We start from the raw sequence: 113,077 nt of genomic DNA, 5'->3' as shown, positions 1-113,077 counted from the left end.
TCATCGCCTGCGACACCCCGGCCGGCCTGAAGGAACAGGTCGCCGGGGAGGTGCGGGTGGAGCTGGTGTGGCGGGAGAGCGCTCCGCTGGACGTGCCCGAGGTCGCCGTGCTGCGGGAACGCGCGGTGGAGTCCGGGCGGCGCTGGACGCTCCGGCTCGCGCCCGAGGAGGCCCGCGCCGCCGTCGCCACCGTGACCGGCGGGGCCGCCTTCGCCGCGCTCGACGACTTCACGCTCGCCACACCCAGCCTGGAGGACGTCTACCTGGCGCTGGGCGGGGCGGCACGACAGGGGCTGGTGAAGGCGTGAGCGCGGTGGTCGCGCCATGCGTATGGGTCTGTACGGCGGTCCGCGCGGCCGCCGTAGGGAAGAGGAGCAGCTCGACGTGAGTGTCGTACCCGCGGAGGTTCTGCCGGGCAGTGCCGCGGCCGTGCCGGAGACGGTACGGGGCGCGGCCGAACTCGGGCCGCCCGCGCGCCTGTGGCCGTCGCTGGTGGCCGTCTACCGGGCGCAGCTGTCCCGGGCCCGGGTGGCGCGGATCCCGCTGCTGTTCGTGGCCACCTTCCAGTCCGTCGGCATCACCGTGATGATGCGCGGTGTCGTCGACAGCGGCGGTGAGGCCCAGTCGGTGGTGGCGGGGTCGTCGGTGCTGGTCGTCGCCTATGTGGCGCTGAACCTGCTGTCGCAGTACTTCGGGCAGTTGCGGGCGAGCGGCGGGCTCGACCACTACGCCACGCTGCCCGTGCCGCCGGCCGCGGTGGTGCTGGGCGCGGCGGCGGCGTACGCCTCCTTCACCGTGCCGGGGACGCTGGTGACGGCCGTCTTCGGGTGTGTGCTGTTCGGGCTGCCGCTGTCCAACCTGTGGATCCTGCTGGCCGTGATCCCGCTGGCCGGGGCCGCGCTGTCCGGGCTCGGCGCCGCCTGCGGGCTGCTCGCGCCGCGGCCCGAGCTGGCCACGCTGGTCGGGCAGCTGGGCATGTCGGCGGCGCTGCTGCTGGGGGTGCTGCCGGCCGACCGGATGCCGGAGATCATCCGGCTGGCGCGGGATCTGCTGCCGTCGACGTACGGCGTGGAGGCGTACGCCCGGACCTTCGGGGCCCACCCGGACTGGGCCGTCGTCCTCGTCGACCTGGGGGTGTGCGCGGGCGTCGGAGTCGTCTCGCTGGCCATCGCGACCCGGGCGTATCGCAGAGCCGCCGTCCGGTGACGCGGCGCTCGGCGCCGCCTGGCACGATGGCAGGGTGACCGCACCGTTGACTCCGCCACCGCACGACGACTCGCCGCACGATGTCCGGCAGGCACCGCCGCCTGCCGGGGCGCCGGGCGAGGGAAGGTACGAACAGGACGACCCCGGGATGAAGACCGAAGTGCGGGATGCCGCCGTGATCACGGTGGCCGTGGCTCTGGGCGGGGTGCTGCTGGGGCTGCTGTGGTGGTGGCTGGCACCGCATGTGCCGTTGGTCGGCGACCGGGCCGGCGGCGGCTGGGTGGTCTATCTCAAGGACAGCGAGGGCGAGCAGGCGGTCGGGGTGGACGGCACGTTCACCCTGCTGGGGCTGGGCTTCGGGGTCGTCAGCGCGGTGGCCGTCTTTCTGCTGCGCCGGCGTGGGGGTGTGCCGATAGCGGTGGCCCTGGGCGTGGGCGCGCTGCTGGGGTCACTGCTGGCGTGGCGGCTCGGGGCGTGGCTGGGCCCCGAGTCGGACGTGCTCGCGCATGCGAAGGCGGTGGGCAAGGGGGTCACCTTCTCGGCGCCGCTGAAGCTGGGGGCGAAGGGAGCGCTGCTGGCGTGGCCGTTGGGCGCGCTGTTGGTGCACCTCGGGCTCACGGCGCTGTTCGGACCCCGGGATCCCGAGGAGACGTATCCGCAGGCGCCGTAGCCAGGGGGCCGCGGTCCCTGGGCCCCGTTTCCCGCCCGGCTGAGAGCACACCGGCCCGGCGGGCCCCGGGCTGACCCGTTCCTCGCTGCCCGTCGGGCCCACCGTCCCGGTCGGCCGCAGCGCCCACCGGGCCCGCTAGCCCCTGCCGATGGGCGCCAGCACCGCGCTCGTCAGTTTCGCCAAGTCCTCCGGTGCCAGCTCCACCTCCAGGCCCCGGCGGCCCGCCGACACGCAGATCGTCTCGTGGGCCTTCGCCGAGTCGTCCAGGACCGTCGGGAGTTTCCTGCGCTGGCCGAGCGGTGAGATGCCGCCCCGTACGTACCCTGTGGTCCGCTCCGCCAGTGTCGGGTCGGCCATGGTCGCCCGCTTGCCGCCGACCGCCGCCGCCAGGGCCTTGAGGTCGAGGGAGCCGGACACCGGGACCACCGCCACCGTCAGGGCGCCGTCGACGTCCGCCACCAGGGTCTTGAAGACGCGGTCGGGGGAGATGCCCGTGGCCTCGGCCGCCTCCTCGCCGTAGGAGGGGTGGGAGGGGTCGTGGTCGTAGGCGTGGACCGTGAAGTCCACGCCGGCCGACGCCAGGGCGACCGTTGCGGGGGTGCCCCCGGACTGCTGGTGTTTCCTCGGCTTCTTCGCCATGGGTGCGTGCGGTCCCTCAGTTCAGACTGGTCGGCGTCCGCGTCAGCTCGAACGCGGGCAGTGACGGCAGGCTACGGATGATGGCCGTCTCCGCGCGAAGGAGTTTCAGCTCGTCCCGCAGCCGGGACGCGGTGTCGGGGGCCTGCAGCAGCCGCTGTTTCGTCGGCGTGTCGTGCACCATCGCCGCCGCCACCAGGTAGGAGACCACGGAAGGGTCGTCCGGGAGGTCCGCGCCCGTCGACAGCGAGCGTTCGCGGGCGCCGGCCAGCCGCTTCTGGTACTGGCGGAAGGAGCGCAGCACCCCCTCGGCCAGCGCGCCCGCCTCGTCCCCCGGCTCCTCCGGCAGCTCTTCCAGTTCCGCGGTCAGGAACGGCCCCGACGCGTCGACCGAGAGCAGCCGTACCCGGGTCGTACCCGTCGCCAGCACCTCGAACGTGCCGTCGGCCCGCTCCCGGATGGTCGCCGCGTCCGCCACACAGCCAACCCCCTGGAAGGCCTTGAGCGGGTCGGGGCCGAAGCCCGCGGCCGGCCCGCGTTCGGGCTGTGCCGTGGGATCCGGCATGCCGGGGGCGCTCGGCGCCACCTCGTGGCCGTCGCGGATGGCCACGACGGCGAACCGGCGCGGCTCGTCCTCCGGGGTCTTGAGCAGCTCGCGCATCATGGCGCGATAGCGCTCCTCGAAGACGTTGAGCGGCAGCACGAGCCCCGGGAACAGCACCGTGTTCAGCGGGAAGAGCGGGAGACGGACGGTGGTCACGGCGCCCCAGCCTAGTGGTCACCGGCGCGGTCGTGTCCGCCGAGCCCACCGAGCGGGACCGGCGGCCAGGTCACCGGCCCCGTGGGGACGGGCCGGGAACCCGGTGTCAGCAGGTGCTCGCGCAGCCGCAGGAAGTGGCCGAGCGGGTCGTCGGAGAAGCGCTCCCAGGGGAAGGACGTGGCGTACGGGCCGATCAGGCCCAGCTGGGCGCGGGCGTCCTCCCAGCGCTCCAGGCGCATCAGCACGTACAGGAGCTTGTTGCGGATCTCCGCGGGCCACGGGTCGGCCGCCGGGAAGCGGGCGGACAGCGCCAGCGCCCGGTCGGCCGCCGCGTCCAGCCGGGGACGCGGGACCTCGGGGCCGCAGCCGTCGGTCAGGTAGCCGAAGGCGGCCCGGGCCGGCAGGGCCTGGACGAGCGAGTCGGCCGGGGCGTCCTGGGCGGCCTGTTCGGCGAAGTCGAAGCACTCGCGGTGCGAGGCACGGGGGGTGTGCGGGGTGTCCCCCCGCAGGACGCAGCAGGAGGCAGCCAGGTAGCGCAGGGCGGCCACATGGCAGCCGTAGTGGTGCGGGGCGCGCCGGACGGCCGCCTCCCACAGTTCCTCGAAGTACCGGTGGCCGGCCCGCGTGCCGCGCGCGTGGTCCAGCGCGATCCGCCAGGGCACCGGGTCGCGGTCGTCGGCGCGCGCGGCGGCGGTGATCAGCGGGCTCACCTCGCGCAGCAGCTCGGCGCGGGCCGGTGAGGGCCAGGCGCGGTCCACCGCCAGCTGCGCCTGGACCACCAGGAGGCCGGGGTCGTGCGGGGCGGCGGCGCGCCAGGACTCGAACCACTCGGAGCGCGAGCCGGCGAAGGCGGCCAGGCGCCGTACGTACCGGTCGTGGTTCTCCCAGGCGGCTGTGGCGCGGGTGGCGGCCAGCAGGCCGGCCGCGGCGCCGTACTCGCCCCGGCCGGCCGCGACCAGCGCGGGCGAGAGCCGGTCGTCGGGCGCGTCGAGCACGGCCTCGTCCCCGGACGGCGGACGGGCGGCCGGGCGTGCGGAGCGTTTGGTCATCCGGGTGGGGCGGATGAACGAGGGCAGCAGAGCCATGGTGCCGACCATTGAAAGACCGCAGGTCGGCAGCGCGCCAGAGGCTTCGGTCAAGTCATGGAAAGTTGTATGGCCGACGGTCAAGGACCGGTAAAGGTGATAGGTCGAGTTTTGTAGCGACTGGGCACACCTGTCCCTGATGTCCCCTCAGCCCCGTCTCAGCAGCCGGGTGGCCCCCGCCGCCACCGTCGTCGCCAGTATCCAGCCGAGCAGGATCATCACCGCCGCCAGCCACTGCCAGGCGCCGCGCAGCTGCCACTGGCCGACCTGGCCGAGGTCGATCACCGGCAGCAGCAGGTCCAGCGTGAACAGGGCCGGGTTCCAGTCCGGGTGGCCGTCGTGGTTGATCGGCGGATGGTCCGCGTGGGCGAACGCCAGTGTGCCCGCCGCCCACAGCACCGCCATCCACACCGCGGCCCGGCCCGGCCGATAGCCGTAGGCGACCGTCCAGTCCTGGACGTACCCCCAGATCTTGCCGGCCGGTGGCAGCGTCTCGCGGCGCCGGCGCTGCTTGGCGAGCAGCACCTCCCGGGCGTCCTCGTCCTCCCCGGCCTCCCGCAGGACGGTGGCCAGCCGCTCGTACGGCTCCGGGTTGTACTCGGCGGTGGCCGCCGCCACCCAGTCCAGGCGCCGGGTCAGCGGGAACGGGCCCCGCGGGACCAGGTTCTCGTAGGTGAAGCCGCCCATGTGCAGACTGCCCGGGCCCGGCCAGCTGGCCGCGCGGTCCACCAGGTTGACGATCCGCGCACCGGACAGCAGGACCTGGCCGCTCTGCGGGGCGTCGCCGAGGAAGCGCAGCTCCGGCGTCTGCACCCGGCGCATCGACAGCGCCTGGTCGTCGGTGAGGACGAACCGCGCCCGCTCCAGGTCGACGGCGTCCCCGAACCGTCCGTCGTCCAGCCGCAGCCCGCCCCGGCACTCGAACGGCTGGATCCGTGTCCCGCGCGCGGGTGTCGTGCCGCTCAGCAGCGGGCTGCCCACGCCGGCCGGGGTCAGGTACAGGGTGCGCTCGACGGTCAGCTGGGGGGCGTTCAGGGCGTAGCGGGAGTACGGGTTGTCGAGCGTCGCGCCGCGCAGGCTGAGCGAGACGCCGACCTGCGCGGCGCGCAGGCTCAGCTCGCCGTGCGACTCCAGCAGCTCCGCCTGCAGGTCCTGGCCGACCGTCAGGCCGTCCGCCGCGATCGACCGCCCGCTGCGGTCGCGGTGCACGACCGCCTGGTTGAGCAGCAGATCGGTGCCGATGTGCGCGTCCGTCAGCCGCACGCCGTGCCGGAAGCGGCAGCGCGGCAGATGCAGATCGCCCTCGGTGTGCACCCGGGCGGCCTCCAGGCGCGGCACCGCGCACTCCACCAGGCGCAGGGTCGTGAAGCGGGCCTCCGGCAGCCGGACCTCCTCGTCGAAGCGGCAGCCGCGCAACTCGACGTACGGCTGTACCGTGCCGCCCGAGAGGTCCAGCGTGTCCGTGATCCGCACGCCGGTCAGCTTCAGCGAGGACACCCGGCCCGCGAGCGCCGGCGGACCGTCCAGCAGCAGCCAGGCGACGATCCGCGCCCGCACCGAGCGCTCCGGACCCCACGGGTGCCCGCCGTGCGGGTCGTCCACGACCGCGTCCCCGCTGCTCAGGTCGTAGACAGTCCCGTTGCGGAAGGCCTGCCACATGCCCGCCTCGGCCGCGGTCAGCTCGTCCGGCAGGTCTCCGGCGACGAAGCCGGCCCCCTCGGTCACCTTTGTCCTCTCCTGGTCTCGTACTTTCGTACAGCCGTTCATGCCCGCTGTGTGATGCCCGGAACACTAAAGGTGAGGGTGATCTTCCGAGTTCGGCCACGTTCTGTATCAGCCATTGATACGCGCCACCGGCCCGCGACACCGGTCTGAGAGAATTGGGACTGTGATTTCCCGAATCGATCTGCGAGGCGACGCCCTTCCCGAGGGCCCCGCCCTGCGCGACCTGCTGCCCCGAGCCGACTTCGACGTTCAGGCCGCCCTGGAGAAGGTGCGTCCGATCTGCGAGGCCGTGCATCATCGTGGCGACGCGGCGCTGATCGACTTCGCCGAGAAGTTCGACGGAGTACGGCTGGAATCCGTCCGTGTCCCGGCCCGGGCGCTCACCGACGCGCTGGCGGCCCTCGACCCGGCCGTGCGCGCGGCCCTGGAGGAGTCCATCCGCCGCGCCCGCCTGGTCCACCGTGCGCAGCGCCGCGCCACACACACCACCCAGGTCGTGCCCGGCGGCTCCGTCACCGAGAAGTGGGTGCCGGTCGAGCGCGTCGGCCTGTACGCGCCGGGCGGCCGTTCCGTCTACCCCTCGTCCGTGATCATGAACGCCGTGCCGGCGCAGGAGGCCGGGGTCGAGTCGATCGCGCTCGCCTCCCCGCCGCAGGCCGAGTTCGACGGGCTGCCGCACCCCACGATCCTCGCCGCGTGCGCCCTGCTCGGCGTGGACGAGGTCTACGCGGCGGGCGGCGCCACCGCCGTCGCGATGTTCGCCCACGGCACCGAGTCCTGCCCGCCGGCCAACATGGTCACCGGCCCCGGCAACATCTGGGTCGCCGCCGCCAAGCGCTTCTTCACCGGAAAGATCGGTATCGACGCGGAGGCCGGCCCGACCGAGATCGCCATCCTCGCGGACGACACCGCCGACCCGGTGCACGTGGCCTCGGACCTGATCAGCCAGGCCGAACACGACCCGCTCGCGGCGGCCGTGCTGGTCACCGACTCCGTCGAACTGGCGGAGGCGGTGGAGAAGGAGCTCCAGCCGCAGGTCGCGGCCACCAAGCACGTCGAGGACCGGATCGTGCCCGCCCTCCAGGGCAGGCAGTCCGCGATCGTGCTGGTCGACGGCGTCGAGGAGGGCCTGAGGGTCGTCGACGCGTACGGCGCCGAGCACCTGGAGATCCAGACCGCCGACGCCGCCGCGGTGGCCGACCGGGTGAAGAACGCGGGCGCGATCTTCATCGGCCCCTGGGCCCCGGTCTCGCTCGGCGACTACGCGGCCGGGTCCAACCACGTCCTGCCCACCGGTGGCTGCGCCTGCCACTCCTCGGGCCTGTCCGTGCAGTCCTTCCTGCGCGGTATCCACATCGTCGACTACACGAAGGACGCGCTGGCCGAGGTCGCGCACCACGTGGTGACGCTGGCGGAGGCGGAGGACCTGCCGGCGCACGGCGCGGCGGTCAAGGCCCGGTTCGGCTGGAAGGTACCCGAGAGCAAGTGAGCGACGTGAGGATCGACGATCTTCCCGTACGGGACGAGCTGCGCGGCAAGTCCCCTTACGGCGCGCCCCAGTTGGACGTCCCCGTACGGCTGAACACCAACGAGAACCCCTACCCGCTGCCCGAGCCGCTGGTCGAGCGGATCGCGGAGCGGGTGCGGGAGGCCGCCCGCAACCTGAACCGCTACCCCGACCGGGACGCGGTCCAGCTGCGCACCGAGCTGGCCAAGTACCTGACGAGGACGGGCAAGTACCCGCTCGGCATCGAGAACGTGTGGGCCGCCAACGGCTCCAACGAGGTCATCCAGCAGCTGCTGCAGACCTTCGGCGGACCGGGCCGTACGGCCATCGGCTTCGAGCCGTCGTACTCGATGCACGCCCTCATCGCGCGCGGCACGGGCACGGGCTGGATCTCGGGGCCCCGCAACGAGGACTTCACGATCGACCTCGCCGCCGCCGAGCGGGCGATCGCCGAGCACAAGCCGGACGTCGTCTTCATCACCACCCCCAACAACCCCACGGGCAACGCGGTCCCGCCTCAGACGGTCCTCGCGCTGTACGACGCGGCACAGGCGGCCAGGCCGTCCATGGTGATCGTGGACGAGGCCTACATCGAGTTCAGCCACGGCGACTCGCTGCTGCCGCTGCTGGCGGGCCGCCCGCACCTGGTCGTCTCCCGGACCATGTCGAAGGCGTTCGGCGCGGCGGGCCTCCGCCTCGGCTACCTGGCCGCCGACCCGGCGGTGGTGGACGCCGTCCAGCTCGTCCGGCTGCCGTACCACCTGTCGGCGATCACCCAGGCGACCGCGCTGGCCGCGCTGGAGCACACCGACACGCTGCTGGGGTACGTCGAGCAGCTGAAGGCCGAGCGGGACCGGCTGGTCGCCGAGCTGCGCGCGATCGGTTACCAGGTCGTCGAGTCCGACGCGAACTTCGTGCAGTTCGGCCGGTTCGCGAGCGCCCACGAGGCCTGGCAGAAGATCCTCGACCGGGGCGTCCTGGTCCGGGACAACGGCGTACCGGGGTGGCTGCGGGTCTCCGCCGGTACCCCGGAGGAGAACGACGCGTTCCTCGACGCGGTACGGGAATTGAAGAAGGAGCTGTAAGGCATGAGCCGCGTTGGACGCATAGAGCGCACCACCAAGGAGACCTCCGTCCTGGTCGAGATCGACCTCGACGGCACCGGCCGCACCGACATCGCCACCGGCGTCGGCTTCTACGACCACATGCTCGACCAGCTCGGCCGGCACGGTCTGTTCGACCTCACCGTGAAGACCGACGGCGACCTGCACATCGACTCCCACCACACCATCGAGGACACCGCCCTCGCGCTCGGCGCCGCCTTCAAGCAGGCGCTCGGCGACAAGGTGGGCATCTACCGCTTCGGCAACTGCACGGTCCCCCTGGACGAGTCGCTGGCCCAGGTGACGGTCGACCTGAGCGGCCGGCCCTACCTCGTGCACACCGAGCCCGAGAACATGGCGCCGATGATCGGCGAGTACGACACCACGATGACCCGGCACATCCTGGAGTCCTTCGTGGCCCAGGCGCAGATCGCGCTGCACGTGCACGTGCCCTACGGGCGCAATGCGCACCACATCGTGGAGTGCCAGTTCAAGGCCCTGGCCCGGGCGCTGCGTTACGCCTCCGAGCGCGACCCGCGCGCGGCCGGCATCCTCCCCTCCACGAAGGGCGCGCTGTAAACCCATGAACGGTCTTTCGACCCTGCTGATCGTCGTCGGCCTGTTCCTGGTCGGCGGCATCATCTCCTTCGTCAAGCAGAAGATGCCCACGAGCCTCGTCGTGCTGCTCTCCATCGGCGCGGGCCTGTGCCTCGTCGCGGGCGTCATGAGGCTGGAGGTGTGGAATTGAGTGCCGCTGCGAAGAAGGTCGTCGTCTTCGACTACGGCTTCGGCAACGTCCGCTCCGCCGAGCGTGCCCTCGCGCGCGTGGGCGCCGAGGTCGAGATCACGCGCGACTTCGACAAGGCCATGAACGCCGACGGACTGCTCGTGCCGGGCGTCGGCGCCTTCGCCGCCTGCATGCGGGGTCTGCGCGCCGCCCGCGGTGACTGGGTGATCGACCGGCGGCTGTCCGGCGGGCGGCCCGTGATGGGCATCTGCGTCGGCATGCAGATCCTGTTCGCGCGCGGCATCGAGCACGGCGTGGAGGCCGAGGGCCTGGACGAGTGGCCCGGCACGGTCGAGCCGCTCCAGGCCGACGTCGTCCCCCACATGGGCTGGAACACCGTGGACGCGCCCGCCGGCTCGGAGCTGTTCGCCGGCCTGGACGCCGACGCCCGCTTCTACTTCGTGCACTCCTACGCCGTCCACGAATGGGCGCTGGAGTCCCACAACCCGGTGATCGAGGCGCCCAAGGTCACCTGGTCGACGCACGGCAAGCCCTTCGTGGCCGCCGTGGAGAACGGCGCCCTGTGGGCCACCCAGTTCCACCCCGAGAAGTCCGGCGACGCCGGTGCCCAGCTCCTCACCAACTGGATCGGAACCCTGTAGACCATGGCCAAGCTCGAACTCCTCCCCGCCGTCGACGTCCGCGACGGCCAGGCCGTACGCCTCGTGCACGGCGAGTCCGGGACCGAGACCTCCTACGGCTCCCCGCTGGAGGCCGCCCTCGCCTGGCAGCGGTCCGGCGCCGAGTGGCTGCACCTGGTGGACCTGGACGCCGCGTTCGGCACGGGCGACAACCGTGAGCTGATCGCCGAGGTCGCCAGGGCGATGGACATCAAGGTGGAGCTGTCCGGCGGCATCCGCGACGACGCCTCCCTGGCCGCCGCACTGGCCACCGGCTGCACCCGCGTGAACCTCGGCACGGCCGCCCTGGAGACCCCCGAGTGGGTCGCCAAGGTCATCGCCGAGCACGGCGACAGGATCGCGGTGGGCCTGGACGTGCGCGGCACCACGCTGCGCGGCCGCGGCTGGACCCGCGACGGCGGCGACCTCTACGAGACGCTGGAGCGCCTCGACAAGGAGGGCTGCGCACGGTACGTGGTGACGGACATCGCCAAGGACGGCACGCTGCAGGGCCCGAACCTGGAGCTGCTGAAGAACGTGTGCGCGCGGACCGACCGCCCGGTGGTGGCCTCGGGCGGCGTGTCGTCCCTGGACGACCTGCGGGCCATCGCCGAGCTGGTACCCCTCGGTGTCGAGGGCTCCATCGTCGGGAAGGCGCTGTACGCGAAGGCGTTCACCCTGGAAGAGGCCTTGGAGGCTGTGTCGTCATGAGCGAAGCCGTACGGCGGGTGCAGAGCGGAAGTCCCTGGGAGGAGAGTTTCGGTTTCGCACGTGCCGTGGCGGCGGGCGACCGGGTGCTGGTGGCGGGCACGACGTCCTTCCGGGGCGATGTGCTGTACGGCGAGGGCGACCCGTACGAACAGGCCAAGGTGGCCTTCACCAGCGCCATCGAGGCGATCGGCGAGCTCGGACTCGGCATCGACTCGGTCATCCGTACGAGGATGTACCTGACCCATGTGCGGGACGTGGACGCCGTCGGCCGGGCGCACAAGGAGATCTTCGACTCCGTACGCCCGGTCTCGACCCTGCTGGTCGTCGAGGGCTTCGTCGATCCCCGCATCCTGGTCGAAGTGGAACTCGAAGCATTCAGAGGAGCCTGATCAGTCATGACCCTGGCGGTCCGAGTCATCCCCTGCCTGGACGTGGACAACGGCCGGGTCGTCAAGGGCGTCAACTTCCAGAACCTGCGCGACGCGGGCGACCCCGTCGAGATGGCCAAGGTGTACGACGCCGAGGGCGCCGACGAGCTGACGTTCCTGGACATCACCGCGTCCTCGGGCAACCGGGAGACGACCTACGACGTGGTGCGCCGCACCGCCGAGCAGGTGTTCATCCCGCTGACGGTCGGCGGCGGTGTCCGCACGGCCGAGGACGTGGACAAGCTGCTGCGGGCGGGCGCCGACAAGGTGGGCGTGAACACCGCCGCGATCGCCCGCCCCGAGCTGATCCGCGAGATCGCCGAACGCTTCGGCCGTCAGGTGCTGGTGCTGTCGGTCGACGCCCGCCGCACCGAGTCGGGCTCCTTCGAGGTCACGACCCACGGCGGCCGGCGCGGCACCGGCATCGACGCCGTCGAGTGGGCGCACCGGGCGGCCGAGCTGGGCGCGGGCGAGATCCTGCTGAACTCGATGGACGCGGATGGCACCAAGGACGGCTACGACCTGGAGATGATCGCGGCCGTCCGCAAGCACGTGACCGTCCCGGTGATCGCGTCCGGCGGCGCCGGCGCACTGGCCCACTTCCCGCCGGCCATCCAGGCCGGCGCGGACGCGGTACTGGCCGCGTCGGTCTTCCACTTCGGCGACCTGAGGATCGGCGACGTGAAGCAGACGCTCCGGGAGGCCGGACACCCGGTGCGGTGACGCTGCGCCGGCGTTCGGCAGCGAGATACGAAAGAGAAGTTGCGCAAAATCTGTTGTGCAACTTCTCTTTCGTATCTATGGTCGGGGCATGTCCCATGAGGAGGAGCGCCGCATCACGGACGTGGGCACCCTGAAGGCGCTCGCGCACCCCCTGCGCTTGAAGCTCTATCGGCTGCTGTTCATCGCCGAGGCGGCCACCGCCTCGCAGCTCGCGGAGCAGGTCGACGAGGCCGTCTCCCTGGTCAGCTACCACCTGCGCAAGCTCGCCGAGCACGGTCTCGTGGAGGAGGCGGAGCCGCGCAGCGCGGATGCGCGGGAGCGGTGGTGGCAGCCGTCCTCCCCAGGGGTCTCCATTCGCGACCAGGACTTCCAGGACGCGCCCGAAAAGGTGGCCGCCCACCTGGCGGCCTCCCGCATGTTCCTGGAACAGCGCGCCGAGATGTACCGGAGGTACCTGGACGAGCGCGCCCACTGGGGCGCGGAGTGGAACGGCGCAGCCCACGACTCCGAGTCGCTGCTGAGACTGACGGCCGAGGAACTGGCCGGGCTGAAGACGGACCTGCACGACCTGCTCAAGCGCTACGACGAGCAGGGGCGCGCCCGAGAGGCCGCCGGTGACACCCGGGGGCGCGAGCACGTCGCGCTGCACGTGTACGGCTTCCCGTTCCGCGTCTGAGAGGACCCTCCTCCCGTGACCGCCGCGACCGCGCCGCAGGCCCACCGCGACCCCAACGTCCGCCGCTGGCTCGCTGCCTACACCTCCTCGATGCTGGGCGACAACGTCTACTACCTCGCCCTGTCCTGGGCCGCCGTGCGGGCCGGGACACCGGCGCAGGCCGGGCTGGTGATGTCGGCCAGCGCGCTGCCCAGGGCCGTGCTGATGCTGGGCGGGGGAGTCGTCGCCGACCGGTTCGGGCCGCGCCGGGTGGTCATCGGCAGCGACGCCGTACGCTGCGCCGCCGTCCTGGCCGTGGCCGCCCTGCTGTCCCTCACCCGCCCCGGCCTGTGGCCGCTCGCCCTGCTGGCGCTGGTCTTCGGCACCGTCGACGCCGTCTTCATGCCCGCCGTCGACGCCGTCTTCATGCCCGCCGTCGGCGCCCTTCCGGCGCGCCTCACCGCGCAGGACCAGCTCGCCCGGGTCCAGGGCATGCGCGGCCTGGCCATCCGCTTCTCCAACGTCGTCGGCGCACCGCTCGGCGGCCTCGGCGTGGCCCTCGGCGGCGCGGCCGCGGCCTTCGCGCTCGCCGGCCTGCTCATCGCCGTCTCCGTACCGCTGCTGCTCTCCGTACGGATACGGGACCTGCCGAAGCACCGGACGCCCGGGCCCGCGGGGCAGCCGCCCGCCCTCGCCCGGGCCGCCCTCGCCCCGGCCGGCGGCGGACGTGCCGCCCGGGGCGATGCGCCCGAGGCGTCGGTGTCTGAGGCATCCGGAGCCGCGTGGGGCGAGGTGTCAGACGCGTCGGAGGCTGCCGTGGGTGACGTACCCGAGGCGCCCGGGGCCGGCCGGGACGTCACCGACCGCGCGGCGGGCACGGTCTGGGGTGACCTCCGGGACGGCCTGCGCCACATCCGGCGCCACCGCGTCCTCGCCCCGCTGATGCTGGTCATCGCCCTCGGCGACCTGGGCTTCGTCGGCCCGCTGAACGTCGGCCTGACCCTGCTCGCCGACCATCGCGGCTGGGGCGCCTCCGGCATGGGCTGGGTGCTGGCCGGATTCGGGACCGGCGCGGGAGCCGCCTCGCTGCTGCTGACGGTCCGCGGACGGCTGCCGCGCGCGGGACTGGTCACCGGGTGCGCGTGTGCCGCGGGGTCCGTGGCCGTCGGCGCCCTCGCCTTCGTACCGACTCTCGCCGCGGCCGTCGGTACGGCCCTGCTCGTCGGCCTGCTCACCGGGCTCAGCGGCGCCCTGTGCGGGGCCCTGCTGCAGACGCAGTCCGACCCCGCCCGCCTGGGCCGCGTCACCGCCGCCTCCAGCCTGATCAGCCTGGGCCTCACCCCGCTGAGCATGCCCGTCGCGGCCGCCGCGATCGGCGCCTGGGGGCTCGGGCCGGTCTACGCGGTCAGCGCCGCCGTCTGCGGCCTCGGCGGGCTCGTCGCCCTCGTCGTACCGGCCCTGCGCCGCGCGGAACTCCCCGGCTGACCGCCGTTCACCCCTTCGGCCGAACCGGCTTCGGCTGCCCGGCCGCCGTGGTCAGAGGCCCAGCTGCCTGGACTCGTGCAGCTTGGCGATGGCGTCCGCCTCGCCGTCCACCTGCACCTTCGCCGCGTCCTGCCGGCCGAACGCGAACATCAGCAGCTCCGACGGCTCTCCCGTCACCGTCACCACCGGCGCACCCCGGTGCGCCACCGCCGTCTGCCCGTCCGGGCGGCGCAGCACCAGCCCCGTCGGCACCCCCCGGGCCACCAGCCGCGCCGTGCGCTCCAGCCGGGACCACAGGGCGTCCTGGAACACCGGGTCCAGCTCCCGCGGGCTCCAGTCCGGCTGGGCACGGCGGACGTCCTCGGTGTGGACGTAGAACTCGACGATGTTGGCCGCCTCGTCGACCTGCTTGAGCTGGAACGGCGAGAAGCGCGGCGGGCCGGTACGGATCAGCTGGATCAGCTCCTCGTACGGCTTCGCGGTGTACTCGGCCATCACCTTCTCCAGGCGCGGCGCGAGCTGCTTGATCAGCGTGCCCCCGGCCGCGTCCGGGCGGCGCTCGCGCACGATCACATGGGCGGCCAGATCCCGGGTGCGCCAGCCCTCGCAGAGGGTCTCGGCGTCCGGACCGACGGTTTCCAAGAGGTCGGCGAGCAGGAGCCGTTCACGCTTGGCAAAGGTCGACATGCAGTCAGCCTACGACTCCGTGGAAGGTCCGCCCAATGGACAGAGCCGGTCACTGTCGGTGCCGCGCGGCACAATGGCACCCATGACCAGTACGACCGGGACTCCCCGGCCCAGCAGCCTCACCCCGGAGATCGCCGCCCGCCTCAAGCGCAGCGCGGACGGTCTCCTGCCCGCCATCGCCCAGCAGTACGACACCGGCGAGGTGCTCATGCTCGGCTGGATGGACGACGAGGCGCTGCACCGCACACTGACCACCGGCCGCTGTACCTACTGGTCCCGCAGCCGCCAGGAGTACTGGGTCAAGGGCGACACCTCGGGCCACGTCCAGTGGGTGAAGTCGGTCGCGCTGGACTGCGACGCCGACACCGTGCTGGTCAAGGTGGACCAGCTGGGCGCGGCCTGCCACACCGGCGCGCGCACCTGCTTCGACGAGGACGTGCTCCTCAAGGACGCCGACCGGGACGCCGGTTCCGCCGCCGCTCCTGCCTCCGATCAGTAGGGTCAGCCGCCATGGACCTTGAGACCTTCCGCAAGCTCGCCACCGACCGGCGCGTCATCCCGGTCACGCGCAAGCTCCTCGCCGACGGCGACACCCCGGTCGCGCTCTACCGCAAGCTCGCCGCGGAGCGCCCCGGCACCTTCCTGCTGGAGTCCGCGGAGAACGGCCGCTCCTGGTCCCGCTACTCCTTCGTGGGAGTCCGCAGCGCCGCCACGCTGACCGCGCGCGACGGACAGGCGCACTGGCTCGGTGCCCCGCCCGTCGGCGTCCCCGTCGGGGGTGACCCGCTGGCCGCCCTGCGGGCGACGATCCAGGCCCTGCACACCCCGCACCAGGAGGGCCTGCCGCCCTTCACCGGCGGCATGGTCGGCTACCTGGGCTACGACATCGTCCGCCGCCTGGAGAAGATCGGCCCCGGCGAGCGCGACGACCTGCGCCTGCCCGAACTGACCATGCTCCTGACCAGCGACCTCGCCGTCATGGACCACTGGGAGGGCTCGGTCCTGCTGATCGCCAACGCGATCAACCACAACGACCTCGACACCGGTGTGGACGAGGCCTACGCCGACGCCGTGGCCCGCCTCGACGCGATGGAGGCCGACCTCACGCGTGCGGTCGCCCAGCCCCCGGCCGTCCTGCCGCCCTCCGAGCTGCCCGAGTACACCGCGCTGTGGGGCGGCCCGGACTTCCAGGTGGCCGTCGAGGACATCAAGGAGCGCATCCGCGCGGGCGAGGCCTTCCAGGTCGTGCCCTCGCAGCGCTTCGAGACCCGGTGCACGGCGAGCGCCCTGGACGTCTACCGCGTCCTGCGGGCCACGAACCCCTCGCCGTACATGTACCTGTTCCGCTTCGACGGGTTCGACGTCGTCGGCTCGTCCCCCGAGGCCCTGGTGAAGGTCGAGGACGGGCGGGCGATGGTCCACCCCATCGCCGGTACCCGGCCCCGCGGGGCCACCCCGCAGCAGGACCAGGCCCTCGCCGAGGAGCTGCTCGCCGACCCCAAGGAGCGGGCCGAGCACCTGATGCTGGTGGACCTGGGCCGCAACGACCTGGGACGGGTCTGCGAGCCCGGCTCGGTCGAGGTGGTCGACTTCATGTCCATCGAGCGCTACTCGCACGTGATGCACATCGTCTCCACGGTCACCGGCCGGGTCGCCGAGGGCCGTACGGCCTTCGACGTGCTCACCGCCTGCTTCCCGGCGGGCACCCTCTCCGGCGCCCCCAAGCCCCGCGCGATGCAGATCATCGACGAACTGGAACCGTCCCGGCGCGGTCTGTACGGCGGCTGTGTCGGCTATCTGGACTTCGCCGGCGACTCCGACACCGCGATCGCCATCCGTACCGCCCTGCTGCGGGACGGCACGGCGTACGTGCAGGCCGGAGCCGGCGTCGTCGCCGACTCCGACCCGGTCGCGGAGGACCAGGAGTGCCGCAACAAGGCGGCGGCGGTCCTCCGCGCGGTGCACACGGCCAACCGGCTCAGCTCATAGGGGAGTTCAGCCGGTGAACGCGGCGGTGCCGTTCGGGACGCCGAGCCCGGACGGGCCGTCGTACCCGGCGGTGCCGCCGCACAGGTAGGACCCGCCGCAGCTGCCGTTGGAGCCGCTGGTCACGTCGTACAGCGCCGAGGTGTGCGCGTACGGGAAGGACGCCGGGTACGAACCGGCGGACGGGGCGCCGCCCAGCGCGTAGGTCGCCGCGATCAGCGGGGAGGAGGCGCTGGTGCCGCCGAAGACCATCCAGCCGCTGCCCTGGCCGTAGGTGTCGTACACCGCGACACCGGTGTTGGGGTCGGCGACCGCCGAGACGTCCGCGACGGTGCGCTTCGCACAGCCGGAGTCCTTCTGCCAGCCGGGCTTGGCGTCGTACGCGGAGCAGCCGGAGCCGGCCCCGCTCCACACCGTGTCGGTCCAGCCGCGCGTGGTGGAGGCCGTCTTCAGGGACGTGCCGCCCACCGCCGTCACGTACGGGGAGGCCGCCGGGTACTCGACGCCGTAGCCGTTGTCACCGGAGGAGACGGTGATGGCGACGCCCGGGTGGTTGAAGTAGGTGGAGTCGTACGTCGCGTCACTGGAGGACTCGGAGCCGCCGTAGCTGTTGGAGACGAACTTCGCGCCCAGTTTCACGGCGGTGTTCACGCCCGTGCCCAGGTTGGTCATGCTCGCCGAACTGGCCTCCACCAGCAGGATCTTGCAGTTCGGGCAGGCCGCGCTGACCATGTCGAGGTCGAGTGAGATCTCCTCGGCCCAGCCGGAGTTGCCGCGCGGGTACTTGGTGCCGCCGTTCTGGTCCACCTTCTTGAAGCAGCCGTTGGCGGTGGTGCAGGCGGACAGGCCGTACTGGGAGCGGTAGACGGCGAGGTCGGACTCGGCGTTCGGGTCGTCGTAGGCGTCGACGATCGCCACCGTCTGGCCCGAACCGCCGGTCGCGGAGGGCAGGTTGTACGCCGCCTGGAGCGAGGCGGGGCCGTAGCCGGAGGGAGCGGCGGCGGCCGTCAGGGCGCTCTCGGCGTGCGCCGAGGCCGGGGTGCCGGCGGTGACCTGCAGGGCGTTGCAGGCCATCTGGTCCTTCTTCGTCGGGGCGGCGCAGGCGTGGGCGACGCTGACGCCGTGGGACGAGGAGGCGGCGGCCTGGCCGACCGGGGCGGCCAGGGCGAGGGCGGCCGTGGCGAGCGTGGCCACGGCGGTGAGGGAAACGGTTCTGCGCAACGTACGTCCTCCACGAGGTGGGTGAACCGGGAAGGGCTGTGGGGGGTGCGCGGTGCCACCACGGCGCGGGGTGGCGCGCCGTGGTCGCGCAGAACGTACGGATGGCGGGGCCACGTCAACAAGGTGGAAGTTGAACTGGGAACGTTCCTTTGCCGTTCCTGAGACGTCCATGTGCCGTTCCTGAGCGGATCATGGCCGAAACTCGACCTTCTCATGGCTTGACGGACCCGGGTGTCGGTTCGCTCCGGGTTCAGGCGATAGTGGTACGCGTGACTGCTGTACCTCACCCCCGTACCGAAGCCGCCGCGTCCGTCCGGTCCGGCCGGCGGAGCCTCGCCGTGGCCCTGCTGTGCGGAGCGCTCGGCGCGGCCGTGGCGCTGCTCGCGACCCGGCAGCGCTGGGCGGAGGGCACCGCGACGGTGGCCGGCGGCGCGTTCCCGCTGACCGCCAAGGGCAGCGACGTCACGGGCGTACCCGCGGCCCTCGCCATAGTGGGCCTCGCCGCGCTCGTCGCCGTCTTCGCCGTCCGCAGGGCCGGCCGGCTCGTCGTCGCCGGGCTGCTCGCGCTGTCCGGCGCCGGCATCACCGCCGCCGCCCTCGCCGCCGCCTCCGACAGCTCCGCGCTGGACGAGAAGGCCGCCCGGGCGAGCGGCGACACCTCCGCCACCGTCGCCGCGCTCAGCCACACCGGCTGGCCGTACGTCGCGGCCGCCGGCGGTGTGCTGATCCTGCTCGCCGGCCTGCTCGCGCTGCGCTACGGCAGCCGGTGGCCCGCCATGTCCGGCCGCTACGAGCGCGGCACCGACCGCCCGCGCCGCACGGCACGGCCGGCCGACCCGGAACGGCCCGAGGAGATCTGGAAGGCCCTGGACCGGGGCGAGGACCCGACGGGAGCCTGACCCCACCGCGGGTGTGGCGAAACAGACGCCACCCCCGCGTCCGGCACGCGCGCCCGTACGGGACAATGGACGACGAGCGTCCGGCTCGGACAGTGACGGGCGGGCTCGGAGCGGTACGACCCGTACGACGCTCCCCTGGGACACGTACACAGCAACGAGGAGCACAGACATGGCGGGCAGCAGCCACGGCCACGGTCACACCCCGGCCGCCTGGACCGGTGTCATCATTTCCTTCATCGGTTTCTGCGTCGCGGGCGCCTTCATGGTGATGGCCAACACCGTCGGCTTCTGGGCCGGCATGGTGCTCATCCTCGGCGGCGCGGTGGTCGGCGGCATCATGAAGGCCATGGGCCTCGGTGCGGACCCCAAGCCCCTCAAGATGGCCGAGGGCCCCGTCGCGACCCGTGAGCCGGCCGGCGCCGAGAGCTGAGCGCGCCCACAGCTTCCCGTGAGGGGCGGTCCGCATCCGGAGAGGGCGCGGGCCGCCCCTCGCGGTGTGCGGACCGCGCGCACGGGGCCGGTGCGCAGGAGACAATGGCCGCGTGAACGCCGAGAGTCCCCCGGTCCCGCAGGCCGTTCCCCGTGCCGCCGTCGCGGACCCGCTGTGGCGGCGCCTCGCCCTCCCGGCCGGGCTCCTCACCGCCGTCGCCGGAGCCTTCGCCTACGTCGGCGCCGTCGACCCGAACGAACCCGGTCACTACCCCGTCTGCCCGCTGTACCGGATCACCGGCCTGTACTGCCCCGGCTGCGGCGGCCTGCGCAGCGCGCACGCCTTCGTCCACGGCGACCTCCTCACCGCCCTGCGCGACAACGCGCTGGGCGTCGCCGCCTACCTGGGCTTCGCCGTGCTGTGGACCGTGTGGGTGATCCGCGCGGCACGTGGCCGGCCGGTGCGCGTGGACCCGGGGCCGGTGCACCTGTGGGCCGCCGGCGCGGTGCTGCTGGTGTTCACGGTCGTCCGGAACCTGCCGTCGGGCGGCTGGCTGCATCCCTGAGCGAACGGCGGGCGTCCAGGGAGTGGGACCGGCGTCCACCGGATGCGAGGGCTCCGCGCCGCTGCGGATACCATCGCAGTGACCACAGGTTTTCCCAGCCTGAAGGAACCACCGTCTGAAAGGGGGCCGCTCGCGTGAGTGTGCTCGACGAGATCATCGACGGAGTCCGTGCCGACCTCGCGGAGCGGCAGGCACGCGTCAGCCTCGACGAGCTCAAGGAGCGCGCGGCCAAGGCTCGCGCCGCCAAGGACGGGGTGGCCGCGCTCAAGGGCGACGGCGTGAAGGTGATCTGCGAGGTCAAGCGCTCCAGCCCCTCCAAGGGCGCGCTGGCCGCGATCGCCGACCCGGCCGGGCTGGCCGCGGACTACGAGGCGGGCGGCGCGGCCGTCATCTCCGTCCTCACCGAACAGCGCCGCTTCGGCGGCTCGCTGGCCGACCTGGAGGCCGTCCGCGCGCGCGTGGACATCCCGGTGCTCCGCAAGGACTTCATCGTCACCTCGTACCAGCTGTGGGAGGCCCGGGCGTACGGCGCCGACCTCGCGCTGCTGATCGTGGCCGCCCTGGACCAGCCGGCCCTGGAGTCGCTGATCGAGCGCGCGGTCTCCATCGGCCTCACCCCGCTCGTGGAGGTCCACGACGAGGACGAGGTCGAGCGGGCCGTGGACGCGGGCGCCAGGATCATCGGCGTCAACGCGCGCAACCTGAAGACGCTGGAGGTCGACCGCGGCACGTTCGAGCGGGTCGCACCGGAGATCCCGGGCCACATCGTCAAGGTCGCCGAGTCCGGTGTCCGAGGCCCGCACGACCTGATCGCCTACGCCAACGCCGGCGCCGACGCGGTCCTGGTCGGCGAGTCCCTGGTCACCGGCCGGGATCCGAAGACCGCCGTATCCGACCTGGTCGCCGCGGGCGAACACCCCGCTCTGCGGCACGGGCGGGGCTGACCGCCGGTAGGCTGGTGCCGATGACTCCCATCGTGACGACCATGGACCGGCACGCCCGCCTGGCGCGCGGCTGCCGCCCGAGGGGCTGCCGAGCCCCGGCAAGGCGTGTCCACGGCCGTCGCGTGCGTTACGTCATCGGTGACGAGCCCGGGCAAGTGAACGGCATGCGATGGCAGCGCCCCGTCAGGGGCGCGGGGAACTGCGCGACAAGCCACTGACGGCCCGCAGTCAACGGACGAATCCCCGCCCCCACGGCGAATAGTGTCATTTCACGCACTCACCGTGAGGTTTCGGCATGCCCAGCAACTTCTTCCACCCCGACCCGGAGGGTCAAGTCCCCAGCGCCGATGGCTACTTCGGCGCGTTCGGCGGCAAGTTCATCCCGGAGGCCCTCGTCGCCGCCGTCGACGAGGTCGCCGTCGAGTACGACAAGGCCAAGCACGACCCCGAGTTCGCCCGGGAACTCGACGACCTGCTGGTCAACTACACGGGCCGTCCCTCGGCTCTGACCGAGGTACCCCGTTTCGCCGCGGAGGCGGGTGGCGCCCGCGTGTTCCTCAAGCGCGAGGACCTCAACCACACCGGCTCCCACAAGATCAACAACGTGCTCGGCCAGGCCCTGCTTACCAGGCGCATGGGCAAGACCCGGGTCATCGCGGAGACCGGCGCCGGCCAGCACGGCGTCGCCACGGCCACCGCCTGCGCCCTCTTCGGCCTCGACTGCACCATCTACATGGGCGAGATCGACACCCAGCGCCAGGCCCTGAACGTGGCCCGCATGCGCATGCTCGGCGCCGAGGTCGTCGCGGTGAAGTCCGGCAGCCGCACCCTGAAGGACGCCATCAACGAGGCGTTCCGCGACTGGGTCGCCAACGTCGACCACACCCACTACCTGTTCGGGACGGTCGCCGGACCGCACCCCTTCCCGGCCATGGTCCGCGACTTCCACCGGGTCATCGGCGTCGAGGCACGCCGCCAGCTGCTGGAACGCGCCGGGCGCCTCCCCGACGCCGCGATCGCCTGCGTCGGCGGCGGCTCCAACGCCATCGGCCTCTTCCACGCCTTCATCCCCGACGAGGGCGTCCGCCTCATCGGCTGCGAGCCGGCCGGACACGGCATCGGGACCGGGGAGCACGCGGCCACCCTGACCGCGGGCGAGCCCGGCATCCTGCACGGCTCCCGCTCCTACGTCCTGCAGGACGACGAGGGCCAGATCACCGAGCCGTACTCGATCTCGGCGGGCCTGGACTACCCGGGCATCGGACCGGAGCACTCCTACCTGAAGGACTCCGGCCGCGGCGAGTACCGCGCGATCACCGACGACGCGGCCATGCAGGCCCTGCGCCTGCTGTCCCGTACCGAGGGGATCATCCCGGCCATCGAGAGCGCCCACGCCCTGGCCGGCGCCCTGGAGGTCGGCAGGGAGCTGGGCAGGGACGGCCTGATCGTCGTCAACCTCTCCGGCCGCGGTGACAAGGACATGGACACCGCCGCCCGCTACTTCGGCCTGTACGACACCGACGCCGAGGTGGCCGCCGACCACGCCGACACCGCCGAGATCGAGGGGGACGCCAAGTGACCGGGAACATCGAGCTGTTGGCCGGCACCCTCGCCGCCGCGAAGGCCGAGGGCCGGTCCGCGCTCATCGCCTACCTCCCGGCCGGGTTCCCGACCGTGGACGGCGGCATCGAGGCGATCAAGGCCGTTTTCGAAGGCGGGGCGGATGTCGTGGAGGTGGGTCTGCCGCACAGCGACCCCGTCCTCGACGGCCCGGTCATCCAGACCGCCGACGACATCGCCCTGCGGGGCGGCGTCCGGATCGCCGACGTGATGCGGACGGTCCGCGAGGCGCACGCGGCGACCGGCAAGCCCGTGCTCGTCATGACGTACTGGAACCCCATCGACCGGTACGGCGTCGAGCGGTTCACCGCCGAGCTGGCCGAGGCGGGCGGCGCGGGCTGCATCCTGCCCGACCTGCCGGTGCAGGAGTCGGCCCTGTGGCGGGAGCACGCCGAGAAGCACGGCCTCGCGACGGTCTTCGTCGTGGCGCCGAGCAGCAAGGACGGGCGGCTCGCCGAGATCACCGCGGCGGGCAGCGGCTTCGTCTACGCGGCCTCGCTGATGGGAGTCACCGGCACCCGGGAATCCGTCGGCGCGCAGGCCCAGAACCTGGTCGAGCGCACCCGCGCCACCGGCACCGGGCTGCCCGTCTGCGTCGGACTCGGGGTCTCCGACAGCGCCCAGGCCGCCGAGGTCGCGGGCTTCGCCGACGGTGTGATCGTCGGCTCGGCGTTCGTCAAGCGGATGCTGGACGCCCCCGACCACGCGTCGGGTCTCGCGGCGGTCCGCGAGCTGGCCGGAGAGCTGGCGAAGGGCGTGCGCGGACAGGCGTGACGCCGGTCGCTCCGCACGTCAGCCGATCGTTTTCCCTATCAGAACATTCGGTCACCCGAACGAGTGGACCTGGGACCGGGGAGGCGCGCAGCGCCTCCCCGGTTCGTTCTGGGGGTGTGAGTGAGAAGAACCGTGACGGAAAGCGCACCGCCCGGGAGCGGCTGGCGGTCGAGCGCGAGAAGCAGAAGGCCGCGGACAAGCGGCGGCGCACGCTCATCGTGGGCGCGAGCATCGTCTGCGTCCTGGGCCTCGCGGCGGTGGTCGGCGTGCTCGCCGCGAACGCCGGCAAGGAAAAGGGCGAGAAGGCGGGCCCGGTCGTGGCTCCCTCGGGCGCGCAGGGCAAGGACAGCCTGGCGATCCCGGTCGGCAAGGACGGCGCCAAGTCCACGCTCACCGTCTGGGAGGACCTGCGCTGCCCGGCCTGCCAGGCCTTCGAGATCGCCTACCGCCCGACGCTCCACCAACTGGTCGACTCCGGCAAGCTCAGAATCGAGTACCACCTGGTCCGGCTGATCGACGGCAACCTCGGCGGCACCGGCTCCCTGCGCGCGGCCAACGCCGCGGCCTGTGCTCAGGACACCGGAAAGTTCCGCGACTACCACGACGTGCTGTACGCGAACCAGCCCAAGGAGACCGTCGACGCTTTCGCCGACAACACCAAGCTGATCGGGCTGGCCGGAAAGGTCGGCGGGCTGAACACCCCCGCCTTCCAGAAGTGCGTCAGGAACGGCACCCACGACAGCTGGGTGAACAAGTCCCAGAACGCGTTCAAGAACGGCGGCTTCACCGGCACGCCCACGGTCCTGCTGGGCGGGAAGAACATCTACCAGGACCAGACCATGACCCCGGCCAAGCTCAAGCAGATGGTGGAGGCGGCCGACCGCGGGTAAGGATCTCCCCCTGATCCCGTCCGTTTTTCTCACCCCCCGTTATGGACCCGTAGCCGGGCTGCTTGCGGTCCCCACGGCCCGGCACGGTAGCGTCGGACCTGCCATGGAACTTTCCTACATTCCCAGCCCGTCGCGCGGGGTGCTGTACCTCGGCCCCATCCCGCTGCGCGGCTACGCCTTCTGCATCATCATCGGCGTCTTCGTGGCCGTCTGGCTCGGCAACAAACGCTGGATCGCCCGCGGCGGGCGGGCCGGCACCGTCGCCGACATCGCGGTCTGGGCCGTGCCGTTCGGCCTGGTCGGCGGCCGGCTGTACCACGTGATCACGGACTACGAGCTGTACTTCAGCGACGGCCGTGACTGGGTGGACGCCTTCAAGGTGTGGCAGGGCGGTCTGGGCATCTGGGGCGCGATCGCGCTCGGCGCGCTCGGCGCGTGGATCGGCGCACGGCGCCGGGGCATCCCGATGCCGGCGTACGCCGACGCCGTCGCGCCCGGCATCGCCTTCGCGCAGGCCATCGGCCGCTGGGGCAACTGGTTCAACCAGGAGCTCTACGGCCATGAGACCCACGTTCCATGGGCCCTGCACATCACCTCCTCCGAGGGCGGCCGGGTGCCGGGCTACTACCACCCGACGTTCCTCTACGAGTCCCTGTGGTGCATCGGCGTGGGCCTGCTGGTCATCTGGGCCGACCGCCGCTTCACGCTGGGCCACGGCCGCGCGTTCGCCCTGTACGTCGCCGCGTACTGCGCGGGCCGCGGCTGGATCGAGTACATGCGCGTCGACGACGCCCACCACATCCTGGGCGTTCGCCTCAACGTCTGGACCGCGCTGATCGTGTTCCTGCTCGCGGTGACGTACTTCGTCGTGTCGGCGAAGAAGCGGCCGGGCAGGGAGGCCGTGGTGGAGCCCGAGGCCGTTTCCGAGGCGGCCGGTGACGAGCCGGATGCCGCCGCCGAAGCCGCCGAAGCCGCCGAAGCGGACGACGAGGGCGGGCCTTCCGACGCGGAGGCGGAGGACGACGCCGAGTCGGCGACGAAGAAGAGCTGACCGCAGGTCGTACGACGCCGAGGGCGCCCGGAGTTCTCCCGGGCGCCCTCGGCGTGTGCGGACGGGGTCAGCCCCGGTGGGCCAGGGACAGGGTGCGCCGGGCCATGGCCACCACCGCCGCGTCGATGAAGCGGCCGTCGGGCAGGGCCTGGGCGCCCTCCTGCGCGGCCGCTGCCTTGAGGATCGTCTCCGCGTGCTCCGTCTCCGCCGGTGTGGGCAGGTAGGCCCGCTCGATCACCGGCAGCTGCCGGGGGTGGATCGCGGCGCGGCCCAGGAAGCCGAGGGCGCGGCCGTGGGCGCAGGACGCGGCGAGGCCGTCCAGGTCGCGGATGTCGGGGTGGACCGACTGGGGCGGTGGGGCGAGACCGGCGGCACGGGCGGCGACGACCACCCGGGAGCACGGCCAGTCGAGGCCCGCGTCGGCCCTCACACCCAGGTCGGCCCGTAGGTCCGCCTCGCCGAGGGCGATGCCCCGCAGGGCGGGGTGCGCGGTGGCGATGGCGTAGGCGTGCTCGATGCCGAGCGCCGACTCCAGCAGGGCGTACAGGGGTACGGGAGTGGCCGCGGCGGCCTGCCTGATCTGGGCCGGGGCGGTCACCTTCGGGAGCCGCAGACCCGACAGGCCGGGGAGCGCGGCCAGGGCGCCCAGGTCGGCGGTGGCCCAGGAGCTGTCCAGGGCGTTGACGCGGACGTGCACCGGGACCGGCTGGGGCTCGGTGAGCAGCTCGGCCGTGGCCGCCCGGGCGTACTCCTTGCGGTCCTGGGCGACCGCGTCCTCCAGGTCGATCACCACCACGTCGGCGCCTGCGGCCAGTGCCTTGGTCACCACGGCCGGGCGGTCACCGGGGACGTAGAGCCAGGTGAGCGGGGCCCGGGTCACAGGGCTCCCTCCGCGCGCAGGCCGGCGATCTCGGCGGGGCTGAGGCCCAGCTCGGTGAGCACGGCCTCGGTGTCGGCGCCGTGCGGGCGGCCGGCCCAGCGGATCGCGCCGGGGGTCGCGGAGAGCCGGAAGAGCACGTTCTGCATGCGCAGCGGGCCCAGCTCGGGGTCGAGGACCGTGGTGATCGTGTCCAGGGCCCGGTACTGGGGGTCGGCCAGGACGTCCCGTACGTCATGGACCGGGGCCGCCGCGGCCTCGGCCTCCTCGAAGGCGCGGAGGACCTCGGTGCGGGTGCGGGCGGCGATCCAGGAGCCGACCGCCTCGTCCAGGACGTCGGCGTGCGCGGCGCGGTCCGCGCCGGTGGCGAACCACGGTTCCTCGATCAGCTCCGGACGGCCCACCAGGCGCATCACCCGCTCCGCGACCGACTGCGCGGAGGTGGAGACGGCGACCCAGAGACCGTCGGCGGTGCGGTAGGTGTTGCGCGGGGCGTTGTTCGCGGAGCGGTTGCCGGTGCGTTCCTGCACATGACCGAGCTGGTCGTACCAGGTGGGGTGCGGGCCGAGGACCGACAGCATCGGCTCGATGATCGCCATGTCGACGACCTGCCCGGCGCCGGTGCGCTCCCGCGCGGCCAGCGCGGTGAGCACGGCGTAGGCGGTGGCCAGGGCCGCGATCGAGTCCGCGAGCCCGAACGGCGGGAGCGTCGGCGGCGCCTCCGGCTCGCCGGTGAGCGCGGCGAAGCCGCTCATCGCCTCGGCCAGCGTGCCGAAGCCGGGGCGGTGCGCGTACGGGCCGTACTGGCCGAAGGCCGTCACCCGGGCGAGGACCAGCCGGGGGCCGGCGGCCGACAGCTCCTCCCAGCCCAGCCCCCACTTCTCCAGGGTCCCCGGGCGGAAGTTCTCGATCACCACGTCGGCGGTGGCGGCGAGCCGGAGCAGGACGGCACGCCCGCCGGGCGTGGACAGGTCCAGGGTGATGGTCCGCTTGTTGCGGCCGAGCACCTTCCACCACAGCCCGATGCCGTCCTTGGCCGGGCCGTGCCCGCGGGAGGGGTCCGGCCGCTCCGGATGCTCGACCTTGATCACCTCGGCGCCGAAGTCACCGAGCAGCGTGGCGGCCAGCGGGCCCGCGAACAGCGTCGCCAGGTCCAGCACCCGCAGACCGGTCAGCGGCGGTGCCGCCGTATACGTGTGTGCCGTACTCATGCGGTGCACTGGGCGTCGATCTCCGGGCGGTACGGCATCGACGCCGACGCCCCGGCACGCTGGACGGAGATCGCCGCGGCGGCCGCCGCCCAGGACAGGGCCTCCCGCACCGGCTTCTCCTCGGCGAGGGCCACCGCGAGCGTGCCGACGAAGGTGTCGCCGGCGCCCGTGGAGTCGACGGCGGTCACCCGCGGCGCCGGGATCACCAGCGGCTCGGTGCCCCGGGCCAGGTAGAGGCTGCCGGTCGCGCCGAGGGTGACGACGACCTCCGGCACCAGGTCCAGCAGGGCGGCGGCGGCATCGCGCGGGTCGGTGCGGCCGGTGAGCGTGACCGCCTCGAACTCGTTGGGCACCAACAGGTCGATGGTGGCGAGGAGTTCCGGCGGCAGCGGCTGGGCGGGCGACGGGGTGAGCACCGTACGCACCCCGTGCCGGCGCGCCGCCTGGGCGCCCGCGACGACCGCGGCCAGCGGGATCTCCAGCTGCAGCAGCAGGGCGTCGGCGGAGGCGATCACGCCCTCGTCGCCGGGGGAGAGGTGGTCGACGGTGCCGTTCGCGCCGGGGATGACGACGATGGAGTTGCCGCCCTCGTCGTCCACCACGATGTGCGCGGTGCCGGACGGGCCCTCGACCGTGCGCAGGAAGTCGGTGTCCACGCCGGAGTGTTCCAGGGTGTCGCGCAGCCGCAGGCCGAAGGCGTCGTTGCCGACCGCGCCGATCATCGAGACGGTGGCGCCGGCGCGGGCGGCGGCGATCGCCTGGTTGGATCCCTTGCCGCCGGGGATGGTGTGGAACTCGCGCCCCGTCACGGTCTCGCCGCGCTGCGGTGCCTTCGTGACATAGGTGACGAGGTCCATGTTGGTGCTGCCGAGGACGACGATGTGGGTCATGAGCGGGTCGCCTCCAGATGGGTGAGGTGGGCGAGGGTGTCGAAGCCGGTGCCGTCGAAGTCGCCGACGGTGGTGGCGAGCCGGTTCTTCAGCGGGGCCCGCCAGCGGTCGGGGAGGGCGTCGGGCGCGCCCGCGAGCAGTCCGGCGATGCTGCCGGCCGTGGCGCCGTTGGAGTCGGTGTCCAGGCCGCCGGACACCGCACGGCAGATGGAGCCGGTGAAGTCACCGTCCGCGTGCGTGAGGGCGGCGGTGAGCAGGGCGGTGTTGGGGACGGCGTGCACCCAGTGGTGGGCGGGGGAGTAGCGGGCGTGGAGTTCGTCCACGATGTCGTCGAAGTCCTCGTGGGCCCCGGCCAGTTCGACGGCGTGGTCGATCGCCCGCGCGAGCCGGGAGCGGGGCGGGATCACCCGCCGGCCGGTGCGCAGACAGGTGTGCACGTCCTGGGTGCCGGTCGCGGCGGCGGCGATGACGGCGGCCGTGAACATCGCCGCGTAGACGCCGTTGGCGGTGTGGGTGAGGACCGCGTCGCGGTGCGCCTGTTCGGCGGCGGCGGCCGGGTCGCCGGGGTTGGTCCAGCCGTGCACGTCGGCGCGGATCAGGGCGCCGATCCACTCCCGGTAGGGGTTGCGGTGACGGGCGGTGTGCGGGGGTTCGATGCCGGAGAGGAGGTTGCGGCAGGCGATGCGTTCGGCGGTGAAGGTGCGGCCGGGCGGGAGCTCGTCCAGCCAGAGCCGGGCCACGTCGCCGGTGCGGAAGCTCTTTCCGTGGCGCTGGAGGAGCAGCAGGTTGAGGAGGGGGTAGTTGAGGTCGTCGTCCTCGGGCATGCCGTCGATGTTCTCGGCGAGGGAGGTTCCGGCCGAGCGGCGGTTCCAGGGGTATGCGGCGAGGAGGGCTTCCGGGACGCCGACGGCGGTGAAGTAGGTGCTGAGCGGCCAGTTGCCGGCCGCGCGGGCGAGGGCGCGGATGCCGTCGAGGGGGAGCTTCTCGACGGGTTTGCCCAGGAGACAGCCGACGGCCCGGCCGAGCCAGGCGGCCTCCAGCGAGGCCGGGGCGGGGACGGGGCCGCTTGCCTCGGACGACGGCCAGTCCGTGCACAGGGACTTGATGCGTTGCAGGTCTGTCGGCTCGTCCTCGGACAGGCGACTGGGCAGGTCGGCCAGTTCGTCCAGCAAGTCCTCCGCCAGGAGGCGCAGATAACGGGACGCGCGAGGGGCGGACGCTCCCGCGCGCGGCGGCGCGTCCGGGCCGCCCGCCGCCCGCCAGCGCGCCTCGATCGCCGACGGTTCCCGCCCGTCCAGGCGGGCCTGGCTCAGTTCGTGGCCCAGCAGGTCCTCCGGCTGGACCCAGGTCAGTCGGAGCATGCGGTTCCTCCGAGGGCCGTGAACGCCCGCTCATGGGCGCGGCGCCGCCGTACGTCACGGGCGAAGACCTCCCGCGCGACCTCGGTGAGCGTCCGGGCCGGCGCCCACAGGTCCAGGCGGCTGGCCTCGGCGACCGCCTTCGCCCAGTCCTCCGGGACGGGTGAGCCGAGGGCGCCCGCGAGGGCACCGGCCATCGTGGCGATCGAGTCGCAGTCGCGCCCGTAGTTGACCGCGCCGAGGACCGCGTGCCGGTAGTCGCCGCCGGACACCAGCACCATGCCCAGCGCGACGGGCAGTTCCTCGATCGTGTGCAACCGGGAGGGGCGGCGGGCGGCGAGGGAGGGGGCGCGGTAGTCCGGGCCGACGGTGTCGTACGGGGCGACAGCCGCGCGCAGGGGCCGTAGCGCCGACTCGAAGTCGGTGTACCCACGGGCCACTTCGCAGACCGTCTCGATCGCCTCGCGGGTGCCGTCCTTCGCCAGGGACAGACAGGCGGTGACGACCGAGTCCGGGGTCGCGCCCGGAGTCGCGGCGGCGGCGACGGCCGCGGCGAGGACGCCGGCCGCCTCACGTCCGTACGACGACTGGTGCGCGCCGGCGATGTCGAGCGCCTCGGCGTAGGCGGCGGCCGGGTTGGCCGCGTTCACCAGGCCGACGGGGGCCATGTACATCGCCGCGCCGCAGTTGACGATGTTGCCGACGCCCGCCTCGCGGGGGTCGGCGTGGCCGTGGGCGAGCCGGGTCACGAGCCACTTCTCGGCGAGGAAGAGGCGGTGCAGGGGCAGGGTCTCCGTCTCCAGTTCCGGGATCCAGCGCGGGTTCGTCATCAGGTCCGGGACCAGGTGGTCGGCGATCGCATAGGCGTCGAGGTGGTCGCGGACGCGGGCGTACACCCGGATCAGCGCGTGGGTCATCAGGGTGTCGTCGGTGACGTGGCCGTCGCCCTTGTGGTACGGGGCGATGGGGCGGGCGGTGCGCCAGGCGTCGCCGTGCCAGGGGCCGACGATGCCGTGGACGCGGCCGCCGTGGCGCTCGGCGATCTGCTCCGGGGAGTAGCCCTCGACCGGGCCGCCGAGGGCGTCGCCGACGGCGGCTCCGACGAGGGCGCCGGTGATCCGTTCGTCGAGGCCGTGCACGGACGGGTCCGCAGGTGCCCGGCCGCTTTCTTCTTCTTCGAGTTCTTCGGGTTCTTCGAGTCCTTTGGACTCTTTGGGCGTCATGCCCCGAATCATCCCTCCGGGCGGGCCGGTTGCGCGGCTTCCAGGAGTCCGGCGAGTTCCACCAGGTCGGTGCCGGCGAGGCGGGGCAGCGCGCAGCCGGACAGGGTGCGGCAGGCGTCCCGCCAGGTCTCCGGGATGGCCGCGCCGCCGCCGAGGGCTCCGGTGAGGGCGCCGGCGAGGGCGGGGGCGGAGTCGGCGACCCGGGACAGGCAGGCGGCGGCGGGTACGGCGTCGGCGATACGGCCGCCTGCGGCGGTGGCCAGGGCGAGGGCCACCGGGACGGTCTCGGCGGCGGCGATGCCGTAGCTGTAGACGTGGTCGACGATCTGGTGCTCCAGGAGCGGGACGAGGGCGAAGGCGGACTCGCTGTCCCCGGCGAGGGCGAGCGCGTGGCGGGCGTTGCGGCCGATCTCCGTGTCGGCGGGGAGTTCGGCGAGCGCGGCGGTCACGCAGGTGTCCGTCGTGGCGTCGGCGAGGGCGAGTGCGAGTGCGGCGGCCATGGCGCGGGCGCCGTGCACGCCGTCGCCGTCCTGGGTGTAGCGGGCGTCGAACTCGGCGAGGGCGGCGGCGCGTTCGGGGTCGCCGGGGTGGGCGACGGCGAGGACGCAGGCACGCACGCAGGCGGCGTCGTCGAAGTAGTGCGGGTTGTCGTGGCCGGTGGCGGGCGGGCGCAGCCCGGTGGCGAGGTTGCCGAGGCCGGCCCGGACCGAGATGCGGGCGCGCAGGGGCAGTACGGCGGACTCGACCTCGGGGGCGCGGTCCGCCGCCGCGGCGACCTCGGCGGCCACGGCGGTCCAGGTCAGGTCGATGGCGGCACGGGTACGGCGCTCCCGGCTGAGGTCGCCGAGGACGTCGTCGTCGCCGGCCCGCAGCACCGCCTCGGCGGCGAAGGCCGCCCACTCGGCGTCGTCGGAGGGGCCGAGGCGGAGGGGCTCGGGGGGCTGGTTCAGGGCGATCGGTACGGGGAGGGTGGTGGTGGCGTTCTGCTCGGCGAAGGTGTCCAGTTCGCGGGTGAGCCGCCGGGTCCACTCGGGCATACGGGCGGCCCGGTGCCGGGCCGCCGGCCAGCCCGCGGCGTCGCCTGCGGCCAGGCCGAGCAGGAGGCCCTCGACACGGCGCGCTCTCATGACCGGCCCTCGCTGTCCTGCGTGCCGGAGTTTCCCGCCCCGACCAGGGGGCGCCGCTCATCCCTCCGGCCACCCGACCCGGCGGGCTGAGGGGTGGGCGCGCCCGTCCCGGGTGAGCCGCCCGGCTCGGCTGCGGACGGGAGGGAGGCGGGGAGCGGGCCCAGCGGGGCAGCCCCCGTCTCCTGCGCAGGCGGGCCTGCGGGGGCGCCGCCCGCACTCTCCGTGGGGGAGCCCCGCAGGGCCGCTGCTGCCCTTTCCCGGAGCGCCCCCGGGGGTGCGGTTCCCGTTCCTTCTGGAAGTGCCGCCGGGGGAGCGGCTCTCGTTCCTTCCGGGAGCGCGCTCGGGAGAACTGTCCCCGCTCCTTGGGGCAGTACCTCCGAGTGAGCAGCCCTCGCCCCCTCCCGATGCGCCCCCGAATGAGCACCCCCCGCCCCCTCCCGCAGCGACCCCGGAAGCGTCGCCCTCGGCCCCCACTTGCCGCCCTCCACCGGTACCAGCAGCTCTGCCACGTCCAGGATGTGGTGGCCGGTCATGGAGGGGAGGCAGTGGCCGCGGGCCGGGCCGATGGGGGTGGCCCAGTGGGGTGGGATCGCCGTGATGCCGTGGGTCGCGCCGGACAGGGCGCCGGCCACCGCCGCCGTCGTGTCCGCGTCCCGGCCCATGTTGACGGCGGTCAGAACGGCCTGCACGAAGTCGCCGTCGGCCGCCGCGTACGCGCCGAAGGCGAGGGCGACCGCCTCGGGGGCCAGGTCGGTCCAGGGGTAGCCGCCGATGACGACCGCGCAGCGGACCGCGCGTTCGCCGCGGTGGGACACGGCCACCGCGCGGCGCAGGGAGCGCGCCGTCCAGGAGTCCTCGGGGATCACCGCCAGGGCCGAGGCGATCACCACCGGAACCGGCGCGCCGGTCATCGCCGCCGCCACCCCGGCCGCCACCGCCTGGCCGCCGTAGATGCCCTCGCCCTCATGGCTGACCGAACCGTCGATCGCCACCAGGCGGGCCGCTTCGGCGGGCCGGCCGGCCGCGAAGACCCCGAAGGGTGCCGCACGCATCGCCAGCCCGTCGCTCCAGGCATGCCGGTGCTGGGCCGAGATCGGGGCCGCGAGGCCGCGGCGCAGGTTCTCCAGGGTGCCGCGCTCGCTGAAGCCCGCGCCCCGGAAGGGGCCCTCGGCCCGGTCGGCGATCCACTCGTGCCAGGCCGCCTCCACATGGGCCGGAGTCAGCGCCGAGCCGTGCCGGGCGAGCAGCAGCCCGGAGAAGATCGCGTACTCCGTGTCGTCCGTGCCGCACGGCTGCTCCGCCACATACCCGGTGATACGGCCCCAGCGGGCGCGGATCTCGGACGGCTTGAGGTTCTCCGCGGGTGCGCCCAGCGCGTCTCCGACGGCCAGGCCGAGCAGCGCGCCGCGGGCCCGCTCACGCAGTCCGGCGGCGCCGTCGGGCGCCGGGAGCGGGGGAGTGCAGGCGATCGACGCCATGGGCGGCCTCCTTCAGCGGGACCACGAAGATCCTCTGCGGATGTGTCCCACGGCGCGCGCCCGCGCGAGCCTCCGCACGACCGGAGTCACCCGCTCGGCATGTGAGCACCCTCATGCACTGATGAGCGAAATCGCCGCGCCGCAGGTAAAGGTGCTGGTTAGCCCAGCCTTTCCTTGCTGGCGGGAGTGAGGAATTCGGCGTAGGTTCAGCGTTGTCGAAAAGTAGAACTCGTCCAAAGTTAGCTTTGGCTAAGCTATCCGGGGGTCCCCATGGCCGTCATCGAAACGCAGGCCGCGCTGCACGAGGCGCACCGCGACAACCACACGCATCGCGACGTCAACGGCGGCTGGCTGCGCCCCGCGGTCTTCGGTGCGATGGACGGCCTCGTCTCCAACCTCGCCCTGATGACGGGCGTCGCCGGCGGGTCCGTGAGTCATCAGACCATAGTCATCACCGGCCTCGCCGGGCTCGCCGCCGGCGCCTTCTCCATGGCGGCCGGCGAGTACACCTCGGTCGCCTCGCAGCGGGAGCTGGTCGAGGCCGAGCTGGATGTCGAGCGCCGTGAGCTGCGCAAGCACCCGCAGGACGAGCAGGACGAGCTCGCCGCGCTGTACGTCGCCCGGGGTGTGGAGCCCGACCTGGCCCGGGAGGTCGCGCGCCAGCTGTCCGAGGATCCCGAGCAGGCCCTGGAGATCCACGCCCGGGAAGAGCTGGGCATCGACCCCGGTGACCTGCCCTCGCCGCTGGTCGCCGCCGTCTCTTCGTTCGGATCCTTCGCCCTGGGCGCACTGCTGCCCGTGTTGCCGTTCCTGCTCGGCGCGACCGCGCTGTGGCCCGCCGTGCTGCTCGCCCTCGCCGGTCTCTTCGGCTGCGGCGCCGTGGTGGCCAAGGTGACCGCGCGCTCCTGGTGGTACAGCGGCCTCCGGCAGCTCGCGCTGGGCGGTGCCGCGGCCGGTGTGACGTACGCCCTGGGCAGCCTGTTCGGTACGGCCGTAGGATAGCGGCGCCGGTACTTATACGTTGGGCCGTATAAATAGCCGTTACTCGCTGGTTTCAGATGCGTGACCACCGGGCATGAGCCGTAAGCGCTGCAGGCAATGACGCCTGCCGCACCCCTGTGGGGAGAGCGAAGAAGCCGCTCCCCCCGCCTCCTCGGGCCGTCGGACGCCGATCCGACCGATCTTGTCGCGACGGTCTCCCTGTATGCCTGCCGCCGCCCTGCGCGGCACCCGCCGCGGACCGTGCGGCACCGTTGCCACGGACCCTGTGGCGTCCGCATGTTGGAACGGAGTATCCGCTTCCCGGGTACCACCCCATCATGTAACCTGCACGAAATTTTGCACTCCACGCAGAGGGCCAACGTCGTCCCTCGGCACTTGCCACATGCCTCATGACGACGACGGGAGAGCCGATGCGTACGCCGCGCCAGCCGTCCCAGCACTCCGCGAATGGCCAGAACTGGTCGTTCATGGATGCTCGCCCTGCTGCGCAGGGTATGTACGACCCCCGCAACGAACACGACGCCTGTGGCGTCGGTTTCGTCGCCACCCTCACCGGCGAGGCCTCCCACACGCTGGTCGAGCAGGCGCTCACCGTGCTGCGCAACCTGGAGCACCGCGGTGCCACCGGCTCCGAGCCCGACTCGGGCGACGGCGCGGGCATCCTCTCCCAGGTGCCTGACGCCTTCTTCCGCGAGGTGGCCGGATTCAGCCTTCCCGCGGCGGGCTCCTATGCCGTAGGCACCGCCTTCCTGCCGGAGGACGGGACCGCTGACGCCGTCTCGCAGATCGAGACGATCGCGGGCGAGGAGGGCCTCACCGTCCTCGGCTGGCGTGCGGTCCCGGTCGCCCCGGAGCTGCTGGGCGCCACCGCCCGCTCCACCATGCCGGTCTTCCGGCAGATCTTCGTCGCCGACGGCGCCAGCGAGGGCATCGCGCTGGACCGCAAGGCGTTCGTGCTGCGCAAGCGCGCCGAGCGCGAGGCCGGTGTCTACTTCCCGTCCCTCTCGGCACGCACGATCGTGTACAAGGGCATGCTGACCACCGGCCAGCTGGAGCCCTTCTTCCCGGACCTGTCCGACCGCCGGTTCGCGTCGGCCATCGCACTGGTGCACTCGCGGTTCTCCACGAACACCTTCCCGTCCTGGCCGCTCGCGCACCCGTACCGCTTCGTCGCGCACAACGGTGAGATCAACACCGTCAAGGGCAACCGCAACTGGATGCGCGCCCGCGAGTCGCAGCTGGTCTCCGACCTGTTCGGCCCCCAGGAGAAGCTGGACCGGATCTTCCCGGTCTGTACGCCGGACGCCTCCGACTCCGCCTCCTTCGACGAGGTCCTGGAGCTGCTGCACCTCGGCGGCCGTTCGCTGCCGCACTCCGTGCTGATGATGATCCCGGAGGCGTGGGAGAACCACGACTCCATGGACCCGGCCCGGCGCGCCTTCTACCAGTTCCACTCCACGATGATGGAGCCCTGGGACGGCCCCGCCTGCGTCACCTTCACCGACGGCACCCAGGTCGGCGCCGTGCTCGACCGCAACGGCCTGCGCCCCGGCCGCTACTGGGTCACCGACGACGGCCTCGTCGTCCTCGGCTCCGAGGTCGGCGTCCTCGACATCGACCCGGCCAAGGTCGTCCGCAAGGGCCGGCTGCAGCCCGGCAGGATGTTCCTCGTCGACACCGCCGAGCACCGCATCATCGAGGACGACGAGATCAAGGCGTCCCTCGCCACCGAGAAGCCGTACGCCGAGTGGCTGGAGGCCGGTGAGATCGAGCTGGGCGACCTGCCCGAGCGCGAGCACATCGTCCACACCCACGCCTCGGTCACCCGCCGCCAGCAGACCTTCGGCTACACCGAGGAGGAGCTGCGCGTCATCCTGGCCCCGATGGCCCGCACCGGCGCCGAGCCGATCGGTTCCATGGGTACGGACTCGCCGATCGCGGCCCTGTCCGCGCGCCCCCGGCTGCTCTTCGACTACTTCACCCAGCTGTTCGCGCAGGTCACCAACCCGCCGCTGGACGCGATCCGCGAGGAACTGGTCACCTCCCTGCGCTCCTCGCTGGGCCCGGAGGGCAACCTGCTGGACCCGACGGCCGCCTCCTGCCGCTCGGTCACCCTGCCCTTCCCGGTGATCGACAACGACGAGCTGGCCAAGCTCATCCACATCAACGCCGACGGCGACATGCCCGGCTTCAAGGCCGCGACCCTGTCCGGCCTGTACCGGGTGAGCGGTGGCGGTGACGCGCTCGCCGCGCGGATCGAGGAGATCTGCGCCGAGGCCGACGCCGCCATCGAGAACGGCGCCCGCCTGATCGTCCTGTCCGACCGGCACTCGGACGCCGAGCACGCGCCGATCCCGTCGCTGCTGCTCACCGCGGCCGTCCACCACCACCTCATCCGCACCAAGCAGCGCACCCACGTCGGCCTGCTGGTCGAGGCCGGTGACGTCCGCGAGGTCCACCACATCGCCCTGCTGATCGGCTACGGCGCCGCCGCCGTCAACCCGTACCTGGCGATGGAGTCGGTCGAGGACCTGCTGCGCGCCGGCACCTTCCTGAGCGGCCTGGAGCCGGAGAAGGCCATCAAGAACCTGATCTACGCCCTCGGCAAGGGCGTCCTGAAGGTCATGTCGAAGATGGGCATCTCCACCGTCGCCTCCTACCGCGGCGCCCAGGTCTTCGAGGCCGTCGGCCTGGACGAGGCCTTCGTCGAGAAGTACTTCAACGGCACCGCCACCAAGATCGGCGGCGTCGGCATCGACGTCATCGCCGAGGAGGTCGCCGCCCGCCACGCCAAGGCCTACCCGGCCTCCGGTATCGCTCCCGCGCACCGCGCGCTGGAGATCGGCGGCGAGTACCAGTGGCGCCGCGAGGGCGAGCCGCACCTGTTCGACCCGGACACGGTCTTCCGCCTCCAGCACTCCACGCGCACCGGCCGCTACGACATCTTCAAGAAGTACACGTCCCGCGTGAACGAGCAGTCCGAGCGCCTGATGACGCTGCGCGGCCTGTTCGGCTTCAAGTCGGACCGCCGGCCGATCCCGGTCGACGAGGTCGAGCCGGTCAGCGAGATCGTCAAGCGGTTCTCGACGGGCGCGATGTCGTACGGCTCCATCTCCAAGGAGGCGCACGAGACCCTCGCCATCGCCATGAACCAGCTGGGCGGCAAGTCCAACACCGGTGAGGGCGGCGAGGACCCGGAGCGCCTGTACGACCCGGCCCGCCGGTCCGCCATCAAGCAGGTCGCCTCCGGCCGCTTCGGCGTGACCTCCGAGTACCTGGTCAACGCGGACGACATCCAGATCAAGATGGCCCAGGGCGCCAAGCCCGGCGAGGGCGGCCAGCTGCCCGGCCACAAGGTCTACCCGTGGGTCGCGAAGACGCGTCACTCGACGCCGGGTGTCGGCCTGATCTCGCCGCCGCCGCACCACGACATCTACTCCATCGAGGACCTGGCCCAGCTGATCCACGACCTGAAGAACGCGAACCCGCAGGCGCGGATTCACGTCAAGCTGGTCTCGGAGGTCGGTGTCGGCACGGTCGCCGCGGGTGTCTCCAAGGCGCACGCGGACGTGGTGCTCATCTCCGGCCACGACGGCGGTACGGGTGCCTCTCCGCTGACCTCCCTGAAGCACGCCGGTGGACCCTGGGAGCTCGGCCTCGCCGAGACCCAGCAGACGCTGCTGCTCAACGGCCTGCGCGACCGCATCGTCGTCCAGACCGACGGTCAGCTGAAGACCGGCCGTGACGTCGTCATCGCCGCGCTGCTCGGCGCCGAGGAGTTCGGTTTCGCGACCGCTCCGCTCGTCGTCTCCGGCTGCGTGATGATGCGTGTCTGCCACCTGGACACCTGCCCGGTCGGCATCGCCACCCAGAACCCGACCCTGCGCGACCGCTTCGCCGGCAAGGCCGAGTACGTGGTGAACTTCTTCCGGTTCATCGCCGAGGAGGTCCGCGAGCTGCTGGCCGAGCTGGGCTTCCGCTCCATCGAGGAGGCCGTCGGCCACGCCGAGGTGCTGGACGTCGAGCGCGCGGTGGACCACTGGAAGGCGCAGGGCCTGGACCTGAAGCCGCTGTTCCACGTGCCGGACCTGCCCGAGGGCGCCGTCCGCCACCAGCTGATCGCCCAGGACCACGGCCTGGAGAAGGCCCTGGACAACGAGCTGATCAAGCTGGCCGCCGACGCCCTGGCCGCTTCGGACGCCACCGAGGCGCAGCCGGTACGCGCCCAGGTCGCCATCCGCAACATCAACCGCACGGTCGGCACCATGCTCGGCCACGAGGTGACGAAGAAGTTCGGCGGTGCGGGCCTGCCCGACGACACCATCGACATCACCTTCACCGGTTCGGCCGGCCAGTCCTTCGGCGCGTTCCTGCCGCGCGGTGTCACGCTGCGCCTGGAGGGCGACGCCAACGACTACGTCGGCAAGGGCCTCTCCGGGGGCCGCGTCATCGTCCGCCCGGACCGGGCCGCCGACCACCTCGCCGAGTACTCGGTCATCGCGGGCAACACCATCGGCTACGGCGCCACCGGCGGCGAGCTGTTCCTGCGCGGCCGTACCGGTGAGCGGTTCTGCGTCCGCAACTCCGGCGCGCTGGTCGTCTCCGAGGGCGTGGGCGACCACGGCTGCGAGTACATGACCGGCGGTCGCGCGGTCGTCCTCGGCCCGACCGGCCGCAACTTCGCGGCGGGCATGTCCGGCGGTATCGCCTACGTCATCGACCTCGACCGCGACAACGTCAACGCCGGCAACGCCGACTCGGTCGAGGCGCTGGACGAGGCGGACAAGCAGTGGCTGCACGACGTGGTGCGCCGCCACGCCGAGGAGACCGGCTCGACGGTCGCCGAGAAGCTGCTCGCCGACTGGGACGCGGCCGTGGAGCGGTTCAGCAAGATCATCCCCAGCACGTACAAGGCAGTGCTCGCCGCCAAGGACGCCGCCGAGCGAGCCGGTCTGACCGAGACCGAGATCACCGAGAAGATGATGGAGGCGGCGATCAATGGCTGACCCGAAGGGCTTCCTGAACCACGGCCGCGAGGTCGCCAAGACCCGTCCCGTCGGTGAGCGCGTCAAGGACTGGAACGAGGTCTACGTCCCCGGCTCCCTGCTGCCGATCATCAGCAAGCAGGCCAGCCGGTGCATGGACTGCGGCATCCCGTTCTGCCACAACGGCTGTCCGCTGGGGAACCTGATCCCCGAGTGGAACGACTACGCCTACCGCGAGGACTGGGCCGCCGCCCAGGAGCGGCTGCACGCGACCAACAACTTCCCGGAGTTCACCGGCCGCCTGTGCCCGGCCCCGTGCGAGTCGGCGTGCGTGCTCGGCATCAACCAGCTGCCGGTCACCATCAAGAACGTCGAGGTCTCGATCATCGACAAGGCGTGGGAGACCGGGGACGTCGCCCCGCGGATCCCGGAGCGCCTGTCCGGCAAGACGGTCGCGGTCATCGGCTCGGGCCCGGCGGGTCTCGCCGCCGCCCAGCAGCTGACCCGGGCCGGTCACACGGTCGCCGTCTACGAGCGCGCGGACCGCGTCGGAGGCCTCCTCCGGTACGGCATCCCCGAGTTCAAGATGGAGAAGCGGCACATCAACCGCCGTATCGAGCAGATGCGCGCGGAGGGCACCCGCTTCCGGACAGGGGTGGAGATCGGCCGCGACATCAACGCGCGCGACCTGAAGAAGCGGTACGACGCGATCGTCATCGCCGCCGGCGCGACCACCGCCCGTGACCTGCCCGTCCCCGGCCGCGAGCTCAAGGGCATCTACCAGGCGATGGAGTACCTGCCGCTGGCCAACAAGGTCCAGGAGGGCGACTACGTCAGCTCGCCGATCTCGGCCGAGGGCAAGCACGTCGTCGTCATCGGCGGCGGTGACACCGGCGCGGACTGCGTGGGTACCGCCCACCGCCAGGGCGCGGCCTCCGTCACCCAGCTGGAGATCATGCCCCGCCCGAACGACGAGCGGCACCCGACCAACCAGCCCTGGCCGACCTTCCCGGTCCTCTACAAGGTCACCTCGGCCCACGAGGAGGGCGGCGAGCGGATCTACTCCGCCTCCACCACCCACTTCGAGGGCGACGAGGACGGCAACGTGCAGTGGCTGCACCTCGCCGAAGTGGAGTTCGTGGACGGCAAGCTGACCTCCAAGCCGGGCACCGAGCGCAAGATCCCGGCCCAGCTGGTGACGCTGGCGATGGGCTTCACGGGCACCGACCGCGAGAACGGCCTGGTGGAGCAGTTTGGTCTGGACCTCGACGAACGCGGTAACATCGCCCGCGACGCCGACTTCCAGACCAACGTGCCGGGTGTGTTCGTCGCCGGTGACGCCGGCCGCGGACAGTCCCTCATCGTGTGGGCGATCGCGGAGGGCCGCTCGGCCGCCCGCGGTGTCGACCGGTTCCTGACCGGTGCCAGCGACCTGCCGGCCCCGATCCGCCCGACGGACCGCGCCCTGGCGGTCTGACGCGCACACAACGGACCCCGGGTCCCTCCTAGACGTCCCGTACAAAGGCGTACGGAACATGAACGGCGCCTGCCCGCCTGTCCCCGACCGGACGACTGGGCAGGCGTCGTCGCTTCCTGGGCGTGCGGGTACGCTCGGGCCTCTGACAGCCGAGGGGGAGACCGTGGCCGCGCTCAGTCTGCGCAAAGTGGAGGAGACCGCGCCCGCGCTGGTCGGCGCCTACCGGTCGGCGGGGGTGTCCCTGCGCAAGCACGGCCTGGACGGGCTGCGGGCGGCCGTCTACCTCGTGGTCGACTACTCGGGCTCGATGAGGCCGTACTACCAGGACGGCAGTGTGCAGGCGCTCGCCGACCGGGTGCTGGCACTGTCCGCGCACCTGGACGACGACGGCCGGGTGCCCGTCGTGTTCTTCTCCACGGACGTCGACGCGGTCACCGACATCGCCCTCGCCGGACACCAGGGCCGCATCGAGCGGATCGTGGCCGGGCTCGGCCACATGGGCAAGACCAGCTACCACCTGGCGATGGACGCCGTCATCGACCACTACCTGGACAGCGGCGCGACCGCGCCCGCCCTGGTCGTCTTCCAGACCGACGGCGGTCCGGTCAACAAGCTCGCCGCCGAGCGCTACCTGTGCAAGGCGGCGAAGCTCCCGCTGTTCTGGCAGTTCGTCGGCTTCGGCGACCCGGGCAGCCGGCAGTTCGAGTTCCTGCGGAAGCTGGACGAACTGGCGGTGCCCGGCAAGCGGATCGTGGACAACGCCGGCTTCTTCCACGCGGGCGCGGACCCACGGCGGCTCTCCGACGCCGAGCTGTACGACCGGCTCGCCGGCGAGTTCCCGAGGTGGCTGTCGGCGGCACGCGCGGCGGGCGTCGTAGCGCCGGACCGAGTCATGCCCCGGCGTCGATCCGCCTGCTGACCGCCCACTAGAGCCCCTCCGTCAGCACCAGGTCCCGGCACTCATGAGGCGTCCCCCACGCCGAGCGCAGTGCCCGCGCCTTGGTCAGCCACAGGGACAGGTCGTACTCCGCCGTGTACCCGATCGCGCCGTGCAGCTGCAGTGCCGCTCGGGCCGTTCGGTACGCCGCCTCGCACGCCGTCAGCTTGGCCGCGGCCACCTCCGCCGGACGCAGGGACGCCGCCGCGCCGAAGAGCAGGGGACGGGCGAACTCCAGGGCGGTCTTCGCGTCGGCCAGGCGGTGCTTGACTGCCTGGAAGGAGCCGACGGACACCCCGAACTGGGTACGCTGCCGCACGTACGCGACGGTCCGGTCGAGCAGGGCGAGGCCGACGCCGAGGGCCTGGGCGGCGGTGGCCAGCCGGATCCAGGTGAGCGCCCGGTCGTACGGCGCGGCCCGGGTGAGGAGTTCACCGCCGGGGGCGAGCGGGGTCAGCCTGCGGGCGGGGTCCAGAGAACGGCGCACCTGACCGGGGGCCGGCGTGCACAAGTACAGGCCGTTCGGGGCCGGGGACAGACACAGCGCGGCCGCGTCGCCGTCGACGGCGTATCCGCCGGGCGCCGCCACCGTCGCCGGCTCCGTGCCGTCCGCGAGCGCGGGCAGGAAGCGCTTCGCCAGCGGGGGCTCCCCGAGGAGGACGGCAGCCCCGACCGTCTCCGCGAGCGGGCCGGGCACCGCATGCCGGCCCAACTCCACGAAAGCAACCGCCAATTCCACCGGACGCGGCCCCAGCCCGCCGTACTCCTCCGGCACCGCGAGGCCGAACACGCCCGCCCCGGCGATCCGCGACCACAGTGCGAGCCCGCTCGCATGGTCGCCGCGGCTCCACTCCCGGATCACCGCCGGGGTGTCCGCGGCCGACAGCATCGCGCGCAGGGAGCCGGCGAAGGCACGCTGCTCGGCGTCGAGGAGGAAGCGCATCAGCGGCGTCCCTTCGGCATGCCGAGCAGTCGCTCGGCGATGATGTCGCGCTGGATCTCGTTGGTGCCCGCGTAGAGCGGACCGGCGAGCGAGAAGACGTACCCCTCGGACCAGTCCGTGTCCGCCGGCTCGCCTTCCGGGCCCAGCAGATCGAGGGCCGTCTCGTGCAGCGCGAGGTCCAGTTCGGACCAGAAGACCTTGTTCATGCTGGACTCGGGGCCGAGTTCCGCGCCCTCCAGGAAGCGGGAGGCGGCGGCGTAGGTGAACAGCTGGTAGGCGCGGGCGCCGATCAGGGCGTCGGCCACCCCGGCGCGGGCGTGCTCCGGGCAGCCGCGCGCCCGCCACAGCTCGGTCAGCCGGTGCGCCGAGGCGAGGAAGCGGCCCGGTGAGCGCAGCGTCAGCCCGCGTTCGTTGCCCGCCGTGGACATGGCGATCCGCCAGCCCTGGCCGGGCTTCCCGATGACGTCCTCGTCCGGCACGAACACCTCGTCCAGGAACAGCTCGGCGAAGGCCGGCCTGCCGTCCAGGCGGCCGATCGGGCGGACCGTGACACCCGGTGCGCGCAGGTCGAACATCAGGTACGTGAGCCCCTGATGGGGTTTCGGGGTGTCCGGGTCGCTGCGGAACAGGCCGAAGGCCCGGTCGGCGAAGGCCGCCCGCGAGGACCAGGTCTTCTGCCCGCTGAGCAGCCAGCCGCCGTCCGTCCGCAGCGCCCTGGAGGTCAGCGAGGCCAGGTCGGAACCCGCCTCCGGCTCGGACCAGGCCTGCGCCCAGACCACCTCGCCGGTGGCCATCGGGGGCAGCACGCGCGCGCGTTGCTCCTCCGTGCCGTGGTCGAAGAGCGTCGGGGCGAGCAGGCTGATGCCGTTCTGGCCGACCCGGCCCGGCGCGCCCGCCGCCCAGTACTCCTCCTCGAACACCAGCCACCGCAGCAGCCCCGCGTCCCGGCCGCCGTACCGCTCCGGCCAGGACACCACCGACCAGCGGTCCGCGGCTAGTCGCGCCTCCCACGCGCGGTGCGCCGCGAAGCCCTCCGCCGTCTCCAGGGACGGCAGCTGGGTACGCGGCACATGCTCCTCCAGCCAGCCCCTGGCCTCGGCGCGGAACTCCTCGTCGGCCTCGGAATGGGACAGATCCACCGCCGCCGCCTCCCTTCCGACAGCTTCCCTAACAAGTGTTTGGTAGGTTAGCGTGGCCCTATGACAGGCGTCGAGAGCCCGGCCTATGTGCCCGGGCACGGACTGCTCAGGGGCCGCACCGCCGTCATCACCGCGGCGGCCGGCGCCGGCATCGGCGGAGCGACCGCGCGCCGCTTCCTGGAGGAGGGTGCGCGTGTGCTGATCAGCGACGCCCACACGCGCCGGCTGAAGGAGCACGAGGCCGAACTGGGCCGCGAGTTCCCGGCCCGGGTGACCGCCGTGCCGTGCGATGTGACCGACGAGGGTCAGGTGCGGGCCCTGTTCGCGGCGGCCGTGGCCGAGCACGGAAAGCTGGACGTCGTCGTCAACAACGCGGGACTGGGCGGCACGTCGGAACTCGTCGACATGACCGACGAGCAGTGGTCCCGGGTGCTGGACGTCACCCTGAACGGCACCTTCCGGTGCACCCGCGCCGCCCTGCGGGCGATGCGGGAGACCGGCGGCGGGGTCATCGTCAACAACGCCTCCGTCGTCGGCTGGCGCGCCCAGGCCGGTCAGGCGCACTACGCCGCCGCCAAGGCCGGGGTGATGGCCCTGACCCGCTGCGCGGCGATCGAGGCCGCCGCGTACGGCGTGCGGGTCAACGCGGTGGCCCCGAGCCTCGCCATGCACCCGCACCTGGCGAAGGTCACCTCGCCCGAACTGCTGCGGGAACTGACCGAACGGGAGGCCTTCGGACGGTACGCCGAACCCTGGGAGGTGGCCAACGTGATCGTCTTCCTGGCCTCCGGCTACTCCTCCTATCTGACCGGCGAGGTCGTCGCCGTCAGCAGCCAGCACCCCTGACGACCGGGACGGACCACAATGGGTGCGTGCCGACCAAGAAGAAGCCCCAGGTGACCGCGGCAGCGGCCCGGCGCGGTGAACTCCTCAGCACCGCTGCCGAGGTCTTCGCCGAGCACGGCTACAACGCCACCACCGTCCGCAGGATCGCCGACCACGCCGGGATGCTCGCGGGCAGCCTGTACTACCACTTCGACTCCAAGGAGTCGATGCTTGAGGAGATCCTGCGCACCTTCCTCGACGAGCTCTGGGACGGCTACGACGCCGTCCTCGCCGCAGGGCTCGGGCCCCGCGAGACCCTGGAGGCGCTCGTCACCGAGTCCTTCCGGGAGATCGACCGGCACCGCGCGGCCGTCGCGATCTACCAGAAGGAGAGCAGGCAACTCGCCGCCCAGGACCGGTTCGCGTTCCTCGCCGAGTCCCAGCGGAGGTTCGAGAAGGCCTGGCTCAGCACGCTGGAACGCGGGGTCGCCGAGCACGCCTTCCGCGCCGACCTCGACGTCCGCCTCACCTACCGGTTCGTACGCGACACCGTGTGGGTCGCCGCCTCGTGGTACCGGCCCGGCGGACAGCACAGCCCCGAGGAGATCGCCCGCCAGTACCTGTCGATGGTGCTGGACGGGATCGCCGTACGCGAGTGACACCGTTCGCATCACGCCCCTTTTCCTGTGAGGGAGTTGCCATGGCCGAGGCCTATATCGTCGAAGCGGTCCGCACACCCGTCGGGCGGCGCGGGGGAGGGCTCAGCGCCGTCCATCCCGCCGACCTGGGCGCACATGTGCTGACGGCGCTGGTGGAGCGGGCCGGGATCGACCCGGCCGCCGTGGACGACGTGGTCTTCGGCTGCCTGGACGCGGTGGGGCCGCAGGCCGGGGACATCGCCCGCACCTGCTGGCTGGCCGCCGGGCTCCCCGAGGAGGTACCGGGCGTGACCGTCGACCGGCAGTGCGGCTCCTCGCAGCAGGCGGTGCACTTCGCCGCACAGGCCGTGCTGTCCGGCACCCAGGACCTGGTGGTCGCCGGGGGAGTGCAGAACATGTCCCAGATCCCCATCGCCTTCGCCTCCCGTCAGGCCGCCGAGCCCCTCGGCCTGACCGACGGACCCTTCCTCGGCAGCACCGGCTGGCGCGCTCGCTACGGCGACCGGTCCGTCAACCAGTTCGCCGGCGCCGAGATGATCGCCGCCAAGTGGGGCATCAGCCGCGAGGACCAGGAGCGGTTCGCCCTGGACTCACACCGGCGGGCGGTGCGCGCCATCGACTCCGGCCGCTTCGCACGCGAGACCGTCCCCCTCGGCGAGGTCACCGTGGACGAGGGGCCGCGCCGGGACACCTCGCTGGAGAAGATGGCCGCTCTCAAACCCGTCCTTGACGGCGGCACCGTCACCGCGGCCTGCTCCTCCCAGGTGTCCGACGGGGCCGCCGCCCTGCTGCTCGCCTCCGAACGGGCGGTACGCGACCACGGGCTGCGCCCGCGGGCCCGCGTCCACCATCTCTCCGTGCGCGGCGAGGACCCCATCCGGATGCTCTCCGCTCCCATCCCGGCCACGGCCGACGCCCTGAAGAAGACCGGCCTCACCATCGACGCCATCGACCTTGTCGAGATCAACGAGGCCTTCGCCCCGGTCGTCCTGGCCTGGCTGGAGGAGACCGGCGCCGACCCCCGGAAGGTCAATGTCAACGGCGGCGCCATCGCCCTCGGCCACCCGCTCGGCGCGACCGGCGTCCGGCTGATGACCACCCTGCTGCACGAACTGGAACGCACCGGCAGCCGCTACGGCCTGCAGACCATGTGCGAGGGCGGTGGCCAGGCCAACGTGACGATCATCGAACGCCTCTGAGCCCTCCTCGCCCGCCCGGTTCCCTCAGCCCCGCCGGCCCCACAAGTCCTTCCAGCACTTCCTCCGCCTCCCGCACGATCCGCTCCACCAGCTCCGCGCAGGACGGCAGGTCGTCGATCAGCCCGGCGACCTGCCCGGACGCCATCACCCCGAGGTCCGTACGGCCGTCCACCAGTGCGGACCTCAGCAGCATCGGCGTGTTGGCGGCCAGCAGGACCTGGCTCCAGGACAGCTCCTTGCCGTGCTTGAGCGCGCGTCCGTCCCGGACCAGCTGCCGCCAGGTGAGCCCCGACAGCCGGCGGAAACCGGCCGCCTTCCCTATCGCGTGGGCCAGCACCCGTATCCGCCCCGACCGCTCCAGCGTGTCCACCAGCTCCGTGCGCAGCATCCGGTGCGGCAGGCCGTCCACCGCCCGGGTGACCGTGACGTCCCGGACCGTCGCCGCCAGGTACCGGGCCTTCACCGGGTCCGGCACCGTCGAGTCGGAGGTGAGCAGGAACCGTGTGCCCATCGCCACCCCGGCCGCGCCGTACGCCAGCGCAGCCACCAGACCGCGCCCGTCGAAGAAGCCGCCAGCCGCCACGACCGGGATGTCCACGGCGTCCACCACCTGCGGCACCAGCACGCTCATCGCCACCTCGCCGGTGTGCCCGCCGCCCTCACCGCCCTGCACGATCACCGCGTCCGCACCCCAGGCGGCCACTTTCTCCGCGTGCCGGCGCGCCCCCACCGACGGGATGACGACGACGCCTGCCTCCTTCAGCCGGGCGATCAGCTCACGCGAGGGCGCCAGGGCGAAGGAGGCCACCCGCACACCCTCGGCCAGCATGATCTCCACGCGGTCCGCCGCGTCGCCCGCGTCGGCGCGCAGGTTCACCCCGAACGGCGCGTCGGTACGCGACCTCACCTCCCGTATCGCCTCGCGCAGCCGGTCCGGTGTCATCGTCGCGGACGCCAGGATGCCGAGCGCGCCCGCGTTCGCCGCGGCCGTGACCAGCCGTGGGCCGGCCACCCAGCCCATCCCGGCCTGCACGATCGGATGGCGTGTCCCGACCAGCCGGGTCAGTGCGGTGTCCATCAGACCGGAACCTCCCCGGCCCGGGTCTTCCCCGGATCGATCACCTCGCGGATCAGGCGCAGTTCGGCGGCGGTCGGTTCACGGGTGTACGGCACCTCGTCCGGGATCACGAGGCCGAACCCGGTCGCCTGCCGCACCTGGTCCACCGTCACCCCCGGATGCACCGAGACCAGCCGCATCGTGCGGTCCGGCGTGGCGAAGTCGAAGACGCCGAGGTCGGAGACGACCCGCGGGATGCGGTGGTACGGCGCACCGGCCGCGCGGTCGTACCCGACCCCGCACACCATGTCCACCTTCTCGACGAAGACCCGCCGGGAATGCTTCGGGATCCAGTAACTCGTCGCGTTGTTCAGCGTGTTGACCGGTGCCCCGCGCACGCCGAGCAGTTGCCGCGCCGGCTTCGCCCAGTCGCCGATGCAGGAGATGTTCTGGTTGCCGTACCGGTCGATCTGGCTCGCGCCCATCATCACGTGCCGGCGGCCCCCGGCGACCAGTTCCAGGTGCTTGCGGTAGGGCAGCCAGCCCTCGACCGTGCCGTCCGGGTCCACGATCAGCGCCTCACCGTCGGTCAGCAGCAGGTCGGGTGCGAAGGTCCGCTTGGCGAGACGGGCGCCGACGGACGGGACCAGGCCCATCGGGCTCGCCAGGATCTCGCCTCCGTCCCGCCAGGCCTCTGCGCAGGCGATGACGCAGTACTCGGCGCGGGACGCGACGCCGTGCCCGGTTGGTGCGGCCTCACCAGTGACTCCGCTCATGACTCCTCCCCGACCGCCGTCCGGTAGTGACGTTCGTCCCCGGCCAGATAGCGCGCCGCGAACCGGGGCCAGGGCGTGGTCGCGTACCGCTTCTGGAACGCCTCGTCCCGGCCGTAGTCGGGAGCGCAGGACGTGAAGTGCGCGCCGCCCGGGGTCTCCACGACCCCGGTCACCACATGCCGCTTGACCAGCAGGGTCTGCGGCGCCGCCGCCTTCGTCAGCTCCGCCGTGTCCACGATCCGCTCGCAGGAGACGTACGCCGCGTCCGCCGCCTCGCAGAACAGGTCGTCGAAGTACGGGTCCGGGCCCAGATACTGGCCGTTGCCCAGCCGGTCGGCGCGGTTGACGTGCACCAGGGCGGCATCCAGGCGCAGGGCGGGCATGGCGACGAACGTCTCCCCGTCCTCGTACGGCGACGTGACCGTCCGCAGACCCGGGTTGACCCGCATGACGTCCGAGCCGAGGCCCGCCCGGACCGGCAGGAAGGGCAGCCGGTTGGCGGCGGCGCGCAGCCCCCACATGAACATCGCCTCGTCGATCTCCGTCAGCTCGAACGCGCCGCGCTCGCGTGCCGCCCGGTAGTGCGGTTCCAGCGGGATGGAGTCGAGGGTGACGAAGGCGGTGACCAGCCTGCGGATCCGGCCGGCCGCGGCCAGCATCCCGACGTCCGGGCCGCCGTACGACACGACCGTCAGGTCGCCGATACCTGTCCGCAGCAGGGCTCTGACCAGCGCCATCGGTTTGCGGCGGGAGCCCCAGCCGCCGATGCCGAGGGTCATGCCGCTCTCCAGCCGGGAGACCACCTCGTCGGCGGTCATCGTCTTGTCGCCCATCTACGCGCCCTCCTTCCCGAACGTGTCGCGGACCCGGTCGGCCAGGCCGCTGAGGTTGGCCTCGAAGGTGAAGCCCTGTTCGAACCGGTAGCTGCGGCGGACGTCGACCGGATCGACGCCGTTGATGGCGGCCTTGGCCATGCGCAGCAGCCGCCCGTCCTTGGCGGCGATCTCACGGGCCAGCTCCAGCGCCGCCGCCCGTAACCGCGCACGCGGCACCACGCGCCACACCGAACCGTGCCGGTGCAACTCCTCGGCGCTCGCCGTGCGCCCCGTGTAGTACAGGGCGCGCATGAGGTGCTGCGGGACCAGCCGGGCCAGATGCGTCGCGGCGCCCAGCGCGCCCCTGTCCAGCTCGGGCAGCCCGAAGGAGGCGTCCTCGCTCGCCACGATCGCGTCCGCGTTCCCCACCAGGCCTATCCCGCCGCCCAGACAGAAGCCCTGCACCGCCGCCACGACGGGGACCGCGCACTCGTAGACCGCCGTGAAGGCCTCGGCGCAGCCGTGGTTGGCGCCGATCAGCGCCGGGTGCCCCTGCGCCTGTATCTCCTTGATGTCCACGCCCGCGTTGAATCCGCGGCCCTCGGCGGCCAGCACCACGCACCGGACACCGCCGTCACAGCCCGCGGCGCGCACGGCGCCGGCCAGGTCGAACCAGCCGCGCACCGGCAGCGCGTTCACCGGCGGGAAGTCGACGGTGACCACGGAAATCCCTTTTTCCGGGGACGAACAGGAGACACCCATGGGCGCATCAGCTACCTTTCCACCAAACATTTGTTAGGTGCGAGGCTTCGAAGCTAGCAGTCTGCGCAGACAAGCGGGAGAGCCTGTGGATAACTTGCCGCGCGACACGACCAGCGACACGACCAGCGACACGACAAGCGACAGGACCGGCGACAGGGCCAGCGAGAGAACCGTGGTCGTCACGGGCGGCACCCGGGGGGTCGGAGCCGGGATGGCCCGGGCGTTCGCCGAGACCGGCGCCCGGGTCGTGGCCTGCGCCCGCCGGCCGCCCGAACAGCCCCTGGACGGCGTCGAGTTCGCTCCACTCGATCTGCGCGACCCGCCCGCCGTACGGGCCTTCTTCGCCGCGCTGCCCCGGCTCGACGTCCTCGTCAACAACGCGGGCGGCACGCCGTACCGGCGGCTCGCGGACGCCGACGCCGAACGGCATGCCAGGGTGGTCGAACTGAATCTGATCGCCCCGCTCACCGCCTCCCTCGCCGCCTATGAGCACCTGCGGCGCAGCCAGGGCTCGGTCGTGATGGTCGGCAGCGTCAGCGGCGGCCGGCCCTCGCCCGGTTCGGCCGCGTACGGCGCGGCCAAGGCCGGTCTCGCCAGCCTGGCCGCCTCCATGGCCGTGGAGTGGGCCCCCGAGATCCGCGTCAACACGCTCGTGGTCGGCATGGTCCGCACCGAGCTGTCGCATCTGCACTACGGCGGACCGGACGGCGTCGCCGCCGTCTCCCGCACCGTCCCCCTCGGCCGGCTGGCCGCCCCCGCCGACGTCGGGGCCGCCGCCGTCTTCCTCGCCTCCGACGCGGCCGCCTACATCAGCGGAGCCGCCCTGCACGTGCACGGGGGCGGGGAGCGGCCGGCCTTTCTGGACGCCGCAAACGTCAACAAGGAGAAGCGTCAACAGGGAGAAGTGAGATGAGCGGAATCTGCGACGGCCGGGTGGTCGCCGTCACCGGAGCCGGCCGCGGACTCGGCCGCGCGCACGCCCTGGCCTTCGCGGCCGAGGGCGCCCGGGTCGTCGTCAACGACCTGGGCGTGGGACTGGACGGGGCGCCCGGCGCGGAGAGCCCGGCCGCGGCCGTCGTCGCGGAGATCCGGGCCGCCGGCGGCGAGGCGGTCGCGCACGGCGGTGACATCGCCACGACCGACGGCGCCGCCTCCCTGGTCCGAACCGCCCTGGAGACGTACGGCCGGCTCGACACGCTCGTCAGCAACGCCGGTTTCCTGCGCGACCGGATGCTGGTCAATCTCGACGAGGACGACTGGGACGCCGTGATCCGCGTTCACCTCAAAGGGCACTTCCTGCCCCTGAAACACGCCGCCGCGCACTGGCGGGGCGAAGCCAAAGTCGGGCGTGTCCCGCAGGCCCGGATCGTCCACACCAGCAGCGGGGCCGGTCTGCTGGGCTCGGTCGGACAGGGCAACTACAGCGCCGCCAAGGCCGGGATCGTCGCGCTGACCCTGGTCGCGGCGGCCGAGCTGGCCCGCTACGGCGTCCAGGTCAACGCCGTGGCGCCCGCCGCCCGCACCCGCATGACGGAACGTACCTTCGCCCGGGCCATGGCGGTCCCGGCCACCGGGTTCGACGCGATGGCCCCCGAGAACGTCTCCCCGCTGGTGGTCTGGCTGGGCTCGGCCGCGAGCTCCGGCGTCACCGGCCGGGTCTTCGAGGCGGAGGGCGGCCGGATCACCGTCATGGAGGGCTGGCGGCCCGGCCCCACCGCCGACAAGGGCACACGGTGGACACCGGCCGAGGCGGGGGAGACGGCACGCGGGCTGCTGGCGGAGGCGGCGGCCCCGGGGGCGGTCTACGGGGCGTAGCGAGGGTCAGCCGGTCAGGCGTGCCGCCGCCGCGTGCTGCCGCTCGCTCATCACCGACAGGAAGCGGACCACCGTCCTGAGCTCGTCCGTGCTGAACTCCTCGCACGCCTCGACGATGTCCCGCGCCCAGTCCTCGAAGAACACGGCCAGCTCGGCGAGTTTGTCCTCGTTCAGTTCGACCAGCACCCGGCGCTTGTCCGTCGGGTGCTTGACCCTGCGTACAAAACCCTTCGCCTCCAGCCGGTCGAGCAGCCCCGTGACCGACGCGGGGGCGAGTCCGGTCAGCCCGGCGAGGTCCTTCGCGGTGAGCGGGCCGTGCCGCTGGAGGAAGTCGAGGGTCTTCGTCTCCGTCGCGTTCAGGCCCTGCTTGGCGGCGACCGCCGAGTGGAACATGACCGTGACCGCGCTGTGCGCCCGGCCCACCTCCATGAGCTGCTCCAGCGCCTCGGACCGCGCCGTCTCGTCCCCTGTCCCGTCTGCCTTGGCCATGGCCCCAGGCTAGCAAAAATTTCGTTCGACCGAACTAACGACTTGCCATCGGGTACGTGCCGGTGCAACTCTTTCGTTAGTCCGAACGAAATAAATCTCGGAGGGGACCTTCATGTCCGCAACGCTCACCGAACCCGCCCCGGCGGCGGCGCAGCCCCATCCGCGCCGCTGGGCCGCCGCCGTCGTGATGATGGTCGCGGCGCTCATGGACCTGCTGGACACCACGATCGTCAATGTGGCCGTGCCGTCCATCAGCCGTGATCTGCACGCCTCGGCGAGCGACCTGCAATGGGTCGTCTCCGCCTACCTGCTCGGCTTCGCCGCCGCCCTGATCGTCTCCGGCCACCTCGGCGACCGCATCGGCCGACGCCCGCTCTTCCTCGCCGGTACGGCCGGTTTCGGGCTGGCGAGTCTGGCCTGCGGGATCGCCCAGTCACCAGGTCAGCTGATCGCCGCCCGCGCCGTCCAGGGCGTTCTGGCGGCCGTACTGGTGCCGCAGGTGATCGGCTCGTTCCGCACCCTCTTCCAGGGCAGGGAACGCGGGGCCGCCTTCGGCATGTACGGCGCCGTCGCCGGATTCGCCTCCGCCGTCGGGCTGCTGCTCGGCGGGGTGCTCACGGACGCCGACCTGTTCGGCTGGGGCTGGCGCTCGGTGTTCCTGGTGAACGTGCCGGTGGCCGTGGCGACCTTCGTCGGCGGGCTGCTGCTGGTCCCCTCCACGCGGGAGCGGTCGGCGGGCCGGCCGGACGTCGTGGGCAGTCTGCTGCTGGCCGGGGGCCTGGTCGCGATCGTGCTGCCGCTGGTGCAGGGCCGGCAGAGCGGCTGGCCGCTGTGGGGCTGGGTCTGCCTCGGGGCGGGTGTCGCGGCCGTGGCGGGGCTGGGGGTGTACGAGGCCCGACGGCACCGCCCCGGTACGGTGCCGCTGCTGCCGGCCCGCGCCTTCCGGCTCCCGGTGTTCTCGGTGGGCGTCCTCGTCCAGTTGCTGTTCTCGGTCGGCATGCAGGGCTTCTTCCTGGTCTTCGCGGTCTGGCTGCAGGCCGGTGAGGAGTACACGCCGATGCAGGCCGGGCTGGTGACGGTCGCCTTCTCGGCGGGCGGTTTCCTCACCGCGCCGGCCGCGGACGGACTCGCCGCACGGTACGGGCGGCTGGTGCTCGGTGCCGGGGCGCTGATGATGGCGGGCGGCCTCGGCTGGGTCGGGGCGGTGGCCGGCGGCGCGCGGGCCGTGCACACCGGGGCGTGGCCGCTGGTGCCGGGCCTGCTCGTCGCCGGGGCAGGGCTGGGGTTCCTGGTGGTGCCGCTGGTGAACGTGGTGCTGTCGGCGGTGCCGGGGGAGTTGGCCGGTGGGGCATCCGGGATCTTCTCCACGGCTCAGCAGTTCGGGGGAGCGGTGGGCGCCGCCGGGATCGGCACGGTGTTCTTCGGGCGGGTGTCCACGGGGATGTCCGGGGCGTTGGGCGATGCGATGCCGTGGGTGACCGGGGCGTTCGTGCTGTGCGGCGTGCTGTGCGCGGCGCTTCCCCGGCGGGGCTCGGCCGAGCACCTCGGCTGACACGCCGGCCCCGCCGGGGGCGGAGCCCCGGTCGGTGCCTAGTGCCCCGGCAGGCAGCGTTCGCCCGACGGGGCGAACGCTGCCTGTTGGGCCACTAGGTGTCGCACTCCAGGACCGTCCGGCACAACCCGCACCGCGCCCGTACCCGCCCCTTCACCGGTACCCGGATCCGCTGGTGGCAGGTCGGGCACGGGAAGGACACCCGGAGCTGCCCGGCGGGGTCGGGGCTGAAGGCGTAGGGGGCCGTCGGCTGGATGCCGGAGGCGCGCCGGCGGTCGTGGGCGTAGCGGCGCCGGCCCGCCCAGCCGGCTCCGGTCAGCGGCGGCTGCTGTTCGTCCCGGCGGGCCAGGGCCATCCCCTTGACGTACGCGTCGTAGGCCTGCGGGCTGGTGAACCACACCGAGGGGTCCTCGTGGAAGAGCAGCGCCCGCTTGGCCAGGACGTAACCGAACTCCTCCGGGGTGAGGTAGCCCAGCTTCTGCGAGGAGACCGCGTCCTCCCGGTAGGCGTCCAGCAGCAGCCAGCCCGCGCCCAGGTACGCCGTCACCGTGTCCGTGAGGATCTCGTTCTCCGCCGTGGTCGGGAAGGAGAGGTCCAGGCGGTGCAGGTAGACATGCGCCACCTCGTGGGCGAGGGCCGCGCCGATGTCCCCGCGGTGGGTGCGGAAACGGTCGTTCAGCTCCACGAAGTACTCGGGACCCGCCGCCAGTTCGACGTTCGCCGCGTGGGTCATCTCCCGGAAGCCGACGATCAGCCGCGCGTCCGGCAGCCGGAAGTGCCGCACGATCTCGCGGGCCACCCGCTGCGCCCCCAGATGCAGGTCGTCGGTGTCGCAGAAGGCCACGTCCGCGGGGACCACGCTGGTCGAGAACGTCTGGACGGTGGCGTAGGACAGGCGCCTGTACAGCGCGGTGATGGCGGCCCGCACCGTCTCCAGGTGCGGGTAGCCGTGCTGGACCGGTCCGCCGTTCGCCACGTCCGCACCCCCAAAGACGCCGGAACCCCTCTCCACTGTAGGCGGGAGGGACGGCTGGTCCGAGTCTGTCCGCTGCAACTCCAGCATCCCCACGTCGTTCTCACCCCTTCCGGCGATCAGCGCCATGGACGAAGATCAGCGCTGCTTGCACAGGAGTCCGCTCCGGAGAAGGCCCGGGAGGAGCGCCGATGTACCAGACCTGGATGCGGTTCTTCAGCCCCGGCCCCGCACACCGCGGCCTCGGTCTGGTCTGTCTGGGCGTCGGCCTCCAGTACGGTGCGCTGCCCACGGTCGGCCCGCGGACCCTCGACCACCACGTGGCCGTCGTGATCAGTGCGGGCGGCGGCTGGTACCGGGGCGCCGACGGCCGCCGTACCACCGTCACCGCGCCCGCCCTGCTCTGGCTCACCCCCGGCGTGCGCCACCACTACGCGCCCGATCCGGACACCGGCTGGGACGAGGGCTTCGTCGACTTCGCGGGACCCGCGACCGCCACGTACACCCAACTCGGCTACATCGAGCCGGACCGGCCCGTCGTCCCGCTCTCCGACGCCTCCGGGCCCCGCGCGGTGGTCGCCCGCATCGCCCGTGCCGCCCGCCGCGGCAATCCGCTGCTGGAGGTGGAGACCGGCGCCGCCGTGCACGAACTCCTCGTCGCCCTGCGCCGTGCCCGTGCCGACCTCGCCCCGGACGGCGACCAGGTGCTGAAGGCGCTCGCACGGGACGCCTGCACACCGATGAGCGTCGCCGACCACGCGCGCGTGCACGGCATGACCCCGGCCGAGCTGCGCAGCGCCGTCCGCCGGGCCGCGGGCTGCAGCCCGAAGGACTATCTGCTCGGTATCCGCCTCGGCCGCGCCAAGGAACTCCTCGCCGCCACCGAGCTGCCCGTCGCCGCCGTCGCCCGCCGCGTCGGCTACGAGGACCCTGCCTACTTCTCCCGGCTGTTCACCCGCCGTGTGGGCCTCGCCCCGGTCCGCTTCCGTGCCCAGCAGGGCCGCAGCGTCCCCGGCGGCTGGAGCGACCGCGTCCCGGACCCCGGCGATCCGCCGATGATCCACTCCCCGGACACCGCCGAGGCCGGGCCCGGCGACCCCCTAGGCTGACGCCCATGACCACCAGCAACATCGGGAACGGCGACGTGGACCCCGAGGTCCGCCAGGAGCTGGAGCGGCTGCGCGACAGCATCGACAACATCGACGCGGCCGTCATCCACCTGCTCGCCGAGCGTTTCAAGGCCACCCAGCAGGTCGGCCGGCTCAAGGCGGTGCACCAGCTGCCGCCGGCCGACCCCGCCCGCGAGGCCCGCCAGATCGAGCGGCTGCGCCGCCTCGCGGAGAACGCCAAGCTCGACCCTGCCTTCGCCGAGAAGTTCCTGAACTTCATTATTGCGGAGGTGATCCGCCACCACGAGCGCATCGCCGAGGACGCCGCCAACGGACAGCAGACGCAGGCCTGATCCTCGCGCCGGGGAGCGTGCGCCGGGGAGCCTGCGGCGGGGCGCGTGCGACGGAGTCGGGGACGAGTGGGACATAAGGCGTGAAGCTGCCCACCCTCTGTGCGGTGTCAGCGGGATCAGGCAGCATGGCCTGCATGTCCGTACTCACGCGCGACGAAGCGCAGCTCCGAGCACAGCTCCTCGACGTCCACCGCTACACGGTCGAACTGGACCTCACGACCGGGGACGAGACCTTTGACTCCCGCACCGTGATCCGGTTCACCGCGCGGTCCGCCGGGGACACGTTCGTGGAGCTGAAGCCCGCCGAGTTGCGCGCCGTCACGCTCGACGGGGAGCCCCTCGACCCCGAGCAGCTGCGGGACGGCCGGCTGGCGCTGAAGAACCTCGCCGCGGGCGCCCACGAACTGCGCGTCGACGCCGCCATGGACTACTCCCGCACCGGCGAGGGCATGCACCGCTTCACCGACCCGAGCGACGGCGAGACGTACGTCTACACCCAGCTGTTCATGGACGACGTCCAGCGCGTCTTCGCCGCCTTCGACCAGCCCGACCTGAAGGCCGTCTTCGAGGTCTCCGTCAAGGCACCCGAGGGCTGGACCGTGCTCGCCAACGGCGTCACCGAGCACCGGGGCGACGGCGTCTGGCAGGCCACGCCCACCCCGCTGATCTCGACCTACCTCGTCGCCGTCGCCGCCGGCCCCTGGCACTCGGTGCGCACCGAGCACCAGGGGCTGCCCTTCGGCATCCACTGCCGCCGTTCCCTCGCGCCCTACCTCGACACCGACGCCGACGAGATCTTCGACGTCACGCGCGCGTGCTTCGACCGCTACCACGAGAAGTTCGAGGAGCCGTACCCCTTCGACTCCTACGACCAGGCCTTCGTCCCCGAGTTCAACGCGGGCGCCATGGAGAACCCGGGCCTGGTCACCTTCCGCGACGAGTTCGTCTACCGCTCCGCCGTCACCGACACCGAACGGCAGACCCGCGCCATGGTCATCGCGCACGAGATGGCCCACATGTGGTTCGGCGACCTCGTCACCCTCAAGTGGTGGGACGACATCTGGCTGAACGAGTCCTTCGCCGAGTACATGGGCTACCAGACCACGGCGGAGGCCACCCGTTTCACCGGCCCCTGGACCGAGTTCGGCGTCACCCGGAAGGCCTGGGGCTACGACGCCGACCAGCGGCCCACCACCCACCCGGTCGCCCCCGAGAAGGTCGACGACACGGCCTCCGCGCTGCTCAACTTCGACGGCATCTCCTACGCCAAGGGCGCCTCCGCGCTGCGCCAGCTGGCCGCCTGGCTCGGCGAGAAGGACTTCCTCGCCGGCATCAACACCCACTTCGCCCGGCACAAGTTCGGCAACGCCACCCTCGCCGACTTCATCGACTCGCTCTCCTCGGCCACCGACCGCGACGTGCCCGCCTGGGCCGACAGCTGGCTCCGCACCACCGGTGTGGACCGGCTCACGCCCGTCATCGCCGCCGCCGACGGCAACTGCACCCTGACCGCCGACCGCGCGGGCAGCCGCCCGCACCGCCTCACCGCCGGCCTGTACGACCACGACGTGGCCGACGAGGGCCGGCTGGTGCTGCGCGAGCGCCTTGAGTTCGACGTCCCGCAGACCGCCCCGCAGCCCATCGGCAAGCGTCCCGCGCTGCTCCTGCTCAACGACGGCGACCTCACCTACGCCAAGGTCCGCTTCGACGCCGGCTCCTTCGCCACGGTCCGCTCCAGCCTGTCCGGGCTGCCCGACCCGCTCACCCGCGCGGTCGTCTGGAACGCCCTGAGGGACGCGGTGCGCGACGGCGAACTCCCGCCCACCGCCTACCTGGAGACGGCTCGCGCCCACCTCCCGCGGGAGACCGACCTGGCCCTCGCCCAGGGCGTCCTCGCCTTCGCCTCCGGGCAGATCGCCGACCAGTACCTGGAGCCCGAGGACCGCCCGGCCGCCCTGTCGACCCTCACCGCCCTCTGCCGCGACCTGCTGCGGCGCACCGAGGACGGCGACCACCCGGGCCTGCGCCTGATCGCCGTACGGCACCTGATCTCCGTGGCCGCCCACCCCGACACCATCGCCGCCTGGCTCGCCGACGGCACGGTGCCCGGCGGTCCGGAAATCGACCCCGAGCTGCGCTGGCGCATCCTCGGCCGGCTCGCCACGCTCGGCGCCACCGACGAGGCCGCCATCGCCGCCGAGCTGGAGCGCGACCCGAGCGCCACCGGGCAGGAGGGCGCCGCCCGGTGCCGTGCCGCCCTGCCCGACCCGGACGCCAAGCGCGCGGCCTGGGAGGCGATGTTCGCCCGCGACGACCTGTCCAACTACCTCTTCACGGCCACCGCCCAGGGCTTCTGGCAGCCCGAACAGGCCGATCTGGTACGGGAGTACGTGCCGCGCTTCTACACGGACGCGGTCGCCGTCAGCGCCCGGCGCGGCCCCGCCATAGCGGTCGCAGCCGGCCGCTGGGCCTTCCCCGCACATGCCGTCGACACCGAGAACCTGCGGCTGGGAGAGGCCTGTCTGTGCGACGCCGATCCCACCCCGGCCCTGCGCCGTACCCTCGCCGACCGCCTCGACGACCTGGCCCGCGCCCTGCGGGTGCGCGGCCGGCAGGAGCAAGCGGCGCCGGCGGAGAACGGGGGACAGGAGGCGCATGGGGACCAGGGGGCAAAGGAGGAACAGGGAGCGCCGGCGGAGTAGGTCCGGTGACCTAGGGCGCGGCTGGTCCCTGCCGACGATGCGGCGGTCCGGACGCCCCTCCTAGGCTCGAACCCTCAAGAACGACCACCGAGCCTTCGGAGGCGAATTCCGTGATCGTAGTGACCGGCGCGACCGGCAATGTCGGCCGCGCCCTCGTCGACCGTCTGCTCGCCGCGGGCCGGCCGGTGCGGGCGCTCACCCGGGACCCGCAGCGGGCGGCCCTGCCGGACGGCGCCGAGGTCGTGCGGTACCGACCGGACGACCCCGCCCCGCTGTTCGCCGGGGCCACGGCCGTGTTCCTCTACGCGCAGACCGGCGCGTCCGACCTGCTGGCGGCGGCCCGCGCCCACGGGGTACGGCATGTCGTGCTGCTCTCCAGCGGCATCATCCAGGAGGGTGCCGACGAGACGCACCCCATCCACGTCATGCATGCCACCGCCGAACGGCAGATCCGCGACAGCGGGCTCGACTGGACCTTTCTGCGCCCGAACGCCTTCGCCACCAACGCCCTGCAGTGGGCACCGCAGATCCGTGCCGGGAACACCGTCCGGGGTGTGTTCGCGGACATGCTCACGGCACCCATCCACGAGGACGACATCGCGGCCGTCGCCGAGCGGGTCCTGCTCGATGACGGCCACGAGGGCGCCGTCCACCGCCTCACCGGGCCCGAGGCGACCACCAACACCGACCAGATCGCCGCGATCGCCCGGGCGATCGGCCGCGATCTGGACTTCGTCGAGGTGTCCCCGGCGGAGGCGGGGCCCGAGTTGTTCCCCCACGCCCCGCCGGAGTTCGTCCAGGCCCTCCTGAACAGCTTCGCCGCCACTGTGGGCGTACCCCCGGAGATCACCGACACGGTGGAGAAGGTCACCGGCACCCCGGCCCGCACCTTCGCGCAGTGGGCCCGGGACCACGCGCAGGACTTCGGCGGACGGGACTGACCGGGCCGCACGAAAACCCACCGCTTCCCCAACGCGCCCTTCCCACACGGCAGTACCCACTTTCGGGTGCGATCGTCGTTCTTTCGGGACAAGCGGTCCGCTTCCCGTACAAGCTGGATACCGAAGGTCAGCTTATGAGCGGGAGGACAGCCGATGAGCGGTGCGGAACCTCTGCGCACGCCGCCCCTCGCCTCGGGCCCCCACGGTCCCGGCGCCCTGCGCTCCCTTCTCGGCACCGTCCTGGACGCGCTCGCGGCCGGCAGCCGGGAGCGCGGGGGACCGCTGCCCGCCGGGGGACCCGAGGCCGTCGCCGCGCACGTCGCCGACGTCCTCGGGGACGTCCTGGCGGACCACGGCGACCCCGACGCCCTGCGCGCCCTCGTGCACGTCCTCGCGGAGGGCGCCGCCGATCCGGCCGACCCGCTGTGCGCGGCCCATCTGCACTGCCCGCCGCTCGCCGTGGCCACCGCCGCCGACCTCGCCGTCAGCGCCCTCAACCCGTCCCTGGACTCCTGGGACCAGGCCCCGGCCGCCTCCGCCCTGGAAGCCGCCGTCACCCGCGCGCTCGCCCACGCCGCAGGGCTCGCCGACGCCCTCGTCACCTCCGGCGGCACCGAGTCCAACCAGCTCGCCCTGCTGCTCGCCCGCGAGGCCCACGGCGGCAGCGTGCGGCTGGTGTGCGGGGCCAACGCCCACCACTCGCTGCCGCGCGCCACCTGGCTGCTCGGCCTGCCCGAACCGGTCGTCGTCCCGGCGGCGGCCGGCACCCTCGACCTCGCCGCCCTCGACGAGGCCCTCACCGCGCTCTCCGGCCCGCTGCTGGTCGCCGCCACGGCCGGCACCACCGACGCCGGACTCATCGACCCGCTGCCGGAGATCGCCGGACTGTGCACCGCCCACGGCGCCCGCCTGCACATCGACGCCGCCTACGGCGGTGGCCTCCTCTTCAGCGACCGGCACCGGGAGAAACTCACCGGCCTGGAGGCCGCCCACACCGTCACCCTCGACCTGCACAAGCTCGGCTGGCAGCCGGTCGCCGCCGGCCTCCTCGCCGTCGCCCGCCCCGCCGAACTCGCCGTACTCCACCACCGCGCCGACTACCTGAACGCCGACGACGACACGGAGGCCGGACTCCCCGACCTGCTCGACCGCTCCCTGCGCACCACCCGCCGCCCCGACATCCTCAAGACCGCCGTCACCCTGAAGACCCTCGGCCGCACCGGACTCGGCGCCCTGGTCGACCACGTCTGCGCCCGGGCGGCCGAGCTCGCCGCGCTGGTCCGGGAACACCCCGGCTTCGAGCTGTACGACCGGCCCGTGATCAGCACCGTCCTGTTCCGGCCCGCGGGCGCCGACGACGACACCGTGGCCGCCGTACGCCGCAGGCTGCTGCACGAGGGCCGGGCCGTCCTCGGGCGCGCCCGGCTCGACGGCCGCCTCTGGCTCAAGGCCACCCTCCTCAACCCCCACACCCGGGCGGGCGACCTGGCCCAGCTCCTGAAACTCGTGGAAGAAGGCACCCTCGCATGACCAACTCCCCACGCCACGAGCCGGCCTCCCCCCGCGACCTGGTCGGCATCGGCATCGGCCCGTGCAACCTCTCCCTGGCCGCCCTCGCCCACCCGCTCGCCGAACTCGACGCCGTCTTCTACGACCAGCGCCCCGGTTTCGACTGGCACCCCGGCCTGCTCATCGAGGGTGCCACCATCCAAGTGCCCTTCCTGGCCGACCTGGTGACCCTCGCCGACCCCACCAGCCCCTGGAGTTTCCTGAACTACCTCAGAACGCACGAACGGCTCTTCCCCTTCTACTTCGGCGAGCGCTTCCACATCCAGCGCGCCGAGTACGACGCCTACTGCCGCTGGGTGGCGCAGAGCCTGCCCGGGCTGAGCTTCGGCCACCAGGTCCACTCCGTCTGCTGGAACCCCGAACGCGACGTGTTCGAGGTCGACTTCACCCAGCTGGGCGCCGACGGCGAGGCCGAGGCCCTGGGCCGTACGTACACCCGGAACATCGTCCTCGGCGTCGGCACCGCCCCGTATGTGCCCGACGCGCTCCAGCCCCTGGTGGACGCCCCCGGCGTGCCCGTCATCCACGCCGCCGACTACCTGGACCACCGCTCCGCCCTCCTGGCCGCCGAGCACGTCACGGTCGTCGGCTCCGGACAGTCCGGCGCCGAGGTCTTCCTCGACCTGCTGCGCCACCGCCCCGCCGGCCGCGAGAAGCTGCACTGGATCGGCCGCAGCGCGGCGTTCGCGCCGATGGAGTACTCCAAGCTCGGCCTGGAGCACTTCACGCCCGACTACACCCGCTACTTCCACGCCCTCACCGAGCCGGTCCGTGACCGGCTGGTCGCCGCCCAGGGCCAGCTGCACAAGGGCATCGACGCCGGTACCCTCGCCGCCATCCACGACGAGCTGTACCGGCGCACCCTGGACGGCGGCTGGCCCGACGCCGTTCTCACCCCCGGTGTCCGGGTCCGCACGGCGGGCCGCATCGCCACCACCAAGATCGAGCTGCACCTGGAACACCTCCAGCAGGACAGCCGCTCCCGGCTGACGACCGACGCCGTCGTCCTCGCCACCGGCTACCGGGAGCGCCCCCTCGGCCGCCTGCTGGCCGGGCTCGACGCCTATGTGCGCCGCGACAGCAGCGAACGCCCCCGCATCGACGAGGAGTTCCGGCTCGCCCTCGACCCCTCGGTCACCGGCTCGGTGTACGTCCAGAACGCCGAACTGCACACCCACGGCGTCGGCGCGCCCGACCTCGGCCTCGCCGCCTGGCGCAGTGCCACCATCCTCAACTCCGTCACCGGAAAGGAGTCGTACACGCTGCCCACCCGAACGGCCTTCACCACCTTCGGCCTCCAGGGCTCCCGGCCCCGGGTCCCACGCGCCCGGCAGGCACCGCAGCTCACGCCGCTGGTCGAAGGACGGTAGGAAACGGCCGAGGCCCGGAAGAAGGCCGGTGACGGCGCCGTTGTCACCGGCCACGACCGACCTGACCCTGCTCGGCCTGTGGATTTCAAATCTTGTCAACAAGGCTTCATCCAAAGGTCGTTGGGCGGACATGCGGTCCGGAATCCCTACCCGCGGGTAAGGCCTAGGCTCGACTCATGCGCCGAGCAAAGATCGTCTGTACATTGGGGCCCGCCACCGACTCGTACGACCAGATCAAGGCACTGGTCGAGGCCGGAATGGACGTCGCCCGGTTCAACCTCAGCCATGGCACGCACGCCGAACACGAGGAGCGTTACCAGCGGGTGCGCAAGGCGGCCGACGAAACCGGTCGCAGCGTCGGACTCCTCGCCGACCTTCAGGGCCCGAAGATCCGGATCGGCCGCTTCGCCGAAGGGCCTGTACTCCTTGAACGCGGTGACACCTTCACCATCACCGTGGAGGAGGGCGTCGAGGGCGACCGGCGCCAGTGCGGCACCACCTACGGCGGTCTCGCGGCCGACGTCGCCCCCGGGGAGCGCATCCTCGTGGACGACGGAAAGGTCTGTCTTGAGGTCACCGCCGTCGACGGCCCCCGCGTCCGCACCCGTGTGGTCGAGGGCGGCGTGATCTCCGACCACAAGGGCCTCAACCTTCCCGGGGTCGCCGTCTCCGTCCCCGCCCTCTCCGAGAAGGACGAGGGCGACCTGCGCTGGGCGCTGCGCACCGGCTTCGACGTCGTCGCCCTCTCCTTCGTCCGCACGGGTGACGACGTCAGGCCCGTGCACCGCGTCATGGCAGAGGAGGGCCGCCGTCTCCCGGTGATCGCCAAGGTCGAGAAACCGCAGGCCGTGGCGGACCTCGACGGCATCGTGGCCGCCTTCGACGGGCTCATGGTGGCGCGCGGCGACCTGGGCGTCGAGATGCCGCTGGAGCAGGTGCCGATCGTGCAGAAGCGCGCGATCAAGCTCGCCAAGCGCAACGCCAAACCGGTCATCGTCGCCACCCAGATGCTGGACTCGATGATCGAGAACTCCCGGCCGACCCGCGCCGAGGCCTCCGACGTCGCCAACGCTGTCCTCGACGGCACGGACGCGGTGATGCTGTCCGGCGAGACCAGCGTCGGCGCGTACCCGGTCGAGACCGTACGCACCATGGCGAAGATCGTCACGGCGGCCGAGGAGGACATGCTGGCCAAGGGCCTGCCGCCGCTGACCGAGCGGAACAAGCCGCGCACCCAGGGCGGTGCGGTCGCCCGGGCCGCCGCCGAGATGGGGGACTTCCTCGGCGCGAGGTTCCTGGTGGCGTTCACCCAGTCGGGCGACACCGCCCGCCGGCTGTCCCGCTACCGCTCGCCGATCCCGCTGCTCGCCTTCACACCGGAGCCGGCCACCCGCTCCCAGCTCAGCCTCACCTGGGGTGTCGAGACGTTCCTCGGGCCGCATGTGGACTCGACCGACGCCATGGTCGACCAGGTGGACGAGCTGCTGCTGAAGTACGGCCGCTGCGAGAAGGGGGACGTCGTGGTGATCACGGCGGGTTCCCCGCCCGGCGTCTCCGGCTCGACCAACATGGTCAGGGTGCACCACATCGGCGAGGACGACAGCCCGACATAGGTGACCGTACGACGACGAAGGGCCCCTCATCGAGAGGGGCCCGCCCAGGAGTAGTGACCTTGGAATCCAAGGAAAAGTGCCCCGAGTCGGACTCGAACCGACACTGTACGGGTTTTGAATCCGTTGCCTGCTGCCAATTGGGCTACCGGGGCTCGCAGAATCCAAGGTTTCCCCCGACCCTCCGCGCGTCCACCATACCGTAGCTAGGTAGGCTCTTGTAAGCAGTGCCCTGCCTGGAACGAGGAGCCCCCGTGACCGCCGAGTCGCCCCAGCCCGTAGACGCGCCCGACGACGACAAGTCGCACGTGCCTCCGCTGACGACCCGTGTCGTCATCGCCGAGGACGAGGCCCTGATCCGGCTCGACCTGAAGGAGATGCTGGAGGAAGAGGGGTACACCGTCGTCGGTGAGGCCGGGGACGGCGAGCAGGCCGTCGAGCTGGCCCGCGAGCACAAGCCGGACCTGGTCATCCTGGATGTCAAGATGCCGAAGCTGGACGGCATCTCCGCGGCCGAGAAGATCGCCGAGGAGTCCATCGCACCGGTCCTGATGCTCACCGCCTTCTCGCAGCGCGACCTCGTCGAGCGCGCCCGGGACGCCGGCGCCATGGCGTACTTGGTCAAGCCGTTCAGCAAGAGCGACGTGGTCCCCGCCATCGAGATGGCCGTCTCCCGCTTCACCGAGCTGAAGGAGCTGGAGAAGGAGGTCGCCGACCTCACCCAGCGCCTGGAGACCCGCAAGCTGGTCGATCGCGCGAAGTCCATCCTGCAGACCGAGTACGGCCTGACCGAGCCGGCCGCGTTCCGCTGGATCCAGAAGACCTCCATGGACCGCCGCCTGTCGATGCAGCAGGTCGCCGAGGCGGTCATCGCGGACAGCGAGGAGAAGAAGGCCAAGAAGGCCTGAGCGCCACGGCGAGGCCCGCGCCCCGGAGAAGAGGGGGCGCGGGCCTCGTTCGTCGTAGCCCGGGTTCAGTCTTCGCCGAGGTACGCCTTGCGGACCGACTCGTCGTGCAGCAGGTCCTGCCCCGTGCCGGAGAGGACGATGTTGCCGACCTCCATGACATGACCCTGGTCGGCGAGGGAGAGCGCCGCCTGGGCGTTCTGTTCGACCAGCAGGATCGTCGTGCCCGTGGACTTCAGCTCGGCGATCGTCGCCATGATCTTCTGCATCATGATCGGCGACAGACCCATGGACGGCTCGTCCAGCATCAGCAGCTTGGGCCGGGACATCAGCGCCCTGCCCATCGCCAGCATCTGCTGCTCACCGCCGGAGAGGGTGCCCGCGGCCTGCTTGCGCCGCTCACCGAGGATCGGGAAGAGGTCGTAGGCGCGCTGGACGTCCTTCTCGATGCCCTCCTTGTCCTTGCGGAGGAAGGCGCCGAGCTGGAGGTTCTCGGCGATGGACAGGCGCGGGAAGATGTGCCGGCCCTCGGGGGAGTGGGCGAGCCCGAGGGCGACGATCTTGTGCGCCGGAATGCCGGTGAGCGGCTTGCCGTCGAACACGATCTTCCCGGACGTGGGCTTGAGCAGGCCCGAGAGCGTGCGCAGGGTCGTCGTCTTGCCGGCGCCGTTGGTGCCGATGAGGGTGACGACCTGGCCGGCCTCGACGCTGAACGAGATGCCCTTGACGGCCTCGATCTTGCCGTAGGCGACCCTGAGGTCCTCGACCTCCAGCAGTGCGGTCACGGGGTCTCTCCCTCGGTGGTGCTGGTGCTCTCCGCGCCGGCGGCCGCGCCGGACTCCGTGGCGGACTCCGTGGCGGACTCCTCTTCCGGACCGGCGTCGGATCCGGCCTCGGCGGCGGCTTCCGCGGCCTGGACCTCAGCGGCCTGGGCCTCAGCGGCCTCGACCTCCGCGGCCTCCGCCTCCCCGGGCTCGCCCTCGAAGGGCTCGCCCAGGTAGGCGGCGACGACGCGCTCGTCGGCCTGGACGACCTCGGAGGTGCCCTCGACCAGCTTCTCGCCCTGGACGAGCACGGCGACCCGGTCGCACAGGTTGAAGATGAAGCGCATGTCGTGCTCGATGACGAGGACGGCGACGCCCTTGTCCCGGATGGCGAAGACCAGTTCCTCCGTCGCCCGGGTCTCCTGCGGGTTCATGCCGGCCGTCGGCTCGTCGAGCAGCAGCAGGCCGGGCTCGCTCGCGAGCGCCCGGGCGATCTCCAGCTTGCGCTGCTCGCCGTAGGGCAGGTTGCGCGCGAGGTGGTCGCGCTTGGCGGCGAGGCCGACGAACTCCAGGAGTTCCATGGCCTTCGCCTCGGACTCCTTCTCGGCCTTGCGGAAGCCGGGGCCGCGCAGCAGCGCGGACCACAGGCCCTCCTTGGTCCGCGTGTGGCGGCCCACGAGGACGTTCTCCAGGACGGTCATGTTGGCGAAGAGCCGGATGTTCTGGAACGTACGGGCGATGCCCGCCTGCGTCACCAGGTGCGGCTTGGGCGGCAGCACCTTGCCCTGGTAGGCGACCGTGCCCTCGGTGGGGATGTACAGACCGGTGAGGCAGTTGAAGAAGGTGGTCTTGCCGGCGCCGTTCGGGCCGATCAGGCCGACGATCTCGCCGCTGTTGACGGTGAAGTCGACGGACCGGACGGCGGTCAGACCGCCGAAGCGCATCGTGACGTCACGGGCTTCGAGTACAGGTGTCGTCATGTTCCTCACGCCCCTGCCTTGGTGACGGCCGGATCGTCGGTCAGCGTCGCTTGCGCCGGTACGTCGAGCTGGCCGGTCTCGTGGAACTCCAGCTGGCGGCGGCGGTTGGCGATGATGCCCTCCGGCCTGAAGCGCATCAGCAGGATCAGCGCGATACCGAAGGCGAACAGCTCGTAGTTCTGCAGGAACTGGAGCTTCTCCGGGACCAGGTAGAGCACGCTCGCGCCGAGCAGCGGGCCGCTGACGGTGCCCATGCCGCCGAGGACGACGGCGGCCAGCAGGAAGGCCGAGTTGGGCGGGGCGGCGCCGGCGAACTGGTACGGCTGCGGGTTCACGCTGTAGTTGACGTGGGCCATCACGGTGCCGGCGAGGCCCGCGAGGGAGGCGCCGAGGGCGAAGGCGATGAGCTTGACGCGGAAGCCGTTGATGCCCATGGCGGTGGCGGCGGTCTCGTCCTCGCGGATGGCGATCCAGGAGCGGCCGATGCGGGAGTCGGCGGCGCGGGTGAAGACGAGCACGACGATCGCGGTGACGACGAGCATCAGCAGCAGGTAGTTGGCGAACCGGCCCAGGGCGAACCCGCCGATGTCGTGTGCTTCGCCCAGCTTGAAGCCGAAGATGTCCAGGTCCGGGATCTGGGTGATGCCGTTGGGGCCGCGGGTGATGTTCGGTCCGGAGTCGCCGTCGAGGTTGTTGACGGTGATGCGGAAGATCTCACCGAAGCCGAGGGTGACGATGGCCAGGTAGTCGCCGCGCAACCGCAGGGTCGGCGCGCCGATCAGCACACCGAAGACCAGGGAGGCGGCCATGCCGGTGAGGGCTGCGGCCCAGAAGGGGAAGTGCACACCGGAGAACCGGGAGTACTCCGAGCCGGAGACCAGGGCGGCCGCGTAGGCGCCGACGCCGAGGAACGCGACGTAACCGAGGTCGAGCAGACCGGTGAGGCCGACGACGATGTTCAGGCCGAGGGCGACGGTGGCGAAGATCAGGATGTTCACGCCGACGTTGGCGTTGTGGTCGTCGCTCTGGGTGAAGGGGAAGAGCGCGGCGGCGACGAAGGCGAGGGTCGCGGCAAAGCCCTTGTGCTGGGCCGAGATCGTCGCATAGCGGTCGACGAGACCGGTGTGCACGAGCCCCCACACGGCGAACGCGACGAGGAGCATGAAGCCGATGAAGGTCTCGCTCGCGTCGTTGTCGATGCCGATGCCGTAGGTGAAGGCCACCAGGGCGAGGGCGGAGCCGGCCGTGATGATGCCGCGCGCGGCGAGCGGGGACACCGTGCCGGGGCGGGGCTGCTGGGGCTTGGCGAGGTAGCCGCGGATGCCGGTGCCCGGAGCCGGGTGGGGCAGGGCGAGGGCGCCGAGGACGGGAAGCGCCGAGGCCGCCATCGCCACATAGGCGCCGGGGTCGAGGTTGACCAGTCCGCCGAGGTCGACGGCGATGGCGATGCCGGTGAACCAGCAGACGGAGAACGCCGACAGGGCCGTCAGCAGCACGGGCGAGGCGGCGTTCGCCGGGTTCAGCCAGCGCAGCCCCTTGACGTTCCACAGGGTGAGCCCGAACAGCAGGGTGAGGGCGCCGGCCACGAGCGCGAGGGTCTGCAGGCCCGCCGGGTAGCCGTAGTAGGTCAGGTCGCCGGGGAAGTCGGGCGTCCAGGTCCAGCTGAGGAAGGTGCTGGCGATGGTGCCCGCGGCGCCGGCGGCGATGAGCAGACGGGCGGCGGCGAGGGGCAGCGGGACGGGCCCGCGCCCGGCCGCGGCCGCCTGGGCCGGTCCCTGAGTGGTGGTGTCGGTCATGCTGCTCACGCCCTGTCCGCGACGCGTTCGCCGAGCAGGCCCTGTGGCCTGAAGAGGAGTACGAGGATGAGGAGGACGAAGGCCCACACGGCCGCCCAGCCCTGGCCGCCGAGCTGCTGCATGCCGGGGATGTCGGCGATGTAGGCGGTGGCCATGGCCTCCGCGATGCCGAGGACGATGCCGCCGAGCATGGCGCCGTAGATGTTGCCGATGCCGCCGAGGACGGCCGCGGTGAACGCCTTCAGACCGGCGATGAAGCCCATGTCGTAGGAGACGGAGCCGTACTTGAGTCCGTACGACACACCGGCGACGGCCGCGAAGAAGCCGCCGATGGCGAAGGCGATGACGATGATCCGGTTGGTGTCGATGCCCATCAGCTGGGCGGTGTCCGGGTCCTGGGCGGTGGCCTGCATGGCGCGGCCGGTGCGGGAGAGCCGGACGAAGAAGGCGAGGACCGCCATGCACACCGGGGCGGCGATGATCAGGAACACATCACCGCTCTGCACGGTGACGGAGCCGAGGTGCAGCGGTCCGAACGGCAACTGCGGGAAGACCCGGGCGGACTTGGCGTCGCCGCCGACGTGGTACCAGTTGAAGACCGCCTGCTGCAGCGCCAGCGACAGGCCGATCGCGGTGATCAGCGGCGCTAGGCGTGGTGCGCCGCGCAGCGGACGGTAGGCGAACCGCTCGGCGCCGACGGCGATGAGTACGGCGACCAGGGCGCCGCCGATGAGCATCGCCGGCAGGGCTATCCACATGGATATGCCGTCCGGCAGGACGAGGTAGACCGTGAGGGCGCCGAAACCTCCGGTCATGAAGATCTCGCCGTGGGCGAAGTTGATGAGCTGGACGATGCCGTACACCATCGTGTAGCCGATGGCGATCAGCCCGTACATCGAGCCGAGGAACAGCCCGTTGGCCAGCTGCTGCGGCAAGGTGTTCACCGCGTGGCCTCCATGTGGTGGGGAGAGTCAAGGGGGCGGTAGAAGGCGGGCCGCGCGGTGACGGTGGTCTGCGCCGCGCGGCCCTGGGGGTGTGATGTGCTGCGGTGGCCTACTTCGGGTTGGCCGTACCGCTCTTGACGGACTTCCACACACCGTTGGTGACCTGGTAGACGGTCAGCTGCTTGTTCGTGGTGTCGCCGTACTCGTCGAACGAGATCTTGCCGGAGATGCCGTCGAAGGAGGTCTTCTGGACGGCGTCGACAACCTGGGTGCGGGCGTCGGACGGAAGCTTGCCGTCCTTCACGACCTGGCCGACGGCCTTGATGATCGCGGTGGTGGCGTCGTAGGAGTACGAGCCGTAAGTGCCGTAGTCACCCGGGTACTTCTTGGCCTTGTAGGTGGCCACGAACTCCTTGGCGGCGGGCAGGGTGTCGACCGGGACGCCGATCGAGGTCGCCAGATCGCCCTCGGCGGCCTTTCCGGCGGTCTTGATGTAGGTCGGGGTGAACATACCGTCACCGCCGAACAGCGGAATCTTGGCGCCGGCGTCCTTGAGCTGCTTGGTCAGCACCTCGGATTCGTCGTACTGGCCGCCGTAGTAGAGCAGATCGGCACCCGAATTCTTGATCTTGGTGACCAGCGTGGAGAAGTCACGGTCACCGGTGTTGACGTGGTCGGTACCGATGATCTTTCCGCCCTGCTTGGCGAACTGCTCCTTGAAGATCTTGGAAAGGCCCGCGCCGTAGGTCTGCTTGTCGTCGACGACGAACGCCTTCTTCTTGTGGATGCCGTTGTAGGCGTAGTCCGCCGCGTAGGCACCCTGCAGCGCGTCGGTGGTCGCGGTGCGGAAGTACGTCTTGAACGGACGGGACTTGCTGGTCTGCCAGTTCTTGCCCTGGGTCAGCTCGGGGGCGGTGTTGGACGGGGAGATCTGCACCAGGTTGGCGGTGGCGAAGACCTGCTGCATCTGCGTGGCCACACCGGAGTTGAGCGGGCCGACCACGCCGAGGACGGTCTTGTCCTGGACGAGCTGGGTGGCGTTCTGCTGGCCGGTGGCGGGGATCGCCTTGTCGTCCAGGGCCTTGATCTTGAAGGTGACGCCGGGGACGGTCTTGTTCTTGTTGGCGTCGTCGACGGCGATCTGGGCGCCGTACTCGATACCCAGGCCCGTCGCGGAGTTCTGGCCGGTCAGCGGGGCGTCGACGCCGATCGTGACCGTCACGCCGCCGTCGCCGCCCTTGTTGTCCTTGTCGCGGGAGCCACACGCGGTGAGAGTCAGAGCTCCGGTGGTCAGCACGGAGGTAAGAATCACCAGAGAACGCTGTCGCACAATCGATCCTTTCCGCAGGCACATTCCGCCCCTTCGCAGGGGACGGCGGGCGCCGCGCCGGTACCGAACTCCCGATGGAGCGGTGACTGGCGGTGACTCTAAGCGTGTGTAGGGAACGTGGAGGAGGGCTTGACCAAGGCTGTGACGCTCTTGTTATGACACGGGGTAATGCAGAGCGGTACAGCGTGGGGTGGAAAACAGGAATTCAGGCCGATTCACCCCGTCCGCATTCTGAGAACCCGCAGGACCCACCATGATCCGTTCAGGCGTCTCAGGTGATTTGGTGATGACGCACCACTGTTGCTGCAGGCGACTTCCGGGGATCCCGAAGGGTGTGGTCCACACCGGGAAACGGGTGTGAATGCCCGAATGTATATTGCACGCGTATTACGGAGAGTTACGCGGAGGGAAAGCGGGCCGAGGCGCCGACCCGGGGCGCCGGGCGCAGGCTCCGTTCCACGGGCCTGGCGGACCGTCAGATGACGGGTCTTCGGGCCGTCAGATGAGGGGTCTTCAAGTCGTCCGGCGGCGCGACGACTTGGCGGGGCCGCGTGGACCCCGCCGGGCTGCCGTCAGGCGCCCGCGCCCCGGGCGTGCGCCGCGTCGTCCTTGTTCACGTCCCGCAGCAGGCAGGTCAGCCGGGCGCTGCACACCCGGCGACCCTCCTCGTCACTGATCACGATCTCGTACGTCGCCGTCGAACGGCCCCGGTGCACCGGCGTGGCCACGCCCGTCACCAGGCCCGAGCGGACCCCGCGGTGGTGCGTGCAGTTCAGGTCCACACCGACCGCGATCTTCGAGCTGCCGCCGTGCAGCATCGAGCCGACCGAGCCCAGGGTCTCCGCCAGCACCGCGGAGGCGCCGCCGTGCAGCAGGCCGTACGGCTGGGTGTTGCCCTCCACCGGCATGGTCCCGACGACCTTCTCCGGCGAGGCCTCCAGGATCTGCACACCCATGCGCGTGCCGAGGTGTCCGGCCGAGAACAGGGCGGGCAGGTCGACGCCGAGCGCCGCGTACTCGTCGATGATCTCCTGCGGGAACTTCACTCGCTGCTGCTCGCCCATGGGTCCGGCTCCGTTCGTGGTCCACCTGTGTCCTGGCTGAGCGAACGCTCAGTCGGCCGCCGATTGTTCCAGACGGCCCACGGTGCCCTCCGCGTGGTCCTCCAGGCGTACGACCACGGACTTGCTGGCCGGGGTGTTGCTGGTGTCGGCCGTGGCGTCGAGCGGGACCAGGACGTTCGTCTCGGGGTAGTACGCCGCCGCGCACCCCCGGGTCGTCGGGTAGTGCACGACCCGGAAACCGGGCGCCCGCCGCTCCACGCCGTCCTTCCACTCGCTGACCAGGTCGACGTACGACCCCTCGGCGAATCCCAGCGCCCGCGCGTCCTCGGGGTGCACCAGCACCACCCGGCGCCCGCCCGTGATGCCCCGGTACCGGTCGTCCAGGCCGTAGATCGTGGTGTTGTACTGGTCGTGCGAGCGCAGGGTCTGCAACAGCAGCCGGCCCTCGGGCAGTTCGGGATACTCCACCGGCGCCGCCGTGAAGTTCGCCTTGCCCGTGGCGGTCGGGAAGCGGCGCTCGTCGCGCGGCGCGTGCGGCAGCGTAAAGCCGCCCGGCCGGGCCACACGCGCGTTGAAGTCCTGGAAACCGGGCACCACGCGCGCGATGCGGTCGCGGATCGCCGCGTAGTCCTTCTCGAACTCCTCCCACGGCACGACGCTGTCCGCGCCGAGCACCCGGCGCGCGAGACCGCAGATGATCGCCGGCTCCGACTTCAGCCGCGGGCTCGCCGGCGCCAGCCGCCCGCGCGAGGCGTGCACCATGCCCATCGAGTCCTCGACGGTCACGAACTGCTCGCCACCGGCCTGCACGTCCCGCTCGGTACGGCCCAGCGTGGGCAGGATCAACGCCCGCGCGCCCGTGACGACGTGCGAGCGGTTCAGCTTGGTCGACACATGCACGGTCAGCCGCGCCCGGCGCATCGCGGCCTCGGTCACCTCGGTGTCCGGCGACGCGGAGACGAAGTTGCCGCCCATGGCGAAGAACACCTTGGCCTCGCCGTCGCGCAGCGCGCGGATGGCCCGTACGACGTCGAAGCCGTGCTCCCGCGGCGGCGCGAACCCGAACTCCTTCTCCAGCGCGTCCAGGAAGGCCGGGGCCGGCCGCTCGAAGATGCCCATCGTGCGGTCGCCCTGCACGTTCGAGTGACCGCGCACCGGGCACACACCCGCGCCCGGACGGCCGATGTTCCCGCGCAGCAGCAGGAAGTTGACCACCTCGCGGATGGTCGGGACGGCGTGCTTGTGCTGGGTGAGGCCCATGGCCCAGCAGACGATGGTCCGCTGCGAGGCGAGCGCCATGCCGAGGGCCTGCTCGATCTCTTCCCGGCCGAGGCCGGTCGCCTTCAGCGTCTCGTCCCAGTCGGCGGCGCGGGCGGCCTCGGCGAACTCCGCGAAACCATGGGTGTGTTCGCGGACGAAGTCCTCGTCGACCGCGCCGTCGGTCTCCAGGATCAGCTTGTTGAGAAGCCGGAAGAGGGCCTGGTCGCCGCCGATGCGGATCTGCAGGAACAGATCCGTGAGCGCGGCGCCCCTGAGCATGCCCTTCGGGGTCTGCGGGTTCTTGAACCGCTCCAGGCCCGCCTCGGGCAGCGGATTGACGCTGATGATCTTCGCGCCGTTCGCCTTGGCCTGCTCCAGCGCCGAGAGCATGCGCGGATGGTTCGTGCCCGGGTTCTGCCCGGCGACGATGATCAGGTCGGCCTTGTGGAGATCCTCCAGCAGGACGCTGCCCTTGCCGATGCCGATGGTCTCGCTGAGCGCCGACCCGGAGGACTCGTGGCACATGTTGGAGCAGTCCGGCAGGTTGTTCGTGCCCAGCTCGCGCGCGAAGAGCTGGTACAGGAACGCGGCCTCGTTGCTCGTACGGCCCGAGGTGTAGAAGACGGCCTCGTCGGGGGAGGAGAGGGCGGCGATCTCCTCGGCGACGATGTCGAAGGCGCGCTCCCAACCGACCGGCTCGTAGTGCGTGCCGCCCTCGGGCAGATACATGGGGTGCGTGAGCCGCCCCTGCTGCCCCAGCCAGTACCCGCTGCGCGTCGCCAGGTCGGCCACCGAGTGCGCGGCGAAGAACTCCGGGGTGACCCGGCGCAGCGTGGCCTCCTCGGCCACCGCCTTCGCGCCGTTCTCGCAGAACTCCGCCTTGTGCCGGTGGTCCGGCTCCGGCCAGGCGCAGCCCGGGCAGTCGAACCCGTCCTTCTGGTTCACCCGCAGCAAGGTCAGCGCCGTGCGCCGCACGCCCATCTGCTGCTGGGCGATGCGCAGGGTGTGCCCGATGGCGGGCAGCCCCGCGGCCGCGTGCTTCGGCTCCGCGACCTGCGGCGCGTCCTGCACCGGATCACCCTTCGGCGGCTTCGTCGCCATCGCACGCTCTCCTTCGACTGCGCGGTCCGAGTACGCAGACGATCCTCCCACGCGCCACCGACAACGGACCCGCCCCCTGCTCCGCCCGCCCTGCCCCTCTCTCGTCGATCTTCGGTCGCTGTGCCGGTGCTCACAGCCACCAGCGGGACGCGACCCGGACTGTCAGTGCGGCGTGGCAGGATCGGGGTCGTGGCAGAGACAGCATCGAAGAAGACCGACAAGACCCCCGGCGGCCCCCGTCCCCGGCTGATGCTCATGGACGGGCACTCCCTCGCTTACCGCGCGTTCTTCGCGCTGCCCGCGGAGAACTTCACGACCGCGACCGGCCAGCCGACGAACGCGATCTACGGCTTCGCGTCGATGCTGGCCAACACCCTGCGTGACGAGGAGCCCACGCACTTCGCCGTGGCCTTCGACGTCTCGCGCAAGACCTGGCGCTCCGAGCGGTTCACCGAGTACAAGGCGAACCGCTCCAAGACCCCGGACGAGTTCAAGGGCCAGGTCGAGCTGATCGGCGAGCTGCTCGACGCGATGCACGCCCCGCGCTTCGCCGTCGACGGCTTCGAGGCGGACGACATCATCGCCACCCTGGCCACCCAGGCCGAGGCCGAGGGCTTCGAGGTACTGATCGTCACCGGCGACCGCGACTCCTTCCAGCTGGTCACCGACAACATCACGGTGCTCTACCCGACGAAGGGCGTCTCGGAGCTGACCCGCTTCACCCCGGAGAAGGTGTTCGAGAAGTACGGCCTGACGCCCGCCCAGTACCCGGACTTCGCGGCCCTGCGCGGCGACCCGTCCGACAACCTCCCCGGCATCCCCGGCGTCGGCGAGAAGACCGCCGCGAAGTGGATCAACCAGTTCGGCTCGTTCGCGGAGCTGGTCGAGCGCGTCGACGAGGTCAAGGGCAAGGCCGGGCAGAACCTCCGCGACCACCTGGAGTCGGTCAAGCTCAACCGCGTGCTGACCGAGCTGGAGCGCCAGGTCGAGCTGACCAGGTCGGTCGCCGACCTGGAGCGGGCCGCGTACGACCGCAAGGCCGTCGCGATGGTCCTGGACACCCTGGAGATCCGCAACCCGTCCCTGCGCGAGCGTCTCTTCGCCGTCGACCCCGGCACCGAGGAGGCCGAGGCCACGCCGATCGCCACCGGCGGCGTGGAGCTGGACGGCACGATCCTGCGCACCGGCGAGCTGGCCCCCTGGCTCAGCGAGCACGGCGCCGAGACCCTGGGCGTCGCCACCGTCGGCACCTGGGTGCTGGGCACCGGCTCGGTGGCCGAGGTCGCCCTGGCCGCGGCCGGGGGAGCGGCGGCCTGGTTCGACCCGGCCGAGCTGGACGAGGCCGACGAGAACGCGTTCGCGGCCTGGCTCGCCGACACCGCCCGCCCCAAGGTGTTCCACGACGCCAAGGGCGCCATGCGCGTCTTCGCCGAGCACGGCTGGTCCGTCGACGGCGTGACCATGGACACCGCGCTCGCCGCCTACCTGGTCAAGCCGGGCCGCCGCTCCTTCGACCTGGACGCGCTGTCCCTGGAGTACCTGCACCGCGAGCTGGCGCCCGCCGCCGCGGCCGACGGCCAGCTGGCCTTCGGCACCGACGAGGACGCCGAGGCCGAGGCCCTGATGATCCAGGCCCGCGCGGTCCTCGACCTCGGCGCTGCCTTCGGGACCCGCCTCGAAGAGGTCGGCGCGGCGGAACTGCTGCGCGACATGGAGCTGCCGACCTCCGCCCTGCTCGCCCGTATGGAGCGGCACGGCATCGCGGCCGACCGGGCGCACCTCGAAGCGATGGAGCAGATGTTCGCGGGCGCGGTGCAGCAGGCCGTGAAGGAGGCGCACGCCGCCGCCGGCCACGAGTTCAACCTGGGCTCGCCCAAGCAGCTCCAGCAGGTCCTCTTCGAGGAGCTGGCCCTGCCGAAGACCAAGAAGACCAAGACCGGCTACACCACCGACGCCGACGCCCTGGCCTGGCTCGCCACCCAGACCGACAACGAACTGCCGGTGATCATGCTCCGCCACCGAGAGCAGGCGAAGCTGCGGGTCACGGTCGAGGGCCTGATCAAGACCGTCGCGGGCGACGGCCGCATCCACACCACGTTCAACCAGACGGTGGCCGCGACCGGCCGGCTCTCCTCGACGGACCCGAACCTGCAGAACATCCCGGTCCGCACGGACGAGGGCCGGGCCATCCGCCGCGGCTTCGTCGTCGGCGAGGGCTTCGAGTCCCTGATGACGGCCGACTACAGCCAGATCGAGCTGCGCGTGATGGCCCACCTCTCCGAGGACGAGGGCCTGATCCGGGCGTTCACCTCCGGCGAGGACCTGCACACCACGGCCGCCTCCCAGGTGTTCGGCGTCGAGCCCGCCGCGGTGGACGCGGAGATGCGCCGCAAGATCAAGGCGATGTCGTACGGCCTGGCCTACGGCCTGTCCGCCTTCGGCCTCTCCCAGCAACTGAACATCGAGGCGGCGGAGGCCCGCGCCCTCATGGACGCGTACTTCGAGCGCTTCGGCGGCGTCCGGGACTACCTGCGCCGGGCGGTCGACGAGGCACGGGCGACGGGCTACACGGCGACGCTCTTCGGCCGCCGCCGTTACCTGCCGGACCTCAACAGCGACAACCGCCAGCGCCGCGAGGCGGCCGAGCGCATGGCCCTCAACGCGCCCATCCAGGGCACGGCGGCCGACATCGTCAAGATCGCCATGCTCAAGGTGGACGGCGCACTGCGGGCAGCGGACCTGAAGTCCCGCATGCTCCTCCAGGTCCACGACGAAATCGTCCTGGAGATCGCGCCCGGCGAGCGGGCTGCCGCAGAGGAGATCGTCCGCCGCGAGATGGCGAACGCCGTCCAGCTGCACGCCCCCCTGGACGTCTCGGTGGGCGTGGGCCCGGACTGGGAGTCGGCAGCGCACTGACCTGCGGCGCTTCGGCGGAGAGGGGTGTTGCAGCCGACCTGGCCTGCAGCACCCCCTCCACAGCGGCGGCACCGGCGACAAGCACCGGCGCCGGAAACGTCTTCTCCGCCGCAGGGCGCTCAGCCCCCACGGCGCACACCGGCACAGCGACCGGCGCCCACACAAAACCGGCCGAACCCCGGAGGGGGCCGTCACTCACGTGGCCCCCGCCAAAACGCCCCCCACCCCCCGCAGCCGCAAAACTGCGGGCATGGGTATACGCATGCTTCACCGCCGGACGCCCGAGGCAGACACCCGGGCCTGGGCGGACACCGCCTCGGCGCAGGCCCTGCCCGCCTCGCCGGTCCCGGCCCTCGCGGCCGACGCAAGCACCGCCCGCATCCCCGCCGACCCGGCCGCCACGCTCCGCGGAGCCGCCGCCCGTCTGCGGCACCGACTCGCCGGCCCGACCGCCCACGCGCACCACGCCCCGGACTGGCGCCAGTGGGCCGACCTCGCCCGCGGCTATCTCGCCCTCGCGCTCACCGCGATCCCCAGATCGCGCCCCCGGCCCACTCTCACGGTCTTCGTCGCGTCCCTCACCGAGCGACCGGCCTCTCCCGCCCGGCACCGACCGCCCCACCGCGACCGTCCGGAACCCGGCCCGGACGCCACCCCCTGACGCCGACGGCGTACAGCACCGGCCACCCCCAGGGCCATCCCGGCGCCCACGCCGAAGCACAGGGCGGCCACCGGCTCCCACGGCCGCTCCGGCGCGCCCGTGGACGTCCGCCGTCTCGCGGCCCGCCGGCCCACCCCCGCCCGTCCGCGTGGCGCACCGCAGCGCAGCAGCACGGTTCTCGGACGAGTAGCCACAGCCCCACCAGCGCCCGGGAGATGAGCACACCGACGGTGCCGACCCCGGCGAACGGGTGGGTGACCGCACCGAATTCCATGCCACCGGCAAGGACACTCGCCGCATAGAAGGTCAAGTCGGGCGCGAGAGGCCCCGCGGCGAACACCGCCGGCGTCTGGGGGCCGGAGGGGCGACGGGAGTTGGCCAACCGGTGAAAAACGGACGTGAACGGTTCCCGGCGCCAAGAAAGTTGCCGTAGGGTCACCTGCGTCGCCTGCCGGGCGCACGGTGTCGAACACACGTCACTCGGACGGAAGGGCGGCACAGGGGCAACCAGATCACCGGGTCAACCGTCACACCAGAGCAGGGGAAGACGGACGGAGACGGACGCGGGGCGTCCACGGGAGGGGTTCACTCGATGGCGGCGCATTTCGGAAGGCGGCTGCGCAAGGGGGCGGCGACCACCGCCGTGGCCGCGGCAGCGGTCGCGGCTCTGTCCGCGTCCCAGGCTCCGGGAGTGACCGGCGAGGACCACGACAGACAGGTGACGGCCGGCGCCTCCACGCCCGTACCCGGCACGCCCTCCGACGGCACCGGCAACGCCACCGGCAACTCGCCGTACTACACGGACCTGCCGCCGCTCAACAGCCCGAACCCCAGCCCCTCGCCGACCGCCGGCACCCCCGTCGCCCGGGGCGACTCCGAGGCCGGCGTCCCGGCGACCGTCCTCGACGCCTACAAGAAGGCCGAGGCCGAACTGCGCTCCGCCAAGCCCGGCTGCAATCTGCCCTGGCAACTGCTCGCCGCCATCGGCCAGGTGGAGTCGGGCCAGGCCCGCGGCGGCAGGGTGGACGCGGACGGCACCACGCTGGGCCGCATCCTGGGGCCGGCCCTCGACGGCAACGGCTTCGCGCTCATCAAGGACACCGACCACGGCGCGTACGACGGCAACACCGCGTACGACCAGGCCGTCGGCCCCATGCAGTTCATCCCGTCGACCTGGGCCTGGGCCGGCCGCGACGGCAACGGCGACGGCAGGAAGGACCCCAACAACGTCTACGACGCGGCCCTCGCCGCCGGCCACTACCTGTGCCGCAACGACGGGGACCTCTCGCGTGAGGACGACCTGCACAGCGCGATCCTCAGCTACAACAACTCGCAGGACTATCTGAACCTGGTCCTCAACTGGCTGGATTACTACCGCAAGGGCACCCACTCCGTGCCCGACGGCACCGGCGGCCTGCCCAGCCACCGCAGCGACGACACCCCGCGCACCCAGTCGCCGGAACACTCCCACCCGCCGAAGAGCAAGCCCGGGCACAAGCCGGAGCACAAGCCGGACCCGAAGCCCAGCACGCCCGGTGGCGGCCACGACGGCCCGAGCCCGAAGCCGCCGAAACCGCCTGTCCCGCCGACGACCCCGCCGACCCCCACCGACACGGTGGACCACCTGGAGGACGCGGGCACCGCCAAGCTCACCGCGATGGCCGGACACGCCTTCACCGAGCGGATCGGCACCCGCGCCGAGACCAAGGCCGACAAGTCCGTCGCCAAGGTCAGGATCAGGTTCACGATCAGCGGGGACACCGACACCACCTTCACCGGCGGCGAGACCGTGGCCACGGTCGCCACCGACGCCAAGGGCGTCGCCCTCGCCCCGGCGCTGGAGGCGGGGGAGAAGACCGGCGACTTCAAGGTCACGGCCACCGTCGTGGGCCGCAGGGCCAAGGGCGTCGACTACACGGCCTCCGTCACCGAGCGCGCCGCCGACACCCTGGCCCGCACCAGCGACACCCCGCTGACCTGCACCCCGAACGGCGAGTTCGCCGACCAGGTCCAGGTCAGGGCGACGTACAAGGGCGCCGTCGCGGACAAGGTCGCGGCCACCGCCACCCTGATCAAGTCCGACAAGGACGCCACCGAGAACGACAAGGGCCCCTACTTCAAGGACGCCGACGGCAAGCCCGTACGCACCCTCACCGGCCTCCAGACCGATGCAAAGGGCCTGCTCACCCTGCCGAAGCTGTACGCGGACGACACCACCGGCACCTTCCTGCTCCGCATCACCACCCCCGGCGGCGGCACCCTCACCGTCGAACTGAAGGTCGCCGCCGACGACACCTCGGCGAGCCCGTCCCCGTCCCCGAGTCCGTCCGCCTCCTCCTGACCCCCAGCGACCCCGACAGGGCGCCCTCTCCGCACCGGCGGGGAGGGCGCCCTCATTCGTGCGTGCACCGCTGTTCTCATCTCACCCGCCCGTTGCTACGGTGCCGAAACTGATGACCCGTCAGCATGCTGCCAGGGCAGAGACCGTCCGCCGGGAGGCCCGTATGCGCGCCCTGATCGCCGCCGCGGCCGGTCTCGCCCTCGCGCTCGCCGTCGTCCTCACGATCAGCGCGTCGGGCGCGCCGTCGGGCCGGACGTCCCCCAAGCCGCTGCTGACGACGGTGCCCTCGTATCCGTAGCCGCGCCCGTCCGGGAGGGAGGCCTTCCATGCGCCGCAAGGCAAGCCTGGCCCTGCTCGCCTGCGCCGTCTTCTGCGCGGCGCTGTCCCCGCTCATGCGCTGGTACGCCTTCCCGCGCCTGGCCAGGATCCCCGCGAACCAGTACCAGGACATGGTCCTGGAAGCCAAGGGCGCCACCCTCCTCGACTACGGCACCATGCGCGCGAGGAAGGTCTCCAAGGTCACCATCGTGCAGACCCTCAAGGGCAACGTCGAGGCCGCGAAGAAGATCGAGAAGACGGCGGGGCGGCCGGTCGTGGTCTGGGACAGCCTGTCCTACGTCCAGGGCCCCGACGGCAGGATGGTCTCCAAGGTCCCCGAGCGCTACATCTTCGACGCCCACAGCCAGGACCCCGTCCACGCCACCGGCGAGATGGTCGACGGCGACCCGGTCACCCGCCGGGGCATCGAGTTCAAATGGCCCTTCCTCACACAGAAGCGCGACTACGAGTACTTCGACGCGCAGACCCGCACCACCAGCCCCATCCACTACAAGAGCACCCAGACCTTCCGCGGCCTGAAGGTCTACTACTTCGAACAGACCATCCCCTGGACGAAGGTCCCGATGCCGAAGACCATGCCGGTCCAGGGCATCACCCCGGAATCGGTCGCCAGGACGGGCACCACCCGCTGGTACAGCACGGTCCGCAGGTTCTGGGTCGAACCGGTCACCGGCGCACCCGTCTACGGCGAGGAACACCACAAGGAAGAGCTGCGCGGCGGCACCCTGCTGGGCGGCCGGGCCAGGGTCACGGCCTTCGCGGGGGACGTGCGGATGCGCGAGGACTACACCGCCCACACGGTCGCCCTGGTCAGGCACAACCGCACCCTGGTCCTGACGCTCACCTCCTACGTCCCCTGGGGCTCCCTGACCCTCGGCCTGCTCCTCCTCGTCCTCTCCCTCTGCCTGGAGGCGCGCGCCCGCCGCCCCGAGGACCGGGACCCCGCGCACACGGCCGACCCCCAGCCGGTCAGCGCCTGAGCCGCGCGGTGGTGTGCCGGGTGGGCTCGGCGGTCGCCGGGTCCTCGGGCCACGGATGCTTCGGATACCGCCCGCGCAGTTCCGCGCGTACGCCCTTGTAGCCGTCCTCCCAGAAGGAGGCGAGGTCGGCCGTGACGGCGGCGGGCCGCCCGGCGGGGGAGAGCAGGTGAACGAGCAGCGGCACGCCGCTGACGGCCGGTGTGTCACGCAGCCCGAACATCTCCTGGAGCTTCACCGCGAGGACGGGCCGCTCAGGGTCCCGATAGTCGATCCGGATTCTGGACCCACTCGGTACGGTGATCCGCTCGGGCGCCAGCTCGTCCAGCCGTGCGGCTTCCCCGCTCGCCCACGGCAGCAACCGCGCCAGCCCCTGCCCGGCGTCGATCCGCCCGAGGTCGGCCCGCCGCCGCGCCCTGCTCAGCTCCGGCTCCAGCCACTCGTCCACGCGCGCGTGGAGCGCACCGTCGGACACGTCCGGCCACGGCTCTCCGAGATGCTGCCGCAGAAAGGCCAGCCGCTGCCGCAGCACCTCGGCCTCCGGCGACCAGCGCAACAACCCGAGCCCTTCCTGTCGCAGCCCTTCGAGGAGGGCCGCGCGTACGAGGGCCGGCTCGACGTCCTTCAGGGGCCGCACCGCCAGCTCGATCGCCCCCAGCCGCTCCACACGCCGGGTGACGACGTCCCCGTCGGCCCAGCGCACCTCGTCGCGCTCGTCGAGCAGCGGCCCGGCGGCGGCGAGCGCCACGTCCTCCGGCACCCCGGCCCCGAGCAGCACACGCGCGTGCCCCTTCCCGGCGGGCCGGTCCGCAACGGCGACGACGATCCAGGGCGCACCCCGCAGAGCCGACCCCTCCGCCAACTCGGCCCGGGTCCCGGAGGCCATCAGGTACGACCCGCCGTCGAGCTTGGCGACCCGCTCGGGAAAGGCGAGAGCGGCGACGAGTCCGGCGAGCCTGTCGTCACCGTCGCCCGATCCGGCCCGGCCGGCGCCCTCGGTCCGACCGTCACGGGCGGTCGGGTGGGAAGACTCCTCCGAGACGGCCCGCAGCCGCCGCACTTCCGCGGCCCACCGCGCACCGTAGGCGTCACCCCCACGCCGCGCACGCCGCAACGCCCCCGCAAGATCGTCCCCGTAATCCCGCGGCACCTCCTCGGAGAGCAGCGCGACAACCCCGGCCCCCTCACCGGAGGTGTCACGCAACGCCCGCCCCAGCCGGGGGTGGACCCCCAGCCGGGCCAGGCGCACCCCGACCGGAGTCGCCCGACCGGCGGAGTCCACCGCCCCCACCGCCGTCAACGCGGAGCGCGCCGCCGCCATCGCCCCACCCGGCGGAGGATCGAGCAAAGCCAGCCCGGAGGCGTCCGGATCGCCCCAGCAGGCCGTCTGCAGGGCAAACGCGGTCAGGTCGGCCACCTTGATCTCCGGCACCGGAAACGCCGGCAGACGCCCGTCCTCGGCCTCCGTCCAGCACCGGTACACCGCCCCCGGCGCCTCTCGCCCGGCCCGGCCCGCCCGCTGCCGCCCCGCGGCCCGCGAGGCCCGTACCGTCGTCAGCCCGCTCAGCCCACGCGCGTGGTCCACCCGCGGCTCCCGGGCGAGCCCCGAGTCCACCACCACCCGCACCCCGGGCACCGTCAGCGACGACTCCGCCACCGAGGTCGCCAGCACCACCCGGCGCCGCGCCCCCGGGGCGAGCACCGCGTCCTGCACGGCGGCCGGCGCCCGTCCATGGACCTGGAGCACCTCCACCGCCCCGAGATCACCGAGCTGCCCCGCCACGCGCGCGATCTCGCCCACACCGGGCAGGAAGCACAGCACGTCCCCGTCCCGCTCGGCCAGCGCCCGGCGCACCACCGAGGCCACGTGTGCCAGCAGCGACGGATCGACGCGCATCCCGTGCGGCGGCCGTACGGGGCGTACGGGCGGCGCCCACACCACCTCCACCGGGTGTGCGACACCCTCCGCCTCGACCACGGGCGCCCCGCCCAGCAGCCGCGCCCACCCCTCCGCGTCCGTCGTCGCCGACGCGGCCACCAGCCGCAGCTCCGGCCGCAGGGTCTGCCGTACGTCCCACAGGAACGCTGCGACCGTGTCGGCGTCCAGATGCCGTTCGTGGCACTCGTCCAGCACGACGACGTCCACGCCGGCCAGCTCCTGGTCGCGCTGCAGCCGCTGCAGCAGGACACCGGTCGTCACGACCTCCACGCGTGTGTGCCGCCCGGCGACGCGCTCGCCACGCACCGTGAAGCCGACGCTGTCGCCCGGCCTCTCACCCAGCAGCCAGGCCATCCGCCGGGCCGCCGCCCGGGCCGCGATCCGGCGCGGCTCGGCCACCACCACCCGCCGAGCGGGTCCGCCGCCGACCAGCCCCGCCAGCACGAGCGGTACCAGCGTCGTCTTGCCGGTGCCGGGCGGCGCCACCAGCACGGCGGTGCCGGCACCCGCCAGGGCCTCGGTCAGGGCGGGCAGGGCGGAACGCACGGGCAGCGCGTCCAGGGCGTCGTAACGGATCACGCCCCCAGTGTCGTACGACCGCGAAGAAGCCCCACGCGCGCGTGCCCCGATGATCCGCAGAGGCCGGTCAGTCCCGCTCGCACACGTAGATCGCCGTCCCCGGGATCAGGCTGCCCCGCAGCGGGGACCAGCCGCCCCACTCCGAGGTGTTCCAGGACGGCCACTCCGGTTCGACCAGGTCCACCAGCCGGAAGCCCGACGCCACGATGTCCCGGACGCGGTCGCCGAGCGTCCTGTGGTGCTCGACGTAGACCGCGCGGCCCTCCTCGTCCTGCTCCACGTACGGGGTGCGGTCGAAGTAGGAGGAGGACACGGACAGGCCCTCGGGGCCCGGCTCGTCGGGGAAGGCCCAGCGGATCGGATGCGTCACCGAGAAGACGAACCGGCCGCCCGGCCGCAGCACCCGGCGCACCTCGCGCAGCACCAGCCGGGGGTCGGCGACGAAGGGCAGCGCCCCGTACGCCGAGCAGGCAAGGTCGAAGGAGCCGTCCGCGAAGGGCAGCGCGCCGGCGTCCGCGCAGACGAGGGGAAACGATCCGCCGATGCGCAGGGCGTGCTGCAGCTGGCGGTGCGAGAGGTCCAGGGCCACCGGGCGGGCGCCCTGGGCGGCCAGCCAGCGCGCGCACTGCGCCGCGCCCGCGCCGATCTCCAGGACCGCCTTGTCCTTCAGCTCCTCCGGCGGTCCCAGCAGCTCGGCCTCGACCTCGTCCAGGCCCTCCGGACCCCACACGAAGCGGTCGTCCCCGAGGAACGTGCCGTGCTCGGTCTGGTACTCGTCCGCGTTGCGGTCCCACCAGCCCCGGTTGGCCCGGGTGCTCTCCGTGACGCTCGCGTCACGCCGTGTGGCCTCCGGCTCGTACGCCTCGGCTCCTTCGGGCTCGTATGCGTCGGGCTCTTGGATGATCGGCTCCCTCGTCGTACTCTTCCGTCCATCCCGGAAGGGTCCGTGATGGAAGCGTCCCCCCTGGCCGTGTGGCCTCAAAGAACGTTTCTTCTGCCGGTTATGCGGGGTTCTGTCCCGGGTGTGCGCCTTCGCGATTGACCCTTTCCGGCTGCCCCCGTATGCTACAAGTTGCGCTGCGGGCCTGCGCACCTCAGACGTAGCAGGCTGCGCTCGCATCTGTTGTATGTCCCCTCGGTTTTCGAGGCGCCACCGGGCACCCGGTGTCCTTAAGGTGGCGCTTCCTTGGCTGTCCGGCTTCTGCAGAGCGAAACGGGCTCCCGGCGTAAGCAGTACCTACGACTTCAATGTCCGTACCGGAGCCCTTTCCCACATGACGAGCAGCACCGAGACCACCGCCACCACCCCGCAGGTAGCGGTCAACGACATCGGTAACGAGGAAGCCTTCCTCGCAGCGATCGACGAGACGATCAAGTACTTCAACGACGGCGACATCGTCGACGGCGTCATCGTGAAGGTCGACCGGGACGAGGTCCTGCTCGACATCGGTTACAAGACCGAAGGTGTCATCCCGAGCCGCGAGCTCTCGATCAAGCACGACGTCGACCCGAACGAGGTCGTCGCCGTCGGCGACGAGATCGAGGCCCTGGTCCTCCAGAAGGAGGACAAGGAAGGCCGCCTGATCCTCTCGAAGAAGCGCGCCCAGTACGAGCGTGCCTGGGGCACCATCGAGAAGATCAAGGAAGAGGACGGCATCGTCACCGGTACCGTCATCGAGGTCGTCAAGGGTGGCCTCATCCTCGACATCGGCCTCCGTGGCTTCCTCCCGGCCTCCCTGGTCGAGATGCGCCGCGTCCGCGACCTCCAGCCGTACGTCGGCAAGGAGCTCGAGGCCAAGATCATCGAGCTGGACAAGAACCGCAACAACGTGGTCCTGTCCCGCCGTGCCTGGCTGGAGCAGACCCAGTCCGAGGTCCGCCAGACGTTCCTCACGACCCTCCAGAAGGGTCAGGTCCGCTCCGGTGTGGTCTCCTCGATCGTCAACTTCGGTGCCTTCGTGGACCTGGGTGGCGTCGACGGTCTGGTCCACGTCTCCGAGCTGTCCTGGAAGCACATCGACCACCCCTCCGAGGTCGTCGAGGTCGGCCAGGAGGTCACCGTCGAGGTCCTCGACGTCGACATGGACCGCGAGCGCGTCTCCCTGTCGCTGAAGGCGACCCAGGAAGACCCGTGGCAGCAGTTCGCCCGCACCCACCAGATCGGCCAGGTCGTGCCCGGTAAGGTCACGAAGCTGGTTCCGTTCGGTGCGTTCGTCCGCGTGGACGAGGGCATCGAGGGTCTGGTCCACATCTCCGAGCTGGCCGAGCGCCACGTGGAGATCCCGGAGCAGGTCGTCCAGGTCAACGACGAGATCTTCGTCAAGGTCATCGACATCGACCTGGAGCGCCGCCGCATCAGCCTCTCGCTGAAGCAGGCCAACGAGTCCTTCGGTGCCGACCCGGCGTCGGTCGAGTTCGACCCGACCCTGTACGGCATGGCCGCGTCCTACGACGACCAGGGCAACTACATCTACCCCGAGGGCTTCGACCCGGAGACCAACGACTGGCTGCCGGGCTACGAGAAGCAGCGCGAGGAGTGGGAGCGCCAGTACGCCGAGGCGCAGGCCCGCTTCGAGCAGCACCAGCAGCAGGTCATCAAGTCCCGCGAGGCCGACGCCGCTGCCGCGGCCGAGGGCGGCGAGGCTGCGGCTCCGGCCGCGACCGGCGGTTCGTACTCCTCCGAGGGCGCGGACACCTCCGGTGCGCTGGCCTCGGACGAGGCGCTGGCCGCGCTGCGCGAGAAGCTGGCCGGCGGCCAGAGCTGAACGCTGCCGCTGAGGCTTAGCCGATAGCTGGTTCTGAGGGGCCGTACCTTTCGAGGTGCGGCCCCTCGGGCGTGCCCGGGGGCGGCCCGGTCGTCGTCTCGCCGCGGGAGCGTCGTGGCTTGTCGCGCCCACGCGGCGGAGCCGCATGCCGATACAGCCCCGCGCCCCTGGGGGGCAGGGCCACCCGCGCCTTCTGCGTACCGTCTCTCCAAGATCACTGATCAGTGGCGTGTCCCGGGAATGCCCCCGCTGCAGGGCGCGTTGACGATGACGAACACGAGGAGGAGCGGTCACAGTGCTTGATCCGCAGGGTTTGTACGCATGGGAGCCGAAGGGCCTCGCCGTTGTCGACATGGCGCTCGCCCAGGAGTCGGCCGGCCTTGTCATGCTCTACCACTTCGACGGATACATCGACGCGGGCGAGACCGGCGACCAGATCGTCGACCGGCTGCTCGACTCACTGCCCCACCAGCTCGTCGCCCGCTTCGACCACGACCGCCTCGTGGACTACCGGGCCCGCCGACCCCTGCTGACCTTCAAGCGGGACCGCTGGACCGACTACGAGGTCCCGGCCATCGAGGTCCGCCTCGTCCAGGACACCACGGGCGCCCCCTTCCTGCTGCTGTCCGGGCCCGAGCCGGACGTGGAGTGGGAGCGGTTCGCGGCGGCCGTGGGGCAGATCGTGGAGCGGCTCGGCGTCCGCCTGTCCGTGAACTTCCACGGCATTCCCATGGGCGTCCCGCACACCCGCCCGGTGGGTCTCACCCCGCACGGCAACCGCGTCGACCTCGTCCCGGGCCACCGCAGCCCCTTCGAGGAGGCCCAGGTCCCCGGCAGCGCCGAGTCGCTGGTGGAGTACCGCCTGATGGAGGCCGGGCACGACGTCCTGGGCGTCGCCGCGCACGTCCCGCACTACATCGCCCGCTCCCCGTACCCGGACGCCGCCCTGACCGTCCTGGAGGCCATCACGGCCGCCACCGGGCTGGTGCTGCCGGGAGTCGCGCACTCGCTGCGCACCGACGCCCACCGCACCCAGACGGAGATCGACCGCCAGATCCAGGAGGGCGACGAGGAGCTCACCGCGCTCGTCCAGGGCCTGGAGCACCAGTACGACGCCGCCGCGGGCGCCGAGACCCGGGGCAACATGCTCGCCGAGCCCGTCGAGATCCCGTCGGCCGACGAGATCGGGCGCGAGTTCGAGCGGTTCCTGGCGGAGCGCGAGGGCGAGAACTGACCTCCGGCGGGCCCGCTGTCAGTGGCGGGGCCTAAGCTTGCCGTCATGCTGAAGGTGGGCCTGACCGGTGGGATCGGCGCCGGCAAGAGCGAGGTGTCGCGGCTGCTCGTGGAGCACGGGGCCGTGCTGATCGACGCGGACCGCATCGCCCGCGAGGTCGTGGCGCCGGGTACCCCCGGCCTGGCCGCCGTGGTCGAGGCCTTCGGCCCGGGCGTCCTCACCGCGGACGGCAGTCTGGACCGCCCCAAGCTCGGCTCGATCGTCTTCGCCGACCCCGGCAAGCTCGCCGCCCTCAACGCGATCGTGCACCCCATGGTGGGTGCCCGCTCCCGAGAGCTGGAGCAGGCCGCGGCCGCCGACGCCGTAGTGATCCACGACGTGCCCCTCCTCACCGAGAACGCACTGGCGCCGCTCTACGACCTCGTGATCGTCGTGGACGCGAGCCCCGAGACCCAGCTCGACCGGCTGGTCCGGCTGCGCGGGATGACCGAGGAGGACGCACGCGCGCGTATGGCCGCGCAGGCGAACCGCGAGCGGCGCCGGGAGATCGCGGACATCGTGATCGACAACGACGTACCCCTGGACGCGCTGCACCAGCGCGTCACCGAGGTGTGGGAGGACCTCATACGGCGGGCGCGCACGCGTTCCGCGGAACCGGGCCCGGAATAGCGGCCCCCTCCGCGGGCGTTGAAGTGCCGCAGCGAGGGAAGGACTCTGCCGTGCCCGACACCAGCGGTTCCACCGGACGCACTCCGGAAACGCATGTCATCGACTTCCGCGCAGCCGAGCAACTGCTCAACTCGCGGGATCCGCGGGGCGCGGTGAAGCTGCTCGACGGCGTGATCGCCGCGTACCCGGAGAACACGGCGGCTCGCCTGCTCCGTGCGCGTGCGTTCTTCGCGGCGGCACAACTGCGGCCCGCCGAGCTTGAGTTCACGATCGTGCTGGAGCGCGAGCCGGACAACGCGTTCGCGCACTTCGCACTGGCCCGCACCTATGAACGCCAGGGCCGTCCCGACCAGGCCAAACGCCATTTCCGCCTCGCGGCCGCACTGGATCCGAACCCGCAGTACCTGAAGGCGGCGCGCTTCGACGACTGAGCGGCGCGGGCCGCGCCGGCCGGCCGATCACGGATGCCGGTGCCTCGGAGGTCTCCGGTACGGCCGTCCCGGGTACGGTGGCCCGCTGTCCGGCGGCCGGTACGGCGGCACGTCGCGTCCCGGCTGGTAGTGCGGACCCTGCCGGATGTGTCTGAGGACCACGGTCAGGTCGGCGGTGACCACCAGCCACAGCACCCCGCAGGCCGCCGCCCACCCCGGGCGTCCGGCGACCGCGAACGCCGCCGTGCCGAAGACCGCCCAGGCCAGGCCCCACATGCACAGCCAGAACCGCGCCCGCAGAGCACTGCGCGCGGTCGCCGGTTCACTGCCCGTACGCATCGGAATCACCACTCCTGCCTGCAACGTACTCTTCGGTGACGACGTTCACCAACGAGGCGTGTCCACGGCGTGCGCCGACGGTGCCGTCGATCGCTCGCCGAAGGGGGATCCATTGCTGCCGGACGCCGACGACCTGCCCGGACTGCTCCTCGACCTGACCGTGCCGCACGAGGACATCAACGCGTTGGTGGCCGGGCGGCGCCGGCTGACCGCTGACCCGGGCGCGCTGAGACTCCTGGAGGAGTGCGTCGAGGAGATGTTCCGCCACCCGGAGGCGACCGGCCACCCACCCGACCTCGCCGAGCTCTTCGACGCGGCGCCGGCCGAGCTGAGCGGCACCTTCGCCGTGTACGTGTACATCGCCGCTCTCCCGCGCACGCTCGCCCGGCACCGGGAACGCGGCATCCCGTCCGAGGTCTCCCGGCGCACCCTGGCCGACCTGGGCCGCCACCTGGCGGCACACCGCAGACGGCACGGCACGACCGGCGTGGTGTCGCCGAGCTGGCTCGTCCGGCACTTCCGCGGCGAGCTGTACCAGCTGGGCCGGCTGCAGTTCGAGCGGGCACGGCTCGGTCAGCGCACGGCACCGGTGATCGCGGCGGCCGGACTGGACGCGGTCCCGGGCACGCCCTGCCTGAACCTGCACATCCCCGACTTCCACGGCCCGCTGACGCCGTCCGCCTGTGACCGCTCCCTGGCCTGGGCCCGCGAGTTCTTCGCCCTGCACTTCCCCGAGGAGCGGCCGGTGGCCGCGCTGTGCCACTCCTGGCTGCTCGATCCGCAGTTGAAGCGGTACCTGCCGGCCGACTCCCACATCGTCCGCTTCCAGAACCGGTTCCGCACCGCCCGCGAGGACACCGAGCCGTCCGACACCCAACCCGTCCAGTTCGTCTTCGGCGACCCCGACCTGCCGGTCGCGGAACTGCCGCGCCGTACGTCCGTGGAGCGGGCCGTGGGGGACCACCTGCGGGCGGGCGGTCACTGGTATGTCGGACACGGATGGTTCCCGTTCACCGTCGGCCGAGGTGGAAATAGCCCGAACGAGTGAACCCCGGGTGGATGGGAACGGGCGTACGGGGATGGGCCGTTGTTCGGGCATGACGGTCGAAATGCGTGAGGGATACGAGGGCACGGGCCCGGGTGCGATCACCCCGGACGGCTGCGCGGTCGAGCTGTACGAGCGGCTGCCCGTGGGCGACGAGCCGGACATCATCGCCGCGGCGGTACCGGCCGGGGCGCACATCCTGGAGCTGGGCAGCGGAGTGGGCCGGATGACCCACCCCCTGCTGGAGCGGGGTTTCACGGTCACGGCGGTGGACGAGTCCGCCGACATGCTGAGCCGGGTCCGCGGGGCGCGGACGGTATGCAGCCCCATCGAGGACCTGGACCTGGGCGGCGAGAAGTTCGACGTGGTGATGCTCGCGTCGTTCCTCGTGCACAGCGGCGACGAGGAGGTGCGCAGAGGCATGCTGCGCACCTGCGCCGGCCATGTGGCGGAGGGCGGCTGCGTGCTCATCCAACGGGAGGGCGAGGACTACCACACCCATGTGCCGAGGGAGCGGGTCGACCCGAGCGGCTTCACCGTACGCATCGCCTCGGTGGAGCCCGCCGGAGACGGCGTGAACTCGGTCCGTGCGGAGTATGTCTTCCCGGACGCGGCCTGGACCCAGACGTTCCTCGCCCGGCCCCTCACCAAGGAGCAGTTCGAGTCGGCACTGGAGGAGGCGGGACTGGTGGTGGACGCGTATCTGACCCCGGACGGGACCTGGGTGAGAGCGGTGCGGAAGGCATAGCGGGCACGCGGTCGCACCGGGCGGCCGGAGGGCGATGAGTTTCCGGACCGTGCCGGGTCTACCTCGGTGAAAGCAACCGGCACCGCTTCCCCCAGGAGACCCTCATGTCCGAGACCACCGCCTCCGTCGCCTCCACCGCCTCGACCGCCGCCGCTGCCTCCACCGGCTCCCTCAGCGCCCGCAGGCGCGCGGCCAGGATCACGCTGCGGTCCGTGCAGGTCCTGCTCGCACTGTTCTACGGCATCGCGAGCGCGCTGCCCAAGCTCATCGCACACCCCTCGGCCGTCGAGTCCTTCGACAGGATCGGCTGGGGCAGCGGGGCCATGTACACCATCGGCGCGCTCGAACTCGCCGGGGCCGTCGCGCTGTTGATCCCCCTGCTGCAGTCCTTGGCGGCGATCGCGCTCAGTGCACTCATGGTGGGCGCGTTCATCGTCCAGCTCACGGACTTCGGCGGTCAGAACGCGGCGACCCCGCTGATCCTGATGGTGCCGCTCGCCCTGATCGCCTGGGCCCGGCGCGGGCACAACAGGGAGCTGGTGCGGCTGGTGCGGCGACGGTGACCCGCCACGCCCGCCGAACCCGGACCCACGGCGCGCGCCGGATCCATCAGCCTCGCCGGAACCGGATGCACCATGCCCGCAGGATCAGGATCCGCCGCGTCTGCCGGTTCCGCCGGACCGGGAACCACCGCGCCTGTCGGTCGGGCCCGCGGCGCCGCCGAAGGCGCCGAGGGCACCCGGGATGCCCGGGTCCGGGAGGCCGCGGAGGCGTTCCAGTTCGCGACGATCGCGTTTGGTGGGGCGGCCGGTGCCTCGGTCGCGGAGGCCGGCGGGTGTGATGGCCTCGCGGGGCGGGGGCGGAGGGGAGTTGTCGACGTAGCACTGGGCGGCCACGGGGGCGCCGACCCGTTTGCGGATCAGGCGCTTGACGATCACGATCCGTTCCCGGCCCTCGTGCCGCAGGCGCACCTCGTCGCCGACGCGCAGGGAGAAGGCGGGCTTCACCCGCTCGCCGTTCACATGCACGTGGCCGCCCCGGCAGGCGGCGGCGCCCAGGGAACGCGTCTTGATCAGACGCACGGCCCAGATCCAGCTGTCGATCCGGACCGTCTCGCCCGGAGCCGGCCCCGCGGCCTCGGCGGCGGCCACCGCGGCGGTGATCTTCGGATCGACGTGCCGGCCGGCATCGACAGGCTGATCAGCGGAGGCGCCGGTGCCCTGGGAGTCCTGGGCGGAGCCGGTCCTGTCCGGCTCGCCGGTCCCACCGTTCACGTTCTCGTCCGCAACCTCGGAAGCCATGCTCCCGACCTTAACTCCCCGGGCCGGGTGAGTCGGAGGAGATTTTCCCGGGGCGCGGAGTGGCGGAGTGACGGGATGGCCGGCTGGCGGGGAGCCCGGTGCCGGCGTGGAACACATCGGGCGGACCGGCCTGCCCGGCACCGCACGATGATCCTGTAGGCCGCAGGTGAGGAGCGGTTTGTTTGCGCGGCCCGGTCCGGGCATACGGTGGCCGTATGGACGTCAGCAGTGCCGTCGCCCGGCTCGACCGGCGTGTCGCGGACTGCCGGGCCTGCCCTCGGCTCGTCGAGTGGCGTGAGGAGGTGGCCCGTACCAAACGGGCCGCGTTCGCCGACTGGACGTACTGGGGGCGGCCGGTGCCCGGCTTCGGTCCGGCCGACGCCCGGCTGGCGATCATCGGGCTGGCCCCCGCCGCGCACGGCGGCAACCGCACCGGCCGGATGTTCACCGGCGACCGCTCCGGAGACGTGCTCTACCAGGCGCTGTACGACGTGGGGCTCGCCTCGCAGCCCACCTCCGTCAGCGCCGACGACGGTTTGGAACTGTACGGCGTCCGCGTCACCGCGCCGGTGCACTGCGCCCCGCCGGCGAACAAGCCGTCCCCCGGTGAGCGCGACACCTGCCGCCCCTGGCTGGTGCAGGAGCTGAAGCTGCTGCGCCCGACGCTGAGGGCCGTGGTCGTCCTCGGTGCCTTCGGCTGGCAGGCCGCGCTGCCCGCGGTCACCGAGGCGGGCTGGACCGTGCCCCGCCCCCGTCCGGCCTTCGCGCACGGCATCAGGGTCCCGCTCGACGGCCTCGACCTCTTCGGCTGCTTCCACGTCAGCCAGCGCAACACCTTCACCGGCCGGCTCACCCCGGAGATGCTCCGCGAGGTGCTGAGCACGGCGGCGACGACGGCAGGGTTGCGGTAGCCGACGCGTGGGCGCGGACGCGGGCGTGGGGGCGGTCGGGGTTCGCCGGAGGGATCACCTTCAGGACGCTCGACGGCGTGGCGGCGGTGGTCAAGCGGCTCAGGGCCGCCAGACGTAGCGCACGTCCGGCTCCCGTTCCTCGTTGCCGCTGCCGTCGGTGAACTCGACGGCAGTGAAACCGTGCCGCTCGTAGAAGCGGTGTGCGGGCTTGTTGACCTGGAAGGTCCACAGGGACAGGCCGCCCGGACAGCGCTCCTTGGCCAGCGCGACGAACCGGTCACCGATACCGTGCCCCCGCCACCCGGGGTCCAGGTACAACTGGGAGAGCAATTCCCCGTCCAGCACCATCAGCCCGACGATCCCGGCCCCGTCGGCCTCCGCCACCCAGGTCTCCCGCAACGGGACGACGACATCCCGGATGTGCTCCCGCACCTCGTCGTCGGTGCGCCCCCGGACGACAGTGGGCAGGGCGGCGTCGAAGGACCGCAGATACACCTCGGCGGCCGCCCGTCCGTCCTCCGCCACGGCCCGCCGCAACACGACCTGGCCCGTCACCGGCTTCCTCCTTGCTCCGGCACCACGGCCGTGGCCGTGATCTCCACCAACTGACCGGTGTAACCGAGACAGGCCACACCGAGCAGAGTCGACGAATGCGGGCCCGAGCTCAGCCCGGAGGCCTCGACGACATCCCACACCGCGGACAGCACCGAGGGCTCGCTGCTCACCACATACACATCCGTGGCGACCACATGCGTCAAGTCGCTGCCCACGGCATCCAGTTGCTCCCGCAGATTGGCGATCACCTGCGCGGCCTGCCGCACGGGGTCACCGGGGCCGACGATCTCCCCCTTCTCGTCCAGCGGCACGGCCCCGGCCAGAAAGGCCAGCCTCGTCCCGGCCTCGACGACGGAGGCGTGGGAATAGGTGGGCGGCGGGAAGAGGGCCGGGGCGGTCACGCGCTGGATCACGAGGGCTGCTCCTGGGGAGGCGGTGGACGACCTCCCGATGATCGTCTCTCCAGGCCCCGCCCGCAGCTGATTTATCAGGGCGACAGGGGGGCGACAACGGAGTCGGGTTCGTGAACACCGGGCCTTGGACGACACGGCGGCTCCGCCTGCTTCCGTCTCCGAGTGCCCCGCTCAGCCTCCAGTGCCGTCAGGCCCCCCTGAGCTCCGGAGGGGGTGCCCCAATCCGCGCCCCGAGGTGCCGGCCCTGCCCGCCACCCCGCCGATACCGCGCCGCTCGACCACGAGCCGCGGCCTGGCCCCGGGCGGCGCAGATGCGGGCCGACCTCGCCGCGCTGCGCGAGCCGTTGCGACGCATCGCGGCGGGCCCAGCGGATATTTCGGGAGCGGACTTCGGGATGGCTGCGGCAGGCTGGGGCCATGCCCGAGCCTGCCGATCCCGTATCTCTGCCCGAGCCCGCCGATCCGGATTCCGTGCGGGGGTCCGCCGATCCGGATTCCGTGCGGGGGTCCGCCGATCCGGATTCCGTGCGGAGGTCCGCCGGTTCCGTTCCCGTGCCGGGGTCCGCCGGTTCCGTGCCCGTGCCCGGGTCCGCCGATTCCGACTTCCTCGCCCGCACCGCCGAGCGCCTCGCCTCCCTCCCCACCGTCCGAGCGGTGGCCCTCGGCGGCTCCCGCGCCCAGGGCACCCACCGCCCCGACAGTGACTGGGACCTGGCGATCTACTACCGCGGCCCCTTCGACCCGGACGACCTGCGGGCCGTCGGCTGGCCCGGAGAGGTCTCGGACATCGGCGGATGGGGCGGCGGAGTCTTCAACGGCGGAGCCTGGCTCACCATCGACGGACGCCGGGTCGACGTGCACTACCGGGACCTGGACGTGGTCGAGCCCGAGCTGGCGGAGGCGGAGGCCGGGCGGTTCCGGGTGGAGCCGCTGCTCTTCCACCTCGCCGGCATCCCCAGCTACCTCGTCGTGGCCGAACTGGCCGTCAACCAGGTGCTCAGCGGCACCCTGCCCCGCCCGGCGGGCTACCCCGCCGAGCTGCGCGTCACCGCCGCCGAGCGCTGGTACGGCACCGCCCGTGCCACCCTCGCCTACGCGAAGACCAACCACGCCGCCCACGGCCGCCTCACGGAGACCGCCGGCTTCCTCGCCACGGCCGCCGCCCAGGCCGCCCACGGGATCCTCGCGGCCCGCGGCGAGTGGGTGACGAACGAGAAGCGGCTGCTGGAGCGGGCCGGGCTGCGAGGGATCGACGCGGTGGTGGGGGGACTGCGGGCCGAACCCGAGGTCCTCGTCCGTGCCGTGACCGAGGCCGAGGAGATCGTCGCCGGGGCAGCGCGCTCACAAGGAGAGCGGCGATCGCGTTCATAGGGAAACCGGTACGACGCGGTCGCCGCGCTCCTCGGCGCCGTGCGCGGTGGGCAGGCCGCCGCCCGGCGGGTTGTGCTCATCGCCGTGCGCGGTGGCGGCCTCGGCGAGAGGGAGGGCGGCCCCGCCGAGTTCGAGAGAGGGCGCCGCCGGGAGCGTAGGGGGCGGCGGCTGCCCGGTCCGCCGCTCGCCGGATGAGGCGCGCGCCCCGGCCGGACCGAGTCAACCCACGGCGGCGTGTCCGCGTCCCAGAGAAAGGTCCATGTCCCGCATCCCAAGGAGAGGTTCATGCCCCGACTCACCCGTCTCAGACTCACGGCCGGCGCCGCCACGGCCGTCGTCGCCGCCGTCGTGCTCGCGGCGTCACCCGCGGCCGCCGGCGAACCGACCGTGACCCAGCCGCACATCGTCGCCCACTTCGACAAGGCGGCAGGGCAGACGCCGGAGAACATCACGGTCGAGCCCGACGGCTCCGCCGACCTGACCTTCGCCTCCGCCCGGCAGATCGCCCACGTCACCCCGGACGGCCACACGGCGATCCTCGCCACCCTGCCCGACGAGCCGAACCCGAACACCCCCGTCCTCAAGGCCGCGACCGTCTTCGGTATCGTCCGCGCCCACGACGGCACGCTCTACGTCAACTACGCCACCGGCACAGGAAAGACCGGCATCTGGCGCATCGGTCCCGACGGCGGCGCACCCCGGCAGATCGCACAGCTCCCGGCGACCGCACTGCCCAACGGCCTCGCCCTCGACGAGCGGCACGGAGTGCTCTACGCCGCCGACTCGGCGCAGGGCATCGTGTGGCGGGTTCCGCGGGCAGGCGGCACACCGACCGCGTGGGTCCGGGACACCGCCCTCACCCCGGTCCCCGTCACCGGCGCCGGCTTCGGCGCCAACGGCGTCAAGATCCACGACGGTGCCGTATGGGTGTCCAACAGCGACCGGGGGACGCTGCTGCGCGTTCCCGTACGGCCGGACGGCTGCGCGGGTCCGGTGGAGACCCGGGCCACGGGACTCGACCACATCGACGACTTCACGTTCGTCACACCGTACGGCGACACCGTCCTCGCCGCCCTGATCGGCGACGACGAGGTGGCCGAGGTGCACCCCGACGGCACCCGCGCCGCCGTCCTCACGCGGGCGGACGGGCTGGCCAACCCGACCTCCGTCGCCGTACACGGCGGGACGGTCTACGTCGACAGCGCCGCGTACTTCAGCCAGCAGGCCCCGAATCTGCTGCTGGCCCGCCTGAACCGGGGGCTCGGCCGCTGACGGACCGGGCGGTGGGACGGGCCCGTGCGCTTGCCCTTGCCGGACCCCGCCCCGCCGCCCTCCGGAAGTCCCCGCCGTCGGTCAACCCGCCGACCGCGCAAGGCAGTCGGGAAGGTGATCCACCGGCCGTCCCGGCGCCCTAGGCTGAGGACCATGGACCTCGCCGACGGCCTCCTCGACCAGCCCTACGACGTCTACCGGCGCCTGCGCGACACCGCGCCCGTGCACCGCATCACCGGACCGGACGGCACCGCCGCCTGGCTCGTCACCCGGTACGAGGACGTCCGGGCCGCGCTCGCCGACCCCCGGCTCTCGCTGGACAAGCGGCGGGGCACGGCCGGCGCGTACAAGGGACTCTCGCTGCCGCCCGCCCTCGACGCCAACCTCCTCAACATGGACCCGCCCGACCACACCCGCATCCGGCGCCTGGTCGGCCGCGCCTTCACCCCGCGCCGCGTCCAGCAGCTCCGCGAGCCGATCCGCCGTACCGCCGACCGGCTGCTCGACGCGCTCGGCCCGCACGGCCGCACCGACCTGGTCGCCTCCTACGCCGCCCCGCTGCCCATCACCGTCATCTGCGACCTGCTCGGCATCCCGGAGGGGGACCGGCTGGACTTCCGGGAGTGGACCGACAGCCTCACCGCGCCCGACCCGGCCCGGCCGCACGCCTCCAAGGAGGCGATGGCGGCCATGCTCGACTTCCTCACCCGGCTGCTCGCGGCCAAACGCCGGGCGCCCGCCGACGACCTGCTCTCCGACCTGATCGGCGTACGCGACGAGGGCGACCGGCTCGGCGAGGACGAGCTGATGTCCCTGGCCTTCCTCATCCTCTTCGCCGGGTACGAAAACACGGTCCAGCTCATCGGCAACGCCGTGCTCGCCCTGCTGCAGCACCCCGACCAGCTCGCCGCCCTGCGCAAGGACCCGGCGCGACTCCCCGCCGCCGTCGAGGAGTTCGCCCGCTACGAGGGACCCATGCTGCTCGCCATGCGCCGGTTCCCCACCGAGGACGTGACGATCGCCGGGACGACCATCCCGGCGGGCGAGACGGTCTGGGTGTCCCTGTCCGCCGCCGACCGCGACCCCGCACGCTTCCCCGACCCCGACCGCCTCGACCTCTCCCGTGACGCGGCCGGGCATCTCGCCCTCGGCCACGGCATCCACTACTGCCTCGGCGCGCCGCTGGCCCGCGCGGAGACGGAGATCGCCCTGGCGGCCCTGCTGGAACGCCTCCCCGACCTCGCCCTCGACGAGGAGGGAGAGGTGACGTGGCGGCGGTCGATGCGCGCCCGGGGGCTGCGGGCCCTTCCCGTGACGTACTGAAGGGTGCGGTTCCTGCCACAAAGTGAACGGATCCTCACGGTCCGCGCACAACGGGTGTAGGTAATGTCTCAGTCCCGTCACTGAGCGAGGCGTTTGCCGTCCCCAGGGCGTTAACTCCCATAAGCATGACGCTTACTGGAGGTGCGAGATGGTGAACGGGCGAACGGTGCTCGAACGCTTTCCCGCCGGTGGTCCGCGGGGATCCCGGCCCGCGGAGGAGTTCGCGCACGCGCGGCGTCAGGAAGGCCTGCCGGCGGAAGTCGTCATGGACCTCGCGACGGACACGTTCCTGGTGATCGTACGGGGCGGTGACCACACGGAGTGAGCTCGCTCAGGCCGGTTTCGGTGCCGGTGCCCTCGCCGTGAACTGCTGCGCCTGCAGCGTGTACAGCTCGGCGTAGACACCGCCCCTGGCCAGCAGTTCCTCCGGGGTCCCGGACTCCACCAGCCGTCCGTGCTCCAGCACATGCACCAGGTCGGCGTGCCGGACCGAGGCCAGCCGGTGGGTGATCAGCACGACGGTCTGCCCGCTGTCGGCCAGCGCCCGGATCTTCTCGAACACCTCCAGCTCGGCCCGCGCGTCCAGCGCGGCCGTCGGCTCGTCCACGATCAGCACCCGCCCGCGCCGGTACGCCGCCCGGGCGATGCCGAGCCGCTGCCACTGGCCGCCGGACAGCTCGTGCCCCCCGCTGAAGTCGCGGGCCAGCAGGGTGTCCAGGCCGCGCGGCAGATCCGCGACCACCTCCTCGGCCCCCGCCTCGGCGACCGCCCCGGCCAGGCGTTCCTCGGTCATGGGCGCCGAGGAGCGGCCGACGGCCACGTTCACCCGGGCGGTGAACGGCCAGCGCTTGAAGTCCTGCGCCACCATCGCGATGCGCTCGGCGAGCAGCCGCCGGTCGGCCAGCGCCGCGTCGACGCCGTCCCACAGGATGCGGCCCCGGTCCGGCGTGTACAGCCCGGCGAGCAGCTTGACCAGGGTCGTCTTCCCCGAGCCGTTCTCGCCGACGAGCGCGATGATCCGGCCGAGCGGCAGCGTGAGGGTGACGTCGTCCAGGGCGGGACGGGCCGCGGCACCCGGGCCCGCCTCACCGGGATAGCTGAAGGTGACGCGCTCGAACCGGATCTCCTTCGGGTCCTCGGGCAGGGCCTCGCCGCCCGCCGGGATCGCCCGCTCGGCCGCCTCCACGTACAGCCGCTGCAGATCCCCCACGAACAGGGCCTCCTCGTGCAGCTGGTTGATCTCCAGCACCAGCGTGTCCAGGCTCGCCGCACCGGTGCGGATCGCGATCACCGCCGTACCGGCCACGGCCAGGGCCATCGCGCCGGCCAGCAGCAGCGCGCCCAGCGTGGCGTAGGTGGCCAGTGTGGCGAGGCCCGTCCAGGCCGCCGCGATCAGACCGGTCCGCGCGGCGAGCCGGGACAGCCGGGCCTGCTCCGCCTCCGCCGTCTGGGACATGGACCGGAAGTGGCGCAGCAGGAACGGGCCGACCCCGTGCACCCGGATCTCCGGGGCCGCGGCGGGCTCGGTGAGCAGATGGCCGATCAGCCGGCCGGCGCGGGCGTGCTGCACCCAGACGTGGAAGGACTCGTAGCGGCGCCGCGCGTTGGTCAGCGCGCTCCAGGCGCTGGGCAGGGTCATGGTGACCAGCAGCGGCAGCAGGACCGGGTGCAGCACCGCCAGCACGCCCGCGGCGGCGGCCAGCGAGATCAGCGCGCTGATCACCCGGGTGCCGTAGGAGATCATGCGGCGCGCGGATTCGGCGCCGTACCGGGCGGTGTCCAGCAGCTTGTGGAAGGCGTGGTCCTCGATCGCGGCCAGCTCCACGTTCGCCGCCCGCTCCAGATACAGCTCCGTCGCCACCCGCTCCACCTTGGGCTCCAGCCGCCCGGTGGCATAGGTGGAGGCCGCCCCCAGCAGTACGGTCACGAGCGCCACGGCGGCCATGGCGATCAGGGCGGGGGCGGCCGAGCGCATCCGCTGCTCGATGTCCGGGCCGGTCAGCAGCCTGCCCAGCGCGCTGTTCACGGCCAGCAGGCTCACCGCCTGGGCGGCACCCCGGGCCACCTCGGCGGCCAGCACGAGCCAGGCGGCCCGGGCGTCGGCCTGCCGGGCCAGCCGGAGACAGGACGCCAGCATGCCGGGCAGCCGGACCACCATGGCGCGCAGGCTCAGCTCCAGGAAGGCGTCCGCGTGCTCGTTCCATCCCACGTCGTAGCGCAGCGGCCCACCGAACAGCAGCTGCTCCGACCCCGACACCGCGGGCTCGGGCGCCCCCCGCCGCTTCCTCACCGTGACCTCCCGGACCGTGACGGAAGGGCCACTATCCCCGGCCGAACGGGCGGTGGGGGAGGGCGCGTGGGGGAGTGCGGGGGAGCGGTCGGGGTGTGCGGGGGGAACCGCGTGAGCGAGCACGGACGCGCCCCAGCCGCCACGCGGCAGAGCCCGGCGTCCCGGCACCCTTCGCTTCGGTGGGCGCCTGGGGCAAGGACGGCGCGGTGCTACGCCGAGACGGCCCGAGACCAGTCCGGGGCCGTCCCCGTCACCCGGCACAGGTTCAGGTACAGCGGGATCGGCGGGGTGTACGGGACCGTGCCCTCCGGCCGGTGGATGAGCCGCGCGGTGCCGGTGACCAGGGCACCGGGGGCGTAGTGCGCCGGGGACGGCCAGGGCAGGGCGTAGTCGGAGTCCGACGGAACGATCCACCACCAGCGGGCGCCGTCGGCGTACACACAGCCCAGCCGCGGCAGCCGGGGTACGACCAACGGGCCGAGACGGTCGGGCACGGCCACGGCGTCGCAGCCGAGCGGTGCGCTCATGCCGTCCGGCACCGTGAGCCGGCGCGGCGCGTCCGGGGCGGACCGACGGCGCTGCAACCGCACCAGGGTGTCGAGACCGACGCTCGCGGAGGTGCGCCGGGTGGCACCCCGGTCCGGCGCGCTGGGCCGTGACCGGCCGGACCCGGTGCCGTCCCCGCGGTCGGCGTCGCAGCCGCCGCCGGTCACGGGCGCTCCCCGGCGCGGTGCTGCTCGGGGGGCCGGTGCGGAGGCTGGCGCGGGGGCCGGTCCAGGGCCCGGTACCGGTGCTGCTCCGGAACTTCGTGAACTTCGTGACGGAGATGCTGCTCCGGGACCCGGTGGCGGTGCTGTTGCCCAGGGGCCTCGCGGCGGTCTTGCTGTTCCGGTACCCCGGGGCGGGGCTGCTGCTCCGGTGCCGGTCGCGGGTCCTGCACGGAAGAGCGCCGGCCCTCCGGGGGTTCGTCCTCGTCGGGGTCGTCCGGGCGGCCGGGCTTGGGACGGGCGCCCCAGCCGAGGTCGTTGCGCAGTTCGGGGGTGCCGTGGGCCGCGTCGGTCCGGCGGGCCAGCTCGGCCCAGACCAGCAGTCCGGGGCCGTGTTCCTGGGCGCCCCAGGCCCGGCACAGCGCGTCGACGAGAAGCAATCCCCTCCCGTGCTCCTCGTCGGGCCGCTGCGGGGACGGGTGGGGTGCGCCGGGGGCACGGCCCTCGTCGCGTACGGCTATGCGGACGGTGTCGTCGCGGTCGTGCAGCTCGCACACGACGCGACTGCTCGCGGTGTGCACGATCGCGTTCGTGACCAGCTCGGACATGACCAGGGCCGCGCTGTCGCAGGTGTCCGCGCACACCGACCAGCCGGTCAGCCGGGCATGCGCCAGACGCCTCGCCTGGGCGACGGAACCCGGATGTGCGGCCAGCTCGAAGCGGAACCGGCGCTCGGCCGTGCCCCGTTGAGGGGTTGCCGTGGCGGCACCGAGACCGGGACGGTCTGCGGTGTCTGTTCCTAAGGGCGCGGACGGAATCACGCTTGCCACTATCTCCCCGCCGTGAACACTTGGCAAGTGTCACTCTGAAATGTGCAGAGTGCTGTGTGACGCGGTCGGAGGCCATGGCACACTGCTCGCAACAGCATGTCGCGCGGCGCCAATCGGAGGCACCGGAGACCCGACCGGTCTTCGCAGCACCTTCGAATGGCGCCGCAGGGCTGTCGGGAAACATTCGGGTGGATCTTTCGGCGGTGCTTTCGATGGAGGTGCGAGCGTGAGTGAACCGCGGTCCGCGCCGACGGTGGGTCAGGTGGTCCTCGGCCGGCGCCTGCTGGACCTGCGGGAACGCGCCGGACTGAAGCGCGAGGACGCCGCCCGCGTCCTGCGCGTCGCACCCGCCACCGTCCGCCGCATGGAGACGGCCGAGGTCGCCCTCAAGATCCCGTACCTGCAACTCCTGCTCAAGGCCTACGGCGTACCCGACGACGAGGCCGAACTCTTCGTGCACGTGGCCGAGGAGGCCAACAAGCCCGGCTGGTGGCAGCGCTTCCACGACATCCTGCCCGGCTGGTTCTCGATGCATGTCAGCCTGGAGGGCGCGGCGAGCCTCATCCGCTCCTACGAGCCGCACTTCGTCCCCGGCCTGCTGCAGACCGAGGACTACGCGCGCGCTGTACTCAAGTCCGGTGCCATCGGCCAGACCAGCCCGGACGACATCGAGCGGCACGTCGCCCTGCGCATGGAACGCCAGCAACTGCTCACCCGTACCGACGCCCCGCGCTTCTGGGCGGTGATGGACGAGACCGCCCTGCGCCGCCCGGTCGGCGGACCGGAGGTGATGCGTGCGCAGATCGACAAGTTGCTCGGGGCCACGAAGCTGCCCCATGTGACGCTCCAGATCGCCCCGTTCGCGAGCGGCCCGCACCCGGGGACGTACGGGCCCTTCGTGCTGTTCCGATTCGCCGTGCCGGAGCTGCCGGACATGGTCTACAGCGAGTACCTGACCGGCGCCGTCTACCTGGACGCGCGCGCCGAGGTGGCCGCCCACCTGGAGGTCATGGACCGCATGGCGGCGCAGGCCGCTACGGCACAACGCACGAAGGAGATCCTCAGGGATCTCCGCAAGGAGCTGTGAATGGATCGCATCGAGCCACGCGGACGCGTCTACAACGGCATGCCCGCGCGGGAACTGGGCAGCGAGGGCTGGCACAAGCCCTGGAGCGGCGGCAACGGCGGGAACTGCCTGGAGGCGATGAAGCTGGCCGACGGCCGGATCGCCGTACGCCAGTCCACCGACCCGGACGGTCCGGCGCTGATCTACACCGCGGACGAGATGACCGCGTTCATCGAGGGCGCCAAGGCGGGAGAGGCCGACTTCCTGCTGTCCTGATCCGGTCCCTGTGTTGTTTCTTGCTCAACTTGCTTATGTTGGTCGCGACTTGATCATCCGCTGTGCCAGTCGCTCGTCCCGACGCTTATGGAGTGCCGCATGACAGGGCAGGACCCGACGGTCGTCCAGATCGACACCGGCAAGCCGCATTCCGCGCGCATGTACGACTGGTATCTCGGCGGCAAGGACAACTACCCGGTCGACGAGGCGATGGGCCGGCAGATGCTGGCCCTCGACCCCCGGGTGCCGGTGATGGCCCGGGTCAACCGCGCGTTCATGCACCGTGCCACGCGGTGGCTGGCCCAGCAGGGCGTACGGCAGTTCCTGGACATCGGCACCGGCATCCCCACCGAGCCGAACCTGCACCAGATCGCCCAGCAGGCCGCGCCGGAGGCCCGGGTCGTCTACTGCGACAACGACCCGATCGTGCTGGCCCACACGGCGGCCCTGCTGCGCAGCACACCGGAGGGCGCCACCGAGTACCTGCAGGCCGACGTGCGCGACCCCGACGCGATCATCGCGGGAGCCCGGCGGGTCCTGGACCTCGGCCGGCCGGTCGCCCTCTCCCTCGTCGCCCTGCTGCACTTCATCTCCGACGAGGACGGCGCGCACGAGCTCGTCACCCGGCTGCTCGGCGAACTGCCCTCCGGCAGCTATCTGATGATGACCCACGCCACGGCCGACTTCACCCCGGAGGAGTCGGCGGCCGCCACCGAGAAACTGAAGGCCGCCGGCGTCACCCTCGCCCTGCGCTCCCGCGAGGAGTTCAGCCGCTTCTTCGACGGCCTCGACCTGGTCGAACCGGGCGTCGAGATCGTCCACAAATGGCACCCTGAGCTGGGCGAACCGGTCCCGGGCCAGGACGACGGAGTGATCCCGGGGTACGGGGCGGTGGCGCTCAAGCGGTAGACGAACCGCCGTACCGGGCGGCCGGCCGTCACGGGCCACGCGAACGGAAGCGCCGCGGACGCGCCTTCACTCCGGCGGCAGCACCCCGCACAGCGCTTCCAGCGCCGCGCCGTACGCGTGTTCCGGTGGTGTGGCGTAGCCGACCACCAGCCCGTCGGACGTCGGCATCCGCGTCGCCGGATGCCGGAACGCGGCGAGTCCGTCCAGGGCGACGCCCTGCCACGCGGCCGCCTGCACCGTGGACCGCTCGGTGCCCGGCGGCAGCCGCAGCACCGCGTGCAGCCCGGCCGCGCTGCCCGTCACCCCGACATGCGGCGCGTGCGCGGCGAGCGTGGCGACGAGCCGGTCACGCCGGCGCCGGTAGCGCTGCCGCATGCGCCGCACATGACGGTCGTACGCCCCGGAGACGATGAACTCCGCCAGCGCCAGCTGGTCCAGGACGCTCGCCCAGGCCTCCCGCTCGCCCTTGGCCGCGAGCACGGGCTCCACATACCGCTCCGGCAGGACCATCCAGCCCAGCCGCAGCGCCGGTGACAGGCTCTTGCTGACCGACCCGAGGTGGATCACCCGCTCCGGATCGAGCCCCTGGAGCGCGCCGACGGGCCTGCGGTCGTACCGGAACTCGCCGTCGTAGTCGTCCTCCAGTACGACCGCCCCACGCGCGCGTGCCCAGTCGATCACGGCTGCCCGGCGCCCGGGGTGCAGCGGCCCGCCGGTCGGGAACTGGTGCGCCGGAGTGAGCAGCACGGCCCGCTCCCGCTCCAGTGCGTCCACGCGTGCGCCGTGCTCGTCCAGCGGAAGCGGCACCGTGCGCACCCCGGCCGTGGCGAGCAGCCCGCGGTGGAACTCCAGCCCGTACGCCTCCACGCCGAGCGGGCCGCGCAGCACCCCGCCCGCCCCCTGGCCGAACAGCAGCCGCAGCGCGTGTGCGAAGCCCGAGCAGACGACGATCCGCTCCGGCTCGGTCCGCACCCCACGCGCGCGTGCCAGATATGCGGTCAGCGCCTCCCGCAGCTCCCGGCGCCCGGCCGGCTCTCCCGGCCCGAACGCCTCGCTCGGCGCCGCCCGCAGGGCCCGCCGGTAGCAGGCCGACCAGGCGGCCCGCGGAAACGCCGAGGCGTCCGGCGTGCCCTGCCGCAGATCGTGCCGAGGGCCACGCGCGCGTGGAGGTGCCTTCACCGGCGTCCGCACGGCGTGTCGCAGCGGATCCGCGCGGTCGGCCACCCGGGTGCCCGACCCCTGGCGGGCGGTCAGCCAGCCCTCCGCGACCAGTTCCGCGTAGGCGTCCGCCACCGTGTTGCGGGCCACGCCCAGATCGGCGGCGAGTGACCGGTACGGCGGCAGGCGGGTGCCGGGCGCCAGCCGCCCGCTGCGCACGGCTTCCCGCAGCGCCCGGGTCAGCGCCGCCCGCCGCCCGCCCGGGCCCGACAGCTCCAGGTGCAGGTCGACGCCGATCCGCTCCGCGGAATTGACCCATGATTCAGGCATGGAAATGCACCCTACAGCCGGTCTTTCGGGCTCGTAGGTTGAAGCCATGACGACGAACACGACCGCCACCGCAGCCGACTTCACCTCCGCGATCACCGAGGCCGACGCCGGCCGGGCCCGGCTGGACTTCGCGAAGTCCGCCCCGAAGGTCTTCCGCGCCCTCATCGGCTTCGACGCCGCCGCTCGCGCGGGCTTGGACCCGGCGCTGGTCGAGCTGATCCAGATCCGCGCCTCGCACCTCAACCACTGCGCCTACTGCCTGCACATGCACACCAACGACGCCCGCAAGGCCGGCGAGAGCGAGGACCGGTTGCACATGGTCGCCGTCTGGCGCGAGGCCCGGCACTTCTTCACCCCCAAGGAACAGGCCGCCCTCGCCCTCACGGAGGCCCTGACCCTCGTCGCCGGCGCGGGCGTCCCCGACACCGTCTACACCGAGGCCGCCGCCTGTTTCGAGGAGGAGGAACTGGCCCAGGTCATCGCCTTGATCTGCACGATCAACACGTGGAACCGGGTGGCCCTGTCGACGGGCAAGGTGGCGGGAACGGACGAGAGGAAGCGCTGACCCGAGCCGCCGGCCGCTGTCGGCGAGCTGACCCCTGCCGGGCGGTGCCCTCGATCACGCCCGTTCTCGTCCCGCCGCGACGGCGATCCACCACGACCGTGGAGCGGCGGTGGCGGCGGTCCGGGCGGTGCCGAAACGCCCGCAACCCGTCGGCCAGGACGGCGAACGGCCACGGGAACCCGTCGGCCACACCTACACCCTCATCGGCCGATCCCTCGGAGAGACCGGCGCGGGCAACTGTGAACGGCCCATCAGATAGCGGTCGACGGCCGCTGCCACCGCCCGCCCCTCCGCGATCGCCCACACGATGAGCGACTGCCCGCGCGCGGCGTCCCCGGCGGCGAACACCCCGGGAACGTTGGTCGCGAAACCGTCGTCCCGCGCGATCGTGCCGCGTGGGGCGAGCTCCAGCCCCAGCTGTCCGATCAGCCCGTCCCCCTGGTCCGGCCCGGAGAACCCGAGGGCGAGCAGCACCAGATCGGCGGGGAGCGTCTGCCCGGTGCCGGGCACCGGGCGCCGCAGCTCGTCGACCTCCACCAGGTGCAGCGACCGCACCCGCCCGCTGCCGTCCCCGGTGAACCGGAGCGTGGACGCCGCGAACAGCCGCGCGTCCGCGTCCGCCGCCGGTGCCGTCCGCAGATCCCGCGCCTCCTCGTGCGCGGCCGACAGCCGGTAGATCTTCGGGTACGTCGGCCACGGCTCGACGTCCTCGTCGCGCTCGGCGCCCGGCTGTGCGTAGATGTCCAGCTGGGTCACGGACGCGGCTCCCTCCCGCACCGCGGTCCCCAGACAGTCCGCCCCCGTGTCCCCGCCTCCCACGATCACCACATGCTTGCCGGCCGCCGACAGCGGCGATACCTCCAGATCCCCCTCGCACACACGGTTCGCCAGCGGCAGATACTCCATCGCCTGGTGTATCCCGTGCAACTCCCGGCCCGGTACCGGAAGTTCCCGCCACGCGGTCGCCCCCGTGGCGATGACCACGGCGTCGTACCGTCCGCGCAGCTCCGCCGCCCCGACATCGCGCCCGACCACCGTCGACGTACGGAACTTGGTCCCCTCGGCCCGCATCTGCTCGACACGCCGCTCCAGATGCCGCTTCTCCATCTTGAAAGCGGGGATTCCGTACCGCATCAGGCCGCCGATCCGGTCGTCCTTCTCGTACACGGCGACCGTGTGCCCGGCCCGGGTCAGCTGCTGTGCCGCGGCGAGCCCGGTGGGCCCGGAGCCGATGACGGCGACCGTCCTCCCGGACAGCCGCTCGGGAGGCCGCGCCGGGACGAATCCCTCCGCCCAGGCCCGGTCGGCGATCGCGCACTCGACGTTCTTGATCGTGACGGCGGGCTGGTTGATCGCCAGCACGCATCCCGCCTCACAGGGCGCCGGACACAAGCGGCCGGTGAACTCGGGGAAGTTGTTCGTCGCGTGCAGGCGGTCGCTCGCCGCGCGCCAGTCCTCCCGCGAGACCAGGTCGTTCCACTCCGGGATCAGATTGCCCAGCGGGCAGGCGTCGTGGCAGAAGGGGATCCCGCAGTCCATGCACCGGTCGGCCTGCTTGCTGATGATGGGCAGCAGCGCTCTCGGGACGTAGACCTCGTCCCAGTCCCGCACCCGCTCCTCGACGGGCCGCCGCGGCCACTCCTGGCGCGGCGTGGTCATGAACCCCTTGGGATCGGCCATGATCGTCTTCCTCGCTTGCGGGTACCGCCGGCACCGGGTGTACGAGGGGCCGTACGCCGTCGGTCGGCGTCCTCCCGTACTCTCCGGCGCTCTGTCGGCACTCTTCCGGCCACGATACGTCCGCACCGACCACCGCGCAGAGCGGCGCGGACAGCGCTTTCTGGAGGGGGCCCTGCCCGGCGCGAGACGCCTCCTGGCTCCTTCCCAGGACCCCTCAGCCCACGTCCGCCCCGGCGTCCCGCCAGGCACGCAACACGTTCTCCACGGCCGGGGCGATCCTGCGCCGTGCCTCGTACCGAGCCACACCGCGCATCAGCAGCTGGTCGTACGGAGTGTCCACATGCCGTACGGCCGCCACGACCGCCGAGATCACCGCGCCCTCCGACAGCGCCCGCCCGGCCGCGCTGCGCCCGACGCGGCCGCTGCCCCGCGCGGACGCGTGCGCCGCGATGGCCCGCGCGCGGTCGGCCGGGCACCCGGGAAACAGCCGGAGGATCTCGGCCGCGAACGCCGCCGCGAAGCGCTCGTCCTCGGCCGCCCTGCGCCGCGCGTCCCGTGCCCGCCGCCGGCGCCGCGCCTCCGCGTCGGCCAGACAGCGGGCCTCGGCCCGGGCCAGCGCCGCCTCCTCCACGAGCACGCCCTGCCGCTCATAACGGCTCTTGCGCCGGTTGAACCGCACCACCACGACCGAGAGCCCGCTCTCCTCCCGCGACCTGCGGGTCAGCGCGGTGTCCCCACGCGGCAGGAACACCAGGTGCCCCAGGTCCGCGCAGTGCAGGCAGTGCGGTGCCCCGTCCTCCAGCACGAGCAGCGACAGCGGCCCACGCCGGCAAGCGGCACACCGCTTGGGCTTCAGCGCCTGGACGACCACAAGCCGGCCGGCCGAGTGGGGAGTTGAGGGAAGCGCCATACACGGTACTTTCCCCGTCACCGCCTGCCCGTCCCCTCGTCCTCCCTACTCCTTCCGCTCCGCGCGAAAGGGGGATTCCCGGCGGGAACGCCTCTGGGCCGTCTGTCACCGGCCGTCCGCCGCCGTCCGTCCGCCCGGTCCGAGCAGGTTCGCAAGGAAGGATCGAGCGTGTCGGGCCCCTGCTCCGGCCCGCTGAACGGCGGGACGGCGTGCATCTCCCGGCCCTGCCGGCCGGCCGCCGAGGGGCCGAAGGCCCCAGCTGAGCCTGTCTCCCGCACCGGCCGCGCTTGTCTCCGACCCGGCGCCCCGCCCGCCCGCCTGGCAGGTACCGTCACCGGCGCCGTCCACCGACCGGGACCGTCCCCGGCTCCACGCACCGCCGCCCGCTCTCCGCCACCCGGCATCATTGACCCCGTGCGACTCGAAGCGATCACCTGGGACCGGCTCGCCGAGCTGCTCGCCGACCGGCTGGCCGCCCTTGAACCGGCCGACGGAAGCGCCTGGCCGCGCGTCGGCTTCGACGGGGCCCCGGCCGCCCAGCCGGGCGAGCTCGCCGAGCGGGTCGGAGAGGCGCTGCGGGTGCGCGGCCGGCCCTCGCTCGTGGTCGGCGCCGAGGGCTTCCTGCGCCCCGCTTCCCTGCGCCTGGAACACGGGCGGCGGGACGCGGAGTCGTACTACGGCGGATGGTTCGACACCGGAGCCCTGTGGCGCGAGGTCTTCGGCCCGCTGGACCCCGGAGGCAGCGGACGCGTCCTGCCCGACCTGTGGGATCCGGCCACCGACCGGGCCACCCGCAGCCCCTATGTCCAACTCCCGCCCGGCGGAGTCCTGTTGCTCCACGGCCCCCTTCTGCTGCGTCACTGGTTCCCGTTCGACCTGACCGTGCATCTCCTCCTCTCGCCGGGTGCCCTGCGCCGCCGCACCCCCGAGGCCGACCACTGGACGCTCCCCGCCTTCGAGCGCTACGAGTCCGAGACCGACCCCGCCGGCACGGCGGACGTGCTGGTACGCGCCGACGACCCACGCCGTCCCGCCTGGAACGGCTGATCAGGACAGGCCCGCCGCAGGCTCCGCGGCTCAGAGCCAGCCGTTGCGCCGGAAGCCCCGGTACAGCACCAGACACGCCCCCGCCATCACGGCCATGACCAGCGGATAACCGAACCGCCAGTGAAGCTCCGGCATATGGTCGAAATTCATGCCGTACACCCCGCACACCATCGTCGGAACGGCGATCACCGCGGCCCAGGCCGTGATCTTCCGCATGTCCTCGTTCTGCGCGACGGTCACCTGGGCCAGGTGGGCCTGCAGGATCGAGTTGAGCAGTTCGTCGAACGCGGCGATCTGTTCCTTGGCCCGGATCAGATGGTCGAGCACATCCCGGAAGTAGGCCTGTATCTCCGGGGCGACGACCCGTATGGGCCGAGTGGCCAGGTCCTCCACCGGACGGCCCAGCGGCACCACCGCCCGCTTGAGCTCCAGCAGTTCACGCTTCATCTGGTAGATGCGGCCGGGGTCGACGCGAGCACCGTTCTCCGAGAACACCTCGGCCTCGACCTGGTCGATGTCGGCCTGTACCGCGTCGGTGACGTTCAGGTAGTCGTCGACGACATGGTCGGCGATCGCGTGCAGCACGGCCGCCGGTCCCTTGGCGAGCTGGTGCGGATGTGCCTCCAACTCCTCGCGCAGCGGCCCCAGTGAGCCGTGCCGGCCGTGCCGTACCGTGATGACGAAGTCCTCACCGGCGAACACCATGATCTCTCCGGTGTCCACCACTTCGCTGGTGGCCGTCAGCTGCTCGTGCTCCACATAGCAGACGGTCTTGAACACCGTGAAGAGCGTGTTCCCGTAGTGCTCCAGCTTCGGGCGCTGATGAGCCTCGACCGCGTCCTCCACCGCCAGCGGATGCAGGTCGAACAGTTCGGCGATCCCCGCGAACTCACGGTCCGTCGGCTCGTGCAGCCCCAGCCAGACGAACCCCTCGCCCGTCTTGCGTACCATCCGCACGGCATCCACCAGGTCCGTGCACTGCGGCACGCGCACGCCGTCCTGGTACGTCACGCAGTTGACCACCGACGAGCCCAGCGGTGACCTGGCGGGATGACTCAGGTCCACACGGGGGCGCCGCCGGGCCAGCCGCGCCATCCTGCGCAGGCCGCCCACCCCGCCCAGCTCTGTGACCTTCCGCAGATTCCCCGCCATGGACATCTGGATCTCCTTTGGATCTCCTCGCTTGGATCTCCCTCGGGCAACGCTTCCGCGCCTTGCCCGGCAAGTCTGCCAGCCGAGGGCAAAGCGCGGGTAAGCCTGTGGGAATGGAACACTCCGCTTGGTTCCCGCCTGTGGACGCAGCGCCTGCCGGTCCGACAAGCCGGGTGACTGGGATGATCGTGGCATGACGCCATCCGACGGATACCTCCTGGACAATCGGCAGAACGAGGCGGCACGTCGCTTCGACGCGTTCGCCGCCCTCTTCGATCCCACGACCTTCCGGCACATCGAGGCGTTCGGCATCGGACCCGGCTGGCGCTGCTGGGAAGTCGGGGCCGGTGGTACCTCAGTGGTGTCCTGGCTCGCCGGGAAGGTGGGCGCCACCGGCAAGGTCGTCGCGACCGACATCGACACCTCGTGGCTCGCCGGCGCTGCCCGCCCGCCGGTGGAGGTGCGCGTTCACGACGTCGGCGCGGAGGAACCGCCCGGCGAGGGCTTCGACCTGGTCCATGCCCGGCTCGTCCTCGTCCATGTCCGGGACCGGGAAAGGGCGTTGCGGTCCATGATCCAGGCGCTGCGGCCCGGCGGACGGCTGTTGGTCGAGGACGCAGACCCCGCTCTGCAGCCCTTGACCTGTCCCGACGAGTACGGCCCCGAGCAGAAGCTGGCGAACCGGCTGCGCCAGGGCTTCCGCGAGCTGCTCGCCGAACGCGGCGCGGATCTGGCGTACGGCCGTAAACTTCCGCGTCTCCTGCGCGAAGCCGGCCTGAGCGGCGTGGAGGCCGACGCGTTCTTCCCGGTGACATCGCCCGCCTGCACCGCCCTGGAGGCCGCAACGGTCCGTCAGATCCGCGCCGGGCTCGTCGCCGCGGGGCTCGCAACCGAAGAGGACATCGACCGGCATCTGGCCAACGTCGAGGCCGGCGGCATGGATCTGGTCACCGCACCGATGATCTCAGCCTGGGGGAAGAAGGCTTAGACCACTGCGCCAAAAGCCGAGCCGCGTCGCTCCGACCGCTTGCCCACGCATCGCGGAGCCGCGCAGGGCCGAGCCGCGGCTGCCCGAGTGCCCCAGGGCACCGGCAGATGGCCGGCCGTCGCCTCTGGGCGCGGGGGTCTGCTTCTCAGAGATGGCCAGCCACCGTGTCCCCCACGCGGGGCCCGCCCCCACTCCTTGACCAGCCGTCGTTCCCGAGGACGGTGGTCTGCCTCCCCGCCGTGGTCAGCGGTCGCTCCCGAGGACGGCGGCCCCTCTCAGCCGGGGCCAGCCGTCGCGCCAGGGTGGCGGCGCTGTGCCTCCCGGCCGTGGTCAGCCATCGCTTCCCGCACGCGGTGCCTTGCCCGCCGCCGCGGCAGCACCGCCGCGAGAGCGCCGGCGCCGCGCTGGCCGGCCGGGCCCCGCCCGGCCGGCGGTCCGCCGCCGCGCGCCGGCTGGCGACACAACGGAAAAGCACACGAAAGAACACAAGACACCCACACCCATG

Annotated in this window: 104 protein-coding genes, 1 tRNA gene and 2 pseudogenes (1 of these 107 cut by a window edge); 65 read left to right on the top strand and 42 right to left on the bottom strand. The window is 72.3% G+C overall.

What is annotated here, in order from left to right; translation table 11 throughout:
• The 3 genes from ABT171_RS24170 to ABT171_RS24160 all read left to right on the top strand — a co-directional run.
• Positions 1-308, top strand: partial view of an ABC transporter ATP-binding protein gene (locus ABT171_RS24170; RefSeq protein ID WP_351247051.1) — the 3' end only. It extends 706 nt beyond the left edge of the window; the window shows 308 of its 1,014 coding nt (coding positions 707-1,014); its start codon lies off the left edge, out of view; the stop codon is at positions 306-308.
• 76 nt (positions 309-384) lie between these two features.
• Positions 385-1,206, top strand: a complete 822-nt coding sequence (locus ABT171_RS24165; RefSeq protein ID WP_351247049.1) for an ABC transporter permease — start codon at positions 385-387, stop codon at positions 1,204-1,206.
• 34 nt (positions 1,207-1,240) lie between these two features.
• A complete protein-coding gene (locus ABT171_RS24160; RefSeq protein WP_351247047.1) occupies positions 1,241-1,876 on the top strand; it encodes an AAA family ATPase in 636 nt (211 codons plus the stop codon).
• Between the two features lie 135 nt (positions 1,877-2,011).
• On the opposite strand, the gene ybaK is transcribed toward ABT171_RS24160, so the two are convergent.
• From ybaK to ABT171_RS24140, 4 genes are all read right to left on the bottom strand, one after another.
• Entirely contained in the window at positions 2,012-2,515 is a 504-nt protein-coding gene (gene ybaK / locus ABT171_RS24155; RefSeq protein WP_351247045.1) for a Cys-tRNA(Pro) deacylase, read from the bottom strand.
• A gap of 16 nt (positions 2,516-2,531) precedes the next feature.
• On the bottom strand, positions 2,532-3,272 hold the full coding sequence (locus tag ABT171_RS24150) for an LON peptidase substrate-binding domain-containing protein (RefSeq protein WP_351247043.1): 741 nt from the start codon (positions 3,270-3,272) through the stop codon (positions 2,532-2,534).
• Positions 3,273-3,283: 11 nt separating this feature from the next.
• On the bottom strand, positions 3,284-4,369 hold the full coding sequence (locus ABT171_RS24145; protein ID WP_351247223.1) for a hypothetical protein: 1,086 nt from the start codon (positions 4,367-4,369) through the stop codon (positions 3,284-3,286).
• 135 nt (positions 4,370-4,504) lie between these two features.
• Complete coding sequence (locus tag ABT171_RS24140) at positions 4,505-6,082, bottom strand: oxidoreductase (RefSeq protein ID WP_351247041.1); 1,578 nt, start codon at positions 6,080-6,082, stop codon at positions 4,505-4,507.
• Between the two features lie 163 nt (positions 6,083-6,245).
• On the opposite strand from ABT171_RS24140, the gene hisD reads away from it, so the two are divergent.
• The 10 genes from hisD to ABT171_RS24090 all read left to right on the top strand — a co-directional run bounded on the left by hisD (position 6,246) and on the right by ABT171_RS24090 (position 14,101).
• Complete coding sequence (gene hisD / locus ABT171_RS24135; RefSeq protein ID WP_351247039.1) at positions 6,246-7,571, top strand: histidinol dehydrogenase; 1,326 nt, start codon at positions 6,246-6,248, stop codon at positions 7,569-7,571.
• Positions 7,568-8,674 carry a histidinol-phosphate transaminase gene (locus ABT171_RS24130; RefSeq protein ID WP_351247037.1) on the top strand — a complete coding sequence of 369 codons (1,107 nt, stop codon included), beginning with the start codon at positions 7,568-7,570 and terminating at the stop codon, positions 8,672-8,674. Before hisD ends, ABT171_RS24130 begins: the two co-directional genes overlap by 4 nt.
• A gap of 3 nt (positions 8,675-8,677) precedes the next feature.
• Positions 8,678-9,271, top strand: a complete 594-nt coding sequence (gene hisB / locus ABT171_RS24125) for an imidazoleglycerol-phosphate dehydratase HisB (protein WP_055710051.1) — start codon at positions 8,678-8,680, stop codon at positions 9,269-9,271.
• A gap of 4 nt (positions 9,272-9,275) precedes the next feature.
• On the top strand, positions 9,276-9,440 hold the full coding sequence (locus tag ABT171_RS24120; protein WP_351247034.1) for a CG2302 family histidine operon protein: 165 nt from the start codon (positions 9,276-9,278) through the stop codon (positions 9,438-9,440).
• On the top strand, positions 9,437-10,081 hold the full coding sequence (gene hisH / locus ABT171_RS24115) for an imidazole glycerol phosphate synthase subunit HisH (protein ID WP_351247032.1): 645 nt from the start codon (positions 9,437-9,439) through the stop codon (positions 10,079-10,081). Before ABT171_RS24120 ends, hisH begins: the two co-directional genes overlap by 4 nt.
• Before the next feature lie 3 nt (positions 10,082-10,084).
• Positions 10,085-10,810, top strand: coding sequence for a bifunctional 1-(5-phosphoribosyl)-5-((5-phosphoribosylamino)methylideneamino)imidazole-4-carboxamide isomerase/phosphoribosylanthranilate isomerase PriA (priA, locus tag ABT171_RS24110; RefSeq protein WP_351247030.1), 726 nt, complete (start codon positions 10,085-10,087; stop codon positions 10,808-10,810).
• Positions 10,807-11,199, top strand: a complete 393-nt coding sequence (locus ABT171_RS24105; RefSeq protein WP_351247028.1) for a RidA family protein — start codon at positions 10,807-10,809, stop codon at positions 11,197-11,199. Before priA ends, ABT171_RS24105 begins: the two co-directional genes overlap by 4 nt.
• Positions 11,200-11,205: 6 nt before the next feature.
• Complete coding sequence (gene hisF / locus ABT171_RS24100; RefSeq protein WP_351247026.1) at positions 11,206-11,961, top strand: imidazole glycerol phosphate synthase subunit HisF; 756 nt, start codon at positions 11,206-11,208, stop codon at positions 11,959-11,961.
• Between the two features lie 88 nt (positions 11,962-12,049).
• Positions 12,050-12,637, top strand: coding sequence for an ArsR/SmtB family transcription factor (locus ABT171_RS24095; protein WP_351247024.1), 588 nt, complete (start codon positions 12,050-12,052; stop codon positions 12,635-12,637).
• Between the two features lie 15 nt (positions 12,638-12,652).
• Positions 12,653-14,101: an MFS transporter gene (locus ABT171_RS24090; RefSeq protein WP_503076288.1), complete on the top strand. Its 1,449-nt coding sequence runs from the start codon at positions 12,653-12,655 to the stop codon at positions 14,099-14,101.
• A 51-nt stretch (positions 14,102-14,152) separates the two neighbouring features.
• Here the strand turns inward: ABT171_RS24090 and ABT171_RS24085 are convergent, their stop codons facing one another.
• Positions 14,153-14,788: a TIGR03085 family metal-binding protein gene (locus ABT171_RS24085; RefSeq protein ID WP_351247022.1), complete on the bottom strand. Its 636-nt coding sequence runs from the start codon at positions 14,786-14,788 to the stop codon at positions 14,153-14,155.
• An 82-nt stretch (positions 14,789-14,870) separates the two neighbouring features.
• Here ABT171_RS24085 and hisI point away from each other — a divergent pair, with 82 nt between their 5' ends.
• Both hisI and ABT171_RS24075 read left to right on the top strand, forming a co-directional pair.
• Entirely contained in the window at positions 14,871-15,287 is a 417-nt protein-coding gene (gene hisI / locus ABT171_RS24080; protein WP_351247020.1) for a phosphoribosyl-AMP cyclohydrolase, read from the top strand.
• Between the two features lie 11 nt (positions 15,288-15,298).
• Positions 15,299-16,777 (top strand): anthranilate synthase component I, encoded by a 1,479-nt coding sequence (locus ABT171_RS24075; RefSeq protein ID WP_351247018.1) that lies wholly within the window; start codon positions 15,299-15,301, stop codon positions 16,775-16,777.
• Positions 16,778-16,783: 6 nt separating this feature from the next.
• Here ABT171_RS24075 and ABT171_RS24070 read toward each other — a convergent pair whose 3' ends face one another.
• Positions 16,784-17,995 carry a S53 family peptidase gene (locus tag ABT171_RS24070; protein WP_351247016.1) on the bottom strand — a complete coding sequence of 404 codons (1,212 nt, stop codon included), beginning with the start codon at positions 17,993-17,995 and terminating at the stop codon, positions 16,784-16,786.
• Between the two features lie 260 nt (positions 17,996-18,255).
• On the opposite strand from ABT171_RS24070, the gene ABT171_RS24065 reads away from it, so the two are divergent.
• The 9 genes from ABT171_RS24065 (at position 18,256) to lgt (ending at position 25,168) form a co-directional block, all read left to right on the top strand.
• Positions 18,256-18,894, top strand: coding sequence for a TIGR02234 family membrane protein (locus tag ABT171_RS24065; protein ID WP_351247014.1), 639 nt, complete (start codon positions 18,256-18,258; stop codon positions 18,892-18,894).
• Between the two features lie 169 nt (positions 18,895-19,063).
• Positions 19,064-19,324, top strand: coding sequence for an HGxxPAAW family protein (locus tag ABT171_RS24060; RefSeq protein ID WP_351247012.1), 261 nt, complete (start codon positions 19,064-19,066; stop codon positions 19,322-19,324).
• 172 nt (positions 19,325-19,496) lie between these two features.
• A complete protein-coding gene (locus ABT171_RS24055) occupies positions 19,497-19,889 on the top strand; it encodes a DUF2752 domain-containing protein (RefSeq protein ID WP_351247219.1) in 393 nt (130 codons plus the stop codon).
• 134 nt (positions 19,890-20,023) lie between these two features.
• Positions 20,024-20,833: an indole-3-glycerol phosphate synthase TrpC gene (trpC, locus tag ABT171_RS24050; RefSeq protein ID WP_351247010.1), complete on the top strand. Its 810-nt coding sequence runs from the start codon at positions 20,024-20,026 to the stop codon at positions 20,831-20,833.
• Between the two features lie 20 nt (positions 20,834-20,853).
• A complete protein-coding gene (trpM, locus tag ABT171_RS41945; protein ID WP_503076287.1) occupies positions 20,854-21,051 on the top strand; it encodes a tryptophan biosynthesis modulator TrpM in 198 nt (65 codons plus the stop codon).
• A 77-nt stretch (positions 21,052-21,128) separates the two neighbouring features.
• Positions 21,129-22,412 carry a tryptophan synthase subunit beta gene (trpB, locus tag ABT171_RS24045; RefSeq protein ID WP_351247008.1) on the top strand — a complete coding sequence of 428 codons (1,284 nt, stop codon included), beginning with the start codon at positions 21,129-21,131 and terminating at the stop codon, positions 22,410-22,412.
• On the top strand, positions 22,409-23,227 hold the full coding sequence (gene trpA / locus ABT171_RS24040; protein ID WP_351247006.1) for a tryptophan synthase subunit alpha: 819 nt from the start codon (positions 22,409-22,411) through the stop codon (positions 23,225-23,227). Before trpB ends, trpA begins: the two co-directional genes overlap by 4 nt.
• Before the next feature lie 116 nt (positions 23,228-23,343).
• Positions 23,344-24,117 carry a DsbA family protein gene (locus ABT171_RS24035; RefSeq protein ID WP_351247004.1) on the top strand — a complete coding sequence of 258 codons (774 nt, stop codon included), beginning with the start codon at positions 23,344-23,346 and terminating at the stop codon, positions 24,115-24,117.
• Positions 24,118-24,220: 103 nt separating this feature from the next.
• Complete coding sequence (gene lgt, locus ABT171_RS24030; protein WP_351247002.1) at positions 24,221-25,168, top strand: prolipoprotein diacylglyceryl transferase; 948 nt, start codon at positions 24,221-24,223, stop codon at positions 25,166-25,168.
• Positions 25,169-25,235: 67 nt separating this feature from the next.
• Here lgt and ABT171_RS24025 read toward each other — a convergent pair whose 3' ends face one another.
• The 7 genes and pseudogenes from ABT171_RS24025 to ABT171_RS23995 form a co-directional block, all read right to left on the bottom strand.
• Entirely contained in the window at positions 25,236-26,048 is an 813-nt protein-coding gene (locus ABT171_RS24025; RefSeq protein WP_351247000.1) for an HpcH/HpaI aldolase/citrate lyase family protein, read from the bottom strand.
• Positions 26,045-27,256 (bottom strand): CaiB/BaiF CoA transferase family protein, encoded by a 1,212-nt coding sequence (locus ABT171_RS24020; RefSeq protein WP_351246998.1) that lies wholly within the window; start codon positions 27,254-27,256, stop codon positions 26,045-26,047. The genes ABT171_RS24025 and ABT171_RS24020 overlap by 4 nt, the downstream gene beginning before the upstream one ends.
• Complete coding sequence (rbsK, locus tag ABT171_RS24015) at positions 27,253-28,146, bottom strand: ribokinase (RefSeq protein ID WP_351246996.1); 894 nt, start codon at positions 28,144-28,146, stop codon at positions 27,253-27,255. The genes ABT171_RS24020 and rbsK overlap by 4 nt, the downstream gene beginning before the upstream one ends.
• On the bottom strand, positions 28,143-29,507 hold the full coding sequence (locus ABT171_RS24010; RefSeq protein ID WP_351246994.1) for an ADP-ribosylglycohydrolase family protein: 1,365 nt from the start codon (positions 29,505-29,507) through the stop codon (positions 28,143-28,145). Before ABT171_RS24010 ends, rbsK begins: the two co-directional genes overlap by 4 nt.
• Positions 29,495-30,727 (bottom strand): ADP-ribosylglycohydrolase family protein, encoded by a 1,233-nt coding sequence (locus tag ABT171_RS24005; RefSeq protein ID WP_351246992.1) that lies wholly within the window; start codon positions 30,725-30,727, stop codon positions 29,495-29,497. The genes ABT171_RS24010 and ABT171_RS24005 overlap by 13 nt, the downstream gene beginning before the upstream one ends.
• An 8-nt stretch (positions 30,728-30,735) precedes the next feature.
• Positions 30,736-31,854: an ADP-ribosylglycohydrolase family protein gene (locus tag ABT171_RS24000; RefSeq protein ID WP_351246990.1), complete on the bottom strand. Its 1,119-nt coding sequence runs from the start codon at positions 31,852-31,854 to the stop codon at positions 30,736-30,738.
• A gap of 449 nt (positions 31,855-32,303) precedes the next feature.
• A pseudogene (locus ABT171_RS23995) lies at positions 32,304-33,332 on the bottom strand (ADP-ribosylglycohydrolase family protein); the annotation flags it as partial.
• 270 nt (positions 33,333-33,602) lie between these two features.
• Between ABT171_RS23995 and ABT171_RS23990 the strand changes: the two are divergent.
• From ABT171_RS23990 to ABT171_RS23975, 4 genes are all read left to right on the top strand, one after another.
• Positions 33,603-34,334: a VIT1/CCC1 transporter family protein gene (locus ABT171_RS23990; RefSeq protein ID WP_351246986.1), complete on the top strand. Its 732-nt coding sequence runs from the start codon at positions 33,603-33,605 to the stop codon at positions 34,332-34,334.
• 410 nt (positions 34,335-34,744) lie between these two features.
• Positions 34,745-39,340 (top strand): glutamate synthase large subunit, encoded by a 4,596-nt coding sequence (gene gltB, locus ABT171_RS23985; protein ID WP_351247217.1) that lies wholly within the window; start codon positions 34,745-34,747, stop codon positions 39,338-39,340.
• Positions 39,333-40,796, top strand: a complete 1,464-nt coding sequence (locus tag ABT171_RS23980) for a glutamate synthase subunit beta (RefSeq protein WP_351246984.1) — start codon at positions 39,333-39,335, stop codon at positions 40,794-40,796. The genes gltB and ABT171_RS23980 overlap by 8 nt, the downstream gene beginning before the upstream one ends.
• 163 nt (positions 40,797-40,959) lie before the next feature.
• Positions 40,960-41,715 carry a vWA domain-containing protein gene (locus ABT171_RS23975; RefSeq protein ID WP_351246982.1) on the top strand — a complete coding sequence of 252 codons (756 nt, stop codon included), beginning with the start codon at positions 40,960-40,962 and terminating at the stop codon, positions 41,713-41,715.
• Between the two features lie 7 nt (positions 41,716-41,722).
• Here the strand turns inward: ABT171_RS23975 and ABT171_RS23970 are convergent, their stop codons facing one another.
• Together ABT171_RS23970 and ABT171_RS23965 are read right to left on the bottom strand one after the other, a co-directional pair.
• Complete coding sequence (locus ABT171_RS23970) at positions 41,723-42,676, bottom strand: acyl-CoA dehydrogenase family protein (RefSeq protein ID WP_351246980.1); 954 nt, start codon at positions 42,674-42,676, stop codon at positions 41,723-41,725.
• Positions 42,676-43,815: an acyl-CoA dehydrogenase family protein gene (locus ABT171_RS23965; protein WP_351246978.1), complete on the bottom strand. Its 1,140-nt coding sequence runs from the start codon at positions 43,813-43,815 to the stop codon at positions 42,676-42,678. Before ABT171_RS23965 ends, ABT171_RS23970 begins: the two co-directional genes overlap by 1 nt.
• A gap of 60 nt (positions 43,816-43,875) precedes the next feature.
• On the opposite strand from ABT171_RS23965, the gene ABT171_RS23960 reads away from it, so the two are divergent.
• Genes ABT171_RS23960 through ABT171_RS23950 form a run of 3 tightly spaced genes read left to right on the top strand, consistent with a single transcriptional unit; the run spans position 43,876 to position 46,498 of the window.
• Positions 43,876-44,661 carry an SDR family oxidoreductase gene (locus tag ABT171_RS23960; protein ID WP_351246976.1) on the top strand — a complete coding sequence of 262 codons (786 nt, stop codon included), beginning with the start codon at positions 43,876-43,878 and terminating at the stop codon, positions 44,659-44,661.
• Positions 44,662-44,687: 26 nt separating this feature from the next.
• Entirely contained in the window at positions 44,688-45,299 is a 612-nt protein-coding gene (locus ABT171_RS23955) for a TetR/AcrR family transcriptional regulator (protein ID WP_351246974.1), read from the top strand.
• A 41-nt stretch (positions 45,300-45,340) separates the two neighbouring features.
• Complete coding sequence (locus tag ABT171_RS23950; protein WP_351246972.1) at positions 45,341-46,498, top strand: acetyl-CoA C-acetyltransferase; 1,158 nt, start codon at positions 45,341-45,343, stop codon at positions 46,496-46,498.
• On the opposite strand, the gene ABT171_RS23945 is transcribed toward ABT171_RS23950, so the two are convergent.
• The 4 genes from ABT171_RS23945 to ABT171_RS23930 are packed head-to-tail and all read right to left on the bottom strand — an operon-like array spanning position 46,482 to position 49,908.
• Positions 46,482-47,576, bottom strand: a complete 1,095-nt coding sequence (locus ABT171_RS23945; RefSeq protein ID WP_351246970.1) for an NAD(P)H-dependent flavin oxidoreductase — start codon at positions 47,574-47,576, stop codon at positions 46,482-46,484. The two genes, ABT171_RS23950 and ABT171_RS23945, sit on opposite strands and share 17 nt — an antisense overlap.
• Positions 47,576-48,331, bottom strand: coding sequence for a CoA-transferase subunit beta (locus tag ABT171_RS23940; protein ID WP_351246968.1), 756 nt, complete (start codon positions 48,329-48,331; stop codon positions 47,576-47,578). Before ABT171_RS23940 ends, ABT171_RS23945 begins: the two co-directional genes overlap by 1 nt.
• Positions 48,328-49,164, bottom strand: a complete 837-nt coding sequence (locus tag ABT171_RS23935; RefSeq protein ID WP_351246966.1) for a CoA transferase subunit A — start codon at positions 49,162-49,164, stop codon at positions 48,328-48,330. The genes ABT171_RS23940 and ABT171_RS23935 overlap by 4 nt, the downstream gene beginning before the upstream one ends.
• Positions 49,165-49,908: an enoyl-CoA hydratase family protein gene (locus ABT171_RS23930; protein ID WP_351246964.1), complete on the bottom strand. Its 744-nt coding sequence runs from the start codon at positions 49,906-49,908 to the stop codon at positions 49,165-49,167.
• 85 nt (positions 49,909-49,993) lie between these two features.
• On the opposite strand from ABT171_RS23930, the gene ABT171_RS23925 reads away from it, so the two are divergent.
• Together ABT171_RS23925 and ABT171_RS23920 are read left to right on the top strand one after the other, a co-directional pair.
• Positions 49,994-50,821 carry an SDR family oxidoreductase gene (locus ABT171_RS23925; protein WP_351246962.1) on the top strand — a complete coding sequence of 276 codons (828 nt, stop codon included), beginning with the start codon at positions 49,994-49,996 and terminating at the stop codon, positions 50,819-50,821.
• The gene (locus ABT171_RS23920; RefSeq protein ID WP_351246960.1) at positions 50,818-51,723 is read left to right on the top strand and encodes an SDR family oxidoreductase; all 906 of its coding nucleotides are present in this window, start codon (positions 50,818-50,820) and stop codon (positions 51,721-51,723) included. The genes ABT171_RS23925 and ABT171_RS23920 overlap by 4 nt, the downstream gene beginning before the upstream one ends.
• A 6-nt stretch (positions 51,724-51,729) precedes the next feature.
• Here the strand turns inward: ABT171_RS23920 and ABT171_RS23915 are convergent, their stop codons facing one another.
• Complete coding sequence (locus ABT171_RS23915) at positions 51,730-52,212, bottom strand: MarR family winged helix-turn-helix transcriptional regulator (protein ID WP_351246958.1); 483 nt, start codon at positions 52,210-52,212, stop codon at positions 51,730-51,732.
• 112 nt (positions 52,213-52,324) lie between these two features.
• On the opposite strand from ABT171_RS23915, the gene ABT171_RS23910 reads away from it, so the two are divergent.
• Positions 52,325-53,764, top strand: a complete 1,440-nt coding sequence (locus ABT171_RS23910) for an MFS transporter (RefSeq protein ID WP_351246956.1) — start codon at positions 52,325-52,327, stop codon at positions 53,762-53,764.
• A 94-nt stretch (positions 53,765-53,858) separates the two neighbouring features.
• Here the strand turns inward: ABT171_RS23910 and ABT171_RS23905 are convergent, their stop codons facing one another.
• Positions 53,859-54,740, bottom strand: a complete 882-nt coding sequence (locus ABT171_RS23905; protein WP_351246954.1) for a hypothetical protein — start codon at positions 54,738-54,740, stop codon at positions 53,859-53,861.
• 188 nt (positions 54,741-54,928) lie between these two features.
• On the opposite strand from ABT171_RS23905, the gene ABT171_RS23900 reads away from it, so the two are divergent.
• The 7 genes from ABT171_RS23900 to pyk all read left to right on the top strand — a co-directional run bounded on the left by ABT171_RS23900 (position 54,929) and on the right by pyk (position 64,394).
• The gene (locus tag ABT171_RS23900; protein WP_351246952.1) at positions 54,929-55,846 is read left to right on the top strand and encodes a helix-turn-helix domain-containing protein; all 918 of its coding nucleotides are present in this window, start codon (positions 54,929-54,931) and stop codon (positions 55,844-55,846) included.
• A gap of 5 nt (positions 55,847-55,851) precedes the next feature.
• Positions 55,852-56,199, top strand: a complete 348-nt coding sequence (locus ABT171_RS23895; protein WP_351246950.1) for a chorismate mutase — start codon at positions 55,852-55,854, stop codon at positions 56,197-56,199.
• A gap of 134 nt (positions 56,200-56,333) precedes the next feature.
• Positions 56,334-58,901, top strand: coding sequence for an aminopeptidase N (gene pepN / locus ABT171_RS23890; RefSeq protein ID WP_351246948.1), 2,568 nt, complete (start codon positions 56,334-56,336; stop codon positions 58,899-58,901).
• A gap of 110 nt (positions 58,902-59,011) precedes the next feature.
• Entirely contained in the window at positions 59,012-59,842 is an 831-nt protein-coding gene (locus ABT171_RS23885) for an NAD(P)H-binding protein (protein ID WP_351246946.1), read from the top strand.
• Positions 59,843-59,995: 153 nt separating this feature from the next.
• Complete coding sequence (locus tag ABT171_RS23880; protein WP_351246944.1) at positions 59,996-61,372, top strand: pyridoxal phosphate-dependent decarboxylase family protein; 1,377 nt, start codon at positions 59,996-59,998, stop codon at positions 61,370-61,372.
• Positions 61,369-62,781, top strand: a complete 1,413-nt coding sequence (locus ABT171_RS23875; RefSeq protein WP_351246942.1) for a lysine N(6)-hydroxylase/L-ornithine N(5)-oxygenase family protein — start codon at positions 61,369-61,371, stop codon at positions 62,779-62,781. The genes ABT171_RS23880 and ABT171_RS23875 overlap by 4 nt, the downstream gene beginning before the upstream one ends.
• A gap of 176 nt (positions 62,782-62,957) precedes the next feature.
• Positions 62,958-64,394 (top strand): pyruvate kinase, encoded by a 1,437-nt coding sequence (gene pyk / locus ABT171_RS23870; RefSeq protein WP_351246940.1) that lies wholly within the window; start codon positions 62,958-62,960, stop codon positions 64,392-64,394.
• Positions 64,395-64,471: 77 nt separating this feature from the next.
• Here pyk and ABT171_RS23865 read toward each other — a convergent pair.
• Positions 64,472-64,546: transfer RNA gene (locus ABT171_RS23865), tRNA-Leu, on the bottom strand.
• A gap of 99 nt (positions 64,547-64,645) precedes the next feature.
• Here ABT171_RS23865 and ABT171_RS23860 point away from each other — a divergent pair.
• A complete protein-coding gene (locus ABT171_RS23860) occupies positions 64,646-65,299 on the top strand; it encodes an ANTAR domain-containing response regulator (protein WP_351246938.1) in 654 nt (217 codons plus the stop codon).
• Positions 65,300-65,364: 65 nt separating this feature from the next.
• On the opposite strand, the gene ABT171_RS23855 is transcribed toward ABT171_RS23860, so the two are convergent.
• From ABT171_RS23855 to ABT171_RS23825, 7 genes are all read right to left on the bottom strand, one after another.
• Entirely contained in the window at positions 65,365-66,081 is a 717-nt protein-coding gene (locus ABT171_RS23855) for an ABC transporter ATP-binding protein (protein ID WP_351246936.1), read from the bottom strand.
• Complete coding sequence (locus tag ABT171_RS23850) at positions 66,078-67,040, bottom strand: ABC transporter ATP-binding protein (RefSeq protein ID WP_351246934.1); 963 nt, start codon at positions 67,038-67,040, stop codon at positions 66,078-66,080. Before ABT171_RS23850 ends, ABT171_RS23855 begins: the two co-directional genes overlap by 4 nt.
• Before the next feature lie 5 nt (positions 67,041-67,045).
• The gene (locus ABT171_RS23845) at positions 67,046-68,836 is read right to left on the bottom strand and encodes a branched-chain amino acid ABC transporter permease (RefSeq protein ID WP_351247215.1); all 1,791 of its coding nucleotides are present in this window, start codon (positions 68,834-68,836) and stop codon (positions 67,046-67,048) included.
• Positions 68,837-68,841: 5 nt separating this feature from the next.
• Positions 68,842-69,780 carry a branched-chain amino acid ABC transporter permease gene (locus ABT171_RS23840; RefSeq protein ID WP_351246932.1) on the bottom strand — a complete coding sequence of 313 codons (939 nt, stop codon included), beginning with the start codon at positions 69,778-69,780 and terminating at the stop codon, positions 68,842-68,844.
• 109 nt (positions 69,781-69,889) lie between these two features.
• Positions 69,890-71,134, bottom strand: a complete 1,245-nt coding sequence (locus ABT171_RS23835) for a branched-chain amino acid ABC transporter substrate-binding protein (protein WP_351246930.1) — start codon at positions 71,132-71,134, stop codon at positions 69,890-69,892.
• Positions 71,135-71,682: 548 nt separating this feature from the next.
• Positions 71,683-72,174: a hotdog fold thioesterase gene (locus tag ABT171_RS23830; RefSeq protein WP_351246928.1), complete on the bottom strand. Its 492-nt coding sequence runs from the start codon at positions 72,172-72,174 to the stop codon at positions 71,683-71,685.
• 48 nt (positions 72,175-72,222) lie between these two features.
• Positions 72,223-74,535 carry an FdhF/YdeP family oxidoreductase gene (locus ABT171_RS23825; RefSeq protein WP_351246926.1) on the bottom strand — a complete coding sequence of 771 codons (2,313 nt, stop codon included), beginning with the start codon at positions 74,533-74,535 and terminating at the stop codon, positions 72,223-72,225.
• A 189-nt stretch (positions 74,536-74,724) separates the two neighbouring features.
• Between ABT171_RS23825 and polA the strand changes: the two genes are divergently transcribed.
• The 5 genes from polA (at position 74,725) to pgfA (ending at position 81,772) form a co-directional block, all read left to right on the top strand.
• Positions 74,725-77,451, top strand: a complete 2,727-nt coding sequence (gene polA, locus ABT171_RS23820; RefSeq protein ID WP_351246924.1) for a DNA polymerase I — start codon at positions 74,725-74,727, stop codon at positions 77,449-77,451.
• 250 nt (positions 77,452-77,701) lie between these two features.
• The gene (locus ABT171_RS23815) at positions 77,702-78,112 is read left to right on the top strand and encodes a hypothetical protein (RefSeq protein WP_351246922.1); all 411 of its coding nucleotides are present in this window, start codon (positions 77,702-77,704) and stop codon (positions 78,110-78,112) included.
• Between the two features lie 592 nt (positions 78,113-78,704).
• Positions 78,705-80,453, top strand: coding sequence for a lytic transglycosylase domain-containing protein (locus tag ABT171_RS23810; protein WP_351246920.1), 1,749 nt, complete (start codon positions 78,705-78,707; stop codon positions 80,451-80,453).
• A 163-nt stretch (positions 80,454-80,616) separates the two neighbouring features.
• Entirely contained in the window at positions 80,617-80,751 is a 135-nt protein-coding gene (locus ABT171_RS23805) for an SPW_0924 family protein (RefSeq protein WP_351247213.1), read from the top strand.
• 28 nt (positions 80,752-80,779) lie between these two features.
• The gene (gene pgfA, locus ABT171_RS23800; protein WP_351246918.1) at positions 80,780-81,772 is read left to right on the top strand and encodes a cell envelope lipid trafficking protein PgfA; all 993 of its coding nucleotides are present in this window, start codon (positions 80,780-80,782) and stop codon (positions 81,770-81,772) included.
• Here pgfA and hrpB read toward each other — a convergent pair.
• The gene (gene hrpB, locus ABT171_RS23795; protein WP_351246916.1) at positions 81,762-84,287 is read right to left on the bottom strand and encodes an ATP-dependent helicase HrpB; all 2,526 of its coding nucleotides are present in this window, start codon (positions 84,285-84,287) and stop codon (positions 81,762-81,764) included. The genes pgfA and hrpB overlap by 11 nt on opposite strands.
• A 67-nt stretch (positions 84,288-84,354) precedes the next feature.
• Positions 84,355-85,269, bottom strand: a complete 915-nt coding sequence (locus ABT171_RS23790; RefSeq protein ID WP_351246914.1) for a class I SAM-dependent methyltransferase — start codon at positions 85,267-85,269, stop codon at positions 84,355-84,357.
• A gap of 292 nt (positions 85,270-85,561) precedes the next feature.
• Between ABT171_RS23790 and rpsA the strand changes: the two genes are divergently transcribed.
• From rpsA to ABT171_RS23770, 4 genes are all read left to right on the top strand, one after another.
• Positions 85,562-87,052 carry a 30S ribosomal protein S1 gene (gene rpsA, locus ABT171_RS23785; protein WP_023551529.1) on the top strand — a complete coding sequence of 497 codons (1,491 nt, stop codon included), beginning with the start codon at positions 85,562-85,564 and terminating at the stop codon, positions 87,050-87,052.
• A 295-nt stretch (positions 87,053-87,347) separates the two neighbouring features.
• Positions 87,348-88,286 carry a PAC2 family protein gene (locus ABT171_RS23780; RefSeq protein WP_351246911.1) on the top strand — a complete coding sequence of 313 codons (939 nt, stop codon included), beginning with the start codon at positions 87,348-87,350 and terminating at the stop codon, positions 88,284-88,286.
• A gap of 45 nt (positions 88,287-88,331) precedes the next feature.
• Complete coding sequence (coaE, locus tag ABT171_RS23775) at positions 88,332-88,955, top strand: dephospho-CoA kinase (protein WP_351246909.1); 624 nt, start codon at positions 88,332-88,334, stop codon at positions 88,953-88,955.
• Between the two features lie 50 nt (positions 88,956-89,005).
• Positions 89,006-89,386 (top strand): tetratricopeptide repeat protein, encoded by a 381-nt coding sequence (locus ABT171_RS23770; RefSeq protein ID WP_351246907.1) that lies wholly within the window; start codon positions 89,006-89,008, stop codon positions 89,384-89,386.
• A 27-nt stretch (positions 89,387-89,413) separates the two neighbouring features.
• Here the strand turns inward: ABT171_RS23770 and ABT171_RS23765 are convergent, their stop codons facing one another.
• Positions 89,414-89,725, bottom strand: a complete 312-nt coding sequence (locus ABT171_RS23765; RefSeq protein ID WP_351246905.1) for a DUF6343 family protein — start codon at positions 89,723-89,725, stop codon at positions 89,414-89,416.
• Between the two features lie 112 nt (positions 89,726-89,837).
• Here ABT171_RS23765 and ABT171_RS23760 point away from each other — a divergent pair, with 112 nt between their 5' ends.
• From ABT171_RS23760 to ABT171_RS23750, 3 genes are all read left to right on the top strand, one after another.
• Positions 89,838-90,773 carry an acyltransferase domain-containing protein gene (locus ABT171_RS23760; RefSeq protein WP_351247211.1) on the top strand — a complete coding sequence of 312 codons (936 nt, stop codon included), beginning with the start codon at positions 89,838-89,840 and terminating at the stop codon, positions 90,771-90,773.
• Between the two features lie 49 nt (positions 90,774-90,822).
• A complete protein-coding gene (locus tag ABT171_RS23755; RefSeq protein WP_351246903.1) occupies positions 90,823-91,518 on the top strand; it encodes a class I SAM-dependent methyltransferase in 696 nt (231 codons plus the stop codon).
• 104 nt (positions 91,519-91,622) lie between these two features.
• Positions 91,623-92,081, top strand: a complete 459-nt coding sequence (locus ABT171_RS23750; RefSeq protein ID WP_351246901.1) for a DoxX family protein — start codon at positions 91,623-91,625, stop codon at positions 92,079-92,081.
• Between the two features lie 84 nt (positions 92,082-92,165).
• Here ABT171_RS23750 and ABT171_RS23745 read toward each other — a convergent pair whose 3' ends face one another.
• On the bottom strand, positions 92,166-92,819 hold the full coding sequence (locus tag ABT171_RS23745; RefSeq protein WP_351246899.1) for an RNA-binding S4 domain-containing protein: 654 nt from the start codon (positions 92,817-92,819) through the stop codon (positions 92,166-92,168).
• A gap of 215 nt (positions 92,820-93,034) precedes the next feature.
• Here ABT171_RS23745 and ABT171_RS23740 point away from each other — a divergent pair, with 215 nt between their 5' ends.
• Positions 93,035-93,730: a uracil-DNA glycosylase gene (locus tag ABT171_RS23740; RefSeq protein WP_351246897.1), complete on the top strand. Its 696-nt coding sequence runs from the start codon at positions 93,035-93,037 to the stop codon at positions 93,728-93,730.
• 99 nt (positions 93,731-93,829) lie between these two features.
• Here the strand turns inward: ABT171_RS23740 and ABT171_RS23735 are convergent, their stop codons facing one another.
• Positions 93,830-94,285, bottom strand: a complete 456-nt coding sequence (locus ABT171_RS23735; protein WP_351246895.1) for a GNAT family N-acetyltransferase — start codon at positions 94,283-94,285, stop codon at positions 93,830-93,832.
• Complete coding sequence (locus ABT171_RS23730; RefSeq protein ID WP_351246893.1) at positions 94,282-94,698, bottom strand: RidA family protein; 417 nt, start codon at positions 94,696-94,698, stop codon at positions 94,282-94,284. The genes ABT171_RS23735 and ABT171_RS23730 overlap by 4 nt, the downstream gene beginning before the upstream one ends.
• A 579-nt stretch (positions 94,699-95,277) precedes the next feature.
• On the opposite strand from ABT171_RS23730, the gene ABT171_RS23725 reads away from it, so the two are divergent.
• The 4 genes from ABT171_RS23725 (at position 95,278) to ABT171_RS23710 (ending at position 98,989) form a co-directional block, all read left to right on the top strand.
• Positions 95,278-96,069, top strand: a complete 792-nt coding sequence (locus ABT171_RS23725) for a nucleotidyltransferase domain-containing protein (RefSeq protein ID WP_351247209.1) — start codon at positions 95,278-95,280, stop codon at positions 96,067-96,069.
• A gap of 285 nt (positions 96,070-96,354) precedes the next feature.
• On the top strand, positions 96,355-97,341 hold the full coding sequence (locus ABT171_RS23720) for an NHL repeat-containing protein (RefSeq protein ID WP_351246891.1): 987 nt from the start codon (positions 96,355-96,357) through the stop codon (positions 97,339-97,341).
• Positions 97,342-97,494: 153 nt separating this feature from the next.
• Positions 97,495-98,664: a cytochrome P450 family protein gene (locus ABT171_RS23715; RefSeq protein WP_351246889.1), complete on the top strand. Its 1,170-nt coding sequence runs from the start codon at positions 97,495-97,497 to the stop codon at positions 98,662-98,664.
• 148 nt (positions 98,665-98,812) lie between these two features.
• Positions 98,813-98,989 (top strand): DUF8839 family protein, encoded by a 177-nt coding sequence (locus ABT171_RS23710; RefSeq protein WP_351246887.1) that lies wholly within the window; start codon positions 98,813-98,815, stop codon positions 98,987-98,989.
• Positions 98,990-98,995: 6 nt separating this feature from the next.
• Here ABT171_RS23710 and ABT171_RS23705 read toward each other — a convergent pair whose 3' ends face one another.
• From ABT171_RS23705 to ABT171_RS23695, 3 genes and pseudogenes are all read right to left on the bottom strand, one after another.
• On the bottom strand, positions 98,996-100,954 hold the full coding sequence (locus ABT171_RS23705) for an ATP-binding cassette domain-containing protein (protein WP_351246885.1): 1,959 nt from the start codon (positions 100,952-100,954) through the stop codon (positions 98,996-98,998).
• A 209-nt stretch (positions 100,955-101,163) separates the two neighbouring features.
• Positions 101,164-101,547, bottom strand: a complete 384-nt coding sequence (locus ABT171_RS23700; protein ID WP_351247207.1) for a hypothetical protein — start codon at positions 101,545-101,547, stop codon at positions 101,164-101,166.
• Between the two features lie 353 nt (positions 101,548-101,900).
• Positions 101,901-102,518: pseudogene (locus tag ABT171_RS23695) on the bottom strand (ATP-binding protein); the annotation flags it as partial.
• 199 nt (positions 102,519-102,717) lie between these two features.
• Between ABT171_RS23695 and ABT171_RS23690 the strand changes: the two are divergent.
• The 3 genes from ABT171_RS23690 (at position 102,718) to ABT171_RS23680 (ending at position 104,742) form a co-directional block, all read left to right on the top strand.
• Complete coding sequence (locus ABT171_RS23690; protein WP_351246883.1) at positions 102,718-103,578, top strand: Sco1979 family transcriptional regulator; 861 nt, start codon at positions 102,718-102,720, stop codon at positions 103,576-103,578.
• The gene (locus ABT171_RS23685; protein WP_189947335.1) at positions 103,579-103,833 is read left to right on the top strand and encodes a DUF397 domain-containing protein; all 255 of its coding nucleotides are present in this window, start codon (positions 103,579-103,581) and stop codon (positions 103,831-103,833) included.
• Between the two features lie 99 nt (positions 103,834-103,932).
• Positions 103,933-104,742: an SAM-dependent methyltransferase gene (locus ABT171_RS23680; protein WP_351246881.1), complete on the top strand. Its 810-nt coding sequence runs from the start codon at positions 103,933-103,935 to the stop codon at positions 104,740-104,742.
• 66 nt (positions 104,743-104,808) lie between these two features.
• Here ABT171_RS23680 and pdxR read toward each other — a convergent pair whose 3' ends face one another.
• A complete protein-coding gene (pdxR, locus tag ABT171_RS23675) occupies positions 104,809-106,230 on the bottom strand; it encodes a MocR-like pyridoxine biosynthesis transcription factor PdxR (RefSeq protein WP_351246879.1) in 1,422 nt (473 codons plus the stop codon).
• A gap of 46 nt (positions 106,231-106,276) precedes the next feature.
• Between pdxR and ABT171_RS23670 the strand changes: the two genes are divergently transcribed.
• The gene (locus tag ABT171_RS23670) at positions 106,277-106,795 is read left to right on the top strand and encodes a carboxymuconolactone decarboxylase family protein (protein ID WP_351246877.1); all 519 of its coding nucleotides are present in this window, start codon (positions 106,277-106,279) and stop codon (positions 106,793-106,795) included.
• A gap of 192 nt (positions 106,796-106,987) precedes the next feature.
• Here ABT171_RS23670 and ABT171_RS23665 read toward each other — a convergent pair whose 3' ends face one another.
• Together ABT171_RS23665 and ABT171_RS23660 are read right to left on the bottom strand one after the other, a co-directional pair.
• Positions 106,988-108,475 carry a glutamate synthase subunit beta gene (locus ABT171_RS23665; protein WP_351246875.1) on the bottom strand — a complete coding sequence of 496 codons (1,488 nt, stop codon included), beginning with the start codon at positions 108,473-108,475 and terminating at the stop codon, positions 106,988-106,990.
• A gap of 214 nt (positions 108,476-108,689) precedes the next feature.
• Positions 108,690-109,385: a DUF2293 domain-containing protein gene (locus ABT171_RS23660; RefSeq protein WP_351246873.1), complete on the bottom strand. Its 696-nt coding sequence runs from the start codon at positions 109,383-109,385 to the stop codon at positions 108,690-108,692.
• Between the two features lie 414 nt (positions 109,386-109,799).
• Between ABT171_RS23660 and ABT171_RS23655 the strand changes: the two genes are divergently transcribed.
• Positions 109,800-110,432, top strand: coding sequence for a nucleoside/nucleotide kinase family protein (locus ABT171_RS23655; protein ID WP_351246871.1), 633 nt, complete (start codon positions 109,800-109,802; stop codon positions 110,430-110,432).
• Positions 110,433-110,462: 30 nt separating this feature from the next.
• Here ABT171_RS23655 and corA read toward each other — a convergent pair whose 3' ends face one another.
• Positions 110,463-111,590 carry a magnesium/cobalt transporter CorA gene (gene corA, locus ABT171_RS23650; RefSeq protein WP_351246869.1) on the bottom strand — a complete coding sequence of 376 codons (1,128 nt, stop codon included), beginning with the start codon at positions 111,588-111,590 and terminating at the stop codon, positions 110,463-110,465.
• A gap of 187 nt (positions 111,591-111,777) precedes the next feature.
• On the opposite strand from corA, the gene ABT171_RS23645 reads away from it, so the two are divergent.
• Positions 111,778-112,572, top strand: a complete 795-nt coding sequence (locus ABT171_RS23645; RefSeq protein WP_351246867.1) for a methyltransferase domain-containing protein — start codon at positions 111,778-111,780, stop codon at positions 112,570-112,572.
• Positions 112,573-113,077 lie beyond the last annotated feature (505 nt).

It is taken from the genome of Streptomyces sp. NPDC001851 (assembly GCF_040297165.1).
In the GTDB taxonomy this organism is placed as follows: Bacteria; Actinomycetota; Actinomycetes; order Streptomycetales; family Streptomycetaceae; genus Streptomyces.
The sequence above is the reverse complement of the archived record's forward strand: the minus strand, read 5'-3'. Positions and strand labels throughout refer to the sequence as shown.

Excerpts from the sequence above, each read along its gene's own strand:
- ybaK (WP_351247045.1), bottom strand. The coding sequence starts at position 2,515 with ATGGCGAAGAAGCCGAGGAAACACCAGCAGTCCGGGGGCACCCCCGCA.
- ABT171_RS24145 (WP_351247223.1), bottom strand. The coding sequence starts at position 4,369 with ATGGTCGGCACCATGGCTCTGCTGCCCTCGTTCATCCGCCCCACCCGG.
- hisB (WP_055710051.1), top strand. The coding sequence starts at position 8,678 with ATGAGCCGCGTTGGACGCATAGAGCGCACCACCAAGGAGACCTCCGTC.
- ABT171_RS24120 (WP_351247034.1), top strand. The coding sequence starts at position 9,276 with ATGAACGGTCTTTCGACCCTGCTGATCGTCGTCGGCCTGTTCCTGGTC.
- priA (WP_351247030.1), top strand. The coding sequence starts at position 10,085 with ATGGCCAAGCTCGAACTCCTCCCCGCCGTCGACGTCCGCGACGGCCAG.
- ABT171_RS24105 (WP_351247028.1), top strand. The coding sequence starts at position 10,807 with ATGAGCGAAGCCGTACGGCGGGTGCAGAGCGGAAGTCCCTGGGAGGAG.
- hisF (WP_351247026.1), top strand. The coding sequence starts at position 11,206 with ATGACCCTGGCGGTCCGAGTCATCCCCTGCCTGGACGTGGACAACGGC.
- ABT171_RS24095 (WP_351247024.1), top strand. The coding sequence starts at position 12,050 with ATGTCCCATGAGGAGGAGCGCCGCATCACGGACGTGGGCACCCTGAAG.
- ABT171_RS24085 (WP_351247022.1), bottom strand. The coding sequence starts at position 14,788 with ATGTCGACCTTTGCCAAGCGTGAACGGCTCCTGCTCGCCGACCTCTTG.
- hisI (WP_351247020.1), top strand. The coding sequence starts at position 14,871 with ATGACCAGTACGACCGGGACTCCCCGGCCCAGCAGCCTCACCCCGGAG.
- ABT171_RS24075 (WP_351247018.1), top strand. The coding sequence starts at position 15,299 with ATGGACCTTGAGACCTTCCGCAAGCTCGCCACCGACCGGCGCGTCATC.
- ABT171_RS24060 (WP_351247012.1), top strand. The coding sequence starts at position 19,064 with ATGGCGGGCAGCAGCCACGGCCACGGTCACACCCCGGCCGCCTGGACC.
- trpM (WP_503076287.1), top strand. The coding sequence starts at position 20,854 with ATGACTCCCATCGTGACGACCATGGACCGGCACGCCCGCCTGGCGCGC.
- trpB (WP_351247008.1), top strand. The coding sequence starts at position 21,129 with ATGCCCAGCAACTTCTTCCACCCCGACCCGGAGGGTCAAGTCCCCAGC.
- lgt (WP_351247002.1), top strand. The coding sequence starts at position 24,221 with ATGGAACTTTCCTACATTCCCAGCCCGTCGCGCGGGGTGCTGTACCTC.
- ABT171_RS24020 (WP_351246998.1), bottom strand. The coding sequence starts at position 27,256 with ATGAGTACGGCACACACGTATACGGCGGCACCGCCGCTGACCGGTCTG.
- rbsK (WP_351246996.1), bottom strand. The coding sequence starts at position 28,146 with ATGACCCACATCGTCGTCCTCGGCAGCACCAACATGGACCTCGTCACC.
- ABT171_RS24010 (WP_351246994.1), bottom strand. The coding sequence starts at position 29,507 with ATGCTCCGACTGACCTGGGTCCAGCCGGAGGACCTGCTGGGCCACGAA.
- ABT171_RS24005 (WP_351246992.1), bottom strand. The coding sequence starts at position 30,727 with ATGACGCCCAAAGAGTCCAAAGGACTCGAAGAACCCGAAGAACTCGAA.
- ABT171_RS24000 (WP_351246990.1), bottom strand. The coding sequence starts at position 31,854 with ATGAGAGCGCGCCGTGTCGAGGGCCTCCTGCTCGGCCTGGCCGCAGGC.
- ABT171_RS23990 (WP_351246986.1), top strand. The coding sequence starts at position 33,603 with ATGGCCGTCATCGAAACGCAGGCCGCGCTGCACGAGGCGCACCGCGAC.
- gltB (WP_351247217.1), top strand. The coding sequence starts at position 34,745 with ATGCGTACGCCGCGCCAGCCGTCCCAGCACTCCGCGAATGGCCAGAAC.
- ABT171_RS23980 (WP_351246984.1), top strand. The coding sequence starts at position 39,333 with ATGGCTGACCCGAAGGGCTTCCTGAACCACGGCCGCGAGGTCGCCAAG.
- ABT171_RS23970 (WP_351246980.1), bottom strand. The coding sequence starts at position 42,676 with ATGCGCTTCCTCCTCGACGCCGAGCAGCGTGCCTTCGCCGGCTCCCTG.
- ABT171_RS23960 (WP_351246976.1), top strand. The coding sequence starts at position 43,876 with ATGACAGGCGTCGAGAGCCCGGCCTATGTGCCCGGGCACGGACTGCTC.
- ABT171_RS23950 (WP_351246972.1), top strand. The coding sequence starts at position 45,341 with ATGGCCGAGGCCTATATCGTCGAAGCGGTCCGCACACCCGTCGGGCGG.
- ABT171_RS23945 (WP_351246970.1), bottom strand. The coding sequence starts at position 47,576 with ATGGACACCGCACTGACCCGGCTGGTCGGGACACGCCATCCGATCGTG.
- ABT171_RS23940 (WP_351246968.1), bottom strand. The coding sequence starts at position 48,331 with ATGAGCGGAGTCACTGGTGAGGCCGCACCAACCGGGCACGGCGTCGCG.
- ABT171_RS23935 (WP_351246966.1), bottom strand. The coding sequence starts at position 49,164 with ATGGGCGACAAGACGATGACCGCCGACGAGGTGGTCTCCCGGCTGGAG.
- ABT171_RS23930 (WP_351246964.1), bottom strand. The coding sequence starts at position 49,908 with ATGGGTGTCTCCTGTTCGTCCCCGGAAAAAGGGATTTCCGTGGTCACC.
- ABT171_RS23920 (WP_351246960.1), top strand. The coding sequence starts at position 50,818 with ATGAGCGGAATCTGCGACGGCCGGGTGGTCGCCGTCACCGGAGCCGGC.
- ABT171_RS23915 (WP_351246958.1), bottom strand. The coding sequence starts at position 52,212 with ATGGCCAAGGCAGACGGGACAGGGGACGAGACGGCGCGGTCCGAGGCG.
- ABT171_RS23910 (WP_351246956.1), top strand. The coding sequence starts at position 52,325 with ATGTCCGCAACGCTCACCGAACCCGCCCCGGCGGCGGCGCAGCCCCAT.
- ABT171_RS23900 (WP_351246952.1), top strand. The coding sequence starts at position 54,929 with ATGTACCAGACCTGGATGCGGTTCTTCAGCCCCGGCCCCGCACACCGC.
- ABT171_RS23895 (WP_351246950.1), top strand. The coding sequence starts at position 55,852 with ATGACCACCAGCAACATCGGGAACGGCGACGTGGACCCCGAGGTCCGC.
- pepN (WP_351246948.1), top strand. The coding sequence starts at position 56,334 with ATGTCCGTACTCACGCGCGACGAAGCGCAGCTCCGAGCACAGCTCCTC.
- ABT171_RS23880 (WP_351246944.1), top strand. The coding sequence starts at position 59,996 with ATGAGCGGTGCGGAACCTCTGCGCACGCCGCCCCTCGCCTCGGGCCCC.
- ABT171_RS23875 (WP_351246942.1), top strand. The coding sequence starts at position 61,369 with ATGACCAACTCCCCACGCCACGAGCCGGCCTCCCCCCGCGACCTGGTC.
- pyk (WP_351246940.1), top strand. The coding sequence starts at position 62,958 with ATGCGCCGAGCAAAGATCGTCTGTACATTGGGGCCCGCCACCGACTCG.
- ABT171_RS23850 (WP_351246934.1), bottom strand. The coding sequence starts at position 67,040 with ATGACGACACCTGTACTCGAAGCCCGTGACGTCACGATGCGCTTCGGC.
- ABT171_RS23845 (WP_351247215.1), bottom strand. The coding sequence starts at position 68,836 with ATGACCGACACCACCACTCAGGGACCGGCCCAGGCGGCCGCGGCCGGG.
- ABT171_RS23835 (WP_351246930.1), bottom strand. The coding sequence starts at position 71,134 with ATGTGCCTGCGGAAAGGATCGATTGTGCGACAGCGTTCTCTGGTGATT.
- ABT171_RS23830 (WP_351246928.1), bottom strand. The coding sequence starts at position 72,174 with ATGGGCGAGCAGCAGCGAGTGAAGTTCCCGCAGGAGATCATCGACGAG.
- ABT171_RS23825 (WP_351246926.1), bottom strand. The coding sequence starts at position 74,535 with ATGGCGACGAAGCCGCCGAAGGGTGATCCGGTGCAGGACGCGCCGCAG.
- ABT171_RS23815 (WP_351246922.1), top strand. The coding sequence starts at position 77,702 with ATGGGTATACGCATGCTTCACCGCCGGACGCCCGAGGCAGACACCCGG.
- ABT171_RS23810 (WP_351246920.1), top strand. The coding sequence starts at position 78,705 with ATGGCGGCGCATTTCGGAAGGCGGCTGCGCAAGGGGGCGGCGACCACC.
- ABT171_RS23805 (WP_351247213.1), top strand. The coding sequence starts at position 80,617 with ATGCGCGCCCTGATCGCCGCCGCGGCCGGTCTCGCCCTCGCGCTCGCC.
- pgfA (WP_351246918.1), top strand. The coding sequence starts at position 80,780 with ATGCGCCGCAAGGCAAGCCTGGCCCTGCTCGCCTGCGCCGTCTTCTGC.
- rpsA (WP_023551529.1), top strand. The coding sequence starts at position 85,562 with ATGACGAGCAGCACCGAGACCACCGCCACCACCCCGCAGGTAGCGGTC.
- coaE (WP_351246909.1), top strand. The coding sequence starts at position 88,332 with ATGCTGAAGGTGGGCCTGACCGGTGGGATCGGCGCCGGCAAGAGCGAG.
- ABT171_RS23765 (WP_351246905.1), bottom strand. The coding sequence starts at position 89,725 with ATGCGTACGGGCAGTGAACCGGCGACCGCGCGCAGTGCTCTGCGGGCG.
- ABT171_RS23755 (WP_351246903.1), top strand. The coding sequence starts at position 90,823 with ATGACGGTCGAAATGCGTGAGGGATACGAGGGCACGGGCCCGGGTGCG.
- ABT171_RS23750 (WP_351246901.1), top strand. The coding sequence starts at position 91,623 with ATGTCCGAGACCACCGCCTCCGTCGCCTCCACCGCCTCGACCGCCGCC.
- ABT171_RS23745 (WP_351246899.1), bottom strand. The coding sequence starts at position 92,819 with ATGGCTTCCGAGGTTGCGGACGAGAACGTGAACGGTGGGACCGGCGAG.
- ABT171_RS23740 (WP_351246897.1), top strand. The coding sequence starts at position 93,035 with ATGGACGTCAGCAGTGCCGTCGCCCGGCTCGACCGGCGTGTCGCGGAC.
- ABT171_RS23720 (WP_351246891.1), top strand. The coding sequence starts at position 96,355 with ATGCCCCGACTCACCCGTCTCAGACTCACGGCCGGCGCCGCCACGGCC.
- ABT171_RS23715 (WP_351246889.1), top strand. The coding sequence starts at position 97,495 with ATGGACCTCGCCGACGGCCTCCTCGACCAGCCCTACGACGTCTACCGG.
- ABT171_RS23710 (WP_351246887.1), top strand. The coding sequence starts at position 98,813 with ATGGTGAACGGGCGAACGGTGCTCGAACGCTTTCCCGCCGGTGGTCCG.
- ABT171_RS23685 (WP_189947335.1), top strand. The coding sequence starts at position 103,579 with ATGGATCGCATCGAGCCACGCGGACGCGTCTACAACGGCATGCCCGCG.
- ABT171_RS23680 (WP_351246881.1), top strand. The coding sequence starts at position 103,933 with ATGACAGGGCAGGACCCGACGGTCGTCCAGATCGACACCGGCAAGCCG.
- pdxR (WP_351246879.1), bottom strand. The coding sequence starts at position 106,230 with ATGCCTGAATCATGGGTCAATTCCGCGGAGCGGATCGGCGTCGACCTG.
- ABT171_RS23670 (WP_351246877.1), top strand. The coding sequence starts at position 106,277 with ATGACGACGAACACGACCGCCACCGCAGCCGACTTCACCTCCGCGATC.
- ABT171_RS23665 (WP_351246875.1), bottom strand. The coding sequence starts at position 108,475 with ATGGCCGATCCCAAGGGGTTCATGACCACGCCGCGCCAGGAGTGGCCG.
- ABT171_RS23660 (WP_351246873.1), bottom strand. The coding sequence starts at position 109,385 with ATGGCGCTTCCCTCAACTCCCCACTCGGCCGGCCGGCTTGTGGTCGTC.
- corA (WP_351246869.1), bottom strand. The coding sequence starts at position 111,590 with ATGTCCATGGCGGGGAATCTGCGGAAGGTCACAGAGCTGGGCGGGGTG.
- ABT171_RS23645 (WP_351246867.1), top strand. The coding sequence starts at position 111,778 with ATGACGCCATCCGACGGATACCTCCTGGACAATCGGCAGAACGAGGCG.